Below are 115343 nucleotides of genomic sequence, written 5' to 3' on the forward strand. Positions count from 1 at the left end.
ACCGGCACGCTCACCTACACCGTCAGTGATGGCAGCGCCACCGACACCGCCAGCGTGACCCTGACCGTCAACGGCGTGAACGACGCCCCAACCGGCAACACCGATGGTGGCACCGGCGCTGCCGATGACGTCTTCACCACCGACGAAGACACCGCGCTGAGCGGGGCCAACGTGCTGACCAACGACACCGACCCCGAGGGCGATAGTCTCTCGGTCAGCGACGCCGGCAGCCGCCAGGTGACCTTCACCGGGCCCGATGGTTTTACGGTGACCACCAGCGTCACCATCGCCGCCGATGGCAGCGTAAGCTTCGACCCGGCCGGCGACTTCGACGCCCTGGGCGCAGGCGAAGCCGCCACCGGCACGCTCACCTACACCGTCAGTGATGGCAGCGACACCGATACCGCCAGCGTGACCCTGACCGTCAACGGCGTGAACGACGCCCCAGCGTCGTCGGATTCCCAGTTTACGGTTCAGGAAGATACAGCTTATACGCTAGACCTTGATGATTTCGGGTATTACGCCGATGTCGAAGGCGATGCCTTGGCGGCTATCGAGATCACTTCGCTTCCGGAAAATGGCGTACTGGAGCTATCGGGGGAGCAGGTGTTTGCGGGTGACACCATTGCTATCTCCGCTATTGAGGCCGGCGATCTCGTGTTGGTGCCCGATACGAATACAGATGAAGATGGTGCCTTTGGATTCCGCGTCCAGGATGCCGCCGGTGACTGGTCGAAGAGCACCTATCAGGCCGCGGTAGTGGTGGAGGCGATTGCCGATATACCTGACGTTGCCATCCAGCTCGGCGCCCCCACGGAGCTCAAGGATACGCTTCAGTATGAGAGCAAGTCTCTGACCTTCGATGCTAAGCTCGGCGACGATAAGGGCGATGGCAACATCGATGGCAACTCCAGTAACTACGAAGAAAGTGTCTCCCAGACACTGAGCTTCGGCCCGCAATATGCGGGACAGACGGTATCCCTGACATTGGATGTCGATATACAGGGAACCTGGAACCAAGGATGGGGTGTGACCGATGATTATTGGCAGGTGCTGTCCGGTGACGAGGTGCTTGAGACATTTACTTATGGTTCACGTTGGAACGAGGACGTTTCAGGCAACTACGTCTATTCGGGTCAGGAAAATGCGAGCCTGGTAGTGACGCTGGATGAGAATGGTGAGGTGGCCTTGTCGTTCCGGGCCTCGACTACCGAGAAGAGTGAGACGGTCACCATTAATGGAGCAACCGGCGAGGTGGCAGGTACCACCTATGAAGTGGTCACAGGATACGAATATTCTATCGATGTCTCGGCAGCGCTTCAGGATCTCGATGGCTCTGAGAGCCTGAGCCTGTTGATCGAAGGGGTGCCGGAGGGCGCGACGCTTAGCCAAGGAACAGACAACGGCGATGGTACTTGGATGCTGTCGGTGGCGCCCGGAGAACAGGACGTTGTGACCAACCTTACAATGACAACACCCGCTAATGTGAATGGGGGCTTTACTCTCACCGTCAAGGCGACGGCGACAGAGGCATCTGGCGGAGACTCGGCCGTGAATACGGCGATGGCAGTCGCATCTGCTTATGAGTCAGGAATCCCGAGTGTCGACGCGCCGTCAGCCGAACCGATCATTGCCGGTTACTACGGCTATGTCTCTGGCCAGGGGCACGGTAACAACACCGGCACCTATGCCAATAATAATGGCTTGAAGGAGACCTCGGCTTCCAATGCCGAAGCGATAGTCAGTGCCGATGGATTCTACTCCGTTGAACGAAACGGCCACCCGCACTCAGAAACCAGCGATCGAATCGACCCGACCGAAGCACTTGTCCTCAAGCTGGGCCAGTCGGTAACCAGTGTGACCTTCGAAGTTCAGGGGAATGTTGGCGAGGCTCAGTGGTCTGTATTTGCCGCTAATGGCGATCGCCTTGGGGGTGCCAGCGCTCTCGGTGATCCTAATAGTGAAGGCTTGCTGACGGTCTCCTACGATATGCCTTTTAGCTATATTGCTCTGGATGGTGGTGATGATTCTGCCTTCGCGGTCAAGCCAGTCGGTATCGGCATTGCGGGCACAGCCTCGGATGACACACTGAATGGGTCGGCGGGAGACGACACGCTGATCGGCGGTGAGGGAGACGACATCCTCTACGGCCAGGAAGGTGCCGATGTCTTTGCTTGGCAGCTAGGTGACGAAGGGCAACCCGGCAACCCGGCCCAAGATACTGTGAAGGACTTTTCGCTTGCCGAAGGGGATTCCCTCAATCTTGCCGAGCTGCTGGTCGACGAGCGATCTGGCTCAATTGATGACTATTTGCATGCCGCACCCAGCGCCAGTGGCGGCGACACCATCTTGCATGTCAGTACTGGCGGAGGTTTTGCTGGCGATTATGCCAACAATGCGGGGCAGGAAGATCAGACGATTACCCTGGATGGGGTGTCGATGGGTGACCGATCGTCACAGGAATTTATCAACGATCTAATTAATAATGGCAACCTGCATATTGATCAGTGATGGGTCTGTGGCGATATCGCAAGCCCGTGTCAGGGATGAAACGTCTCGCGAGGAGGCAGTGTGTACATCAAACGCAATAAGGCGGGAAATATCGAGCAGCTCAGCCGCGTAGCGACAGACGAGTGTCGGGAGCGAATCGATGTTGACGCCCCCGAACTGGATGTCTTTCTGGGACGAGAGGACAATGAAAGCGGGGCCAGGCTCGCTCAGTCGGATTTGGGTCTGGTTCGCGTGATTGAGGACCTGGTCGATGTGCTCATCGAACGCAACTTGATCAGCTTCACCGATCTACCAGAGCCTGCGCGGGAAAAGTTGATGACTCGCCAGACGCTTCGGCAGCGTCGTAACAGCGTGAGTCTGCTAAGCGAGGAAGACGAGGAAGAGTCAATTTAGGACCCAACCTAGGTCAGTGCAGCTCCATTGCTGCTTGGACCTTATAAGCCGGATTGGCCATTGGTCAATCCGGCTTATTAGTGATTGCCTGTATCGTGACTTTGCGCGGTACTACCGTGCGTATTGTCTTAATCTTCGATCTTGACCGCCGTGCCCGTGACACCATCCATGCCAAGCTCAAGAAGCACCCGGTGCTCCTCTGGGGTGGATACGCCCTCGGCGATCGCTAGGATGCCCAGTGAGTGACTGAGGGTGGCCATTCCGCGAAGCAGGGTCTGCTGGGCCGATTGGTGATCAACTCCCTTAGTGAGCGAGGTATCGAACTTCAAATAGCTAAGGCCACTGTCCTGAAGGTCGGCTAGGTGAGTAAATTGCTGCCCGACGTGCTCTAGGCCAATACGGCACTCGAAGCGGCGCAGGTCATGGCACAGTGACTTGAAGTCTTCCATATGATGGACGGCCACCGATTCGGGTAGCTCCAGCCATAAACGCTTTGCCTCGCGAGGGTAGGCGCTTAGCAGTGCGATCAATCGCTGCCGGAAATCGGTACTCGAAATGGCCCTTGAGGTGAGATTGAGCGCCAGAGGTGTCTCTTCCCTTTCCAGGCACTTGAGCGCGCTGGTGATGCTGGCAAGATCCAGAGCGTCGTCCATCCCGAAGCGTGAGATCCAGCCGAGATAGGCACCTGCGGGTTGCCACTCGCCTGCCAACCATAGCCGTGACGGACATTCTTCGTGTAGCAAGCTGCCATTGGCATCCATGACCGGGTAACGGGCTAGCTGAACCCCATGAGCGAGTGCAGCATTCAGCGCGTTGCGCCATTCCGAATGGGTGCTAAAAAGTAGATGCCCTGTGTGCTGGTTCGCTACGCAAACCGTTCTGCCACCACGTAGCTCCGCCTTGGCGAGTTCGCCGTCAAGCCGACTCAGTATTACGTCACGGGTTTCCTGTCGTGAGATGCCCACTATGCCAATGGGAAGATTGAGCAGCACAGGTTGCCGGTCGGCAATGGGGTGTAGCCGCCGCTTTAGCTGGTCCGCCACATCATCGGCTGACAGGCTGTTAGGCAGCAGTAGCGCAAAATCACTGCCATTGAGCCGGCCTGCCTGGCTTCCCGGGTATTCCAGGGCATACTGATGGAGCGTGGAGGCTAGGTCATGGAGGAAACGGTCGGTCTCAGGGCGGCCCATTCCTTCATTGAGACCTTCCAGGTCGGATACGCGCACCAGCGCCAAGCAGCCATGATGGAGTTCTTCATCGCTTTCCAGCACGTATCCAAGGCGAGTCATGAAGTATGAGCGGTTGGCAATGCCCGTGGTTTCATCTTGTTGTAACTTGCGCCTCAGCTCTTCTAGTTGACCGCTTTCTCGGGTCAGCATCTGACGCACGCTGCCAGACAGCCTGTTCATGGCCATGACAAGGTCGCGAAGCTCCCGGGTCTTGGGTTCTGGCGAAGTGGTGAAGCGCCGGTTGCCGATGTCGTTTGCCTGGGCAATCACGGCTGAAAGCGGTCGACGGATCTGCAAGACAAGCAGCCAGGCTATCAGCATGCTGATAAGGGCGGCAAAGGCGAACCAGGTAACCAGTTGCTGGCTACTGCGCCACAGCGAGCGGTAGGCATAGCTATGCTGACTCTGCAGTGTCAGCGTGCCGTACTGTCGCCAGCCGTCCTGCACAACCGCACTGCCAGCCGGCACTGAAATGCGCACCAAATCGACGAACCAGCCGGGTACGTCACCGATGGAAGGCGAGGCTTCCCGGCGCAGAATGAGATCCCCTCCGGGGTCACGCAGCTCGATGCGCTGGTAGTGACCGGTATCGAACTGGGCAGACAGCAATAGCTCAATGGTGACGGGGTCCTTATCGAGCTGGCTCATGGACAAGGCGAGGGCATTGGCATTGTCCTCGTTTTTTATGCGCACTTCCTGCTCGATGTAATGCCGACTGGTCGATAGGCCCACTATCAAACTGCCGCCGAATGCCAGCAATAGTACTGCGGCTATGGAGAGCCATAGCTTTGTGATCAGAGACATTCCGTGGCCCCTCCGTGCCGCCCATGGGCGGTGCTGTCTATTATCATAGGAATCCTTGCTCCTGCATTCTGGCCAGCACGCTACGCCAGCGCGATAGCCGCTGCACGGGATCGGCCCGCGAGCGGCTGGAGCCGCCTGCCCAAAGGCCGTCGCTATTGAAGCTGAACACGGGGGTGAGATCGTTCCGTTCGCTAGCCGGCCGGATGCTCTCCACTAGGTTGTCCAGTACCTGCGGTTCCGCGCCGGGCAGTTGGTAATAGCCCAGCACCATGTGCGCTTGCGAAAGCCCGCCACGGCCAATACTCGCCCGGACGTAGATCAATCGCAGCCGCTCGGTGGGAACACCTAGCTGCATCAGGCTGATGTATTTGGCGATGGTAAAGTCTTCGCAGTCGCCATCTCCCTTTCCCAGCGTTTCCAGCGGGGTCGCCCAATAATCCTCCTGCTGCCAAATGGCTCGATCCTCCAGCCAGCGAATCCGCTGGTTGAAGAAGTCGTTGACACCCCTTAGCTGTGCGGCAATACCCAGTGGCTGAAGGCGATCAAGCAATGCAAGCCAGGCATCCAGGGCAGCGATGCCCTCGGCACCAAAGCGAGACTGCATGACCTGACGTAAACGACTGGGGTTGAGGGTTGCGGCGACTGGCGATGAAAGCCCCAGGCAGGAGGCGGCCACTAACGCTCCCATCCCCATCAACAACTGGCGTCGTTGACGGCGAAAGGTGGGGCTGGAAAGTGGTCGAGCCATCGGCGATTTCCTGCCCGAAGGGCCTGAGTAGGAGAGATTTTTTAAGGCAAGATGAATATATCAGGCCTTGCCTGGCCCCTGCCAGATACGTAGCCGCCCCATCCAAGGCAGGCCATCAGCATGTTGGCGCAGGCTGTCGGCCGCCTCGTCGAGGTCGAATTCGAAGGACATCGGGGGAACGAAGAGGGAAACGTCGATGCGCTGATCCAGGTAGTGTAGGTCCAGGGTCAGTCTGGATTCCCAGGCGGCGAGCCCGGACCAGGCCTCGGCGAGCTCGGTCTCCACCTCTTCACGCAGTGGCAGTGCATGAAGAGGATGCTGGGGTGGAGCGTGCTGATCGTCTTCGGGGTCGATGTGGAAGGTCACATCGCTCAGGCTAGGAAATGACTGATGCAGTTGCCGGCAGACCTCATTGCCGACTTCGTGGGCTTCCGAGACGGTGACCCTGGGGTGAACCACCAGATGCAGGTCGACCAATATTTGGCCGCCGACGGTGCGAGTGCGCAGATCGTGTACGTCGAGCACTCCAGGGACCTGTGCGGCGGTTTCTTGCATGCGTTGTTGGTCGGCCACGGGTAGCGCGGTATCGATCAACTCCTGGCTGGCTTCCCACAGTAGGGAGCCACCGATCTTACCGACCATGATGGCAACCACGACAGCCGCAGCGCCATCCAGCCAGCCAGCGCCGAATTGAGCGCCAAACAGACCAACCAGCACCACCACGGTGGAGAGGGCGTCTGAGCGCGAGTGCCAGGCATTGGCCTCGAGGAGCTTGGAGCCCACCTCTTTGGCGACCTTCATCGTGTAACGATATATCCACTCTTTGGCGAGCAGGGCCACAATGGCGATACCAATGGCCCAGGGGCCAGGTGCCAGAACCGGCGTGCCGCTGAAGAGCCGCTCGAGACTGGCCCAGGCGATGGCGCCGGCGACGAAGATCAAGATGCTGCCCAGCCACAGCGTCGCTAGTGTTTCGATGCGGCCGTGGCCGTAGGGGTGGTCGCTATCGGGTGCTTGACGCCCGAAGTGAGTGGCTCCGATGACGAAGATGTCGGTCAGGATGTCCGAGAAGGAATGAATGCCATCGGCCACCAAGGCAGCCGAGCCGACCATCAGCCCCGCCACCAGCTTGAGCATGCCCACCACGAAGTCGATGCCTGCACCGATCAGGGTGACTCGATGCGCCGCGCGCGTATTGGCGGCGTGGCTATCGGTCTGGTCGTTGGCCGTGCGATCGTTGGTCGAGGCGGGGTGGTGGGCCATGGGGATTACCTCAAAAGGTTGGCCCATCGCGATGGAGCCGGTGGCTGAGAGTGCGTTAGGGACGGCGGCCGTGTCATGTATTGGGCCGATGGCACCGCCCAGGCGCAAAGCCGAAGGCGGGTTTAATCGTTAGACCTCCACCCAATAGGCGTCTAGAGCCGACCGGCGCGGTTGAGTACCGGGTTGGCGTACTGTGCAAGCCACCAATCACGTAGGTGAGTGGGAACCTCTGCAAGCCGGGCATGGAAACGCTGACGATCCGCGTCGGTGACCTCGGTAAGGTCGACGAGATCCGGGGCCAGACCGCTCGCCTCGAGGGCCAGTTGGTGGCTCGGAAAGAGATGATAGCCCTTCATGACCTGTCGATCGATCTGTTGGGCAACGGCTTCGGGGCTTTCGAAATCTGCCGACAGTGGCGTGCCGAAGGTCAGTTTGATTCGCCCCTTGGCGCCGGTGATGCCGGCGACGATGGAGCGAATGTCCTCGAACTCGATCTTCTGGTAAGCGCCTTCTGTATGCATGGCATAGAGCTCGCGGGCCTTTTGCAGGTCGCAGGGATCATACTCGTAGCTGATCGACACCGGGACCATCTTCATATCGCGGATGATATCGCCTAGCGTTGCCTGCTTGTCGGCCTGGCGTCCTGACATGGTCAGCATCTTGATGATTGCCGGGTCGGCACGGTCGATGCCGTCCTTGGCACGGCCTTCGCGCTGTGCCATCCAGATTGAATGATTATCCTCGCTAATCGAATGGCGGATATAGCGCGAAAGTAGCTGATAGGCCGCCAGCATGGCCCGCTTACCCTTGGCGGAGCGCGGCACGATGAAGCTCTTGTTGAGCCGCATCAGGTCCGACACATAGGGCTTTTGCAGCAGGTTGTCGCCGATGGCGATGCGGACCGTGCTGCGGCCAGCCTGATAGAGCGCGAAGTTGACGAAGGCCGGGTCGAGGGCAATATCGCGATGATTGCCAATAAACAGATAGGCCTGGTCATGCTCCAGGCGGTCGAGTCCTTCCACCTCGAAGGTATCGGTCGTGGTGCGGATCATGCGCTGCATGTAGCTGGCGATGCGCATCTGAAAATCATAAATGCTATTCACCCCCCGCATTTCGCGGCGGATAGCGAAGCTGGCAAGGGCGCGTGCAATGCGTGGTGCCAGCCGCGCGAGCCTTGGCAGCTTGAACTGAGTCAGCGCATCGAGCAGCTCGGCATTATTGGCCAGCCGCACGATGACCGCGGCCACCTCATCGTCCTTGTAGGGACGAATATCGGCGAAAGGATCGTTTGTTGTGGTGGAATCTGTGGTCACGATGAAGAAATCACGAGGTTGAAGACTAAAAAGAAATAAAGGCTAGCGATCATGGGCTGGGCGCGGCGGCAGAGGCTTCGCCGCCCAACCAGCCGATCAGGCGTTCCACGACCTCGGCCAGCGTTTGCGCCATCAGCACGAAGTCCGCTTCCATGCGCAGGATGGCGTCATCACCGTCATTGGCTTGGCTGGCCTCGTCGAGCAGCGCATCGGAAAAGCGCAGAGACTTGAGCGCCAGGTCGTCGTGCAGGACCAGGGATAGTTGCCCCTCTACCTCGATGGCTAGCTTATGGGCTTGGCGGCCGCCTTCAAGCAGGGTCTGGATCTCTTCGCTGTCCAGATCCACGGCCCGGGCACGCAGCACGCCATCATCGCCCTGAGCCTTGAGCTCGACCTGGTCGCCCAGTATCAGCCCGGTCGGGCGAGTCTCCGCTTCTTTCAGCCAGGTCGTCATGGCACGAATCGGCAAAGCCTGGGTGGCAAGCGGCGTGACCTTGAGGCTGCCCAGTGTTTGGCGTAGCAGATCGAGAATCTCCTCGGCACGGGCACGGCTGCTGGCGTTCACGGCGATCAGGTCGCGGCGTGTATCCCACCAAAGATCGACCTTCTGGCTCTTGATGAAGGCGCGTGGCAGCAGCTCCTCGTAGACCTGCTCCTTGATCGTCTGCTTTTCCTTGCGCGGCAGCGGGCGACCCTCGGCGGCCTCACGGTCGGCACAGCGCTCTTCGACTTCCTCGCGCACCACGCTCGCCGGCAGCACGCGCTCCTGGCGAAGGGCCGACAGCAGGCGATGCCCCTGGATCTCATGAAGATGGCGCTCGCTGCCGCGCCCGCCCGGTGTCCGCCAGCCCAGACGCGTGGCTTCGCTGCCCCCTAGCGGGCGGAAGGCCTGTTCGGCGAGCTGGTCGTCCAGGTCGTCGTGGGATATCTGCGGGGCATCATGTAGGCGATAGAGATGCAGGTGCTTGAACCACATGGCAAGTCTCAGACAAAAAAGGAGCAACATTATGGCCAAAGGGGGCCTTCGGTGCCAGCGCTGGGCTGGCGGCGCGCATTTCGTTGAGGTGCAGGCGCAGGTGACGGCCCGGCCTCAAGCGCTGGGTGGTGCGTCTAGCGGGAAGTCGCGAAGCTCGGGTCCTTCTCCGGCTTCGAGGCGAATATCCCAGCCTTGGTCGGGATGCCAGTCGCCCAGCACGATGCGTTTGGCTGGCTGGCCATCGAGCGTGAGGTCATGAACGTCCGGGCGGTGCGTATGGCCGTGGATCAGCAGGGTGGTGTCATGCGCCTTCATGGCTTTGGTCACTTCTTCCGGCGTGACATCCATGATGTCTTCGGCCTTGTTGGAGTTGGCGTCGCCCGATTGTTCGCGGATTTGCTTGGCCAGCGCCAGTCGTTCGGGAATCGACATGGCGAGGATCTGCGCCTGCCACTGCGGGTCGCGGGCCTGGGCACGAAACGCCATGTAGGCCTCGTCCCGGGTGCATAGGCTGTCGCCGTGCATCAGCAGGATCGGCTCGCCGTCGTTATCGAGCAGTGTGGGGTCATCGAGCAGGGTGGCGCCACAGGCGTCGGCGAAGCGCTTGCCGATCAGGAAGTCGCGATTGCCGTGCATCAGATAGACGGCCGTGCCGGCGCTGCTCAGATCGTGAAGTGCCGTCGCGACACGCTTCACGAGTGCGGCGTTGCCGCTGGGTTCAGCCTCCGGCAAGTCGAGAATGTCATCACCGACCCAAGCCTCGAAGAAATCACCGAGGATGTACAGCGCATCCGCCTTGCTGGCGGTCTGCTCCAGATAGGCAAAAAATCCATCGGTGATCGCGGGGGCGCCTGGGTGCAGGTGCAGGTCGGAAATCAGCAGAGTCGTCATGGCGAGCCTGTTTTATATAAATGCGGTTCGTTTTCGACCCTGTTGGCTTTACGGGTCGATACGACGGGCCGATCTAATCGGCCAATACACTAATGGGCCAATACAACGAGAGACGCCCGCACGAAGGCGGGCGTATCCCAGGACACGATGCTTCAGGCGTCGCCTTGAGCGTCATCCTTGATATAGGCGCGCTGAATCACCACGTCGTCGGCGGGTACGTCGGCGTGCATGCCGCGGCGAGTGGTGGGTACAGCGCGAATCTTTTCGACCACATCCATACCATCGACCACCTTGCCGAACACGCAGTAGCCCCAGCCCTGCAGGTTCTTGCCGCTATGGTCGAGGAAATCATTGTCGGCGATGTTGATGAAGAATTGGGCGGTGGCCGAATGCGGGTCTTGGGTCCGTGCCATGGCCAGGGTGCCCTTGCGATTCTTCAGGCCGTTATCTGCCTCGTTCTCGATCGGCGCACGGGTGGGTTTCTGATTGAAGTCGGTGTCGAAACCGCCGCCCTGAACCATGAAACCGTCGATGACACGGTGGAAGAGGGTGTCGTCATAGTGCCCATCGGTCACGTACTGCTGGAAATTCTCGGCGGTCTTGGGCGCGTTGTCGAAATCGAGCTCAATGGTGATGTCGCCGTAATTGGTCTGGAGAACAATCATGTCAGTTTCCCGGAAGTCTTGGTGGGCGCCTTGGCGTTGCGCATCTGCGTCGCGCTATAATAGCTGTTTTGCATCGACGCGCGAAGTCGGCATCCGCCATCCGTCCACGTCAGTTTGGATGGGCGAAAGGGCCGGCCAGTCGCCAGCGTACTCCATCAAGAGGTTCCTAGACGCCCCATGAGCAATGACAGCACCAGCGCCCCGAACTTCATTCGCAATCAGATCAGCGAAGAGATCGAGGCTGGCAAGGTCGACAAGATCGTTACCCGTTTTCCGCCGGAGCCCAATGGCTTTCTGCATATCGGCCATGCCAAGTCGATCTGCTTGAACTTCGGCCTGGCCGAGCAGTTCGGGGGCGACTGTCACCTGCGTTTCGATGACACCAATCCGGCCAAGGAAGAACAGGCCTACATCGATGCCATCAAGGAAGATCTGCACTGGATGGGCTTCGAATGGGCCGGCGACGTGCGCTATGCGTCCGATTATTTCGATCAGCTTTATGCCTGGGCGCAGCATTTGATCCGCGAAGGCAAGGCCTATGTCGACGACCTGTCGCCGGACGAGATCCGTGAGTATCGTGGCACCCTGACCGAAGCCGGCAAGCCTAGCCCCTATCGCGAGCGCAGCGCCGACGAGAGCCTCGATCTGCTCGAACGCATGAAGCAGGGCGAGTTCGCCGAGAGCGAGAAGGTCCTGCGCGCCAAGATCGATATGGCATCGCCCAACATCAATCTGCGCGACCCGATCCTCTATCGCATTCGCCATGCCGCCCACCACCAGACCGGCGAAAAGTGGAAGATCTATCCGTCATACGACTTTGCTCATGGCCAGTCGGATGCCATCGAAGGTGTGACCCACTCGGTCTGCACCCTGGAGTTCGAGGATCATCGCCCGCTCTATGAATGGTTTCTCGACAATCTGCCTGTGCCGGCCAAGCCGCGCCAGATCGAATTTGCACGCCTCAACCTGAATTACACCTTGACCTCCAAGCGCAAGCTAAAGCTGTTGGTGGACCAGGAGGTCGTCGATGGTTGGGACGACCCGCGTATGCCGACGATTTCTGGCATGCGTCGCCGCGGCTACACATCGGCGTCGATTCGCAAGTTCTGCGACATGATCGGCGTGACCCGTGCCGACGGTGGCCTGGTGGATATCGCCATGCTCTACCACGCAATCCGCTCGGACCTCGAGGACAACGCGCCGCGTGCCATGTGCGTGATGAAGCCGCTCAAGGTGGTGTTGACCAATGTGCCAGACGATCACGACGAGGTGTTCGAGGTCGCGGGTCACCCGGCTCGTGATGACATGGGGACCCGCAAGCTGCCGTTCACCCGCGAGATCTGGATCGACCAGGACGACTTCATGGAGGAACCGCCGAAGAAGTTCTTCCGCCTGGCGCCCGAAAAGGAAGTGCGGCTGCGCAACGGCTATGTGATTCGCTGCGATGAGGTGATCAAGGACGACGCCGGCGAGATCAGCGAGCTGCGCTGTTCGGTGGATTTCGAGACCCTCGGCAAGAATCCGGAAGGCCGCAAGGTCAAGGGCGTCATCCACTGGGTCAGCGCCGAGCACGGCGTGCCGGTCGAGGTACGCCAGTACGACAACCTTTTCCAGGTCGAGCAGCCCGACAAGGACAAGGAAACCGACTTCCTGGAGCACCTGAATCCAGAGTCGCTGGTGACCGTCCAGGGCATCGCCGAGCCCTCGATTCGTGAGGCCGCGCCCGAGTCGCGCTATCAGTTCGAGCGGGTCGGCTACTTCTGCGCCGACCGTCATGCCTGCGTCGATGGCAAGCTGGTGTTCAACCGCACCGTGGGTCTGAAGGATGGCTGGGCCAAGGCACAGAAGAAGGGCTGATATGCAGATTTACAACACCCTGACGCGGCGCAAGGAATCGCTTGCGCCGATTGAGCCCGGCAAGCTTGGCATGTACGTCTGCGGCATCACCGTCTATGACTACTGCCACATCGGTCATGCCCGGGTAATGGTGGCCTTCGATGTCATCACTCGCTACCTGCGTGCACGGGGCTACGACGTCAACTACGTGCGTAACATCACCGATATCGACGACAAGATCCTCAAGCGTGCCGAGGAGAACGGCGAGACGATTAGCGCGCTGACCGAGCGCATGATCGCTGCCATGCACGAGGACGAGGATCGTCTCAAGGTGCTGCGCCCGGACCATGAGCCGCGCGCCACGCGTCATATCGATGACATCGTTACGATGATCGAGACCCTGATCGACAAGGGGTTTGCCTACGCGGCCGAGAACGGCGATGTCTACTATCGGGTTCGCAAGTTTGCCGACTACGGCAAGCTCAATAACCGCGACCCGGATGAGATGCGCTCCGGTGCGCGTATCGATGTGGGTGAGCACAAGGAAGACCCGCTGGACTTCGTGCTGTGGAAGGCCGCCAAGCCGGGCGAGGCCAGCTGGCCCTCGCCCTGGGGTGAGGGCCGGCCCGGTTGGCACATCGAGTGCTCGGCCATGTCGACCTGCTGCCTGGGTGATACCTTCGACATCCACGGCGGCGGGCCGGACCTGACCTTCCCTCACCACGAGAATGAGATCGCCCAGAGCGAAGCGGCCACCGGTTCTCGCTATGTGAATACCTGGATGCATGCCGGCGCGGTACGGGTCGACAGCGAGAAGATGTCCAAGTCACTGGGCAACTTCTTTACCATCCGCGAGGTGCTCGAAGTGCACGACCCGGAAGTGGTGCGCTACCTGCTGGTGGCGAGCCACTACCGCAGCCCGATCAACTACGCGCCGGATGCGCTGGATGATGCCCGTCGCTCGCTGGAGCGCTTCTATAACGCCCTGAACGGCGTCGAGGCGGTCGAAGGTCAGGTGGATGCCCGCTTCGACGCGCGCTTCACCGCGGCCATGGACGATGACTTCAACACGCCCGAGGCCCTGGCGGCACTGTTCGATCTGGCCCGTGAGTTGAACGTGGCCAAGAAGGAGGCTCCCGAGACTGCCCCGGCGCTGGCTTTCGAGCTCAAGCGGTTGGGTGAGGTGCTGGGGCTCTTCGACCAGGATCCGGCAGCCTTCCTTCAGGCGGGTGCCACGGCGCTTGCCATTGGCGAGGACGAGATCGAAGCGCGCATCGCGGCGCGTGCCGCGGCGAAGAAGGCCAAGAACTTCGCCGAGGCGGATCGCATCCGCGAGGAGCTCACCGCATTGGGCATCACCCTCAAGGATTCCCGAGAGGGCACGACCTGGGTCGTCGATCGCGACTGATCCTTGACTGGGGCGGCGACCTCACCCGGCCTTCGTTCGATTTAGCGGGTGAAGGCCACCGGGGCCGGCGGCAACGGCAATCTACGCGGCCAGTCGTCGCCCACAACGAACAGCCGCTGCCAGCCGCCATTCTCGTCCTTGAGAACCAGCGGCAGCGGCGCCGCCCCGGTGCTGAATCGCGTCGTCAGGTAGGCGTCGACTTCCTTGAGTGGCCGGAGCTGCTCGGGCAGCGGCGGCGCCAGCCAGTGGGGCTTGTGCAGCCAGGCCCCGCGGGTGCCAGCCGCCAGGCCGGCGCGAAAGGCTGGCCAGTCGTGCCAGGTGAGCCAATGGCCGCGCATATGCTCGGCGGTGGCCTCATGGGGGGAGGGCAGTGATACCTGACCTGGCTCAGACTGCCAGGGGTAGAAGAGCACGCCCGGCATTGCCATGCGCTGCCACACCTTTATCTCGTCATGATCAGTGCCATTGAGCGCGCCCGGCATCTCGCCGGTGAACTCATTGACGGCCAGACGCGCTTCCGGGGTGTCAATCAGCGGCAGTTGGTGGTGATAGAGATGGCTGCGCTTGCCGGCTAAGCTATCCGCGCATCCAGGCCCTACCCAACGCGCTTGGTCAGTGTCTTCTCCGGGGCCCTCGACGAGGCCCAAATAGAACTTGATCGCGACTTCCAGATGGATCGGTTGCCGGCATCCCGCTTGCCGATAGACGATATCCAGCTCACCCAGGGTGCGTCGTTCTCGCATCACCGGCAGATTATGGGCCAGCAGCCGAGTATTGGGCGAGCTCTCGAGCAGGAATTGCCATAGCCGCTCATGATAGTGCCCCAGGCGCGCATTCATGGCGTCGGCTACCCAGTCTTCCAATACTTCCGGCGCCGCTTCCAACCGGTTCAGGTAATCTCGCCAGCCACCCTTTGACAGCCCCAATTCATCAAGCCCCGGCCGACCAGGGCAGGGCATTCTCAGCAAATCTGGGGTCAAGCACAGCCAGCCAAGGTCACGCACTAGCGGGTGGCGCCAAGCGTCGAGCATGTCGTCGGGGTTCGTTACTCTTTCGTCGTCCATCGATTCCTCAAGCCAGGACAGGCGTTTAGCGTTGATGTCCTGCCAGCCTACCCACCCTGACATTGTAACGTCAGTTCCTTATACTGCCTGAATACTTGCACACCACTGGGGTTGGGGCGATGAAGCGGACATTGACTTGGGTAGCGGCATTGGCAACCAGTGCCATGGTCGGGCAGGCGCAGGCGGCCGACCCGGTGGTGGTTTCCTCTAAGATCGATACCGAGGGCTCGGTGCTCGGAGAATTGATCATGCAGTCGCTGGAAGCCGGCGGCATCGAGACGGAAAACCGCCTGCAGCTAGGCGGAACTAGCATCGTACGGCAGGCGATCATCGCCGGCGAGATCGACATCTATCCCGAGTACACCGGCAACGGTGCCTTCTTCTTCGATATGGCCGATAGCCCGATATGGAGGAATGCCGACGAGGCCTATGCCAAGGTCAGTGAGCTGGATCGCGAGGCCAACGGCCTGGTGTGGCTGACTCCCGCCGAGGCCAACAATACCTGGGCAATGAGCGTGCGCGGTGGTCTGGCCCGGGAGCATGGCCTCGAGACCCTCGAGGATCTATCGACGTATCTAGCGCAAGGCGGTGATTTCAAGTTCGCCGCCAGCGCTGAATTCGTCGAGTCTGAAGCGGCCTTGCCGGCATTCGAGGAAGCCTATGGTTTCGATCTCGACTCCGACCAGTTGGTGGTGCTCTCCGGCGGTAATACCGCCGCGACCCTGCGCGCCGCCGCACTGCAAACCAATGGCGTCAATGCTGCCATGGCCTACGGCACCGATGGCGGCCTGAATGCGCTGGACCTGCGCGTGCTCAAGGACACCTTGGGCGTGCAGCCGGTCTATCAGCCGGCTCCTTTAGTGCGCCAAGAGGTGCTCGATGTCTATCCGCAGATTCCCGAACTGCTCTCGCCGGTGTTCGCGGCGCTGGACCTCGAGACGCTGCAGCGCCTGAACGGTGAAGTCGCCGTCAACGGCGCCGACCCCGCCAAGGTCGCGGCGACCTTCCTCGACCAGCTCGAGCCATAAGCATTTCTGGGCGGGCTCAGGCAAGCGTGTCGGCTTCCTCTTCAGTGTCACAGCCACATTCGGCGTCCCCTAATCGGGTGTTGCTGGCCCTGATGCCGGCAGCGCTTGCGGCGCTTACGTTGCTGGATATCGCCAGCGTCCAGCCCAACCGCATCGCGCCGGGGCAAGGCTTGAATCTTTGGGCGATCATGGGGCCCGCCGGGGTGCTGCTGGCCATGCTGCCGCTGGGCGTTTGCAGCCTTGCCTGGCGGGCGACGACGCTCAGGCTGCGCTGGGCCCTGTGCCTGGTCGTGTTGGCCATGATCGCTCTCCCCCTTGGGCTGGCCGCCTTCTGCCGTGTATTTATCGACCCCGGTGCGCCCTACGCCCGAGTGGGGCTGGCGGCAGGGTTCTGGGTGCTGCTGTTCGTGTTCATGCTGGCGCTGATCGAGTTCAAGGCGAGCCTGCGACTGCCGCATGGCAGTTGGTGGGGGCTTGGTGCGCTGATGCTCGGGGCTTGGGGCCTGTCGCTTGCCAGCGGAATGCTGGATAAGCTAGCCCTGATGCAGGAATACCTGGGGCGAAGCGACAAGTTTATCGAAGCGCTTTTATACCACAGCCTGTTGGTGGCCTCGGCGGTAGGGCTGAGCCTGCTGATGGGATTTGCCCTGGCGCTGGCCATGCGCCGCTGGCCGCGCCTCGAGCGAGGCATCAACGGGGTTCTGAGCCTGATTCAAACCATTCCGAGTCTAGCGCTGTTTGGCTTATTGCTGGCGCCGCTGGCCTGGCTTGCCGATCGCTATGAATGGCTGGCCGCGCTTGGGGTACAGGGCATCGGCGCGGCCCCGGCACTGATTGCGCTGGTGGGGTACAGCCTGCTACCCATGACGCGCAATACCTTCGTGGCTCTGGGCGATGTCGACAAGGGGGTGATCGAATCGGCACGGGGCATGGGCATGAGCCCAAGCCAGATATTCCTGCAGGTGCGCTTGCCGCTGGCACTGCCGGTCATGATCGAGGGCGTGCGCATTACCAGCATTCAGGCGATTGGCCTGGCGGCCGTCGCCGCACTGATCGGTGCCGGTGGGCTCGGTACCTTCGTCTTTCAGGGCTTGGGGCAGGCCGCCATGGATTTGGTGCTGCTGGGTGCCTTGCCGATCATCGCCATGGCCGTGATCGTCGATGGCCTGCTGACCGCTTTGGCCGGGGCCCTGCGACAAGGAGTTCGTCATGACTGATCAGGTGCGTATCGCGCTGCTGAACGTGTCCAAACGCTTCGGCGATGACACCGCCGTTGACGGCCTATCGCTTGCCATCGCGCCTGGAGAGCTCTGTGTGCTGGTGGGCACCTCCGGTTGTGGCAAGTCCACCACACTGCGCATGATCAACCGTCTTATCGAGCACAGTGACGGTCAGATTCACATCGACGGTCAGCCGATTCGCGAGATCAACGAGCAGGCGCTGCGTCGGCGCATCGGCTACGCCATCCAGAGTACCGGGCTTTTCCCGCACTGGACGGTGGCCCGCAACATCGGCCTAGTACCACGGCTTTTGAAATGGCCCAACGAGCGCATCCAGAAGCGGACACGCGAGCTGATGCAACTGCTGGGGCTCAAGGAAGCCGAGTTCGCCGGCAAGTACCCTCATCAGCTCTCGGGCGGTCAGGCGCAGAGGGTTGGTGTGGCCCGGGCCCTGGCCGCCGACCCGGACATTCTGCTGATGGACGAACCCTTCGGTGCCCTGGACCCCATCACTCGAGAGGCCTTACAGAACGAGCTGATCAGGCTGCAGGCACGCTTGAAGAAGACCATTGTCTTCGTCACCCATGACATGGAAGAGGCGATGAAGCTTGCCGATCGCATCGTGGTCATGGATGGCGGGAAGGTCGTGCAGCAGGGCAGCCCCCAGGATTTGCTGATGGCGCCGGAGAATGCGTTCGTGGAATCACTGCTGGGTGGGCGTGATCGTGGCCTCAAGCAGGCGGGGCTCATTCCTGTGCGCGACGTGATGCACCCGACCGGCGCGCGCCGTCAGACCACGGCGGCCGCCGTGAGTGCAGATGACAACCTGCGTGGCGCCCTGTCGTTGATGCTGCTGAATCGCCTTTCCAGCCTGACCGTGGTGGATGAGCGTGATCGCACTGTGGGTACCCTGGGGGTCGATGACATCATGCATCGCAAGAACCTGCTTCCTGCCGCCTCGGCCAAGCCCACTAACTCGTCTGCCAACCAGCCCGCCAGCAAACCTGCCCCCAGAAGCGATGACGGCGATGCGCCTGAAGCCAAGGCCAAGGTTCAGGGTGTTTCCACGGATAGGGCCGAGAAAATGTCTCCACACCAAGGGTCGGAGCCTCACCATGAGGAGTGATCCCGCTATCCTGGGCGATTCTGATCTCTTGGCCTGGCGGCACTGGGCGGCGCCACTTGGCTGGTTCGCGGCCCTGGGCGTGCTGCTTGTCGCCATGCCGCATTTGGGAGCGCTGTTCGCGGCTATCGACCCCGAGGCCCGTGAGCCTATCTATCGCCGTGACCCCTTCATCGACCTGTTGGCCAATCACCTGCTGGTGGTGGCCGGGGCGTCGTCGATTGCCATCGTCAGCGGCGTCAGTGCCGCGATCATGGTCACCCGACCCTGGGGGCGCGATTTCCTGCCACTGGTCAGTCAACTGGCCTCCATCGGTCAGACCTTCCCGCCGGTAGCGGTGCTGGCGCTCGCCGTGCCCTGGCTGGGCTTCGGCGGGCTGCCGACGGTGGTGGCCCTGGTGCTCTACGGGCTATTGCCGATCGTGCGCAATACCCTGGTCGGTATCGGCGAGGTGGATCCCTCCACACGGGAGGCCGCACGGGGCATGGGCATGTCGCCAAGCCAGGTGCTCTGGCAGCTCGAGCTACCGCTGGCCGCGCCGGTCATCCTGGCCGGTATCCGCACCTCGGTTACCGTGGGGATCGCCACCGCGGCGATTGGCTCGACCATTGGCGCCAAGACCCTCGGCGACCCGATCATCGCCGGCATCATCAATGGCAATACCGCCTATATTCTGCAGGGCGCAATCCTGATCGGCGTATTGGCGCTTTTCATCGATAGCGTCTTTGCGCGGCTGTTGCCTTCGCAGCGCTAACGGTTTCCTTTCGGGCTCATATCTCGAGCCGCTTTCCCGCTTTTTCCATCTTATCTCGAGCTGTTTCGGCACCTCCTGCTCGTCCCTTGCAGCGGATGACTGACCGCTTATGACGTCTGCGACCATGGTCTCAGGTGCGGTGGCTATACAGCACCCCTTGCGGGGCTCTATCTTACGTTAACGTAAACTTGTGGCATCGAAGGGTCTCCAGGCGGTATGTCATCGCATGGGTTTATGACTATCTTCTGAATAACCATGCCCTCAAAAGGGGCGTGAGGCTTTTCACCATTACCCCCAGGGAAGAGCATCATGACAACAACCACTTCCTCGCTCGTCCACTCTCCGGCCTTTCTTAAGGGCGATGAGTTTTCGATCGACACCTTCGCCTTGCTCAAGCAGGACGGAAGCCTCTTCGAAGGGGCGGCGCCGCCCGATCTTGACCGCGACAAGGCGCTGCGCATCTATCACGCCATGGTCTTCACCCGTGTGCTCGACGAACGCATGCTGGCCGCCCAGCGGCAGGGGCGTCTCTCCTTCTACATGCAGTGCACCGGGGAAGAGGCCGCGGTGATTGGCAGCGCCGCGGCCTTGGATGACGAAGACATGATCATGGCGCAGTACCGGGAGCAGGGGGCGCTGGCCTACCGCGGCTTCAGCTGCGACGAATTCATGAACCAGATGTTCGGCAACGAGCGTGACTACGGCAAGGGACGCCAGATGCCGATCCACTATGGCTCGGCCAAGCTGAATTACATGACCATCTCCTCGCCGTTGGCGACACAGATTCCCCAGGCCACCGGCTATGCCTATGGGCAGAAGCTCGCGGGCGATGGCCATTGCACCATCACCTATTTCGGCGAGGGGGCTGCCTCGGAAGGGGACTTCCACGCGGCGCTGAACATGGCCACGGTGCACAAGGTCCCGGTGATTTTCTTCTGTCGCAACAACGGCTATGCGATCTCTACTCCGGCGGTCGAGCAGTTCGCTGCCGATGGCGTCGCGCCCCGGGCCTTCGGCTACAAAATGCGGGTCATCCGAGTCGATGGCAACGATGTGCTGGCGGTCTACCAGGCCACCATGGAGGCGCGTCGGCTGGCCGTGGAGCATAACCAACCGGTATTGATCGAGGCCATGACCTACCGCCTGGCGGCCCATTCATCTTCCGATGATCCCTCGGGCTATCGCAGCAAGAAGGAAGAGGAGGCCTGGCGGGAAAAAGACCCCATCCTGCGCCTGCGTCGCTGGCTTGAGTCTTGCGACTGGTGGAGCGATGAAGAAGAGAAGGCCCTTCAGGAGCGCCTGCGTCGTGAGGTGCTGGAGACCATGAAGGCCGCCCAGAAACGGCCGGCGCCGCCCCTGGATAGCCTGGTCACCGATGTCTACGACACACCCACGCCGCAGTTGAACGAGCAGCTTGCCAAGCTAGAGGCTCATATCCGGCTGTATCCAGAGGCCTACCCCAAGAGTGCTTCTCGCCGTTCGGCCGAGGGCTCTGCTGGGGCACCGGGCGCCGAGAACGGCCAGGGAGGGCGCTGAGATGGCGAATCTCAATCTACTGCAGGCCATCAATCAGGCGCTGGACATTGCCATGGCCGCCGACGAGCGGGTGCTATGCTTCGGCGAGGATGTCGGCGGTTTCGGCGGCGTTTTTCGCGCCACCAGCCACCTGCAGGAAAAGTACGGCAAGGCGCGCTGTTTCAATACGCCGCTGGTGGAACAGGGCATCATCGGCTTCGCCAACGGCCTGGCCGCCCAGGGGTCAACGCCGGTGGCGGAGATCCAGTTTGCCGACTACATCTTTCCGGCCTTCGACCAGATCGTTAATGAATCGGCCAAGTTCCGCTATCGGTCGGGGGATCTGTTCAATGTCGGTGGCCTGACCATCCGCACGCCCTATGGCGGCGGTATTGCCGGGGGCCTCTATCATTCCCAGTCGCCGGAGGCCTACTTCGCGCATACCCCGGGCCTCAAGGTCGTGGTGCCGCGCAATCCGCATCAAGCCAAGGGCCTGCTGCTGGCCGCGATTCGCGACCCCAACCCGGTGCTGTTCTTCGAGCCCAAGCGGCTCTATCGCGCCTCGACCGGTGAGGTGCCGGAGAGCGATTACCAACTGCCGCTCGGTGAGGCCGAGGTGATCAAGGAGGGCAGTGATATCACCCTGCTGGCCTGGGGCGCTCAGATGGAGGTCATCGAAGAAGCCGCCGAGCTCGCCGAGAAGGAAGGCATCTCCTGTGAGGTCGTCGACCTGCGCAGCATACTGCCCTGGGACGTCGAGACCGTGGCGAACTCGGTCTTGAAGACCGGCCGGCTGCTGATCAGCCACGAGGCTCCGCTGACCGGCGGCTTCGCCGGCGAGATCGCTGCCACCATCCAGGAGCGCTGCTTCCTGTACCTGGAATCGCCGATCAGCCGGGTCACCGGCCTGGACACGCCCTTCCCGCTAACGCTGGAGAAGGAATACCTGCCCGATCGCCTCAAGGTCTTCGAGGCGATCAAGGCAAGTGTAGCGTACTAGCACCCGGTATCCGGACAGGAGAGCAATGATGAGCGATTTTATGCTGCCCGATATCGGCGAAGGTATCGTGGAGTGCGAGGTGGTCAAGTGGCTGGTCAGTGAGGGGGATGTGATCGAGGAAGACCAGCCCGTGGCCGAGGTGATGACCGACAAGGCGCTGGTGGAGATTCCCGCCCCCTATCACGGTCGGGTCACCCAGCTGTACTACCAAGAGGGTGACATCGCCAAGGTGCATGCGCCGCTCTTTGCTCTGATGGGAGACGAGAGCAGCGAGGAGGGGCAAGGGGAATCAGAGCCAGGACTGGAAGAGGAAAGAGCCGCGCCGGATTCCTCGCACCCAGAGCGCCATACTGCTGCTGATAAGGCGCCAACGCCACGGGAACACGACACTCGGGCCATAACGCCTGCGGCCGGCGCTGTCGACTTTATTCTGCCGGATATCGGCGAGGGGATCGTCGAGTGCGAGATCGTCGAGTGGCGTATCCAGGAAGGTGATGAGATCGCCGAAGACCAGCCGGTGGTCGATGTGATGACCGACAAGGCGCTGGTGGAGATCACCGCGCCGGAGGCCGGCCGCGTGAGCCGGCTTTACTATCAGCAGGGCGAGCAGGCGCGGGTACACTCGCCGCTGTTTGCCTACCATCCGGAGGACTCGTCCGCATCCGCCGGGCCTCCGGCAGCGGCCGAGCCGCAAGAGAGCCGTCCTGACGAGACCCGACAGCCAGACGCCGCTGCTGCCGGCGCGATGTCGTCACCGCGCGCGCCCCAGCAAGGTCGTGCTAACACAGGCCAGGGCGTTTTCGGGAGGATTCCGGCGAGCCCGGCGGTGCGCCGGCTGGTACGCGAGCATGCGCTGAGCCTTGCTGATATTCCCGGTTCGGGCAAGCAGGGCCGGGTGCTCAAGGACGACGTGCTTCGCTTCCTCGAACAGGGCGCAGACGGCAGCGAGCATCCCAAAGCAGCGTCGACTGCAGCGCCTGCGCCGTCGGCAGCCGATGAAACCACTGCCGTCGGCGAGGTGCGCATCGAGCCCCTCAAGGGGGTTCAAGCGGTAATGGCGCGGCGTATGGTGGCATCAGCCAGTACCATCCCGCATTTTGCCTACGGTGACGAAATCGATGTTACCGAGCTGCTGGCGCTGCGCGAACGCCTCAAGCCCGATGCCGAGGCGTTGGGAGTGCGATTGACGCTGATGCCCTTCTTCATGAAGGCGCTGGCGCTGGCGGTACAGGAATTCCCGATCCTCAACAGCCGTCTCAATGATGAGGTGACCGAGATTCACTACCAGAGCGCCTGCAACATTGGCATGGCGGTGGATAGCCGGGTCGGCTTGATGGTGCCCAATGTGAAAGGCGCCGAGCGCAAGAGCCTGCTGGCCATCGCCGGTGAGATCGCCCGCCTGACTCAAGAAGCACGCGAAGGCCGCGTTCAACAGGCCGATCTCAAGGGTGGCACCATCAGCATCTCCAATATCGGTGCCCTGGGCGGCACCTACGCCACACCAATCATTAACGCCCCGGAGGTCGCCATCGTGGCGATCGGCAAGACCCAGCAGTTGCCGCGCTTCGATGCCGATGGCCAGGTGGTGAGCCGGGCGATAATGACCGCGACCTGGTCAGGCGATCATCGCCTGATCGACGGTGGCACCATTGCCCGTTTCGTCAATCGCTGGAAGGGCTATTTGGAGTCGCCGCAAAGCATGATGCTGCACCTTGGCTAGGCAATGTCTGAAAAGTACTGCGCTCGCCCATACGGCGTTAAAAATCGGCTCAAGATGCTCATTTACACCCCGTAAACTCCGCTCTTTCGCCGTTTTTTGCCTTGTCTGGCCTTCGCTCGTCGACTTTTCAGACACAGCCTAGGTCTTGTATGCCGACTTACCGGCGGTGGGGCAGGTGGACGCGAGGATCTTTCGCCGGGGATGGCGAAAGTAGTGCCCATGGAAGGGTTCACAGCGCCCTCGCGGTAACCTGCCGCCAACCCGAGGAGGTGTCGAAGTACACTCTTTGACCAATACTGAACGACATCGTAACGGGATGAGCCCATGACGGCGACGTCGCTCCAGCAGTTCTATATCCCGGAAGAGCAGTCGATCTATCTGCTCAGCCATGACGACGCCAAGAAGCTCAAGGACTGGGTGGCGCTTTGCCAGACCCAGCTCGAGCAGCTTGGCTATCGTGATATCGCGCTGATCGGCAAGGGCGCCTATGGCTTCGTGTTCGCCGGTCGTGCGCGGGGCCCGGCTGGCGAGGTCGAGCACGTCTTCAAGTTCACCCGGATCACGCTCCCTCAGCAGTTGCAGGATCGGCTCGAGGAAGAGGCTTTCATGCTCGAGCAGGTCGAGCATCCGCGGGTGCCAAAGCTGATTGCCTATCAGCGGGTGCGCAATCAGTCGATCCTGGTCATGGAGCGGGCGCCGGGGGAGAACCTCGAAGAAGTGTCGTTGCGCCAAGGCCGGCTGTCGCCGCGGCTGGTGGTGCATATTGCCGCTCAACTGGCTGATATCCTGCGTCACCTGCGACGTGAGTCCGGGCGGCGCAAGCCGCTGGTTCATGGTGACATCAAGCCCTCGAACCTGGTCTTCGATGCCGCCACCGAGCGTATCGCCCTGATCGACTGGGGCTCTTCGGTATTTGCTCAGCTCGATGAGCGCTTGCAACACGTGGCCACCAACGTCATGGAGCTGATGTCCGATAATCTTCAGCAGACCAATGCCCGCCTTGGCGATGTCTATTTCATTGGTGAAGAGCAATTGAACGGTGCGCTGTCATCGCCCCGTTTCGATGAGCAGGGCGCGGCCGGGGCGCTATATGCATTGGCCTCGGGGCAGTCCTGCCGCTTCGGGCACCGGGCGATACCGGCTACCTCGCTTGGCCTGCCCATGGAATTTGCCCGCATGCTCGATGCCATGCTCTCGCCGAACCCGGCGCTGAGAATGCGGGCCGGCGATTACTTTCTCGAGCAGATGCCTCGGCTGGCGCGAACCGTAATGGTCGACCTCGACGAGCCTCCCGAGACGTCGCTGCTGCCCGTCTGGGTGCGTCCGGCGGGGCGCGAGATCGATACCGTCGTCTACAGCTCGCGCAAGGCCTTCCTGCGCGAGGAAGGCGCGCCGGAGCAGATGAGCGAGGTCAACGACGTTCAGCTCGACCGCTACTACAAGAATTTCATGCAGGGCATGGGGGAAACCGAGAAGGCTTTCCTGGCCGCTGTCAGTCGTCTCGGTCGCTATCCCGTGGTCGGCGGCCTGGCGATTCGCTGGGAGACGGACGGCATCTACGTCGATATCTCGCTTAACCTGCATGATCCCGCCCTCAAGGCGGCCTTCGTTAGCGCCGTCAACAACATGATTAACCTGGCCAGGGCCATTTACCGCCGCGGCATCTTCAAGAGCTGCTTGTTCAATGCTCGCGAGACCCTGCACGTCGACCGGCTGGGGCCTGACCGTCCGTTTATTCTCACTCCGGACATGCGCCTGCCTTACGAGGTCAGTGCGGTTCCCGAGCTCGAGGACCACACCCGGGTGCATTCCTATTTCGAGGATGGCCCCGACCCGGAAGAATTCCTGGTGCTGCCAGATGAGATCATTGCCTCTCTGGAGGCGCTCAACGACATCCACCATACCGGCATGATCATTTTTGAGGCGCTGCCCACCCACCTGAAGATCCACAGCTACTACCGGCTGCTGGATCCGGCACGCGAGTCGGAGTTTCGCAAGCGGCTGGATGATATCCTCGCGGCGGTGGGGCTGATCGAAGGCCTTGGCGTCTCGGGCTTCATGAAAATGCCCTACAAGGACACCAAGTTCTTTGCCCACATCGAGCGCATGCCGGAGCGCTACTATCCCAAAAACCCTTATACCCCCAAGAATCCTTATACCCCCAAGACCCCCTCCGCCTCATAAGGCAGTCTGCCAACCGCGCCCAGCGCACTGGCGGCTCGGAGGCCTAACCGTGCTCGAGCCAGATACCGATGAGACCGATATCGGAATGCCTGCTCGGGCTACATCCAGGCGCTGCCTCTGGCAAGATAGGGGGTATGGATGTCAGTAATGAATAAGGACGCGGCATGGCCCATCTTTTACGCATCGTGATGATTCACGGCCACCTTGACGGTGTGGTCGAGCTGAACGTCGACGGTCACACCAATATTTGCGGGACCAACGCCTCGGGAAAGACCACCTTGCAGCGCCTGGTGCCGGTGTTTTACGGCGAACTGCCCAACAAGGTAGTGCCCAAGACGCGCATGAAGTTCGATGCCTTCTATCTGCCGCATCGCAACAGCTACTTGGTATATGAATATCGGCGCGAGGCCGGCAATGTCTGCCAGGCCGTGTTGACGCGCAAGAGCGATGGCGGCGTCGAGTATCGCTTCGTGGGCGCGCCCTATCGCCCTGAGGACTATCTGGTCGAGAGCGAGGCCGGTGTGGCAGCCCTGGATTACAGTCAGTGGGCAAGCGAACTGCGCCGCAACGGGGTGAGCGTATCCGCCAAGCTGGGGGCTACCTCCGAATACCGCTCGGTGATCCAGAATGATTTCACCCAGCTGCATGGTAACAGCCGTGATGGCCTCAAGCTGCGCCAGATAGCCGCCCAGTTCAGCCTGGTGAAGCCCGAACACCGCATTCGCCACATGGAGAAGCTGATCTCGGCAGTGCATGCCAAGGAGGGCAAGATGGATACCCTCAAGACCATGCTGGCGGCGATCTTCGAGGAAGATGGCGTCGAACTGCCGGTGACCCGGATTCGCAATACCAAGGCCCGGGACTGGATCGCGCAGATGCGTCAGTCGATGCGCCTTGAGCCCATGCAGACGTTGGTGACGCGGCTTGGCGAGGTGGATCGCGATATCGCTGACCTGGAAGCCACGCTATGGCAGCTCAAGCCCCAGCTGGAAGCCGACCGACATCGTGCCGAGCGCGGCCTGGCCGATAGCGATGAGCAGCTCGGCGCGCAGCAACGTGACTTCCAGGCCCGCGAGCGGGACTACGAACAGACCCGCGACGCCCTTAACGACCGCTTCAGCGAGTTGAACAGCGAGCTTGAACGTACCCAAAACGAGCTGACCGACCTTCAGCAGCAGTACGAGCGTTTCGCCGAGGCGGATATGCCGGCCCTGGAGCGTGATCTGGAAGCCTTGCCTCAGTGGCGTGAGCAGCACCAGCAGCTTCGTGAACACCTGAACTACATGCAGGAGGCCGTGCAGGCCAGCCAAGCGCAGCTTGATGGACGCCTGCGCGAGCTGGCCGATGTGCTGGCGCGGCAGACAGAGGAAACCCAGGGAATCATCGATGCGCTGGGTGATGAAAAAACCACCAGTCGCGAACAGCAGTGGGAGGCCGAGCGCCGCATCGAGTCGCGCTATCAGGATGCGCGTTCGACCCTCGAGGACAGTTACCAGGCGCGTCTTGCCCAGGGCGTAGAGCGACTGGCCGAACTCAAGGCGCAGCTTGCCTCTACCGCCCAGAGCGCGGAAGAGGCCCAGGAAGCCGAACTGGCCCAGGCACGCCTGGATCAGGCGCAGAGCGATCGCAATGCGGCTTCCGAGAGCCTGGATGGCGTGCGCCACGAGCACGAGACTCTCAAGCGCGAACGTGACGCGGCCGAGCGTGAGCGCGAAGCGGCCAGGCAGAAGCTATCGGAGGCTCAGAACCACGGCTATGCGCTGCATCAGCAACGTGATCCGGCCCAGGGCAGCCTGCGACATTTCCTGCGCTACCACCGCCCGGGCTGGGAGCAGCAGTTGGGCAAGGTGATTGCACCCGAATTGCTCGAGCGTCGCGATCTGTCGCCGCAGCTGTCGGAGCAGGCGCCGGAAGCAGAACCGCGTGACCTTTTTGGTGTGACGCTGGATCTGGCGGCGATAGACCTGCCCGATTACGCCCAGGACGAGGCCAGCCTGATGGCGGCTATCGAGGCGGCCGAGGAGTCGCGTCAGCGGGCGGAGGCCGAGCTCCAGTCGGCCGAGAAGCAGTTGAAATCTGGCCACGAGCGCGTTCGCGAGGCAGATGAGTGCCTGGGGCAGGCACGGATCGTGCTCAGGCGAGCCGATGAGGAAGTGAAGTACGCGTTTGAGGCGCGCAGCCATCAGCAGGAAAGGCATGCCCGCCAGCAGAAAGAACGTCGTCTGGCGGGCGAAGAAGCGCTGGCGGTTCAGGAGGCGGCTCAGCAGGCGTTGCGTGACGAAAAGCGTGAACAACTGGAGGCACTGTCGGAATCTCACCAGGCGCAGCTTTTGGAGCTGAAAGCCGATGGTCAGAGCCGGCTGGACGGCCTGGACGAACAGATTCGCCAGCATAAGCAGCGGCTCGTTGACTTGAAGGATGAACACCGGCGTCAACGCGAGGAGCTGGAAGCCGCCTATGATCGCGAGCTGCAGGAGCAGGGCGTCGATCCCGTTACGCTGCGAGACACCCGCGCGCGTTTGACAGCACTCGATGAGCGTATTCGTACGACGGCCCGGCGCCGGGAAGAGCTCGATGCCTATACACGCTTCATGCGCGTTGAGTGGGGGGAGCGCAAGCCACAGCTGGTCGACAAGGAAGCGGTTTTGTCGCGTGACCTTCAGGCGGTCAAGCGTGAACTCGAGCAGTGCCGGCAGGATTTCCAGACGGCCAAGTCGGCACATCAGGATACGATCAAGACACTCAAGGCCCAGCGCGACTCACAGCAGCAGGTGATCGACGCCCTCAAACCGCTGCTGAGCCAATTGGACGGCCTGGGGCTTGGCGCCTCGACTCAGCCGATCAGCGAGGCGCCCGGCGACGTGCATGAGCGCATGGAACGGACACGCCAGGCCCTGGCCAGTCGCAGTCATGAACTGGACACCCTGCGCAAGGGCTGCGAGCAGGTGGAAAGCGAGTTGATCAAGGGCGCCAGCACGGGCTTCGTCGAGACCCTCGACGCCGAGCGGGCCAAGCTTGTGGAGGACGACCCTGAACAGGCCGGCAACCCTCGACGTCAGCTACCGCTGCTGCGTGGCATGCTCCAGCTGCTGGAGGATCAGCAGCAGCAGTTGATCCAGGAGGGGCGCAACCTGGGCGATGACCTGGACAAGTTCTTCACCGTGTTCCGCGATCTCAATCGCCGTATCAGTGCCCAGAGTCGTCGCCTGTCCGAAGAGGTCGCCGACGATCTGCGTCTAGAGGGCATCAGCAAGGCCGAAGTGCGTATCCAGTCGACCATCGATGAGTTGGGCTTCTGGGAGCCGTTGAAGCTGTTTGCCGAGCATTTCAGGGCCTGGCGCGGCGACGGCCTGCCCAGCGATGACTATCTCAATGCGCTGGCCGATGTAGTGGACCTGCTGCGCAGCGATCAGCAATACAGCTTCGAGAGCCTGCTGCGCCTTGAGCTTTACTTGAACGAGGGCGGCAACGACCTGGTGATCAAGAATGATCGCCAACTGCTGGAATCGTCCAGCCACGGCATGGCCTACCTGATCCTGTGCAAGTTTCTGCTTGCCTTCACTCGCTTGCTGCGTGGCCAGGCGGATATCGCCATCCACTGGCCCATCGATGAGATCGGTACCTTGGCCTATCACAACGTCGAAAAACTCTTCGATGCCTGCGACAGCAACCGCATTCACATCGTGGGCGCCTTCCCCAACCCCGAGTCGGACGTGCTGATGCTGTTTCATAACCGCTACCTGATCGATCGCGACGATAGCCGCGCTAACCGTCGCTGTCTGAAGCGGATCGAACCGCGACTGAGTCGCCTGGCCGAGCGGCTGCAGGCCCGCGCTACCGAGGAGGTCGCGGGATGATCGAACATGGCCCATTGATCGAGCGGCTGTTGGCCGGCGACTTCATCTGTGCGGTGAGCGACGAGAACGCCTTTCGGCGCCTGCAGGACGAGCAAGTTCGCGAGCAGCTCGATACCTACCTGCGACCGCTCAATCGGCGGTTGGCCGCCAACCCGGAGAACAGCGTCTATTTCCTTGCCTGGCGGAACCTGAACGACGAGGCCCGGGAGCAGCTTTCTCAACAGCTGGGCGAGACGCTTCATAGCCTGTTGCCGTTGCTTGAATGGCTGCGACTGGTGCAGGAAGCGCTGGGGCGAGATGCCCTGGTGGCGCCTGGCGATGTGCTCAAACCGGCCGAATTCAGCGCCAAGTGTGAGGATAACCAGAGCCTTCGCGAGCGGCTGGAACGACTGGCCACCGATAGCTTCTTCGGCTCCCAGAGCGAGCAGCTAGACGCCCAGTTGAAGCAGGTCTTCAAGCGCCTCAAGGAGCATGGCTATCTGCTCCAGCCCCATGCCGACCGTCAGGTCTACCTGGTGACCGGCAAGGTCGATTATCTGATCGACCTGGTGCGTTTCATTCGCGACGAAGAGAACCTGCCCATCGACGAGGAGGCGCCGGCGACTCAGGAGGCCCTGCTGTGAGCGAGGTTCACACCCTGGAAAGCCGACTGCTGACGACCGGTACCGAACGGCTGGCACTGCTTGGCAAGCACGCCGATGCACTGATGCAGGGCTACACCCGCGATGAGGTGCCGCTCGAGGCACTGACGGATGCCGCGCTGCGCAAGCTGCTCGCGGCTCGGATTCTATGGCGACCGGATGAGCAGAGCGGCGTGAAGCTATCTCCCAAGGTCCGGGATCTGATCGCCGAGATGCTGGCCGACGAGACCCGCCGCCACGTCAATGCCGATGTCGCCGAGACGCTGGAGCTTATCCGCAGCCTGGTGCAGAGCTACCGCGAGGCACGGAGTCGCGGTGAATACTGGCAGCAGGAGCAGCAGCTCTTGCGCCTGCGCCAGGAGCTGGACGATCTCAACGGTCGCTTCGCCGATGCCATCGACAGCCTCTGGCAGCGGCTCAACAGCGATTTTGGGTTCGTCAGTCGTTTGAACGACAAGATTCGCGAGAATCATCGCGCTCAGAAGCAGATCGAGCGCCTTCTGGATGGCCTCACGCTGATTGACTTCGACGAGCTGATCGCTCTGGTGGGCAGCGATGGCACCCTGCGCAAGTTGTTGATCAGCCAGTTGCAGCAGCAACTTAGCCAGCACTACACCAGCCTTCGGGAGGTGCAGCGACGCCTGACCGAGCTGATGGCACGCTTTCGTCAGCAACAGTCGCAAAGTCGCCTGGTGGCCGGCATGGCCGCTTTCCTGCGCGAGCATCCGGGGTTCGTGCCTGGCAACTATGCGCGTCGTAGCGAGGTCCCGGCGCTGGTCAACCGTGCCACGCCCCTCATCGCAGCGGCGGCACCCGCGCTGGACCGCCACCAGGATGCCGCTGTGCTCAGCGAACTGATTAGACAGCTACCGGCACCGGTGCACTCGCCACAGGCCGTGGAGGCCGCGCAACCTGCCGAGCAACAATTGGAATCCCACGTCGCTGCGCGTCAGCAGGCCCTGAAGCAGGATGTCGAACGCTTCTATCTGACGGTGGTCGACGAAGCGGATGCCGCAGGCGCCCCCGGAATCAGTGCCTTGGGCTATCTGCACGCCAGGGAACTGGAATGGCAGGACGAGATTTGGCTGTTCCAGGTAATCGCCGAGTATCAGAGCCTGCCGCGTAGCGAGCAGCGCGCCTTCCGCCTGCATCAGGAAGAGAGCCAGGCCAGCAGCTACAACCATGTGCGGCTGATCCATGACGTCACCCTCACCCTGGCGCTTTCCGCATGACGCTCTCTGGTGCCGCCCGTCGCGCTCTCAACGAAGTCGAACGCCGGCTGCGCGGTCAGCCAAGGCTGGACAATCCGCGCAGTGCCAAATGGGTCAAGGAGGTCGAGGCGTGGGCTTGAAGGGTATCGAACTGCGCCCGATCGATATGACCGGCAGGTGAGGATGCAGGCCAAGGATGGCCTGCATCTTGTCAGTCTTGCGCCTAGAGCGAGGCCGCCGAGCGAGCCGCCTGGTCGTAGAGTCCCGACATGGCACGCAGTAGCCCGGCCATCTGATGCATGTCTTCACGGCCAATGCCCAGCGAAGACAGCGATTCGACCAGGCAGTCCTCGCGGATCTCGGCGTAGCGCTCACAGGCGGTGCGCCCCTTGTCGGTAGTGCGAAAGAGGGTTTCCTTACCCTGTTTCTCGCCGGCCACTAGACCAAGCTTGCCGAGTTTTTTCAGCGCATAGGTGACGGTGTGGGTGTCCTCGACGTTCAGCACCAGGCAGATATCCGCTTGGCGCTTGGCGCGTTCACGATGATTGACGCTGTGCAGCACCAGCACATCCAGCACCCCAAGTTCCGGATATCCCGCCGCGGTCATGCAGCGCACCATCCAGCGGTTGAAGGCATGCCCTGAAATGATCATGCCAAACTCGAATTCCGACAGCTCCTGTGCGCTGTGTGAGAGGTGTTCCGAAGACACGATCGGGCCTCGGCGGGTCGCGGCGGGTGCGACGGCGCTGTCCTTGCTCATCAACTGTTCCCCATGGCCTCGGGCAGGTAGGTGACTATCTGTGGAAAGAGAGTGATCAGAATAACACCCAGCAGCATCAGGCCGAAGAAAGGTAGTGCGGCCCTGGCGATATGCAGAATGTTGCGACCTGTCATGCCTTGCAGCACGAAGAGGTTAAAGCCAACCGGCGGGGTGATCTGTGACATCTCCACCACGATCACCAGGAAGATACCGAACCAGATCAGATCAATGCCAGCGGCCTCGACCATCGGCAGCATGATCGAGGTGGTCAGCACCACCACCGAAATACCATCCAGGAAGCAGCCCAGCAGGATGAAAAAGACTGTCAGTACGGCCAGCAGCATCAGCGGTGACAGCCCCAGGGTGCCGATCCAGGCGGCCAGGTCGCTCGGTAGGCCGGTGAAGCCCATGGCGGCGGTCAGAAAGGACGCACCGGCGAGAATGAAGGCGATCATGGTCGAGGTCTTGACCGCGCCGAGCAGCGCTTCCATGAAGATGCGCCGGCTCATGGCGCCCTGTAGCTTGGCGAGCAACAGCGACAGCACCACGCCGACGGCTGCCGCTTCTGTGGGCGAGGCGATACCGGCATAGATCGAGCCGATCACGCCTACGATCAGCGCGAAGAGGGGTATCAGCCGCCGGGAGGCACGCAGCTTGTCCATGAAGCTCATGCGGGCTTCGGCTGGTGGCACCTTGTCGGGATAGCGCCAGGACCACAGCATCAGATAGCCGGCGAATAGCGTGATCAGCATCACGCCCGGCAGCACGCCCGCCATGAACAGACGCGCGATGGACTGGTCGGTGGCGACCGCATAGACGATCAGGATGATCGAGGGGGGAATCAGCAGGCCAAGGGTTGCCGAACCGGCCAGGGTGCCCAGCACCAGGCGTTCATCGTAGCCACGCTTGGTAAGCTCCGGAATCGACATCTTGCCCATGGTGGCGCAGGTGGCAGCCGATGAGCCGGAGACCGCCGCAAAGAGGCCACACCCCACCACATTGGTATGCAAGAGGCGCCCGGGGATACGCTGCAGCCAGGGCGAGAGGCCGCTGAACATGTCTTCCGCGAGGCGTGAGCGAAACAGGATCTCGCCCATCCAAATGAACATCGGCAGGGCGGTCAGTTCCCAGCTGTAGCTGGCGCTCCAGATATCCGATGCCATCACGTCGCCGGTGGGAATCGAGCTGAACTGACTGATGGCGATCCAGGCGAGCCCCATCAGAGAAAAGGCCACCCAGACGCCGCTGCCGAGCAGCAACAGAAGGGCGACCAGCAATACGGTCATCATGACGAGCATGGGAGTACTCCGCGCTTATTCGTGGCCGCTATCGTCGACCTGGAAGGTCGCCGGGCGAGTCAGGGCAATGACCAGGGTATTCACCCAGGCCTCGAGTAATGCCAGGCAGAACAGCAGGGTGCCGATCAGCATGGCGCTTTGCGGAATCCATAGCGGAATGCGTAAAAGCCCGTAGGAGGTCTCATTGAAGGCAATGCTGTCGGCCAGCAGCCGGTACTCATAGAAGGCCAGATAGCTTGCCAGCAGCAGTGCCAGGCTCAGGCACCATAGCTCGATGAACACGCGGATCTTGGGGGGCAGGTGGCCGATCAGCAGGGTCACGCGGATATGACCACCATTGACGAAGGTGTAGGCCAGCCCGAGAAAGCTGGCGCCCACCAGCAGGAAACCGGAAATTTCGGAGAGGCCGGGAATGGTTAGCCCCAGGCTGTCCATGGCCAGTTGTTCCGCGGCCATGTCAGCCAGGCGTCCAAGAATCTGGGCGGTGATCAGCGTACAGATCAAACACAGGCAGAGAGCCGCGCCATAGGCCCCGAGGTCGTACAGGGGGCGAAGTCGGAATTGCATGAGAAGTACCTCGGCGAGGGAAGGGCAAGGCCCCGGCGACGTGGCCGGGGCCCTGGCGAATCACTTGCGGCTGAACTTATTCCTTCCCGCTTTCCTTCGCGTCGCGGTAGTTCTGGAGAATCTGCATGCCCTGGGGGCCGGCACGATCGACCCACTCTTCGGTCATCATGCTGCCGATGTTCTGCAAGGCCTTGGCCAGTTCCGGGGTAGGCTCGGTGACGGTGATGCCGTTCTCCTTGAGGGTCGCCAGGGCGTCCTGGGTTTCCTGGCGGCTCATGTCCCAGCCACGCTGTTCGGCTGTCTTGGCGGCCTCGAGTACGGCCTGCTGGGTCGCTTCATCCAGGCGCGAGAAGGCTCGCTCACTGACGATCACCATGTTCTTGGGTAGCCACAGCTGGGCGTGGTTGAAGTGGCTCAGGTAGTCCCAGGCCTTGGTGTCGGCGCCGGTGGCCGGCGAGGTCACCATGGCATCGACACGGCCGGTGCTGAAGGCGGTGGGGATATCCGGCACCTCGATTTGCGTCGGCACGGCATTGGCCAGGCTGGCTAGGCGCTCGCTTGAGGTGTTGTAGGCGCGCATTTTGAGGTTGCGCAGATCCTCAATCTTCTCGACCTCACTCTGGGTGTAGATGCCCTGCGGTGGCCAGGGTACGGCGAACAGCAGGCGCAGCCCCTGCTTCTCAAGCTCCTCGCCGATGATCTCGCGTGAGGCTTCCCACAGCGTCCAGGCGTCTTCGTAGTTGGCTGCCAGGTAGGGCACCGAGTCGACCTCGAAGATCGGATTTTCGTTGGCCAGACGCGACATGATCAGCTCACCTGCCGGCACGATGCCGCGACGGACCGAGTTCTTGATCTCGGCATGATCGATCAGCGAGCCGTTGGAGTGCACGGTGATATCGAGCTCACCGTCGGTGGCGTCGCGGACGTCATCGGCAAATTCGCGAATGTTCACGGTATGGAAGGTGCGGTCGCCGTAAGGGGTTGGCATGTCCCATTCGGTGGCGGCCTGGGCGCTGGAAGCAAGCGTCAGGCCAAGGGTGGCCACACCAAGGCTGGCGAGACTTGCGTTGGCAAAGGTCTTGGCGGTCATCGAAGAGTCCTCATTGTTATTGGCGAGGTTATTTATCGGGGCATCGGTACATGGCCAAGCATCGCATGGCTACGGCGAAACCAAGGTACGAGAGAAAGCCTAGGTCGAGATAGTTGTCGGCGTCAACGATATTTCGACTCTTTGGTAGTGTTTTGATAATAAAATATAGATAAATCGTATATTCGGGGTGCGGCGTTCGTTCGGTTGAGGCGGATAGAGGCGGATAGAGGCGGAGAGATGGCGAAACAAAGGGGAAATGAAGGGGCAGCCAGAGGGAAAAGACAAGGCCTGCCCCGCTAGCTTGAGCATGGCGGGGGACGGCAGCAGGGCAGAATTGAATCGTGACGCAGGCCAGTTCAACGCGAGGCAGGTTATCAGACCAGCCCGCGAGCCTGCATCAGATCGGTGATGATCGGCACCGGCGTCATGATGTGGTCGCGCGTCAGGTCGCCGGCTCGCTTGGCATCGCGGGCGAGTATCGCATCGACCAGCTCGGCATGCTCCTGGCGTTTGGCGGCCAATGCCTGGTCGGAAAATACCGTCTGGCAGAGCCATAGGTGGCGGTAGCGCGCGGCCTGGTCGAAAAGGCTCTCTCGAGCCATCAATAGCTGGCGCGAACCGCAGCCGGTCACCAGGGCAGTGTGGAAGGCCTGGTGCCGTCTGTCCCAGACATCGAGCATTTCATCCGGGCCATGTACCTCGGCCACCTTGGCCAGGGTGTGGGCCTTGGCCAGTATCTCGGCCTCCCAGGTGTCATCGCCGCGCTCAATAGCCAACTGCACCAGCATGGCCTCGAGTTGGGCTCGGGCATCGTAGATATCCCCCAGTTCCTCAATCGACATGGGGGCCACGCGATAGCCCCGCTGGCTGATCGCCACCACCAGGTGCTCGGATACCAGCTGTGAAAGAGCCTCACGCAGAGGGCTGATGCCCAGTGTGTAACGCTCCTTCAGGCGGCTCATCAGGAGCTTCTCCCCCGGCTGGTAGACCCCACTGATAATGTCCTGCTTGAGCCAGGCATAGGCACTGATGCCCATGTTCTGACGAGGCTCTTCTTGCTGGCGGGCGCTGCTGCCCTGGCGTGGGGAGGTGTCCTGGGGCGGGGAGTGTTCCATCGGGGCTATCCATGCGAGGTGGTGACAATAGCGACATCATACCCAATCCGGCAGGAACCAGCATATCGTCGCGGAGAGTCACTATTTTTTACGAAAGATCAAAATATCTATATTTTTATATGCGGTTGTTGTTATCCCTCTGGTCCTGGATCAAATATTGGCCAAGAAGGCATTGTGCAGGACCTGAGCGGCTTGAGAATTGAGGCCCGTTTTTGAGCCGTCTTAGCACTAAACATGGTCTGACGATTGGTTGCCGGGAGCAGCACGCCATTCCCAACTACGAGGAAGTGCCGGTGTACGATTTCATCATTCTGGGCGGTGGTATTCTGGGCATGTCCACCGCCATGCAGCTGGCCAAGGCCTATCCGGGGCGCCGGTTGTTACTGGTCGAGAAAGAAGCCGGGGCCGCTCGACACCAGACTGGCCACAACAGTGGCGTTATCCATGCCGGCGTTTATTACACGCCTGGCAGTCTGAAGGCGCGTTTTTGCTTCCGGGGTAATCGGGCCACCAAGGCGTTTTGCGACACCCACGGCATACGCTATGACGAATGCGGCAAGCTGCTGGTCGCCACCAATGCGCTGGAAATGGAGCGCATGAGGGCGCTATGGGAGCGTACCGCTGCCAACGGCCTTGAACGAGAGTGGCTCGAGGCGGATGCGTTACGGGAGCGCGAGCCCAGTATCACCGGTATTGGCGGCATTTTCGTGCCATCGAGCGGGATAGTGGACTACGGCGAAGTGACCAGAGCCATGGCCGGCGAGTTCGAGCGGCTGGGCGGCGAAATTCGTTATTCCACCGAGGTGATCGGCGTTCAAGAGCGTTCTCGGGAGGTGGTCGTTGAAACGCCCCAGGGGGGTATCACTGGCAAGTTTCTGGTGACCTGCTCGGGGTTGATGGCGGACAGGGTAGTGCGGATGCTGGGCGAGACCCCAGGCTTCACGATCTGCCCATTCCGCGGCGAGTACTATCGACTGCCCGAAAAGCATAACCAGATCGTCAATCATCTGATCTACCCCATCCCCGATCCGGCCATGCCGTTTCTGGGCGTACACCTGACTCGAATGATCGACGGCAGCGTCACGGTGGGGCCGAACGCCGTGCTGGCGCTCAAGCGTGAGGGGTATCGCAAGAGCGATGTCTCTTTGAGTGACATGGCCCGTATGTTCACCCACCCCGGCATTCTCAAGGTGCTCATGGCCAACCTGCGCCCGGGGTTGATCGAAATGAAGAATTCTCTTTATAAGCAGGGCTATCTGGAGGAGATACGCAAGTATTGTCCGAATCTGACCGTGGATGACCTTGAGCCTTACCCGGCAGGCGTGCGGGCACAGGCGGTGTCCCGAGAGGGCAAGCTGGTCGACGACTTCCTGTTCGTTGACACCCGGCGCACGGTCAACGTCTGCAACGCGCCTTCGCCGGCGGCGACGTCTGCACTTCCTATCGGCGAGTACATCGTCGGTCGAGTCAAGGAGCGCCTGGCGGATATGTGCTGAGCCGGGCTGCGTGCCGGAAGGGTGAGACGTTCATTCCTTGCGCTGGCGTAGCTCGCACCAGGCCGCATAGGTGCTGAGAAAGACCCGGCCGCTAAGGTTGTCCAGTAGATCGCTCTGCTTGAGCTTGTCCATCACCGGCCCTTTGACTTCGGCCAGGTGCAGGGTGACCTCGGAGTCTTTGAGTCGCTCATTGATGGCGTCCAGGCTCTCGAGCGCCGAGGCATCGATCAGGTTGACCGCCGAACAGATCAGGACGACATGCTCGACCTCGGGCCGGTTGGCAATCAGGGCGTAGACGGTATCTTCCAAATAGCGTGCATTGGCGAAGTAGAGGCTCTCATCGATGCGCAGCAGCGCGACATGGCTATCGCTTTCGACGTCATGGCGGGTGATGTTGCGGAAATGCTCGGTGCCCGGGACGCGCCCGACCAGAGCGCTGTGGGGGCGGCTAGTGCGATACAGGAAGAGGCCAATCGACAGCACTACTCCGGCGATGATACCCGCCTCAACGCCTTCAATCAGAGTCAACAGGATGGTGGCTGCCATGGCGGAAAAGTCGCTGCGTGAATAACGCCACGTCTGGCGGATCATCTTCACGTCGACCAGGGTCAGGATCGATACCGTGATGGTGGCGGCCAGGGTGGCGACCGGCAGGTGGTAAAGCAGCGGGGTCAATGCCACGGTCACCAGGGCAATGCCGATAGCGGCAATGGTGCCGGCGGCAGGGGTCTGGGCGCCGGCATCGAAGTTGATCACGGTACGAGATAGCCCGCCGGTGACCGGCATGCCCGCAGACACTGCAGCGGCGATATTGGCCGTGCCCAGCCCAATTAGCTCCTGATTGGGCGAAATACGCTGGCGGCGCTTGGCAGCCAGCATCTGGCCCATGGACACCGATTCAACGAACCCCACTACGCTCAGCAGCAGAGCGGGTATCAGCAGTTGATGCCACAGGGAAAGATCGAAAGCCGGCAGCGTTAGAGGGGGTAAGCCACGGGGAATATCGCCGACCACGGCGACGCCCTGGCTGGCGAGATCGAAGTGCCAGGTCACCAGCGTGGTCACTATCACGGCAAACACCGGCCCTGCCTTTGCCAACAGGTCGGCGGCTCCTGCGGGGAGGCCTATCGCGCGCAGGCCTTGGCGACCGCGGCGGCGTATCAGGACTAGGAAGGCGAGGCTACCGGCGCCGACGGCAAGGGTTGCGGCATGTGTATCGGTCAGGCCGGTGATCAGGTTCGGCAACAGCTCGGCGGCGGTAAAGCCTCGCGCCGAAATGCCCAGCAGGTTGGCGACCTGACTGGTCGCAATCAATAACCCTGATGCCGTAAGGAAGCCGGAAATCACCGGGTGGCTGAGGAAATTGGCGAAGAAGCCGAGCTTGAGAATACCCATCAGCGTAAGCATCAGCCCCGAAAGCAGGGCCAGGACCATGGCCGCCTGCAGGTATTCCGCGCTGCCGACTATCGCCACAGGCGCCAGTGCAGCCCCCGTCATCAGCGCAAGAATCGCCACCGGCCCCACCGCCAGCGTGCGGCTGGTCCCGAACAGCGTATAGGCCAGTAGCGGCAGTATGCTGGCATAAAGCCCGACCACTGGGGGGAGCCCAGCGATGAGTGCATAGGCTAGCGACTGGGGAATGACCATGATGCTGACGATGACGCCGGCTATCATATCGGCCGCAAACAGGCGGCTAGTGTAGTGAGGAAGCCAGGTCAGGATGGGCAGGTAGCGCTTCAACATGGGCTCTACTTTTGGCCAGCAGCGGCGTGAACCGAGCGGTTACGAGACGACCAGGCCGACCATGAATAAAGCGCAAGGCCCAGCCAGATTATCAAGAAGCTCACCAGTTGCAGCGGCGCCAGAGGTTCATGGAACACTAGCAGGGCGATACCAAACTGGATGCTCGGGTTGATGTACATCAGAAAGCCGAGTGTGGCCAGACGCAGTCGTCGGGCTGCCCCGGCAAACGCCAGTAGCGGCAGGGCGGTAATCACCCCACTGGTGATCAACAGGGCCGTCTTGGCTGGGCTTTCCAGAAAGTGTCCGTTGCCCTGGGCGCCTAGCCAAGCGACGGCGACCAGGGCCAGTGGGAAGAGCAACAGCGTCTCGACGAATAGGCCCGATAGGCCATCCAGAGGCACCTGTTTGCGTAACAGGCCATAGGTGCCAAAGGAAAAGGCCAGCGCCAGAGTGATCCAGGGCAGCTCTCCCAGGCCCAGCAACTGGATAGCGATGGCAACACCGGCGAGAATGACCGCCACGCCCTGCAAGCGGTGCATGCGCTCGCGCAGCACCAGCATCCCTAGGGCCACATTGACCAGCGGTGTCAAGAAGTAGCCAAGGCTTGCCTGCAGTACCTGGCGGCTTTCCACGGCATAGATATAGATACCCCAGTTGGCGCCGATCAACACCGCGCAGGCAAGCACGCGTCCGAGCCGCTTGGGCTGCTTGAGAGCGCCAATCACCGGTGACCAGCGGCTCAGCGCGCTGACCACGATGACCAGGAACAGGCATGACCAGAGCACGCGGTGTAGCAGGATCTCGAAGGCCGGCACGCCATCGAGCAGCGCAAAGAACAGCGGAAAACAGCCCCACATCACATAGGCGCCTAAGCCAAACGTGACCCCCTTGGTGGCCTCTGGATCCCGGGGTAAGGAAGTCGTCGTTTGTCCCATTGCTGCGTCCCTGCCTCGCCTCGGAAAAGTCATAAACTAGCACAACGCTTGAATCAGCCCCAGCCGATGTTAGTGGAGTAGGGCCGGCCTCGCTCTGTCATCGGCAGTCGCACGACGACACGAGGCGGTCGAGACCGTTACGATAGGGAGAGACTGGCTTGATTAACGGAGGGCATGTCATGAGCGATTTGAGAACCACTCTGGTGCAGTGCGACCTGCGCTGGGAAGATCCGGATGCCAACTGTGAGATGCTCGAAGAACTGCTGGGCAACCTAGGGGCGGCCGAGACGGATCTGATCGTGCTGCCCGAGATGTTCGCCACCGGTTTCACCATGAACTCTCGGGAAATGGCCGAGCCCATGGCCCAGAGCAGCACCGTCGCCTGGCTCAGGCAGCAGGCAGAGTCCCGTGGCTGTGTGGTGACAGGCAGCGTTGCCATCGAGGATAACGGCAGCTGTTACAATCGCCTGATATGGGCGCGGCCCGACGGTAGCATTACCCATTATGACAAGCGCCACCTGTTTCGCATGGCCGGAGAGCATGAGCGCTATGGCGCCGGTGACCAGCGAGTGATTGTCGAACTCAAAGGCTTCCGTCTGCTGCTTTCCGTCTGCTATGACCTGCGTTTCCCGGTGTGGATGCGTCAGCATCCAGGCCAAGAGGAGCATTTCGAGTACGATGTACTGCTTTGCGTCGCCAATTGGCCGGCGCCACGTCGCCAACCATGGCGGACGCTCCTGGCAGCCCGAGCGATCGAGAATCTTGCTTACGTGATCGGCGTCAATCGGGTGGGCGAAGATGCCAAGGGCCTTGCCTATGCCGGTGATTCCATGCTGCTGGACTTCAAGGGCGAGCCCATCGTCGACCGCCCCCGTGATCAGGCCTTTCTGCACACCGTGACCCTCGAGCGACAGCTGCTCGAAGATTTCCGCGACAAGTTTCCCGCCTGGCGGGATGCCGATGATTTTGAGGTTTCTCTTTAATGCGTTTGGACAAGTTTCTCAGCGATACGACCGATCTGACCCGCAGCTTGGCCAAGAAGGCCATGCATCGCGAGGAGGTCATGGTCGATGGTGTCGTCGTCAAGAATCCGGCGACCCAGGTCGGTACGGATAGCAAGGTAAGCTGGTTAGGACAGACGCTGGCGCTGGTGGGAACGCGCTATGTAATGCTGCACAAGCCCGCCGGCGTCGAGTGCAGTGCGCGTCGCGGTCTTTACCCACTGGCGCATGAGCTCATCGATCTGCCCAAGGCGGAGCGGATGAATACGGTGGGACGCCTGGACGTCGATACCACCGGTTTGGTGCTGATGACAGACGATGGTCAATGGTCTCACCGCATTACATCGCCGAAACGGCGCTGCGAGAAGGTCTATGAGGTGACCCTTGCCGAGTCGCTCCAAGGTGAAGAGGCCCAGCAGGCGGTAGAGGCCTTTCAGGAGGGGGTGCTGCTTGATGGCGAGGAACAGCCGACCAAGCCGGCCAAGCTCGAGATGCTTGGCCCACAAAAGGCCAGGCTGGTGCTGATCGAAGGCAAGTATCACCAGGTCAAACGCATGTTTGCTGCCATCGGTCATCATGTCACGGCGCTACATCGTGCCTCGATTGGCCCAATCGAGTTGGATGTGGCCTTGGCACCCGGTGAGTGGCGCCATCTTAGCGAGGAAGAAATCGCCGCTTTTTAAGGGCTTCTAGACCGAGCAAGTATACCGTTATTTTGAGTGATGTGATGGCGTGTGTTGGCCTGAACTGAGTGCGCGTGATAGAGAGCAGGACTTAGCTGTCAGGTCTGGGATGTAGGTCTGGGTGAACAAGCTTAGAGAAAGCCCAGGAAACCACTCGGTCTCGATAGGTCAAAAACGGAAAACCAGCGAGGCGGTGGCCATGGTCAGGTGCTCGAGGTCATCGGAGTCGATGACTTCATATTCCAGTTGGCCCACCAAGGAACGATATAGCCGCATGTTGGCGCCCATGCCGTAGATAGGCGCGGTACCCCCCATTGACCCTGATGACTCGGGGGCGTTGGTGCTGCCGCGCCATTCGGCGAGCCCTGACTTGGCAAAGACGCCTACACGCCCCATTTTCACACCGGCCAGCAGGCTGCCGTTCATGCTGGTGGTATCGAGAAGGGTGGGGGAGCCATCGAGTGACACTGAAACATTATTGCTTTCGAAATAGGCAAGTTCGGCGCCGAATTCGAGGTGTGGAAGGCGAGAGAAGAAATAGCCTGCCATGACGCGAAAGCCGGTGGTATCGCCGTTGGCGCTGTTCACTGGTTTTCCGCCAATGGTCAGGCCGTTGTCCAGGACAATGCCGCCGCTTTCGGTGTCAGCGTAGATCGAGCCGTTATCAGCATTGGCGGCCAGTGCCGAGCAACTCGCGCCCAGAAGACAGAGCAACGTCAAAGGGATCAGACCGCGGCTCAACGTTGGGGGCGTCATGTGATGTTCGCCTGTACGTGGATTCCGGTGAAGTCACCCATTCACCGGCTTAAAGCTTAGTGCTCGGCACCAGGTTTATCTACTTTTTGTCGTCCACTGGCTTGCTGTTGCTGGTTTTTCCCTTGAATTTGCTGCGCAGGGTGAACAGCAGCGACTTGAAGGCCTGGGTCAATACGAAGACAACCCAGGCGGCCGTTGCAAGGATGTTGACCATCAGCATCTTCTGGCTGCCGCTTAGCGGGGTTGCCAGGAGCCCCTCCACTACCACCGCAAAGAACAGCGCCATCAGCAAGGGCAGGGCAAAAAGGTGCATCTGCATCTCTGTGCGCCGGCGGCGAACCCGGAAGCGTCGCAGGGTGATCCGCATCGGGCGGTGTCCCCAACTGACCACCAGGATGGTCGCGACCATTGTCAGCGCCGCGACCGTTGGCATCGCCGAGCCATCCCATATCGAGAAACTGACCGACCAGGCCAGGGCCAGCCACATGGCGCCCTCCAGGGCGGCAATGATATCGGCTGACTGGCGAACCCTTGGCATGATGTTTCTCCCTGAATAAAGGCCACCATAATACGTAACCCGACGGGGCTTGTCGCAAGCCCTTATCGCAAGTCTTGCTGTGCTTGAGGGTGGCTTCTTACTCAAGCCCCGTAGTTTGGAGGGTTGCTTGATGGCTCGCTCGGGGGCCACGCAGTGAAGTCGAAACGTTATACTATGCCCCGCCATCTACCACACAGGATCCGCCGTGAATCAGCTGACCATCACCACTCCCGACGATTGGCACCTTCACCTGCGCGATGGCGAGCCGCTAAAGGCGGTCTTGCCCTACAGCGCGCGCCAGTTTGGCCGGGCGATCATCATGCCCAACCTGACCCCGCCGGTCACGACCACCGAACAGGCACTGGCCTACCGTGAACGCATCCTGGCGGCGCTGCCTGAAGGGGCGAGCTTCGAGCCGCTGATGGTGCTCTATCTCACTGATAACACCCCGGCCGAGGAAATCGAGCGGGCCGTGGCCAGTGGCGTGGTCAAGGCGGTCAAGCTGTATCCCGCTGGTGCCACCACCAACTCATCCTCGGGGGTTACCGATGTCCGCCACTGCGACGCGGCTATTGGGGCCATGGCGCGCCTTGGCCTTCCGCTGTTGGTGCACGGCGAGGTGACTTCGCCTGAGATCGATATCTTCGATCGCGAGGCCGTCTTCATCGAGCAGGTCATGGCGCCGCTCCTCGAGCGCCATCCGAGCCTTAAGGTGGTGTTCGAGCACATCACCACCGCGGATGCGGTGAACTTCGTGCGTCAGGCTCCCGATAACGTCGCCGCTACCATCACCGCGCATCATCTGCTGTTCAACCGCAACCATATGCTGGTCGGCGGTATTCGCCCGCACTATTTCTGTCTGCCGGTGCTCAAGCGCGAGACCCATCGCGCCGCGCTGATCGAGGCGGCAACCTCCGGGTCTCCCAAGTTCTTTCTGGGGACGGATAGCGCGCCCCATGCCAGGGGGGCCAAGGAGTCCGCCTGTGGCTGTGCCGGCGCCTTCACCGCCCCCGCGGCGCTGGAGCTCTACGCGACCGCCTTCGAGCAGGCCAGTGCATTGGATAAGCTCGAGGGTTTTGCCAGCCATTTCGGTGCGGACTTCTATGGGCTGGCCCGCAACCAGGGCACGGTCACCCTGAAGCGTGAGGACTGGCAGCTGCCAGCTGCGCTTGACTATGTCGGCGATGAGGTGATCGTGCCGCTGATGGCGGGTGAGACGCTCGGTTGGAAACTGGCTGGCGCCTGATCGACGCATGCCAGATCAACGCCAGACCCATGACGACCGACTCATGACGGATGTGGCCACTCAACTGCCCATCGAGGCTCGTCTGCCGGCTATTCGCGACGCGATGGCCGGTCACTCGCGCGCCTTGCTGGTCGCCGAGCCCGGCGCCGGCAAGACCACCCGGGTTCCGCTCGAATTGCTCGACGAGCCCTGGTGCCGTCAAGGCAAGCTGTTGCTGCTCGAACCGCGCCGCGTGGCGGCAAGGCTAGCCGCTCGCTACATGGCCGAGCAGCTTGGTGAATCTGTTGGCGAGACGGTGGGCTATCGCATGCGCGGCGAGAGCCGAGTGGGACCCAACACTCGACTCGAGGTCATCACCCAGGGCGTGCTGACGCGCCTCTTGCAGGACGACCCGCTGCTTGAAGGTGTATCCGGGATCATCTTCGATGAATTCCATGAGCGCAGCCTCGAGGCGGATCTGGGGCTGGCGCTGACCCTGGACGCGCAGCAGGGCCTGCGCGATGACCTGCGCCTGCTGGTGATGTCGGCGACTCTGGAGGTTGAGGCACTCAAGGGGGTGTTGGGCGCTTCGGTTCCAGTGATCGATTGTCCGGGTCGCAGCTATCCGGTCACCACGCATTATCGGCCGATGAATGGTCGCGACGATGCTGCCCGTCAGCAGGCGACGGTGGTGCGCGAGGCGCTGGCGACGCAAGAGGGTGATCTGCTGGTATTCCTGCCCGGTGTCGGCGAGATTCGCCGTTTGGTTCGGGCGTTATCCAGCCTCGGTGACGACGTCGTGGTGCTCGAGCTACATGGCCGCTTGCCCCTGGCCCAGCAGCAACAGGCACTGGGCCGAGACGATCAGGGGAGACACCGGGTGGTGTTGGCCACCGCCATCGCCGAGTCCAGTGTGACCGTGGACGGGGTACGGGTGGTGATCGACGGCGGCTTCGAGCGGGTGCCGGTCTTTCAGCCGCGATTAGGTCTGACGCGACTGGCCACCCAGCGCCTCAACCGAGCCAGCGCCGATCAACGGCGGGGCCGTGCCGCCCGCCAGGGCCCCGGTGTCTGCTATCGGCTATGGGCCGAGGAGCAGCCGTTGCCGCCTCATGGCGACCCCGAGATTCTTCAGGGCGATCTCTCGGCGCTGGCCTTCGAGCTGGCTCGCTGGGGTGTCCAGGACGCCCAGGCGCTCGACTGGGTCACGCCGCCGCCGGCCGGTCCCTTGGCAGCCGGCCGCGCGCTGCTGCTAGGGCTTGGCTTGCTCGATGACCAGCACCGGCTGACGGCACTGGGACGTGGCTGCAGTCGCTGGCCTTGTCACCCGCGCCTGGCAGTGATGCTTGAGCGGGCGGGCGAGCGCGATGCCATGCCATTGGCCTGCTGGCTAGCGGCGCTGCTTGAGTCGCGTGCGGGCGGTGACGCTCGAGACCTGGCGGTGACCCTGTCAAGGCTCCCCGGTCGCGATGCTCGGGGCAGCGAGGCGCAGTGGTACCGCGATGCCAAGCGTCTGGCCGAGCTGGCGCAGTGCGGCCTCAAGGTGGCGTCGCTGGCCGCCTTGGGAGAGCTGCTGGCGCTGGCGTATCCCGAGCGCATAGCGCTCTTTCAGGCACCGGGGCGCTTCAAGCTGGCTGCCGGCAACCTGGCGCTGCTCGACGCCGATCATCCGCTCGCCCACTGCGAGGTCCTAGTGGCGGCGGAATTGGACGGTCAGGCACATGGGGCGAAGGTCTATCGCGGCGCGGCCCTCAGTCTATCGCGCCTCGAGACGCTCTTTCCCGAGACCCGCGAGTTTCGCCCTCGGCTTGAATGGAGCGATGAGGAGGGACGGCTGATCGGCGAGGAAGTGCGTTCGCTCGGGGAACTGGTGCTGGAGCGCCGGCCCTTGACGGCCTTGCCCGCCGAGGCAGTGCGTGAGGCGCTGCTGGCAGCAGTGCGTCGCCGCGGTCACCTGGCCCTCGATGCCAAGGCCGAGCAGCTACTGGCGAGAGTCGCCCTGCTGCGCCGGACCCTCGGCGACCCCTGGCCTGACTGGTCTCAGGAGGCGTTGCTTGCCGACATGGAGGCTTGGCTGGCGCCTTATCTCGAGGGAGTGCGGCGGCTGGACAAGCTGGATCGTCTGCCGCTGGCGACCATCCTGCTGGACAGGCTCGAATGGCCCCAGCGCCAGGCCCTCGGTGAACAGGCACCGACGCACCTGGCCGTGCCCAGCGGCTCACGTATCCGCCTTGACTATACCGGCGCCGAGCCCGTACTGGCCGTCAAGCTCCAGGAGCTATTTGGCCTTGCCCAGACGCCGCATATTGCCGGTGGTCGAGTGCCGGTGCTGTTACACCTGCTGTCGCCGGCGGGGCGCCCGCTGCAGGTCACCCGGGATCTGGCGAGCTTCTGGGCCCATGGCTATTTCGAGGTGCGCAAAGACATGCGCGGGCGCTATCCCAAACACCCCTGGCCCGAAGACCCTTGGGCTGCCCAGGCTACCGCCCGCACCAAGCACGCCAGGCGTCAATAGCTCGTCTCCTCAGGTATTGCCAGCCGCGGTTGATCCGCCTTCGAGTGACTTCACGAAGGCGGTCAGGGCGTGAATGCCGTCGCGAACCTTTTCGAGCCCTGGGTGTGCGATCACGGAGCCTGACGTGGCAAGCAGAGCCTCGCCATCGAAGTCGACGTAGGCCAGGCGGGCGGTGAGCCGCTCGGCTGGGGCGCCAAACGCAGAACCTGGCAATAGCGCGACACCGCATTTCTTGAGCAGCGCCTGGGTAAGTTCGCTGCCGGTCGTGATGCCATGCCGTGCCAGGGCCTGGCGGTGAGCTTCGAAATCCGGGTAGAGGTAGAAGCCGCCGTCGGGCGCATGGGTGCGGATGCCAGCGGCATCGAGCTCGTGAGCGGCCCACTGACCGATCTCGGTGAGAATCTCACGCTGACGGTTGATATAGGCCTCGAGTGCGGGAGTGCGCTGGTAGGCAACGCAGGCCGCTTCTTGCACCGGGCTCGCGACGCTCGACCAAGTCTCGGAGGCAATGCCGAGCAGCCTTGAGAACAGCGCCTTACCCAGGGCGGCTGGCACATGCATGGCGCCGAAGCGCCAGCCGCCTGCGCCGCACCATTTCGAGAGGCCGGTGGTGGTCACGGTGCCTTCCGGGTAGTCCCGGGCAAAGGCGCGGTGGCTGCCGTCATGGTCGAGCACGCCGTAGATCTCGTCGGATAGCACCAGCAGATCATGGCGCCTGGCGACGTCAGCGAGCTTGGCCTGCTCGGCATGATCAAGCGATAGGCCCGTGGGGTTGCCCGGCTGGTTGAGAATCAGTAGGCGTACCCGGTTGTTCGGCTCGTTGCGACCTGAAAGGGCTTCCTCTAGAGAGACTGCATTGACCTGCCAGCGGCTCTCGAAACTGCACGTCACGCGGCGGGTGGCAAGGTGGCACATCCGCGCCTGAGGCGCGTAGGAGACCCAGGCGGGATCAGGAATCAGCACCTCGGCGTCGGCGGGCAGTGCCTTCAGCAGAGCGAACAGAAGAAGCTTTGAGCCTGGGGCCAGGAGCATTTCTTCGGCCTGCCAGTCGACGCCATCCACCTCACGATGAAAGGCAGCCACCGCTTCACGGGCCGCAGCCAGACCCTGAACCGGCAGGTAGGCCTTGTCGGCGGCATGGTCGGCCAGGGCCTCGACGGCTGGGGCGAAAACGGGGAAGGGCGACTGCCCGAAGCCGAACTTCACGATCCGCTCACCGCCGGCCTCGCGCAATCTTGTCTGCTCATTGATCAGCAGCGTGTCTGAGGCGCGGGGAGCCTCGCCGGCATTGAGGCGTTCCGTCAATGTCGATTTGCTGGCGGAGGCGGGAGCGTGGTGGTTGGACGGGTGAGAGGGCATGGCAGCCTCCTTAGGCGTTGCTCTTGTCTGTGGTGCAGGGTGGTTGGGGCGTGATGGAGTGCGGGTCTTATTTACTCGACGCTAAGGCGTGCGATGAGGGCCTCACGGCGCCGGATTCGCTTGATGGCCTCTGGCCCCAGGCGAGTGGCCAGCCGGGAGAGCAGCATCTCGATCAACAGGAAGAGCGAGCTCATCGGGTTGAAGAAGAAGGGGCCTGCCGCCGCTGCGACCAGCGTTAAGCTGCTCAGCCCCGGAACTTCGCCGCGTGGATGGTTAGTCAGGCCGATGATTGGCGTGCCCTGGTGGGCGGCGGCACGGGCATAATCCAGCGTGCTACGACTCTCTGGGCGAAAGGCGATAGCAACGACGCAGTCTCGCTCGTCGAGATCCAGCACTCGCTCTACATCGACGCCGGCAGTGGAGGCAATCAGTTGGACGTCATCGCGCAGGTAATCGAGGTAGTAGGCCAAGTAGTGCGCCGCGGCAAAGCTCGCGCGTAATCCCACGATATGCACTCGCCTCGCGCTGACCAGCTGGGCGCATGCAGCTTCCAGGGTGTTGTCATCGATGGCCTCCACGCAGGCCCTGACATTGTCGTGTTCGGCCTGGTAGAGAGCCTGCTCCGGCGCCAAAGCGCTCAAGGGTTGACTCTGTTGGGTGTCACCGATCAGGCGCTGGGCGCGGCTTGAATAGAAACTGCTGTCGGCAAGATCTTCACGGAAAAGGGCCTGAAAGGTCTTGAAACCATCAAAGTGCAGGGCCTTGCAAAGGCGGGTGAGTGTCGAGGCGTTGACGCCGTGGTCTTGGGCCAGCGCCGAGATGCTGCTCAGGCCGACCTGCTGAGGCTGGGCCAGAAAACTCTCCAGCAGTGTCAATGCTCGGGCTGATAGCTTGGGAAGGGGGCCGCTTTGAAAGTGCTTATCGCCCCGACGCGCAGCCTCGACAAGACGTGCCAGTGTTGCCAGGTCGCTGGGAGGAAGGGCGTTTTCATGGGACGAACCATCAGGCGGTGCTGGGGATAAGGAGGGCATCGGGTATTCTCTAGCCTGCGTAGGGAACTGATCATGATGCTAGAGTAAATTTGCATAAATGCAAATATATTTGCGATGCGAGGTTGCGAGGCTCACTACCTTCAATGAGATAGTCCCGTGGCTGGCGGGCAGAACTGGCGGAAAGCGCGATGCCGGGTGGAGGAGTGGCACGAAGTAATGTCGACTGCCTATCAACCTTTGTTCAGTTCAGTCCGGGTCGCCTCCGCTATCATGACGACCCTCCAATCCCTCGCACAAAATAGAGCGTCAGGAGCCATGTTCGCCAAATGATAGATATCAGTAACTTATCACCCTTGATGCTCGGCACGCTGGGTAGCCTAGTGGCTGGTTTAATGACGGCCGTCGGGGCTCTGCCTGTACTTTTCGGCAGGGTTCCATCGCCTGCCATGCGTGACTTGTCGCTGGGGTTTGCGGCTGGGGTCATGCTCTCGGCGTCTTTCTTTTCGTTGATCATTCCCGCGCTGGATGCGGCTGGTGGGCGCTATGAGGATGGCATGATCCCAGCAGCCATCGTGTCCGTGGCGATTCTTGTGGGTATTGGCGCTGTGGCATTGCTCAACGAGGTCTTGCCTCATGAGCACTTCGAGAGCGGACCAGAAGGACCCGCCAGCATATCGCTACGGCGCGTCTGGCTATTCGTCTTGGCGATCACGATCCATAACTTTCCAGAAGGCCTGGCCGTAGGTGTCGGGTTTGGCTCCGAGGGGCTCAGCGGTGGAGTGCCGCTTGTCATCGGCATCGGGCTACAGAACATGCCGGAAGGGTTAGCGGTAGCCGTGGCGTTGATGGGTGAGGGCTATCGGCGGTATCAGGCGTGGGGTATTGCCGCCGTCACAGGGTTGGTCGAATGCATCGGTGGTCTACTAGGGGCGGGCATCACGACGCTGTCGTCACTGCTATTACCCTGGGGCCTCGCCTTTGCAGCGGGCGCTATGCTCTATGTCATCAGTCATGAAATCATCCCCGAAACGCACCGTAACGGCCACCAGAAGAAGGCGACGGCGGGCCTCTCGATCGGTTTGGTGGTGATGTTGTTCCTGGATGTGTGGCTGGGGTGAGCCAGATAGACCGCAAACGATGGTTGACCTCGGCGCGCAAAAGCTTCAAGGTGAGCGCAGTTGGTTAGCAAGTAGTAGAACGTCAGTTGTAAGCGATCCCCTTGATCGTCCTGGTGTATTTCTTTCTTGTTTACCCACTGCTCCATCGGGTAACACCCGGCAATAGTATCAACGCGCTTACGGCGCAAGGATCGTTAAAAATGGCAACTGGCACAGTTAAGTGGTTCAACGACGCTAAAGGTTTCGGCTTCATCGCACCGTCCGACGGCGGCGACGACGTCTTTGCTCACTTCTCCGAGATCAAAATGGAAGGCTTCAAGTCTCTCCAAGACGGTCAGGAAGTGACCTTCGAAGTGACTCAGGGCCAGAAGGGCCTGCAGGCTTCGAACATCCAGCCGGCGTAACGCCGCTGCTCCTGGTACGGCCAGGCATATAGAGGTTTCAAACCTCGTACAACAAGGCCCGCGCAATGCGGGCCTTGTTGCGTCTAGATCTTGAACGTTGCGCCTAGGTCTTGAAGAAAACCAACGCCTTTACGTTGAGAGCGGCTTGAACGTACTCCGACGTTTCTTGCCGCGCACCTGCATGGCCCTCTGAGCCCTGTGCGAAGGGCGCCTGTAGCCGCCATGACCTGCCAGATGGATAGAGACTAATACCCAGCGCTGATCGCTCCGAGCCCTATCCCAAGCTTTTGATAAATAAAAATTTTTTTGCATAGCGCCGCCACTGGTGTCTAAGCGAGTGCCCCTCCTGTACAAGCGCCAAGATTAGATGTCTCACACTCATTTGATGATGAAAATGATGATGTGAAATCCCTATGATTTTGTAACCTAGTGAAAGCAATCTTCATTTAATGTAACAGAATGTCTTGCTTGAAGATGGCTGCCCGACATGTGGCTGCAGGTGCGTTTGGTCAGCCCAGGGTGAAAAAAGATAAAGATATGGGGCATTTGGCCAATACTGAAAGATGATTTCAGTGGCGGTAGCGTGGTTTTATTTCGCACGGGAGTACGAAATGGAAGAAACCTTCCATGCCGAGGAAGTTCAGAAAAGGCCCGTCGGCAGGGCTTGCACTCTCATAGGCCTTTCTCTGCTATTGTCCGTTGCTATCTTGGCGTCTCAAGGCTGTGCCTATGCGCCAGGAGGACATATTAGCTATGAGACTGACTCTCCCCCGATAGATGATTTGGTCGATATAAAAGCGATCACGCCTGAACTTGTGGCGGCCTATCGGAAAGAAATTAATGGGGACGTTGCAAGCCTGGTGCCGCCTGAGCTTCAGCAAGAGCTCGATGATTATCAATATCTCGTTGGGCCAGGCGACATTCTGAGCATCATTGTTTATGATCATCCAGAGCTAACCATTCCTGCCGGCGCCGAGCGCAGCGCTGCGGAAACCGGTAATACCGTACATCCGAACGGGACCATATTCTATCCCTATATCGGTAGCGTTCGTGTTGCGGGTAAGTCGTTGGATGAGATTAGGCGACTTATTACCAGCCGACTGTCTAATTACATTAATGACCCGCAGGTCGAAGTCAATATCGCTGCCTACCGTTCAAAGAAAGTCTATATAAGTGGTGCAGTGACGACACCTGGGACCTTACCAATTACCAGTGTCCCCTTGACTGTACTGGACGCCGTGAGTCAAGTCGGTGGAGCCACCGAGAATGCAAACTGGCACAGTGTGATACTCAATCGCAAAGGCGGTAAGCAGGAAATTTCCCTGTATGCCTTGTTGCGGCAGGGCGATCAGTCGCAGAACCTGTTGTTGAGAGATGGAGATGTTCTCCATGTGTCGACTCTCGAGAACCAGAATGTCGCCGTGCTCGGCCAGGTGCGCACGCCGGGTAATCTGGCGCTCGGGAACGAGCGGATAACATTGACAACAGCCCTGGCTAGAGCAGGTGGTGTCATTGAAACCACTGCAAAGCCTTCCGGCATATTCGTGATACGCGTCCAGCCTCCTGAGAGTGGCAAGCTAGCTACTGTGTATCAGTTGGATATCAGTAATGCCACTGCATTGACAATGGGAACCCACTTCCCGCTACAGCCAAAAGATGTCGTTTATGTAACGGCCGCACCACTGGCTCGCTGGAACAATGTCATCAGTTTGCTATTGCCCACCGCCGTGCTGCCAATCACTATATCTGATGCCAATAATGGACTCCAAGACTTGTAGCCATCAGTTAGCTAGTATACCCGGTATACTGTCGTAGTTTGGTTGCTGATGACTGCTATTAATCAATGTCTAGGCAAAATGATTCATATTTTCTATTGGTTCTCTTTGCAGATGTCTGCGAGTGACGATGATCCAGTATAAAGGCACCGTTATGACTAAGATGCAGCAGATTCCCGGTGTGCCTCATGAAAGTGGAGATATAGACATTTCTCGCTTGTTAGGTATTGTGCTGGATAATAAGTGGTGGATACTCTCTGTGGCATTCTTGTTTTTCCTGAGCGGGGTTTTTTATGCACTCATGTCGACTCCAGTGTATAGAGGGGATGCTCTGATTCAGATAGAAAAGCGTTCTTCCGTAAACCCGCTTGGAGATCTGAAAACGGTCCTGGGCGAAGAAGAAAACAATGGTTCATCGGTTGAGGTTGAAATTCTTCGTTCCAGGATGGTCCTAGGAAGAGTCGTTGATCAGATGAGCCTTGATACCATTGTCGCTCCACGTACTCTTCCTCTCGTTGGCGAGTATATCCAAAGAAAAAACATATCCCGCCCTAGCACGCCCTCAATACCAGCACTGAACAACTTTTTAGGGCGCTATAATGATTATCTCCCTTTTTCCAATGCGGTTGAGGCCTCAGTGTGGGGTGGTGAGACCATTGACGTTGGGCTTTTCTCCGTCGCGGATGCATTGCGTGGTCAATCTTTGACATTGAAATCATTGGGCCCGGAGAGGTATCGGCTCTCCCTTGGCGATGAGCTGCTGGGTGAAGGTGTCGCCGGGCAGAAAGCCAGTTTCATGGACGGGGCTATAGAGCTGCGAGTCTCTGGCATAACAGCGCCAGCGGGCGCTGAATTTACGCTGACCAAGGCGCTTCGGTCGGCTGCGATCCAGTCTCTGTCTTCCAGGCTCTCCGTTTCTGAGACGGGAAGTGGTTTTGTTGGCAATGCGGGCATGCTCCGCTTGACGCTGACGGGTACGGACCGCGAAGAAATACGTCGTTTGCTTGATGCTATCAGTGAAACTTTTTTGATGCAGAATGTTGAGCGACAGTCGGCGCAAGTCGATCAGAGCCTGGCTTTTATTAGCGAACAGGCGCCGGATCTGCGGACCCAACTATCCAGTGCCGAAGACAAGTTGAATGAGTACCGTGTCAAGATGGATAGCGTGGACCTTGATTCGGAGTCTCAGTCCGTTATTGCTCAATTGATTGATGTAGAAAAAAAATTGAGCGAAGTTGAGTTCCAAGAAGCGGAGATGGCGCAGCGGTTTACGCGTAACCACCCGGCGTATCAAGCCCTGATGCGTCAAAAGAGCTTTCTGAGAAATGAAAGAGACCGCCTCAATGCGCGTGTTGAGAAGATGCCAGCTGCTCAGCAGGAAGTTGTCAGGCTGACTCGGGATGTGGAAGTCACGCAGGCAATCTATGTCAACCTTCTAAATCGCTCGCAGGAGCTTAATTTGGCCAAGGCTGGAACAATCGGTAATGTTCGGATTATTGATTCAGCCCAAGTTAGCCCAAGCCCGATTGCACCGAAAAAGGGGCTGGTCATCATGTCCGCCACCTTGCTAGGCGCGACTTTGTCCATAGGTATTGTATTGCTCCGAGCCTTTATTAATAGAGGAGTAGAGGTGCCAGAGCAGCTGGAGAGTATCGGGTTGCCAGTGTATGCGACTGTTCCTTTATCGGATGACCAGCAGAAACTCGTCAGGAAAAGCAGAAGCCACTCTCGAAATGGACATGTGATCAAGGGCATTCTTTCCGTGGAAAGGCCGACGGATATTGCCATCGAGGCGCTCAGGGGACTGCGGACCAGCTTACACTTCGCCATGATGGAATCAAAAAATAACTGCATCATGGTGTGCGGGCCTAGCCCTGAAGTGGGCAAGAGTTTTGTGGCGATGAATCTCGCGGCAGTTTGCTCTCAGACAGGTAGCCGAGTCTTACTAATCGATGCCGACATGCGAAAAGGAAATATTCACAAAGCATTCGGTGAGCATTCGGCAGAGGGGCTTTCAGACTTTCTGTCAGGGAAGGTTGAATGGAAGACGGTGGTTCGTGATACGAGTATTGAAGGGCTTTCTTATGTTGCTCGTGGCTTAGTGCCGCCAAACCCTTCGGAGCTTTTGATGCAGGACAGGTTCGGTAGTTTCCTGGCGGATGCTGGAAAAGAGTACGACCTGATTGTCATTGATACGCCACCTGTCCTAGCCGTTACAGATAGTGTGATAGTGGGCAAACAGTCTGGCACATCCCTAATGGTGGCGCGCTATCGGCATAACCCTCCAAAAGAGATAAAGCTGGCACTGCGACGGTTCGAGACCTCTGGCGTGGAGATTCGAGGTTTCATACTCAATGCCCTGGAAGGCAGGACGAGTGCTAATTATGGTTATTATAATTATTCCTATAAGTAAGTATTCTGCATTAGCTTTAATGCCGTGACGATGCCATGTGGTAGTGATCTGAAGGATCGTCACGAAGGTCTGGGTGGGGGTTAGCTGATGTGCATTAGGGTCATGCTGTTAATTTCTGGGAAATAGTGATAATTAAAATGAATCTAAAAGGGAAGAAAGTCCTCGTTACGGGCGCGGATGGCTTTATCGGCTCTCATCTCGTCGAAGCCTTGGTAAAGCAGGGGTGTTCTGTACGCGCCTTCGTGATGTATAACTCCTTCAACTCCTGGGGATGGCTTGATCATTGTGATCCCGTTGTCCGCCACGACCTGGATATATTCTCTGGAGATATACGAGACCCTAATGGGGTTCGCCAGGCCATGAAAGGGTGTGACGTCGTCTTCCACCTTGCAGCCCTTATCGCCATTCCCTACTCCTACCACTCGCCCGATACTTACATTGATACCAATATAAAGGGCACTTTGAACGTTATGCAGGCAGCGCGGGATTTGGACGTGTCGAAGGTCGTGCATACATCTACTAGCGAAGTGTATGGAACGGCGCGTTACGTGCCTATCGACGAAGAGCATCCGCTACAAGGGCAGTCACCTTATTCCGCGTCGAAGATCGGGGCTGATCAACTTGCCTTGTCGTTCCAGCGTTCATTCTCTACGCCTGTGGCGCTGATTCGTCCGTTCAATACCTATGGACCGCGCCAATCGGCCAGGGCTGTTATCCCCACCATTATCACTCAGGTCGCATCCGGTGCACGCCAGCTGAGCCTTGGTGCCTTGCACCCGACCCGCGATTTCAGTTTTGTCTCCGATACTGTGGCCGGTTTCATGGGCGTCGCGGAATGCGATGCTGCCGTGGGCGAAGTGATCAATGTCGGCAGCGGCTTCGAAATCAGCATTGCGGATACTGCCGGCATGATTGCCGAGCTTATGGGCTGTGAGATTGATATCGGCACCGATGAGCAGCGGCTGCGTCCTCAAAAAAGTGAAGTAGAGCGTCTCTGGGCAAGCACGGAGAAAGCCAACCGCTTGCTGGGGCACCAACCCGAGCATGGCGGCTTGGATGGATTGCGTCGTGGGCTAGAAAAGACCATTGCCTGGTTCACTGAAAGCGACAACCTGAGCCATTACAAAGCGCACCTCTACAACATCTAGGCGCTGACGCAAACGACCTGCGCTCGCCTTCCGAAGAGGCTAGCACCGATATCAAGCGCACTGCTGTTGTGCCGTTGAATAGCCAGGAGAGCCAGTGAGTGAATTTTTCGTAGTCGGGGGCGGCGGCCACGCTCGGGTGTTGATTCATGGGCTTCTGAAGTTGGGGCATCAAGTCTATGGCTATACGGCATTGCAAGATGAAGGAAGACTGATGGGCGCACGCTATCTGGGCACCGATTTGTCATTCCATGAACTTGAGGCTCATCTATCTGCATCCGCAGTACTTGGGATGGGAAAGGTGGCGGTAGAGGGGCCACGGCTCGCAAGCTTCGAGCAATACCGGGCGCGTGGTTTCAGCTTTCCAGCCATTTATATGATGGGCGCGACCGTGCATGACGATGTTCGTGCCGGAGCCGGGACCGTCGTGCTGGATGGCGCTGTGGTCGTCACCGGCAGCCGCCTGGGACAGGCCTGTATCGTCAATACCTGTGCCTCGGTCGACCACGACTGCAAGCTGGGTAATGACGTTCATGTTGCGCCGGGTGCCACCCTCAGCGGCGGGGTTGTGATTGGCGATCACTGCATGATCGGAGCGGGCGCCACCATCATCCAATCCGTTCAGATATGTGCGGGGTGTCTGATAGGTGCCGGCGCTACGGTGACTCGCGACATCACCACTCCGGGGACCTATGTCGGCGTTCCGGCCAGGAGGATCTCATGAGCGCTTCACCTTCCACCTTTGTGATCGCTGAGGCGGGGGTGAATCACAATGGCTGCTTGGACATGGCCATCGAACTGGTCGACGCCGCCAATCGGTGCGGCGCCGATGCCGTCAAGTTCCAGACCTTCAAGGCTGACCGCTTGGTGACGCGCCATGCCGCTAAGGCCGCCTACCAGCATCAGGCCGTGCCGGGCGCGGACTCCCAGTATGCGATGCTCAAGGCTTTGGAGCTGACGGATGACGATTTCCAACACCTTCATTCTCACTGCCTGGACATCGGCATCGAGTTTCTATCCAGTCCTTTTGATGCCAGCAGTGCTGTCTTCCTGAACGAGCTAGGCATGCGCCTGTTCAAGGTTCCCTCCGGGGAGATCACGAACCTGCCTCTCCTCAAGCGCATCGGCAGTTTCGGCAAGCCGGTCATCCTGTCGACCGGCATGTGTTACCTAGCGGAGATCGAGGTCGCGCTGAATCTGTTGAAAGAGGCTGGAGCAGGTGACATCACGATCCTTCACTGCGTTACCCAGTACCCGGCTCCCTATGAAGAGATCAACTTGCAGGCGATGAACACTCTGGCGAATGCCTTTGGTGTCAGCGTGGGTTACTCCGATCATACGGCAGGCATTGAAATCCCCATCGCTGCGGTGGCCATGGGCGCCACAGTGATCGAGAAGCACTTCACTTTGGATACCACCCTACCGGGCCCCGATCATGCCGCTTCACTGGCACCGGGGGAGTTTCGCCAGATGGTTCAGGCCATCCGTCATGTGGAAAGCGCCCGTGGCGACGGTCGTAAGTGTCCGGCTCCCTGCGAGCGACCTAATCTCGATGTCGTTCGCAAGAGCATCGCGACGGAGCGCCCGATTGCCGAGGGGGAGGTCATCACCCTGGAACACCTGGCATTGAAGCGACCGGGAAGTGGGCTTGCGCCAAGCCAGCTCGAGATGGTGGTGGGACGCCGCACGTCTCGCTCGATCGCTGCAGATGAACTCCTCGGCTGGGGAGACTTGCTGTGAGCAACCGACGTATATGGGTCCTATCGACTACTCGAGCCGATTATGGCCTGCTTTATTGGCTGTTACGCGAGATCGACGAGGACCCCGAGCTGGAACTGATGCTGGTGGTCAGCGGTTCGCATCTGTCGACCGAATTTGGTGAGACCGTCCGCGAGATTGAGCGCGATGGTTTTCGCATTCATCGTCGTCTCGAGATACTGCTGTCTTCCGATAGCCGCACGGCGATGGTCAAGGCGATGGGACTGACCATGCTGTCCTGTGCCGAGTCCTTGGCCGAGGATCGCCCTGATCTGCTGGTGTTATTGGGAGACCGGTTCGAGATCGTGCCGGTAGCACTCGCCGCGGTGGCGCACGGTATTCCTCTGGCGCACCTGCACGGCGGTGAAACCAGTCGAGGGGCCCTCGATGAGTACTTCCGTCACGCTGTCACCAAGCTTGCCAATATCCATTTTCCAGCGACCGAGGTATATCGGCGCCGCATCATTCAGATGGGGGAGGACCCGGCATGGGTGTTCAACTACGGTGCGCCGGGCCTGGATCACCTGCATCGCAGTAAGCCGGTTAGCCGTGAGGCCTTGGAAGAGTCCCTCGGCATATCGCTGAACCGGCCAACGGCCATCGCGACCTTTCATCCCGCCACCAGCGATATGGCGACCGGCTCCGGGTCGCAGGTCGCGAACCTGCTGGAGGCACTCGAGGCGTGTAATGACCTCCAGGTGGTTTTTTCCAAGGCCAATGCCGATACCCAAGGGCGGGATATCAATCAAGCACTGGCTCGCTGGTGTACAGATCATCCTGACCGCAGTCGCCTTTTCGACAACCTTGGGCCACTGGTTTATCAGGGGTGCCTTCGTCATCTCGACCTGATGTTGGGTAACTCCTCGAGCGGTCTGGTTGAAGCGCCGTCTTTTGGACTTCCTGTCGTGAATATCGGGTCTCGCCAGGAAGGTCGCTTAGCCGCAGGCAATGTCATATCAGTGGACAATCGAGTCGACGAGATTCGTCGAGGCATTGCCCTTGCCCTGAGTCCCGAATTCCGGGCGCAACTCATCCATCTGCAAAATCCCTATGATCGCTTCGGCGATGGTTGGACCTCGCGACGGATTAAGGAAACCTTGAAAGTCGTTCCCCTGGATACCGGGGTGACCAAAAAAGGGTTTATCGATGCAGCTATGGCAGCCGGGAACGAATGAGGGGAGGTGATACGATGTTCGACTCACTCTTGATCGATGAGCATCGCAAGGTCCTTGCGGCGTTACACCAACTGGAAGAGACCCGGCGTAAGATTCTCTACGTCACCAATGAAGAAGGTCAGTTGCGTGGCACACTGACAGATGGTGACGTGCGACGTTGGATTCTAAGCGGTGGAGACCTGGAAGGACAGGTCGGAGATGTGTGCAACCACATTCCCTATTCGGCGCGTGAAGGCTATCGCATCGCCGATATCGAAAATGCCATGTCGACGCACAAGATTACGTCGGTGCCGGTGCTGGATGACGATGGTTGTATCGTCGATGTTTTATTCTGGGAAGACCTCTTTCATAAGGAAGGAAGCATCAAGAAGCAAGCGCCCCTCGCCTTGCCGGTCGTGGTGATGGCGGGTGGGAAGGGCTCTCGGCTGGCGCCTTTCACTAGCGTATTGCCCAAGCCGCTGATTCCGGTTGGAGAAAAGACCGCAATCGAGATGATCATCGACTCATTCGTTCAGTGTGGCGTTGATGATTTTTATCTGTCGGTCAATTACAAGTCGAAGTTGATCCAGGCCTATTTCGAAGAACTCGAACCCGCTTACCGTATTAATTATATCCATGAGGAAAAACCGCTGGGCACTGGCGGGGGCTTGCATGCCTTGATTGGCCGCTTTGATGGCGACCTAATCGTGACCAATTGCGATGTCATTATCAAGGCTGATTACCATGCTCTGATGGCACATCACAGCCTGGAAAACAACGATATCACCATGGTGGTATCACTTCGTCATTACGATATTCCTTATGGCATCTGTGACATCGTCGATAACGGCCAGCTATGCGAAATGCGGGAAAAACCCCATTACAACTTCCTGGTTAACACCGGGCTTTATGTTCTCAAGTCTTCGGTACTCAACCTGATTCCCGAGAACCAGTTCTATCACCTCACCGATTTGATCCAGGACGTCAAAGAGCGGGGCGGACGTGTCGGCGTTTACCCTATTAGCGACAAGGCCTGGTTGGATACCGGTGAATGGCAACAGTACTGCGAAACCATGGCGCAGCTACGCGCTTGATGCCCCCCTGACAGCCTCTGCACGTCCCTTGTTTGAAGGTAAACGCGATGATTGATAGCCAACGCGTCGTGGCCATGATCCCGGCTCGCGGCGGCAGCAAGACGGTGCCTGGCAAGAACCTGCGTGATCTCAATGGCAAACCATTGATTGCCTGGACCATTGAGTTGGCCTTGAGCCTCGAGGAGGTGGATCGGGTCATTGTCTCCACCGACAGCGACGAAATTGCCGCCGTTGCACGCCAATATGGCGCTGAGGCCGTTCCTCGCCCTCCCGAACTGGCAACCGATACTGCCTTGGTCCTGGATGCTGTGCGTGATCTCGCCCAGCGCCTTCATCAAGAAGGTGAGGGCGCGGCCTATGCACTCCTATTGGAGCCGACGGCACCCCTGCGCCGCGGTATCGATGTGCAGTCCTGCCTGCAACGCCTGCATCAAGATGGCTTGGACTCGGTGGCAACGTTCAAACCCGCCGACCTGAACCCGCACCGGGCTTGGCGCATCCGTGAGGGGATGCCGGAAACCTTCGTCGAGGGCAGCGTGCCCTGGTTACCGCGGCAGCAATTGCCGGAGGCCTTTCAGCTCAGCGGTGAGGTTTATGCTTTCCGCCTCGACACGCTCGCAACCGCGACGCTGGGCATGCTCTTCGGGCGGACCGGAGCTGTGGTTGTCGATGGAAAGGCATCATTGGACATCGATAACGAACAGGATTTTCTGATCGCGGAATTCATCACCAGGGAGAGCCAGAATGAACAGATCTCTGCATGACTTACTCAGCCTCGAAGGTCGCACCGCGCTAATCAGTGGTGGAGCCGGTCATCTTGGGCTCGCCATGGGTGAGGCGCTTGCCGAGCTAGGAGCTAATGTAGTGATTGCCAGCCGTGATGCCGAACGCTGCAGGGCAATTGCGGCTGGGTGGTGCGATCGTTGGCCAGCTGCGCAACACCGGGGCATCGCCCTCGATGTTACCGACCGGGAGTCGGTCGCTCGCTGCGTAGAGTATTTGCAGGACACTTGCGGCGGTCTGAATATCCTGGTCAACAATGCCTGGTCGGGCCGCAAGAACAGCTGGCAGAGCATCGATGAAGATGACTGGTATTACGACGTGAATATCAGTCTGAATTCAGTATTCCGGATGGTGAAACAGTGCCACCCCCTGCTAAAAGCCAGTGCTGGCAATATCATCAATATCTCGTCCATGTATGGCCATGTGGCTCCCGACTACCGGCTCTATGAAGGCACTGACCATGCCAACCCGCCCAGCTATGGCGCGGCCAAGGCCGGTGTCCTGCAGTTCACTCGCTACCTGGCCAGTTTTCTCTCGCCTGATGCCATTCGTGTCAACGCCATCAGCCCGGGTGCCTTCCCGCATGCCGTAACCCAGGAAAACCAGACCTTCATGGAGCGCTTGAAGAGCAAGGCCCCCGCCGGCCGCCTAGGCGAGCCAGAGGATCTGAAGGGCGTCGTAGCGCTGCTGGCAAGTGATGCCGGTGCTTATATGACGGGACAGAACTTGTGTGTCGACGGTGGCTGGGCAATCTGGTGAACCTGAGCCGCGAGGATGAGCCACTAGCCGGGAAGGTGGGAGACGCAATGAAAGTATGTCTGGTCAACGATACCTCCGATGACCCGAATTGGGGCGCTAGAGCGACCTCTTTGGCGCTTCGCGAGCTGATTCATGAGGCCGGCGGGCGGGTCGAATCGACGCTATATCAGTACCGTATTGGTATGGCACAGGCGGAGGATATTGCGTCAGTTCGAGACGCGGAAGTTCTATCAGGGCAGGTGGAAGATGTCGCGCCGAGACGTTGGCAAGAGTTTGAGTCTAGAGCCCGCGACGTCATGGATGGCGTCATCTTTCCGGAAATACATACCGCTCTGGCCAGCAGTGATGTCGTGCTAATCAGCGGCGAAGGCTGCATCTATGACTGTACCCGGCAAAGTCGCATGATCTACTTCATCGCCTATCTGGCAAAGCGCTTTTTAGGCAAGCCAACGGCGATAGTCAATCACAGTATCGTGATGAATGACCCGGTATTGCGGGAAATCGCCGACCATGTCTATCCGTTATTGGATGACGTCGTGTTTCGCGAGCCAGACTCGGCGCTGGCCTGTGTCAGCGGGCTGGGCCGTGTCGCGTCTGATGCCGCCTACCTGTACCAACCGCAAGGCGATGAATGGTGGCCTCAGTCGGGATTGTCTCAGCAATCGCCCCAGGGCGAGAACGAAGGCGAGATATTGCGCGGTGGCGACTTCGATCCACAGGTCCCTTATGCCTGTATCGGCGGAGGCTCGGTATATTTTCGCGGACTCAAGCCGGGGTTCGATGCGGTACCCGGCTTCAGCAAACTATGTCGCGCGCTGCAGGCATGTGTCGGGCAGGTCATTCTTACCGCTTCGTCGGGCAAGGATCTAAGCATCATGGAGCCCCTGGCCGAACGCCTCGAGCTGCCTTTGGCCGGTGTCAATTTGCCTATCCAAACGGCGGTCAATCTGGTGGGGAATGCCCAGGTGTATATTGGTGCCCGCTGGCATCCCAGCATCTTTGCACATAGCGGCGGTACACCGGTCATCGCTCTGAACCGGCATACCGTCAAAATGGATGCTTTCCTCAAGCAGGTGGGCATGCAGCAGAGCGCTTTCGATCCATTCGCGATCGAGGATCAGCTTGATGATCTGATGGCAGAGGTCAAAGCTCACCTGCAGGCGGGAGAGGAGCTCAGAAGCCACTTGCGCAACGGTGCGCTTCGGCTTGCCGGTATGGCGCGTGAGAACGTGCACCTCCTGACCTAAGTTCGTCGTGTCTATTCAATCTCTTGATACCCAACTCCTGCTCTTAAGTTAGAGGCGTACGCCCCATGGTCACGCGTGTCGGCATGCTGGGAATGAGTGATGGTAACGGCCATCCGTTCTCTTTCTCTGCGATCATTAACGGTTACTCAGACAGTGGGATGCGGCATTCCGGCTGGCCAGGCATCTATGACTATGTGAGTCGTCGCCATGGGTCGGAATTCGGCGTCGGTGATCTTCGCGTCACCCATGCCTGGACGCAGCACGTAGAACAAACGGCGCTACTTTGCAGGGCCGCAAGTATTGCGCATGCCGTTTCATCACCTACGGATATGTTGGGTGAAGTGGATGCGGTGGTTATTGCTAGAGACGATCACACCTCGCATCTCCCTCTGGCCAAGCCATTTCTGGAAGCCGGTATACCCGTATTTATCGATAAGCCTCTGACACTGGATATTGACGAGTTGCGCTGGTTTACGCCTTATCTGGAGAGTGGGTTGCTGATGTCCTGCTCAGGGATGCGCTATGCAAAGGAACTGGATGCATGCAGAGCAGGGCAGGTCAATCACGGTGAGATCAGACTGGCGCGCGGAACCATCCTCAATGATTGGGAGCGCTATGGCATACATCTTTTAGACGCCATCCTGCCGTTGATGTCATCTCGACCGATATCGGTTAGCGCCCTGCCAGGCCAACATGACTCTGTGGTCGTCTTACTGGAAGACGGTGTGCCTGTCCATATAGATGCCCTCGGACAAGTGCCAGCAATGTTTCGTATAGAAGTGATGGGCAGTCAGCATATCTCAAGCTTTGATATTACGGACAACTTCTCAATGTTCCGCCGCACGCTCTGGGCTTTCTGGCGACAAGTCGTCGAAGGACGGCCGACAATTGCGACGACAGAGACTCTCGATGTCATTCGTACACTGATCGCTGGAAAAATGGCGCTACAGAACCGAAAGGAGGTGTCACTCGATGGACTCGGCGACCTTTTATGACCTGTTCGATCTCAAGGGGCGCGTCGCAATCGTGACCGGAGGGCTCGGCATTCTGGGGCGCAACTTCTGTCAGGCGCTGGCCGAATTTGGTGCCAATGTCGTGGTGGCTGACCTGGATGGCGCTTCCGCGAAGCGCTATGCAGCGGATCTTGAGCGGGACACGGGCGTGCGTTGTATCGGACTGCCTTGTGATGTCAGTGACGAGGGATCGGTGGAGGTACTAGTCACTAGCACCATCGAGCACTTCGGTGCCATTGACATTCTGCACAATAATGCGGCCAGTAAGTCCGATGATCTTGATGCCTTTTTCACGCCGGTAGAAGAATACAGCCTGGCGGAGTGGAGAAAGATCATGGCCGTCAATCTGGACGGCGTATTTCTGGTGTCGCGTAGTGTGGGGCGCCGCATGATTGAGCAGGGTAGGGGAGGAAGTATCATCCATACTGGCTCTATTTATGGCGAGTTAGGGTGCGATCCTCGCATTTATGAAGGATCTGAATACTTAGGCGTTGCCATTAACACGCCACCTGTCTATGCCGCCTCCAAGGCAGGTGTGTCCGGGCTTGCAAGGTATCTTGCCACTAACTGGGCGCCGCACGGTATTCGGGTCAATACCCTGATTCCTGGTGGAGTCCAAAGCGGTCAGAACGCCGCATTCGTTGATCGTTACTCCCAGCGAGTGCCACTGGCAAGGATGGGGCAGCCCGTCGACCTAGTGGGAGCCCTTATCTTCCTGGCCTCAGACGCTTCGCGATACGTGACTGGTCAGTGCCTGTATGTCGATGGCGGGCTCAGCGCCTGGTAGCCCGCAGAACATTTCGATAAGAAGACAATGACTAGGTAGCGACGATAATGGCCAATAATCTCACCATCGTGATGTATCACTATGTCCGCCCCTTGAAAGGGTCCCGCTATCCTGAGCTCAAGGCCCTGGAGCTGGACAAATTTCGCGGCCAGCTTGATTTTATACAGCATCACTACACCGCAGTGACGATGGAAGACGTCATCGCTGCGAGCCGGGACGAGGCCAGGCTACCTGAGCAAGCCATCCTGCTGACCTTTGATGATGGCTATCGGGATCACTACGAGCATGTCTTGCCGCTTCTGTTGGAGCGAGGCATGCAAGGAAGTTTCTTTCCCCCCGCTTGTGCGGTAAGGGAAGGGCGAGTGTTAGACGTCAACAAGATTCACTTCACCCTTGCCAGTGGCACCAATCCACAGCGGTTGATCGACGAGATCTTTGCCGAAATGGATGCTCACCGAAAACAATATGGTTTGCTCAGTAATGCGGAATACTTTGCGACCTTTTCGAGGGAAAGTCGCTATGACAGTGCCAAGGTGACCTTCATCAAGCGCATCCTGCAAAAAGGGCTGCCGGCGGCGATGCGAGGGCCATTAATTGACCGGCTTTTTCGACAATTCGTTACCCAAGATGAGCGCGACTTTGCGGCCGAACTGTACATGACCGATACCGAGCTTCGAGACCTGCTTGATGCCGGCATGTACATTGGCAGTCATGGTGATCAGCATCTTTGGCTGAATACACTTAGTGGCGAAGAACAGCTACGCGAAGTCGAAACCAGTCTGGCATTCATGGCGGATCTTGGTGTATCGCAACAGGATTGGGTCATGTGTTACCCCTATGGCGGCTATAACGATGCTCTGCTATCGCTATTGCGCAAAAAGGGCTGTGCATTGGGGCTGACGGTTGATGTCGGTGTGGCAGATCTGGCGATAACGGACCCTCTATGCCTGCCCAGGTTGGATACGAACGACTTGCCCAGTTCGCTTGATGTTTATTCCGTTGATAGTGAGCCGGCCAGCGATGGCCATCAACTCGAGGCGTAACCTCATATGAGTCGTCGTAACAGGACTTGCCATGACTGACATGATGAAACTGCTAGCCGATCTGACGCCGCTCAACCGCGTGGTGTGCTCTAGCGACTTTGACGATACCATTCGCTACATGCAGGACATTCTGCCATTTCGGGAACATACCTATTCTGCTGATAATCACTATAATGGTTGGGTGATTCCCAATAAATGGGATATCAAAGCCGCTAGGATTGATTATCAGGGAAAAACGATCTACGAGAGCGGACATCCGTTGGCCGTCATGGCCCTCTCCACTTCTTTTAGAGGCACCGTGGATCGCGAGGAACTGCGGTGTCATCTCCACTACGACCATCGTTACCCTGACGCTGTCCCTTTCCACTTCCGTCAGCTCTTTCGTAGTTGGCAGCGAGACTGGGGTTTTTGTGTGCCAAAAACCTTCTACGACGGCCTTCAGGAAGGCGACTACGATGTTCTGATCGAGACTGAAGAGGCGCCGGGAACGCTGCGGGTGATAGATTACACCCTCGAGGGGAAGTCCCCCGAAACGATCATTTTTGCTGCTAATTTGGATCACCCTGGTGTAGCCAACGACGGCCTATCCGGTGTGGCGGTGGGTGTGGCCCTGTTCGAGGCATTGCGCCGACGCCAGGAAAAGACCAACTTCAGCTACCGACTGGTACTGGCACCGGGCATCATCGGCAATGAATATTATCTGGGCCACCTGACGAGTGCCGAGAAAGAGCACTTGCTAGAAGGGGTAATGCTGGAAATGCTAGGTTCACCTACCGAGCTGGCCCTTCAGCATTCCCGTCATCGCGAGTCCAATATAGAGTTAGCTGTAGTCGACTCGCTAGTAGAGAATGATTGTGAACACCATACCGGCGAATTTGAAAGCGAATTACTTAACGATGAGTATATCTGGGAAGCCTATGGCATTCCCATGGCATCATTATCACGCTTTCCGTATCCCGAATATCACACCGATCACGATAACCTGGACTTAATGCGACCCGAAAGGTTGGAAGAAGCCGTAAAGGTGCTGCTGGATGCTGTCGAGACGTTAGAGTCAAGTCCCATCATCCGCAAGCGTTTCTCAGGTAACATCTGCTTGTCCAATCCCAAATATGATCTATACATCGACCCTGGACAGGCCGCCTTTGGCGATATGCCTGATGAACAGCGCCGTCGCATGCGATTACTAATGGACACCATTCCGACCCTCAATCGGCCTACGAGTATCAATATACTGGCTGAGCGTGTTGGCCTGCCACTACTGATGGTCGAGAACTATCTGAAAAAATGGGTCGCTCATGGCCTGCTGGAAATGACTTGATTTTTTATCTGGCCTAGAAAGTGAGTTGTTTGAAAGTTTTTTCTCTGAAGTACCTGCCCTTCTTTTAAAGACGTTCTACCCTACCTTGGGTGAGTAAAATGTTGAAAAGTATAAAAGAACTGTATTCGTTGTTAAATAAGGAGCAGCGATCTAAACTCCTCGTTATGCAGTTGCTGGTTGTTTTTATGTCTTTCTCTGAGTTGGCAGGTGTTGTCTCTGTTGGACCCTTTATGGCCCTGGTCGGCGATATGAGCCGGCTCGAAGGTGATTCCCTGTGGGCTGAAATCTATCGCGTCAGCGGAGCCTCTTCACCTAATGATTTTATCTTCTGGTTTGGTGTTGGCGTGTTGTTGCTTTTAAGTATTACCACGCTAATATCTATATTTGCTACCTGGCAACTAGAAATGTTCGGTCACCGCGTCGGGGCGGAGCTTTCTAGCCGCTTGTTTAAACACTATATGTATCAGCCTTGGCTATTCCACGCTAATGGCAGTAGCAGTCAACTTTCAAAACAAATAGCTCAAGAATGCCAGCGTGTTACCGTTTCTGTGATAATCCCTCTAATGAACATGAATGCCAAGGTTGTGATGGCAAGCCTGATGGCGACGGCACTGTTCCTTTATGACCCGCTAGTCGCAATAGTTGGCTTGTTGATTTTCATGATCGCTTATCTGCTTCTCTACCGTACAGTGCGCAGTCGGCTGATCAGAAATGGGACGACGGTTTCACAAACCCAGGCGCTACGGTTCAAGTTGATGGCGGAGGGGTTTGGCGGCATCAAAGATGCACTCTTGCTTGGGCGGCAGCGCGTGTTTACCGAACGCTTCGAACACGTGAGCCAACGGTTTGCCGATGCACAGGGTACTACCTTGGCAATGAGCCAGGTACCGCGCTTTGCCATGGAGCTAGTGGCATTTGGTGCTGTGATATTCCTAGTACTTTATCTGCTGGCTGCTCATCAAGGTAACTTGGGCACCATTCTGCCAGTGCTCTCCGTCTATGCCCTGGCTGGCGTCAAGCTTCTTCCGGCCTTCCAGCAAATATACTCCAGCGTGTCTCGGGTGCGAGGTAACCTGGCCGCATTCGAGTCAATGCGTGATGACCTTCACGCCAGTGCGATTAGCAGTGTTGATCAGGCTTTAGCGGATCCCGAGAAAGCTGGTCGTTGGGTACCTCAGCAGTCCATCGAATTTCGCGACGTCCACTTTACGTATCCTGGCAAACAAACGCCTGCCGTGGCTGGATTATCACTTAAGATCACCGCTAACCAAGTCATCGGTCTTGTTGGAGCCTCTGGTTCTGGGAAGTCGACAGCCATCGATCTCCTGCTAGGGTTGATCGACCCGGTAAGCGGCCAGGTACTCATCGATGGCGAACCTCTGACCGCGATGAATAGACGGGCCTGGCAGAACAGTCTTGGCCTGGTGCCACAGAGTATTTTTCTCTCTGATACCAGCATTCGCGAGAACATTGCGTTTGGTCTACCGCCTGCTGACATCGATGACGCTCGCGTGGAACGGGCGGCGAGTCTGGCGAATCTCGATGATCTGATATCGGAGCTTCCTGAGGGGCTAGAGACCGATGTGGGTGAGCGCGGGGTCCAGCTTTCTGGTGGACAGCGCCAGAGGATCGGTATCGCCCGTGCCTTGTATCACGATGCTGACGTGCTCGTACTGGATGAGGCCACCAGTGCTTTGGATGGTATCACTGAGCAGTTGGTGATGGATGCGATCCATGAGTTCTCAGGCACCAAGACGATCGTTCTCATAGCTCATCGCCTCGCGACTGTGAAGCAGTGTGACTGTATCTATCTGATGAAAGATGGACGAGTTATTGATCAAGGCCGATTTGAGGACCTGGTCATTCGTAACGATACTTTCAAGCGGATGGCAGAGCGGGCCTGATTCATCTCAAAATTATCAATGATCATTGAGCTGCGCCAGTAGGCGATGTTGGCTTGTGATAAAGATTAATAAAAAAGAGAAGTTTTCCGCAGCTGGGAGTCTTTTAGAATGAAAAATGTTTTCTTTCTCTTGTCGGTGAGTGAGCCTTTCTTTTCTGACTGTATGAGGTTGTTCAAGAAGGATGCGCGTAGCAAGGATGTGCACCTGTCTTGTTTCTCATATTGCAACAAGGGTGATAACGACTTATCTGTTTTTGATTATGCCGTTTATTTTAAGGATGTTCTTGATTCCAGAAAAGGCTTCAGTGTTAAAGAGTGTCTCCAGCAAGCGAAGCGGATGGAAGAGGAGTATCAATTCGTCTTGTCAGATTTGATTCATGCGGAGCGTAATTTTGATCGCTTTGGTAAGCAGGATGCATTCCGTACTGCTGTCGTAATGGCGTTGAAGATAGAGGAGGTTCATTCATTAAAACCGATTGAGATGGTGGTGTCAGAAGGGCTGGATGATTTTTTAAGTATGTTTTTATACTTCTTCTCAAAAAAGAATGGTGTGCCTTTCAGATATCCCGTTCGTAGTAGAATCGGTACCGGCTTATATCTTTCCGATGGCCCAGATGGCCATGTCGTCAAGAAGAGCTTAAATAAAAAAGCCAAGTCCATGTCTGAAGCCGAGGCGTATATAGAAAATTACTTGGAAGAAAAGGTTCAGCCATCATATATGGTTGCAAATAGACGCTTTTTTAAGGTGGCTAGTAAGCAAGATATCCTAACTTTTGGGAAGATGTTGGTGCTGAAGGATAGAAATACAACCTTTCACGCATACCAGAACCCTTCTAACGCCTTGATGAAAAGAGTGCTTCGGATAATCAATGCTTCAAGATACGCTTCATGCTTGAGTAAGAATGAGGCTGACCTTGAGGCTTTGTCAGATATGGGGTTGAAGTATTTTATTTATCCGCTGCATTTTCATCCAGAAGCATCAACCCTTATAAAGGGGCGTTGGATAAATAACCAGCTTCAGATTATAGAATTCATCTCAAAGTCATTGCCTTCTGACTGTGTGTTGCTTGTAAAAGAACATAAGGTATCTATAGGAAGAAGGCAGAGAAGTTTTTATAATGAAGTTGTCAAGCACCATAATGTGATGCTGGTCAGTCATAAGTTAAATCCCCACGACCTAATCAAGCGATCATGTGGTGTGGTGACTATCTCCTCTAGCATGGGGTTAGAGGCAATATTTCATGATAAAGCGGTTATATGTTTCGGTGATGTTTTTTACAACCGCATAAGCGGCGTAGTGAATGCAAGAAATATCGCCAAGATGAATGATTATGTATTAAAAGCCTTGGGTTTTAAAGGCTATTCAAAAGATGAGGTTAGATTTCTTATACACGAAATAATAACATCCTCGGCTTTCCCCGATAAAGACTTTAGCCCACATAAATATGCTGAAGAACACTGTGAGGTCTTCCTGGATTTGCTCTCAGAAGATATTGACTCTGTCATCAGCGGGGAAGCGTTAAGAGAAGAAGTAGCATAGCCGACATCATGTAGTGACTTCTCCTGGTGCAGGCCAATCTTTCTGGCCGTTTTTCGTAGTTAGTTCCATGTCGATTATTTTTCGACAGGAGATATAAATGTGCGGCATATTTTTTTGCAAAGTTCTTGATGAGTCAGTGTACGATCATTTCGACCTGGACGAGCTATTTGCGAGATCTCTTGAAAAGATGAGGTACCGCGGAGAAGATAATGTGGCCGTTCGGAAAATAAATGGACTTTACTTTGGCCACGCGCGCCTGGCCATAAATGGTTTGAATTCGGCTTCCAATCAGCCTGTAGTAACTAGTGACTACGCTCTTATATTTAATGGAGAGTATTATAATTATAAAGAAGCTTACCCGAACAGGGAGTCAGATACGCTTGCGTTATTCGACTATTTGCAGGAAAGAAGGTATGCCCACTCTTCTGTGAATGGGCCATATGCTTATGCATGGTATGATAAAAAGAGTAACAAGGTTTTCTTTCGTAGAGATTTTTTTGGTGAAAAACCTCTTTATTACTACATGGATAAAAAAGTTTTGGTGGTGTCATCCACGCTTAAATCCATTCTGTCTTTTGTGAAGGGGATCGGTGTTGAGGTTCGGCTTAATGTTGAATCTTTGCGAAGTGATTATGTGATAAATGGTTTTATCAGGGAACCTGAAACCATCTGGAAAGGTATATATGAGGTTCCGCCGAACCACTCACTTATCTTAGAAGGTTTGGAAGTTTCTCTGCAGAAGGAGAAGATCGGCTTTTTAGCTAATGCCGGGCCTGCAGCAGCTGAAAGTTATGTGGAGCATTCACTAATAGCTAGAGACGTCGATGCGGCTCTGTTACTGAGTTCTGGTGTGGACTCGAGTTATCTTTTGGTAAAGTCGATTGAGGCGGGTGCCGGCTTATCACTGGTAACTTATGGAGGTGGTGAGGGTGCTGGGGAAGTTGGGGAAGTTGGTGAAGTTGAAGAAAACCTATCTTCCATAGACTTGAATAAAGCCGGCTGTCAATTTTCCTCACTCCAAAGAGATAATGAAGGTCATCCGGTAAATATCAGAGAAGAGCTTGAGTATTATGCAGATATCATGGAGCAGCCCACCTCAGACGGCCTTCAGGTGCATAGGATCTTGCAGCACCTAAAAATGGAATTCCCTCATCTGAAAGTGGTTTACTCTGGTTTGGGAGGTGACGAGATATTTGGCGGTTATCCATCTTTCAAGAATTACCAGATAGTCAATATATTGGCCGGAATTCCTCGGGCATCGCTTCTTGTGCCAAAAATGAGAAGGTTTTTAGAGGGGAGGACAATACTTGGTGAATGGAGCGTTATGGCATATTACTTTCTGTATAGGGCCGACCCATTGTTCGTAAAAAAGGAATGCGCGGATAGGGTCAAAGAGTCCTATGAGCGGTTTAAAAAAGGTGTTTATGAATCGGTTCCAGAAGAACTTATGGAGAGGTTCAAGAAGTGCTCCGGCATGCAGCTAAAGTTTCTTGAGACGTTCGATTACTGCAAGAACCAGTTGCTGAGAGATATGGATAATATCTCTATGCATCATGGTGTTGAAGCCAGAGTTCCTCTTCTTAACCCTTACCTCATTATCCAGCCCGTAGACAATAAGAAAAACCTGAAAGAATACGTGCAAGCTAGGACAAAAATATCTTTTGGGAAGAAGAAGGGGTTTTCTATTCTCGATAGCGAAAGCTTGGATGTATACAAAGACTCCTTGAGTGGTAATAAGAAAACCCTTGATACGGTGTTCGGAGACAATATCTGCAATGGTTATGCTCTTTCCGATATTGGTCTTATGAGGAAGTTCTCGTTTATTGCAGAGTGGTTGAAAGCGAACGTTGTCGTTTCTGAGGCAGATGGCAGCACGTTGGTAGCCAAATGAAATTGGCGCTTTTAGTGAGGCTAGGGATAACCGGCAATCTCATTCAAGGCTGTCAATAACGCAAGGAATAACGAGAATAAGATGATGGATAAGTCACGTGACCCTCTGGTGAGCTTCTATATGACGGTAAGGAATGGACTTCCATTCCTTCCTGGCTCTATCGAAAGCATTAGAAAACAAACCTATTCTAACTGGGAGGCTGTGATCGTTGATGATGGGTCCTTCGATAATACGTTGGAATATTTGCGTGAAGTTGAGAAGATAGACCCGCGCTTCAGGGTTATTGCTACAGATGGGGTTGGTCGTGGCAAAGCGTTGAATATGGCGATCGAGAGCGCGCGGGGAGAGTATGTGGCGAATTTAGATTCTGACGACTTGTCACATCCACAGCGTTTAGAGGTTCAGGTTAGTATTTTATTGGCTACTAAATGCAGCCTGCTATATAGTGAAACTAGCTACATTCATGATGATGATGATATCGAGTGGCCTCATCTCTCCCAGCCGATAAGTCACCATGTTGAAGATGTGTCGATGGACTTGATGAAAAGAAATCCGGTTAGTCATATAAGTGTGATTTGCCAGCGGAGTGCAATCATAGAAGTTGGGTTTTATAGTGAAGTTAGAAAATCTCAGCTTGACTATGAGCTATGGTTCAGGCTCGTAAAAAACGGCGTCGCGTTGCAGAGGACGAGCTACTGTCTTGCCGCTAAAAGGATTCACACTGCGCAGTCGTTTGAGAATAAGAAACGCATAAAATACCTCTTTTCTAGCATGTTGTTACAAAATAAGATTATCAGCGAGATAGATGGGGGAATCAGGTATCGTCCTTATCCCTTTTTACGCTTCATCTATGGCCTTTTGCCACAGAAGCTAAGGGTGCGCCGCACACGCTGACTGCCAGGTAAATTGTTACACTTCATAAAGGCTTCGATTAATCCTGTACTTTGGCGGCCATTTTGATTTTTTCATCTTTAAATTGTGCCGAGTATGAGCCATTGAAAGATGGTTGGGGGATGCCGTGATTTGGATAGTATTTTTGACTTTGCTCGTTGCAGGTGCATTGAGCCCAATGTATGTGTATCCTAGCGGCCAAGCTCAACCTACGGATTATGTTTTCGCGGCCATGGTCGTTTTGGTCTATTTTCATTCGATAGCCACTTCAAGAGCGCTCCCATTGGCCAAGCTCCCGCTTTATTGGTTAGGGCTTATATGTTGGATAGTTCTGCATTGTCTGGTTTTATCGTTGCTTCTTCAGTCGACAGAGTTTTATCGTGTTATTGCCTTTTGGACATACAATGCTGCCGTCGCCTCCTGTTTTTTATATTTAATTGATTGTGACGATAAAGGTAGAGTTTACATCGAGCGGGCGATTTGTCTTGGACTAATAGTTTCTGGGTTTGGCGTCTTTCTTTCACTGAGTGAGGGCGGTCGAGTGACCGGGTTCTTTAATAACCCAAATCAACTTGCATTCTATTCTCTGCTGGGCGTCTCTTCCTTGCTGGTGATTAATAGAATGAGTTTAAATATTAGACCTCTGACGATCATGGCAGTGCTTTCTGCCGTTGCTGGCATATTTGCCGCGTCCTCATTAGCAGCAATTGCAGGTTTTTTGTTGGTTGTTTTCGGCTACTTGCTGGCGAATCTACAGCCGAAGAGGCTTTTTCGATTTCTGGTTTTAATCGTATCATTCTTTGTTGTCACCTCGTTCTTTGATGATCAGATTTTGAATAGTATAATTGATAATGTTTATGACAGGTCTCTTGTGGCTGGTGAGAAGTTCGACTCTATAGGTAAAGAAAGGAACTATGATCGTATCTTTGCTTTTCCCGAATATATAATTATAGGGGCCGGGGAGGGGCATCTGGAACGTTTTTATCCCTATGATAAACTAGAAATACATTCAAGCTTCGGTAATTTGTTGTTTGCATATGGCATTCCCGGTATAGGCTTGTTTTTACTCTTGGTTTTTTCTCTTTTACGAAATGCTCCACTACCTGTTTGGCTCGTCGTATCGGGGCCAATGGTATATTCATTGACCCACATGGGGCTCAGAACAACGTTGTTCTGGATTTTCTTGGCTATCGTTTGGTCTGAGTATGGGCAGGAAAAGTCTCACGGCCATAATTACAGAGTTCTCGGCGAAAGTTCCTGATCTGAATTTCTTTGGAGACCAGCTACTTGTTGCTCCCATACGTGCGCTGCAATTATTTCAGTACTGGCACCTGGTGGCCCGCATTATGGAAGTGCCCATGCGGCAGGAGGCTGGCGTCCATTAACAATGCCACATGCCAGGCCGGAGGAGTGGGTAGATGAAACGATTCTTGATGATCGCTAGCTACGCTGATTCTTTGATTCACTTCCGCGGTCACCTGTTGGATTCCTTGATTGCCAATGGAATTGAGGTCCATGCCGCCTCGCCCGATGTCGCGTTTGACAACATCTGGCGGCGGCAGCTGGAGGAGAAAGGGGTCACGGTGCATGAGATCGGCATGCAGCGGACCGGGATGAATCCGCTCGTCGATTTGAGGACCTTCGCCGAACTCTATCGTCTGATGCGGCGTATTCAGCCCGATATCGTCATGGGATACACCATCAAGCCGGTGATCTACGGGACCCTCTGTGCTTGGATGTCAAGGGTTCCCAGACGGTTCGTGTTGATCACCGGCCTGGGCTATGCCTTCACCACCGATGTGTCGGGCAGGTGGTTCAGCAAGCGCCAGGGGCTGCTGTGGGTCGTACGATGCCTATACCGCGTGGCTTTGCGAGGGACCCACAAGGTGTTCTTTCAGAATCCTGATGACCAAGTGCTCTTTCGGCAGCTTAAGTTGCTGTCGGCCAAGATTCCCTCTCACGTCGTCAACGGCTCTGGAGTCGATTTGGACCAGTACGCGGTTGCGCCTCAGGCGAAAGGGCCGGTCAGATTTCTGATGATCGCCAGACTACTCGGTGACAAGGGGGTACGCGAGTATGTCAACGCCGCCCAGCAGGTACACCGGACCCATCCACAAGTAACGTTCGCCTTGGCCGGCTGGATCGATAACAACCCCGATGCCATTTCCCAACAGGAACTGGACGACTGGATCGCCGAGGGCACAGTCGATTATCTCGGCTGTCTCGATGATGTACGGCCAGCCATTGCTGCCTGCCACGTCTACGTTCTGCCGTCTTATCGTGAAGGCACGCCTCGCACGGTACTCGAGGCCATGGCCATGGGACGGGCGGTCATCACCAGCGATGCACCCGGCTGCCGCGAGACAGTAAGCGAGCCAGCGAACGGCTACCTGGTCCCGGTTCGCGATGCCTCGCGGCTCGCCGAAGCCATGCGCCGTTTCATTGATAATCCCGAGCTGATCGGCGCTATGGGCCGCCAGTCCCGTGAGGTCGCTGAGGCCAAGTACGACGTCAACAAGGTCAACGCGGACCTTCTCGAGCAGATGGGAATGGGGGCTAAAGCAGAGGGATGTCGTGTCGAGCCGGTCCAGTCAGAACTGCGAGGTGTATATGGCAAAACGACTCTTTGACGTCAGTGTCGCACTGGCGCTGCTCGTGGTGCTTTCCCCCCTGATTACCATCGTGGCGATGTTGATCGCGTTCAGGCTGGGGCGGCCAGTGTTCTTCCGCCAGTCCAGGCCAGGCCTCCATGGGCGGCCCTACGAGATCGTCAAGTTTCGAACCATGCGGGATGCGGTCGATTCACAGGGCAGACCGCTGCCCGATGAAGCAAGGATGACGCGGTTGGGGACCTGGTTACGCGCGACCAGCATCGATGAGTTGCCCGAACTTTGGAACGTCGTAAAGGGCGAAATGAGTCTGGTCGGCCCTCGGCCGCTGATGATGGAGTATTTGCCCCGTTACAGTGTCGAGCAGCAGCGCCGTCACGAGGTACTTCCCGGCATCACCGGCTGGGCCCAGGTGAATGGGCGCAACTCGCTTTCCTGGCAAGAGAAGTTCGAGCTTGACGTTTGGTACGTGGATCACCGCACGGCATGGCTTGACCTTCGTATTCTGATGTTGACCGTTAAGAAAGTATTTTGCCGAGACGGGATCTCGGCGGAAGGGCATGTGACCGTCGAGGATTTCTATGGCAACGATTGACGCTTTGGGCTAGGAATCATCTCTTTGTTACATGAAGCCAATTCCATGGAGCCAGAGGAACCGGGTTATGTCCTACGATTACGCATTGCTTGCAGATATTTCGGGGCGCGTGGGAGGCTCCTTTTACATTTTCGATAGCGAGCTGTTCGAGCGTAACTATCGAGCATTCAGGGACAGCCTGCGGCAGTATTATTCCAATGCGGATGTCGCCTATTCGTTCAAGGCCAACTACATGCCTGCCTTGGGACGTATCCTGGATGACCTGGGCGGCATGGGTGAAGTCGTCTCTCGGCTAGAATACGATATCGCCAGACGTCACCTTCCGCCTGATCGGGTGATCTTCAATGGCCCGGTGAAGCGGGCAGAGGATGTGAAGCATTGCCTCGCTTGCGGTTCACGCCTCAACATCGATTCGTTCAATGAGATTGAGTACCTCGAGGCCTTGTCAGAAAGTTTTGATCATATCGAGGTGGGACTAAGGATCAGCTTTTCCCTGGAGGGCCGTACCTCGAGGTTCGGTTTCTGCAGCCACAATGGTGATCTGGAAAAAGCGCTCAAGCGGCTTCAAGCGATCGGTAATGTCACGGTCAACGGTATTCACTCCCACCTTAGTACGCGTGAAAAGAGCCTGGCGCTGTTTGCTTCGAGATCGGAAAGGATGATTGATCTGGCGGAGCGCATCAGCCCCTCCCGCCCACTGGCGTCCATCAACGTCGGGGGAGGGTTCTTTGGTGAGATACCGCCAGCGATGCGTGACCAGTTCCCCGTCGACCTTCCTTCCTTCGATGATTATGCCAGTACCATCGGCCGCATTTTCCAACAAGAGTACGGTGAGCGGGGGCCGCGGTTGATCATCGAGCCGGGTATCTCCCTGGTTGGCGATACCATGGTGCTGGTGGCCGAAGTCATCGAGATCAGAGAACGGCAGGGCACCAGGTACGCGTTGTTGGATACCAGTATCAATGTCGTTAATCCGACGCATTCGACGGCTCGGCGATGCTTCTCGATCGTACCTCGCCAGGCGCTTTCCGAACCGGGCCAGGACCACTATGTGCTAGTCGGCAACACCTGCATGGAGCACGATGTCATTGATGCGGATTTCGTGGGGCGAGTGCAGCGAGGCGATTTCATCGTCTTTCCCAATCGCGGGGCCTATTCGAACAATTACACGCCGCCTTTCATCATGCCGCCGGCCGCGATTGTCTCGCCCCATGGTGTGATCTACAAGGAAAGGGACGGCGTTGAGAGCATCCTCGCGACCTATCGCTAGTGATCTGTCCTACCTGTGCCGACCGTCGGTCGGCGCCCTGACTGCCTGCAATTTCAATGACGACCTTCCTGGAGAATGGCGATGAACGTGTTGCTTACCTGCGTGGGGCGACGCAGCTACCTAGTGGACTATTTCAGGCAAGCACTGTCCGGTGAGGGCATGGTCATCGGTGTCGACATGGATGCTGATACCGCCGGCATGGCATGTGTCGACAAGGCGTATCTCGTACCAAGGGCTGACTCCAGTGATTATATTCCGGCGTTGTTGGACATCTGTACGCGGGAGGGTGTCGGTCTGCTGGTATCGCTGTCGGACCTGGACCTGGGTCCTCTTTCTCGCGCCATTGACGCTTTCGGGCGCATCGGCGTTAAGACGTTCGTCAGCGATCCCGGTGTCATCGAGGTTGCCAATGACAAGTGGGCCTGTTTCGAGTTTCTTAAGCGCCATCACATCCCGAGCCCTCTCACCTGCCTGCAACTCGACGAGGTGCAACAGTATCTGCGTGATGGCCGTCTTGCTTTCCCGCTGATGGTTAAGCCGAGGTGGGGCATGGGCTCGGTCTCGTTGTTTAAGGTAAACGACGTCGAGGAGTTGGCGTTCTTCTATCACCATGCCCGTAATCAGGTTCGTGACTCCTTCCTTAACGTGATCAGTCAGGAGGATATCGACCACTCTGTGATTATCCAGGAATGGCTGGAAGGCGATGAATTCGGCATTGACGTATTGCATGACTTTGACGGCGAACACGTCGCCACGGTAGTTAAACAAAAGCTCGCCATGCGGGCCGGCGAGACCGACAGGGCCATCACCGTAGAGAATAGTAGGTTAGCGAGCACCGCTGAGCGTGTTGCTGCATGTCTTCGCCACAGGGGAAACCTGGATATCGACATCATGCTCGATTGCGATGGTTTGCCGCGTGTGCTGGAACTCAATGCGCGCTTCGGTGGTGGCTATCCTTTCTCACATCTTGCCGGTGTCGATTTTCCCAGGGCATTGATAGAACTGGCGCAGGGGCGACAACCCGCCTCTTATCTATTACGTGCGTCGATTGGCGTAAGGGGCATGAAGCATATTGTGCCGACCGTATCTTCAACCCCGCGTTGCGAAAAGATGTTTGAGGCGTTACCCCAAACGGAATGCACGGCTAGCATGCAGATATCATCGACCGGCAGCCCGCGTTCCGTATAGCAACGTCGCCTTGGAGGGCGTCAGAATGCTCAATTCTCATTTTTCTCCCTGGCCTGCTTTCACTGACGAAGAAGCCGATATTGTCAGGCAGGTGCTGCTTTCCAATAAGGTGAACTACTGGACCGGTAATGAAGGGCGCTTATTCGAAAGCGAGTTCGCTCGTTTTGCGGGTGCCGAATATGCCATTGCTGTTTCCAACGGCACCACGGCCCTTGATTTGGCGATGAAGGCCTTGGGAGTCGGTGAGGGTGACGAAGTGGTGGTCACTTCTCGTACCTTCATGGCATCGGTGTCCTCCATCGTCACCGCTGGAGCAGTGCCTGTGTTCGCGGATGTCGATCGCGACTCTCAGAACATTACGGCAAGCACGGTGGCCCCCCTGATTACGCCGCGCACCAAAGCCATTGTCGCAGTCCATCTGGCTGGCTGGCCTTGCGACATGGACGGATTGATGTCGCTGGCAGAACGCCATGGTCTAACTGTGATCGAGGATTGTGCTCAGGCCCATGGCGCCACCTGGCACGGGCGCAGCGTCGGCAGTATCGGGCATGTGGGGGCTTGGTCGTTTTGCCAGGACAAGATCATGACCACCGGCGGAGAGGGAGGCATGGTCACCACCAATGATCGGGCCTTGTGGCAACGGATGTGGGCCTACAAGGATCACGGCAAGAGTTGGGAGGCGGTATACGAGCGTGAGCATCCGCCAGGATTTCGCTGGTTACATGAATCCTTTGGCACCAATTGGCGCCTCACCGAAATGCAGGCCGCCATCGGCCGCGTGCAACTGCGCCGTATGTCGGATTGGACAAGGCAGCGTCGTGATAACCTGGGGCGCATTTGGCAGGCAGCACGAGGCTGTGGCCTACGGGTGCCAGAGTTGCCAGCCCATATCGGACACGCCGCTTACAAGGCCTATGTATTCGTGGATACAGCATCGCTGCGGCCAGGCTGGGATCGTGACCGGATCATCGACGAAATTCAGCAGCGTGGTATCCCGTGTCTCGGGGGCAGCTGTTCCGAGGTCTATCGTGAAAAAGCTTTCGATGGCACAGGGTGGCGGCCCGCTCAGGCTCTGCCGGTCGCCGCCGAACTGGGCAATACCAGCCTCATGTTTCTTGTCCACCCCACCTTGACGGCAGAGGAAATTGATCACACTTGTCTGACGTTACAGGACGTCATGGCCTTGGCTGTGGGTTGATCTTGTCATCGAGTCAATCTAAAAAGCGGCCATTACACCAAGCGCCCCCGGTCAAGATATCTTGGTCGGGGGCGCTGCGTTTGGTGGATAGGTTAGAGCCGCAAGTCGGCCTCGCCATTCGCCAGCAGATATTTCAGGTCGAATAGGACATGATTGGGCTTGCCCCAGGAGCGTATACGCTCAATGCCATAGTCGCGGAATTCATGATGGGCGACTGCCAGTATCATGGCGTCATAGCTGCCTTCATCTGGGCGCTCGACAGGGCGGATCCCATAAGCCTTTATGGCTTCGTCACGGTCGGCATGAGGATCCAAGACGTCGACCATGACGTTAAAGTCCGCCAGCTCGCGAATGATATCGGTGACACGCGTATTGCGCAGGTCCGGACAGTTCTCCTTGAAGGTTAGGCCAAGGATCAGCACCCGTGCGCCCTGTACGTGAATGCGTTCCTTGATCATTTGCTTGACCAGCTGGCCTGCAACATAGGCACCCATACCATCATTGATGCGTCGGCCTGACAGAATGACTTCAGGGTGATACCCCACCTGCTGGGCTTTGTGCGTCAAATAATAGGGGTCGACGCCAATACAGTGCCCGCCGACCAGCCCCGGCCGGAAGGGAAGAAAATTCCATTTGGTACCCGCGGCCAGCAAGACTTCTTCGGTATCGATACCCAGGCGATTGAAGATCATGGCCAACTCGTTGATAAGGGCAATGTTGACGTCGCGCTGAGTGTTCTCGATGACCTTGGCGGCCTCCGCCACCCTCATTGAACTGGCTTTGAAGGTGCCCGCCAGGATGACCGATGCATAGAGCGCGTCGACGAAGTTTGCCACATCGGGAGTTGAGCCTGACGTCACCTTTCTGATCGAGGTGACTCGATGTTCCTTATCGCCTGGGTTGATGCGTTCCGGACTGTAGCCGGCGAAGAAGTCGCGATTGAAGGCAAGCCCCGAGCCTCTCTCGATGACAGGAATGCATTCCTCTTCGGTGGCGCCAGGATAGACGGTCGATTCATAGATGACGATATTGCCTGGCGAAATGACCTGGGCCACCGTCTGGCTGGCCTTGAGCAGCGGGGAAAGGTCTGGGCAGTGCTGTGCGTCGATCGGCGTGGGCACCGTGACGATATAGACATTGCACTCGCGCAGTCGCTCGACATCATCACTGAAGTCGAGCTGTTTGGCATCTCTGAGCTCATCGCATGAGACTTCGCGCGTGGTATCGATACCGTCGGTAAGCTGCAGGATGCGATGGGGGTTGATGTCGAAGCCTAGCGTTGGATAACGCTTGCCGAACTCTACGGCTAGGGGCAGGCCGACATAACCCAGCCCGATCACGCCAATACGAATAGTGTCCAATTTCAGAGTCAGATCCATAATCCATGATCCTTGTGATAATCAGAAGTGGCTGTCCTTGGCCATGGCCGCAGCTGCGAGATTGAGTTGGGCTGACCTCAGCTTTAGAGGGCAAAGTGGGGTTGCTATACTTTCGTTGACTGGATGCTTCTCCTCCTCGATGACGGGAGTCTCTAGCGGCTGAGGTGTGGCTGTGTCTATGCGTTTCTGCAGCCAGAGCAGGTCGGAAATCGCATGATTGGGGTGGTAGGCGATGGGCGCTTCCAGCAAGAGCTCTCTGATGATTTCGTACTGAGCCTTGGCCACAGCGTTATGCAAACGACGTAAATAAGCTTCCAGGCGAGGCCATTTCCAGTGGGTGTCCCGAGCGGTCATGATGCGAGGGTGTGCTGTCGATGTGGTGTCGCTGCCGATCAGTAATTCTTCATAGAGCTTTTCCCCTGGGCGAAGGCCGCTATAGTGGATCGCAATGTCACCCTCTGGGTTGTCTTCCGTGATCAACTCGAGTCCTGAGAGTCGAACCATTTGCTTGGCCAAATCGACGATTTTGATTGGCTCACCCATGTCGAGCACGAAGACATTGCCGCCGTCACCCATTGCGCCTGCCTGGATCACCAGCTGAGCGGCTTCGGGAATCGTCATGAAGTAGCGGGTGATATTGGGGTGGGTGACCGTGATCGGCCCCCCGTCGCGTATCTGACGCCTGAATAAAGGCACAACGGAGCCGGATGAGCCCAGCACGTTACCGAAGCGAACCATGCAAAAACGTGTTTTAGCTTTTTCCCCGGACAGCGCCTGGCAGATGAGTTCGGCAAGGCGTTTGGTGGTGCCCATGACATTGGTTGGCCGCACGGCCTTGTCTGTCGAGATCAAGACGAAGGTTTCCACCCCACACTCGATAGCTGCCTGCGCGGTTTTGAGTGTGCCGAAGACATTATTGCGAATGCCTTCTACCATGTTGTGTTCTACCATCGGCACGTGCTTATAGGCGGCAGCGTGATAGAGCGTCTGCACGCCAAAGCTGCGCATCAGGAGAGTGAGGCGAGGCCGGTTCTGGACGGACACCAGCAGTGCCTTGATAGGTATGTCGAGATGATGGTGTTCGGCGAGTGCCTTGATTTCCTGCTCTATGCGATAAAGCGCGTATTCACAGACATCCAGCAGCAGCAGCTGACGTGGTTCCTGTAGCAGAATTTGCCGGCTAAGTTCGGAGCCTATCGAACCGCCTGCTCCCGTCACCATCACGACCTTGCCCAGGATGTTGGCCTGCATCAGTAATGGCTGAGGCGGCACAGGGTCACGGCCCAGCAGGTCTTCGACGGTCACGTTGCGGATGTCATTGATTCGCGCGCGCCCAGTGACGATGTCTGCTGTACCCGGAACGGTTTGTACCGGGATCATGAGTGGCTCTAGTGCCTTCAAGATGGCGCGTCGTCTTGCTCTAGTCGCACTGGGAATCGCTAGTAAAATCTGTTCTACGCCGTAATCATTGATCAGTTCGCCAATCTGTTCAGGGGCGTGCACCTCCAGCCCTTCGACTTGAGTGCCATGCATCCCTCGCCAGTCATCCACGAAGGCTACTGGTGCATGCTGGTCACTATGTTTCAGTGAGTTCACCAGATGGGCGCCAGCGGCTCCGGCGCCATATATCACCACAGGTATCCGGCTCTTGATGCTTGCTCTTCTGTAGGCTGCCCTGAGGAGATAGCGAAGACCTCCAACACTCACGAATGCCAGCAGGAAAAAGACCAAAGACACGGATATGACGGATATAGGGGATGGCGAACCCAGCATAAAACTGACGGCAATAAGGGTGACGGTTGTAGCAGCCAGGCCTTGCAGGATGGTCTTGAGCGCGCGTTGATTGATATATCTGATTACCGCACGGTAAAACCCTAGCCTGACGAAATAGTAGATGCCGATAGGTAGCGTAATGAAAAATGCCAGCCAAGCGTTTTTATCCAGAACGCTGCTCAGGTGCTCGTATTTTATCAGCATGGCAAACAAGAAACTCAGGGTGAGGCACGCAGAGTCGACAAGCACCTGAATGAGTCGCTTGTATATGCGAGGCAGTCTGAATATATGATGAATTAATTTATGCATCATTTCACCTTCATCCCTGTGTCTTTATGCGATCATCTAGTTTTCGGGTCGCATTTTTTATAATTATGTCGTTCGTTATTGCGTGACATGCTGCATATGAAAACCTTTTGGCTGTCTGCTGACGCATGAGTCGCTGTCAGCGTGTTGTTTTGTGTTGCCAATGTTAAATTGTGTTGTATTATGATAAATGGCGTAAGCAGTCTTCCCAAGATGGTTTTTCTAGTCTATTTCGGGATGAGAGAGTAGGTATAAGCAGTACAATTTTAATGTTGTGAATATTATAAGTTCATACGTTAATTGGCGGCCGGTTCGTTAATAATGGTGAGAGAAAGTATTAGAAAAATAGTCACCTGCTAACGCCATCTCTTCCTGGCGGCCTGCTTCGGAGTTAGTGGCTGATTGCTTGTCATCCTATCTCGCGACGTAAAGTGGAGTGCGGTGCGCCAACGGCTTGTGGGCATTGGGTGTCGGCGTCTTGAATTGGACTTGAAGCGACTGTCATACCGTACTATCAGAGTTATATAGGTCCTCATCAGGGGAGTTAAGATGAAACTATTGATCACAGGCATGGCGGGGTTCATTGGCTTTTCATTAGCCAGGCAGCTTTCCGGTAGGGGGCACACGATCATCGGGATCGATAACCTCAATGATTATTACGATGTGACACTGAAGCAGGCACGGCTGAATGTCTTATCGGAGTATGAGGATGTTCATTTCGTCAGGCTGGATCTCTGCGACCGGGAAGGCATGACGGAACTTTTTTCACACCACGGCTTCGATAGTGTCGTCAATCTGGCCGCTCAGGCTGGGGTACGTTATTCACTGGACAATCCCCATGCCTATGTCGATGCCAACCTGATGGGATATCTGAATGTGCTGGAGTGTTGCCGTCATCATGGTGTCGGCCATCTCGTTTATGCCTCATCCAGCTCAGTCTATGGCATGAATGAAACCGTACCGTTTTCTACTCGGGACAGCGTCGATCACCCGGTCAGCCTCTATGCGGCCACCAAGAAGGCCAATGAGCTGATGGCTCACACCTACTCTCATCTTTATGACTTGCCTACCACAGGATTGCGATTTTTCACGGTCTACGGGCCCTGGGGGCGTCCGGACATGGCAATGTTCATGTTCACTAAATCGATTCTGGAGGGTCGGCCGATCGACGTTTACAACCATGGGGATATGTCACGCGATTTCACCTACATCGACGATATCGTCGAAAGCATCATGCGGATTATCGAGGTAGTGCCGCAGCGTGACAGTGCCTGGCAGCCTTCCCTGGCCGGGCCGGATAGCAGCAGTGCACCCTATGCCCTTTACAACATCGGGCATGGAGGCCCCGTAAGGCTGATGGACTTTATTCATGCGCTTGAAGAGGCGATTGGCCGGCGAGCTGAGTGCAATTTTCTTCCCATGCAGCCCGGTGATGTGCCACATACCTTCGCTGACACTGAGGCGCTCTACCAGGCGATCGGCTATCAACCACGAGTAGATGTCTGGGAGGGAGCCAAGCGTTTCGTCGCTTGGTATCGCGACTATCACCGGGTTTGACGAGTGGTATCATGTCTAACGCAGGCAGGCTGGGCCGATGACCACCGAGATGTGGCACCGGCTCAATAGCCGGTTGTTGTTTGCTTTTCTGACGATGTTGATCGTGGTGCCGGGAGGATATGCGCTGCCCCCGCTGCTGTGTCTGGGTGCCTTCCTGATAGCGGCGCTAACCGGCGCCTTGGCCGCAGGATGGCGAACCTCACGACTGGATTGGGAAGACGGGCTGTGGTGCCTAGCGCTGCTGGCGTTCGCGGCAAGTTGGCTAGGTGATGTGGCCAGAACCCTTAAATGGCCGGAATCTGCCACTGGCAATGGCATAGGGTTACCACTGTGGCCCGTGGTCGGGGCGGCTGCGCTGATCGGGTTACGCTGTCATGCACCGTCGGCGCGTCACTGGTGGCTGGGGCTGTCTTGTGGCGCCGTGGCAGCGGGCTCGATAGCGCTTTTTGAACGGCTGGTCCTTGCGTACTCGCGAGCCAGCAATGACATGAACGCCATTCCGTTTGGCAATCTGGCGTTGCTGCTCGGTTTTCTCTCCTGTCTGGCAACACTCTGGTGGCTCTACCGGCTACCTCGGCTGCAGCCCTCCTGTCGCTGCCGCTGTCTGTGGCTATCGGCGGCAGGTGGCATGGCTGGCATGATGGCGTCGCTGTTATCCGGCACCCGTGGTGGCTGGCTGGCGGTGCCATTGCTTGTATCGCTCCTTTATATGGCGTGGCAACAGATACCAACAAGGAAAGAGCGCCTGCGGCTGGTGACACGATATATGGGAGCGGGTGCGCTACTTTTGACCATCATCCTGCTGGCTATTCCTGAGACGGGAGTCAGCCAACGCCTAGCAGGCGCCGTCGCAGACGCTCAAGAATACTGGCAGGGCGAAGATCGTGATGGCTCTGTCGGTCTTCGCCTGGAGATGTGGCGCGGCGGTTTGCAGCTCTTTGTAGAGCGCCCATGGACGGGATGGGGAGAGGGGCGCCTGGAAACCGCACGAGATGCCTTGGTGGCAAACCACATTCTGCATCCCGGCGTTAGTTACTATGATCAATTGCACAGCGATATCATCGATACGGCGGCAAGAAGGGGCGTTGTGGGGCTCTTGGGATTGGTACTCTTATATGGTGTGCCGATCTATTTGTTTTCGCGGCGGCTTGGTTGCAGCTCACCCGGCGTGCGAATTTTGGCCATGTCGGGACTGATGATTACCTTGGCGTTTCTCATTTTCGGGCTGTCGCAATCCATGCTGCGCGATGTGCACGGCCTAAGCGGTTATCTCGGCCTCAGCATCGGTTGCTGGGTCATCCTGAAGCGCGAAGAACGGCGTGCGCTGTGTCAGGCAAGCACCGGTGCCGGCCGCCGTTATGCCGCCGAGGCCTTTGTCGGCAAGCCGCGATGAGGGAGATTATTGGCATCTTCGCCCGCCGGTAGGCCGCCCACCATACCCATTCTGTCTTTGCATGTGTAACATTCCTGCCCGAAATGGCATTTACCTGGGCGTAAGCGGTTAGGCGCGGGTTGCCAGGGGCTCATCGGTTATTTATTGGCAGGAGTAGCGACATGAAAATCACCATTTTCGGCACGGGATACGTAGGCCTGGTCACCGGCACCTGCCTGGCCGATGTGGGGCATGACGTGATGTGCATGGACGTGGATGCCGACAAGATCGCTCGTCTGCACAAAGGCGAGATTCCGATTTACGAGCCGGGCCTCGAGACCATGGTGACGGCCAATGTGGCATCCGGGCGGCTGCGTTTCACCACCGACCCGGCCGAGGCGGTGGGGCACGGTGAGCTGCAGTTCATCGCTGTCGGCACGCCGCCTGACGAGGACGGCAGCGCCGACCTCAAGTACGTGCTGGCGGTGGCCAAGACCATTGGCGAGCACATGACCGAGCCCAAGGTCATCGTCGACAAGTCCACCGTGCCGGTAGGCACCGCCGACCGTGTGCATGCCACCGTCGCCAGCACGCTTGCCGAGCGTGGTGTCTACATCGACTTCGATGTCTGCTCCAACCCAGAATTCCTCAAGGAAGGCGCGGCCATCGAGGACTTCAGCGGCGGCGCCCGCATCGTGGTGGGCACCGGCTCTGAGCATGTCAAAGCGCTGATGCGTGAGTGCTACGGCCCTTATAACCGTAACCATGAAAAGATGATGTTCATGGACGTGCGGGCCGCCGAGCTGACCAAGTATGCCGCCAACGCCATGCTGGCGACCAAGATCAGCTTCATGAACGAGATCGCCAACCTAGCCGAGCGGTTAGGGGCCGATGTCGAACAAGTGCGCCAGGGCATCGGCAGCGATCCGCGTATCGGCTATCACTTCATCTATCCGGGCTGCGGTTACGGCGGTTCCTGTTTTCCCAAGGACGTGCAGGCGCTGGCGCGCACCGCCAGCGAGGTTGATTACCCAGCAGATCTGCTGAATGCCGTCGAGAGCGTCAATCGTCGTCAGAAAAGCACCCTGTTTGCCAAGCTCAACCAGGCCTTCGACGGCGATCTGGCCGGCAAGACGATTGCCCTGTGGGGGCTGGCCTTCAAGCCCAACACCGATGACATGCGCGATGCCCCGAGCCGCGACGTCATGGAAGCGCTGTGGGCCGCTGGCGCCAGGGTGCAGGCCTATGACCCGGAGGCTATGAAGGAATGCCGGCGCATCTATGGGGAGCGCGATGACCTGGTGCTGGTGGCCGATCGTATTCAGGCCGTGAAGGGCGCGGACGCCCTGGTCATCTGTACCGAATGGAAGGAATTCCGCATTCTCGACTTCGACTGGCTCAAGGCGCAGCTCGCCATGCCGGTGGTGGTCGACGGGCGTAACCTTTTCCCGCCGAAGGCCGTCAAGGATGCGGGCCTGATGTACTACGCGGTGGGTCGCGGTGATTCGCTGGTCACGGCGTCGCCATGAGTGCTGGTGGCTCCAACGCTCGGCAGGCAGCAATCGCGATTCGGCAGGTGGAAAAATCGACGGGTGCCAGCCGAGTCGCCTTGGCACAAGCCAAGCTGCTAAACGACTTGGGATTCGAGGTCTCACTGCTGGTCGAGCGCGGCAATGCCGACGTCGTGGCAGAGCACGGCGCTTCAGTCGTCAAACTGTGGCGCTGGCCATTCAAGGGGGCTTTTCGGCGATTTTGGTTCAATCGGCGTGTACAGGCCTGGTGTCGCCGCCATCGTCCTGATGTCTTGCTGAGCCATGGCGACTGCGAAACGTCGGATAGCCTGTATTTGCATAACTGCGTCCACTTGGCCGAGCAGTACATCCGAGGGCGCGAGCTGCCTGCACGGCATGAGGTCGCCTCGATACATGACCATGTGCTGGGTGGCGGAAAGTTTCGTCAGGTGGTCGTGAATTCGCGATTGATGGGCAACGAGCTTACGCATCGCTATGGCATCGAGCCTACCAAGATCGAAGTCAGCTACCCGGGGTACGATCCTCAGCAGTTCAATGAGCAGCGTGCTCGTGCCGACCGAACGGCCCGGCGTGAGTCGTTGGGCGTGGCCGAGGACGAAAAGCTGATCGGCCTGGTCACCTCGGGCAATTTCGCGAAGCGAAATGTCAAAGGGTTCGTCGAGATGGCAGCCGAACTCCAGCGCCGCGCTCCCGGTCGCTACCGTTTCCTGGTGGTTGGTAAAGACAAGGCGGCGGCCTACCAGCAGCAGGCGAAGGAGGCGGGCGTCGCCGAGCGAATGATCTGGCGCTCGACCATGCCCGATGTCGAGACCGTTTTCGGCGCCTTGGACTTGTTCGTTCTACCCGCCCACATCGAGGAGTTTGGGTTGGTGGTCGCGGAGGCTATGGCTTGCGCGACGCCTGTACTGGTCTCCGATCGCGTTGGTGCATCCGAGCTGCTAGCGGATGCGTACCCTGATTTGGTAATGCCCCACGGGGCGACCTGTGCCGAATGGGCTGACCGGATGGGGGCGCTGCTCGACCAAGAAGACTCGTCCATCGGGGGCGAGCTTGCCACTTACGTCCAGCAATATTCCTACATTGCTCAGCGCGAGAAACTCAGGCAGGGCTTGCAACGGCTTACCATGAACGCACTGTAAGGTGCTACAAAGGCCACCGAGCCTTGGTACGGAGGCAACGTCAATGTGTATTGGCAAAGGCCAGGGCAGGCCGTCGTTACAGGCAAGGCATGTAAGAGCCGTATGCGGGAAAGCTACAGGAAATCAGGCTCACCGGTAGCTAAGGTGAGCCTGAGTAGGGTTATTCGACCACGTCTATCTTGATAGTGCTTGACCAGTCAGGGCCATAGGACTGGTGCTTACCATCGGCGAATTGAAGCGTCAGGGTGTGTTCGCCAGGAGGTAGGCTTAGCTCGTAGCTGGTTTGACCACCGCCGAAGTGGATATGGCTATCATCGGCAGGGATGACCTCACCCTTGGCCACCGGCCCGCCATCAATGATCAGGTGGTGATGGCCTGTGCCTTCCTCCATGGTGCCCGCAGGCTCGACCTGCATGCCCATGACTTCCATTTCGACCTCTATCGGATTCGATACCTCTGCACCGTCCTCCGGTGCCGCAAAACCGACTCCCTCCATGGCCATGGCGGGCATGGCCAGTGCTATCAGCGCTAGAGCCGTTAACCAGCGGCCGGTACTTTGCGTCAGTAGCTTCATTTGCGTCTCCCGATCTCGGACTAGGCGCCCCGGCATCTCATGCCAGGACAGGCAGCGTTTCTGCCTGCACTCAGCGTAGCTGTTTCATGAGATGAAGATGAAGTTTCTGGGCACTTGTACAACAAGAGAAGTATCCGACCTTTGCCCGCTCATGCAGATGACAGGTCAAATGCCGCGGCGGCAGCTTGTGGGTCGGGCTGACCGCAGATGGCGGATATTACCGCCAACCCATTGGCCCCAGACTGGCGGATGGCTTCGACATGGCTCGTGTTCAAGCCGCCGATGGCCACACTGGGCAACGGGCTCGAAGCGGCTAATTCGGTTAGACCCTCCATACCCAGAGGCGGGGCATGATCCTGCTTGCTAGCGGTGGCGAACACCGGGCCGATGCCGATGTAATCCAGTCCCTCTGGATCGAGAGCGGCGAGTTGGGCGCTGTTTTCGACCGAGAGACCCAGAATGGCATCGGGCCCCAGTTGGCGGCGTGCCTCGGCTATGTCGCCATCTCCCTGCCCGATGTGCAGGCCGTCGGCCCCGGCGGCAATGGCCACGTTCAGGCGGTCGTTGATGATTAGGGGTACGTCAGTGCCGTGCAGTGCGGTCATCAGTTGTCTGGCCTGGGCGATGAGCTCAGCATCGCTTGCGGTCTTGTCGCGTAGTTGAACCATGGTCACGCCGCCGCGCACGGCGGCAAGTACCGTATCGATAAGCCCTGTCGTTGCACAGAGCGCGGCGTCGGTCACCAGGTACAAGGACAGGTCGAATGCCTTGGCAGGGCGGTGGTTAGACATGGTGGATCTCCAGATGGCGATCTGTCAGTGCTTGAGCGTCGAGGCCATATAGGGCATCGAGAAAGGCGACCGAGAAGCTGCCGGGCCCCTTGGCGTCCTGGCCGGCTATTTCACCGGCCTTGGCATAGCAGGCAAGGGCTGCGACGGTCGCAACAAAGGGGTCCTCGGCCTCGGCGATGAAGGCCGCGACCACCCCAGTCAGCGAGCAGCCCAGGGTGGTGACCCTTGGCATCAGCGGATGGCCGCCCTCGACCCATGCCAGACGCTTTCCGTCTGTAACGAGATCCTGCTCGCCGGTGACGGCGACCACAGCGCCGGTCTCCCTGGCCAGTTGTAGGGCCGCTTCGCGGGCACTGTCGGCGGCATCGGTGCTGTCGACGCCTCGGCCACTCGCGCCCTCGGTCGCAAGAGCGATGATCTCGGAGGCATTGCCGCGGATCACCGTGGGCGAAAGGGCAATCAACTGGCGGGCGGCCTTGCGGCGATAGGCGGTGGCTCCCACCGCTACTGGGTCCAGTACCCAGGGCGTGCCGGCCGCTCGGGCGGCGCTTGCTGCCTCGAGCATGGCCTCAACCCAGTGGGGCGACAGCGTGCCGATATTCAGGGTCAGCGCCTGGGCCAGTCCGGCGAACTCCGCGGCCTCCTCACGGGCATGCACCATGGCTGGCGAGGCGCCGATGGCCAGCAGCACATTGGCCATGGCATTCATGGCGACGAAGTTGGTGATGTTATGGATCAGCGGCGCCGTCTCGCGGACGCGCGCCAGATGGGCGCTGGGATCAATCGTGGTCATCGTGCCTCCTGAGCGGAGGCGTTCGTGTGGCAGGGGCCGAGTGCGGCCGCCACACGACTCCCTCCGCCGGCATTATCCGGGTCAGGTTCGAAGGGTGCCTCTCAGCCGGCGATTGCCGGCGCCCCTGTCGTTCGGTGCGCTCACTATCGCTATCGATCGGCTGGCTGTAAACCCCAGAGTCAGTCGGTGACAGGCACCAGGCCGGCAGCCTCGACCAGCGCTCGTGTGTAGGGCGTTTGGGGTGCGCCCAGCACCTGCTCGGTCGAGCCCTCCTCGATGACGTCGCCATCCTTCAGCACCATGACGCGATGCGCCATGGCGCGCACCACGGCCAGGTCATGGCTGATAAAGAGATAGCTCAGCCCGCGCCGAGCCTGCAAATCCCTGAGCAGCTCGACCAGCTGTTTCTGCACGGTGCGATCGAGCGCCGAGGTCGGCTCATCGAGCACGATCAGTTCCGGCTCGAGAATGATGGCGCGGGCGACGGCAATGCGCTGGCGCTGACCGCCGGAGAACTCATGGGGGTAGCGAGAAGCGCAGTCGGCGGGCAGTCCGACCTCGAGCAGTGTCGCCTGAACGCGCCGTTCGATCTCGGCATCATCGAGCTCGGGGTAATGAAAGCAAAGCCCTTCGCTGATGATCCTCGCCACGGGCAGGCGCGGCGACAGCGAGCCATAGGGGTCCTGGAAGACGATTTGGATGCGCCGGCGTTGTTGGCGAAGCGGCTTGCCGCTGAGGGTGTCCAGGCGTTCCCCGGCGAAGTCGATTTCGCCTTCACTGGGCGTCAGGCGAAGCAGAGCCATCGCCAGGGTCGTCTTGCCAGACCCCGATTCTCCGACGATGCCCAGGGTCTCGCCGCTACGCAGGGTCAGGTCCAGCGGCTGCACGGCCACGAAGGGCGGTGGATTGCGAGAGAAGAGGCGCTTGGGGCGCGAAAAGGCCACTTGCAAGCCTCGCGCCGCCATTAGCATGGGAGCCCTGTCGATGGGATGCGGCCGGCCCTCTGGCTCGGCATTCAGTAGCGTACGGGTGTAGTGGCTCTCTGGATCACGAAAGACGCGCTCTACCGGGCCGGTTTCCTGCTCGCGACCGTGATAGAGCACGCAGACCCGGTCGGCATGGCGGCGCACCAGATTAAGGTCGTGGGTGATCAGCAGCATGCCCATACCATGGCGCTCGCGAAGTTCTCTGAGCAGGGCCAGGATATCCTGCTGCACGGTAACATCGAGGGCTGTCGTCGGCTCATCGGCGATCAGCAGCGCCGGTTCATTGGCGATCGCCATGGCGATCATCACCCGCTGTCGCTGGCCGCCGGATAGTTGATGGGGCCAGGCGTCGAGCAGTTCATCGGGTCGTGGCAGCTTGACCTGAACAAGCAGCTCCCTGGCCCGGGCGCGGGCGGCCTTACCGCTGAGGCCCTGATGTAGGCGCAGGGTCTCGCCGATCTGTTTCTCGACGGTATGCAGCGGGTTCAGCGAGGTCATGGGCTCTTGAAAAACGAAGCCCACGCGACTGCCCAGCAGCCCCTGCCAGTCGCGTTTCTTCAGGCTTGCCAGATCGGTATCGCCCAGCTGGCGCCGCCCGGTGACGCTGGCATTGGCCGGCAGCAGGTTCATGGCGCCCAGGGCGCTGACCGACTTGCCGGAACCGGATTCGCCGACCAGGGCCAGTGCCTCGCCGGCATGGATAGATAGCGACAGCGAATCCACGACTGTCTCGCCGTCAAAGCCGATGGTCAGATCGTCCAGGCGCAGCAGTGGACGGTCATGTGGGTGCGTGGGCGTTTCAGGCATCGTCCGTGCTCCTGGCGGCGTTATGCGGGCTAGCTGGCGTCGTCGTGGCGATTGCCTTGGGGCTTGACTGAATGTGGCGCGGGTCGAATGCATCGCGCAGCCCTTCGCCGATGAACACCAGCAGCGAGAGCATCAGCGACAGGCTCACGAAAGCCGTGATGCCGAGCCAGGGCGCCTGCAGGTTGTTCTTGCCCTGTGCCACCAGTTCACCTAGCGACGGCGATCCTGGCGGCAGGCCAAAGCCGAGGAAATCCAGCGCGGTCAGGGTCGTGATGGCGCCGGTGAACAAGAAGGGGATGAAGGTCAGGGTCGCGACCATGGCATTGGGCAGCACGTGGCGCCACATGATCAGGTGCGAGGACAGACCCATGGCCTTGGCCGCGCGCACGTATTCAAGATTTCGAGCGCGCAGAAACTCGGCGCGCACTACGTCCACCAGCCCCAGCCACGAAAACAGCAGCATGATACCCAGCAGCCACCACAGGTTGGGCTGTACCAAGCTTGCCAGGATGATCAGCAGGAAGAGTACGGGAAGCCCCGACCAGATCTCGATCAGCCGCTGGCCGATCAGGTCGACCTTGCCGCCAAAGTAGCCCTGTACGCCGCCGATCATCACCCCCAGGGTCAGCGAGCCGATGGTCAGCACCAATGCGAAGACCACTGACAGGCGAAAGCCATAGATGACTCGAGCCAGCACATCCCGCCCCTGATCGTCGGTGCCCAGCCAGTGACGACCATCCGGCGAAGAGGGCGCCGGTCGGCTGAGTTCCATGTCCAGCGTCTGGTAGGAGAAGGGGAACGGCGGCCACAGCATCCAGCCATCTTCCTCAATGGCCTCGCGCACATAGGGGTCGCGGTAGTCGGTGGTGGTGGGCAGAAAGCCGCCGAAATCGGTCTCCGGGTAGTCGACCAGCAGTGGCACATACCAATCACCCTGGTACTTCATCACCAGCGGTTTGTCATTGGCGATCAGTTCGGCGCCGAGGCTCAAGATGAACATGAACAGAAACAGCCACAGCGACAGGCGAGCCCGGCGATTGCCGTGGAAAACGGCCAGGCGACGGCGCGTGATCGGCGAAAGGGACTGATAGAAGCGTGTGAATATGCGCATCAGGCCTCCCTGGTCGCGAAGTCGATGCGCGGATCAACCCACACATAGGTCAAGTCGGAGATCAGCTTCAAGATCAGCCCGATCAGGGTATACAGATAGAGCGTGCCGAAGATCACCGGGTAATCACGCTGCATCACGGCTTCGAAGCCCAGCAGCCCGAGACCGTTGAGCGAGAAGATGACTTCGATCAGCAGCGAGCCGGTGAAGAAAATGCCGATCAATGCCGAGGGCAGGCCGGCGATAATGATCAGCATGGCATTGCGGAAGACGTGGCCGTAGAGCACCTGATGGTCTCCCGCCCCCTTGGCGCGGGCGGTCAGTACGTACTGCTTGTGAATCTCGTCGAGGAAGCTGTTCTTGGTCAGCATGGTGAGCGTGGCGAAGCTGCCGATGGCCGAGGCCAGCACCGGCAAGGAAATATGCCAGAAGTAGTCCTTGACCTTGCCCCAGGCCGAAAGGGTGTCGAAGTCCGGCGAAGTCAGGCCGCGCAGCGGGAAGACATCGAAGTAGCTACCGCCGGCGAACAGCACGATCAGCAGGATCGCGAACAGGAAACCGGGAATGGCATAGCCGACGATCACCAGGCCCGAGGTCCAGACATCGAAGGGCGAGCCATGGCGCAAGGCCTTGCGCACCCCTAGCGGGATCGAGATCAGATAGACCAGCAGGGTCGTCCATAACCCCAGCGAAATCGACACCGGCAGTCGCTCGATCATTAGGTCGACCACCGGGCGGTCACGGAAGAAACTCTCGCCGAAATCGAAGGTGGCATAAGAGCGGAGCATGTCGAAAAAGCGCTCATGAGCCGGCTTGTCGAAGCCGAATTGTTCCTCCAGCTGGGCGATGAAGCGTTCCTCGACGCCCCGTGAGCCCCGAGACTCGCCCTTGACGCTATCGCCACCGCCGCCATCCAGGCGAGTGCTTGCCGAACTGTCCAGCCCTTGGCTGCGTGCCAGCATCTGGTCGATGGGGCCACCGGGAGCGGCCTGCACGATAATGAAGTTGAGCAGCAGGATCCCCAATAGGGTAGGGATCATCAGCAGCAGGCGACGAAGGACATAGGCAGCCACGAAGAGTCCTTTTCAGCGTTACAGCGGTAATGTCGGTGAGCGGTCCTGATCGCGCATGACCGGCTATTATCGCCGGTCTTGCATGATCAGGCCGCCGGGAATAAAGCCAACGAGCAATATAAAAGGAACGGCTCCGGCCTGCACCAGAAACTAAGCCATGAACTAAGCCATGAACTGGTATTAGCGCCCAAGAATCCGAGTCAGGCGCCATTATGCAAGCCCCTGTCATGGCAAAGCCACACCGAGCTCTGTAGTGTCCTTTGGGTTAATGGGGGCGTCTTGATCAGCGACTGCGCTGTCGATTGCGGATATCGGCCTCTCGCTCTGGGTCGACCCACCAGGCCGATAGGTCGAGATTGTACTCCGGAAACGGCTGGGGGTAGTCGAACATGTCCCATAGCGCGATCCGCGTCTTGTCGAGATACCACTGCGGCACCACGTAGAAGCCATTGCGCAGCACGCGGTCCAGGGCTCTCGCGGCGGTATTGAGCTCTTCGCGGCTGTCAGCGCGAATCAGCGTCTCGACCAGGGAGTCAATGGCTGGGTTTTTCAGGCCAATCAGGTTACGACTCTGAGGCTGGTCGGCATAGGCACTGGTCCAGTATTCGCGCTGCTCGTTGCCGGGGTTGTTCGATTGCGGGAAGCTGCCCACGATCATGTCGTAATCGAACTTGCGCAGCCGGTTGAGGTACTGGTTGACATCGACGATACGGATGTCGCCTTGCACCCCGAGACGGGCCAGATTGCGCAGCAGCGGCTGGACGACCCGCTCGAACTGGGTGTCGTAGAGGAGCACCTCGAGATTCAGCGGCTCGCCGGTTTCCACCTGCGTCATCACGCCCTCACGCACCACATAGCCGGCCTCGTTGAGCAATTCTAGTGCCTTGGCCAGGCGCGGGCGCAGCTTTTCGGGCTCTTCAATTGGCAGCGGGGTATCGAAAACCGCTGCAGGCAGCTCATCCCTCAATGGCTCGAGAAGCGCGAGTTCCTCCTCGGAGGGCAGGCCGCTAGCCGCCATGGGTGAGTTCTCGAAGAAGCTCTCGGTGCGCTCGTAGGCGCCATAGAAAAGATTGTCGTTGAGCCACGGGAAGTCGAAGGCCAGGTTGATGGCCTCGCGGACACGCGGGTCCTTGAAGGTCTCGCGGCGCAGGTTCATCACATAGGCCTGCATGCCCGCAGGTTGGCCGTCGTGAATGTTCAACTGCTTGACGAAGCCGTTCTCGGCCGCCGGGAAGTCATAGGCGGTGGCCCACTGGCGAGCACTGGACTCGATGCGCATATCCAGGTTGCCGGCCTTGAAGGCCTCGAGGGCAACGGTCTGGTCGCGATAATAGTCATAGACCAGCTCGTCGATATTGTGACGGCCCCGGTTTACGGGCAGGTCTTTGCCCCAGTAGTCTTCGACTCGCTCATAGACAATGCGCCGGCCAGGCTGTACCTCGCTGATGCGATAGGGCCCCGAGCCCAGCAACGGATCCAGCGTGGTAGCGGTAAAGTCGCGATCGGCCCAATAATGCTCGGGTAGGATAGGTAGCTGGCCAATGATCAGCGGCAGCTCGCGGGAATTATTGGCGGCGAACTCGAAGCGCACGGTGTCGTCATCCAGCGCTCGGACCTTGGTCACGTCTGCGTAGTAGCCCGCATAGAAGGGCTGGCCCTTCTCCGTTAGCGTCTCGAAACTGAACACCACGTCACTTGCCTCGACCGGCTCGCCATCATGAAAGCGTGCCTCGGGGCGCAGATCGAACTCGATCCAGCGCCGCTCTGGGTCAAGGCGGATACCCTCAGCCAGCAGGCCATAGCTCGAGAAGGTCTCGTTGGGGTTGCTCTCGAGCAGGGTGTCGTAGATTTGATTAAGACCTGTGGCGGGCGTGCCGCGCACGATAAAGGGGTTGGTGGAGTCGAAGCTGCCGCCGATTGCCGCCCGTAATAGGCTGCCCCCCTTGGGTGCCTCGGGATTGACGTAGGAAAAATGGCTGAAATCCGCCGGCAGAGCGGGCTCACCGTAAAGCGCCAGGCCATGCACCGTCGCTACCTTGGGCGATGCCAATGCCACGACTGGAAGGACCAAGCCAGCCAGCGCTATCCACGGGGCCGCAAAGCGGGAGGATGGTCGGGAGCGAGGGGGAAGGGCAGCAGTTGTCATGAGTGACGTCCTTGAATCCGGTCAGGCGGCCCACCTCTGGGGACGTGAGCCCAGCCGATAAGGTGTCAGCCGACGCGCCACTTGTAAACTCTGCTGGGCCACGGGGCGCCCCTCGCGCTCACGCGAGGGGCTAGCGTGAAGGGCTGGCGTGAAGGGCTAGGGGCAAGTGGCTGCGGGAAAGCATCTGCAGCCATCTTCACGGCAGGCCGGCTGGAGGTTCGGGCATGTCTATCCAGAAGGCCAGACGTCCAGAGGTCAGATCCGGCCTAGTTGGAGGCGAGGATCGTCTGATCGGGAATGTACAGTGTCTGACCGGCGCGGATCATGTCACTACTCAGGCCGTTGCGTTGGCGCAGGGACGCCAGGCTGACGTTGTGCCGATCGGCGATGACCGAGAGGTTGTCCCCTTGGCGAACCACATAGCGCACCGTGCCGGTGGAAACGCCATCCAGGTTGGCCAGCAGGGTATCCTTAACGGCGGCAGGGACGACCAGTTCAGGCGTGTAGGCGGGGTCGACAAAACCATCCAGGTGGCCAGGGTTGAGCGACTTCAGTCGGTTCACGCTGACGTCGGCCATCTGGGCGAGGCGCTCGAGACTCAGGGGAACGTCGACCTCCACTGCGGCCACGGTAGGCGTATTGTCGATGGTTGGCAGTGACAGCGAATAGCGCTCGGGATCATTGATGATCGCCGAGATCGCCAGCAGCTTGGGCACATAGTTCATGGTTTCGCCCGGCAGGCGCAGGTGCCAATAGTCGGTCGGCTCGCCTCGACTCGCCGCGTCACGGCGGGCCCGGTTCACCGTGCCGGCCCCCGCATTATAGGCCGCTAAAGACAGTTCCATATCGCCTTCATACCACTGCGCGGCCTGCCCTTCGAGGTAGTCCAGCGCCGCCTCGGTGGCGGCGACCACATCCAGTCGCCCGTCATAGCCGCGGGTGCGGGTTAGGCCAAGGGCATCACCGGTGCGCGGCATGAACTGCCAAAGTCCTGATGCTCCCCTGTGGCTGCGTGCCTTGGGATCGTAGGCACTCTCAATGAAGGGCAGGAGCGCAATCTCCCCGGGGAGATCGCGTGCTTCCACGCGACTGGTGATCCAGTGCATCCACGGCCGAGAGCGTTCGATGATATCGGCGATACTCTCGGGATGTTCCTGATAATGATCGATCCACTCCTGTACGCGAGGCTGATCAATCTGGTCCTGCCAGGCAAAACGCTGGCGCAGAACTTGCCAGAATCCCGGCGGTTCGAGGACCAAGGCATCCCAGAAGGTGGTGTTCGACTGGTCGAGCGCCTGAAGGCTATGACGTTCTCCGCTGGCGGTCTGGCCTTGGGGGAAGCTGCTGGCTTTGGCGGCCGCTGCAGCCAGCGTCATGCTGGTGATGAAAAGCGTACCTGCCAGGCAAACGGCCCGGCGACGTGCGGTGATATAGGTTGACATATAAATACGGGTCCTCGTGGGCGCTAAATGGCGGCGTCCAGGGGCAATGGAATCATGATCGGGATGACTTAAAAGGCATCCTTCCAGGCGCGTAGGGTGGTAAAAGTGGCGAGGGGCGTGTCGGTATCGCCTTGGGAACTGGCGGCTCGCTGAACGCCGCGCTGGTCGGTGCGCAGGAAGGGGTTGACCTGTAGTTCGCGTGCCATGTTGCTGGGAAGCGTGGGGCGGTCCAGCTCGCGAGAGCGTTGACAGTCGCGCTGATAGGCATCCAGCAGGGTGTTGTCTGTATCGGCTGCCTTGGCGAAACGCAGATTCGCCAGCGTGTACTCGTGAGCGGCAAATACCAAGGTGTCGCCGGGCAGGGCCGCCAGGCGTGACAGCGAGGTGTGCATCTGTTCTGCCGTGCCTTCGAATAGTCGGCCGCAGCCGCCGGAGAACAGGGTGTCACCACAGAACAGTAGCGGTGGTACACCCGCGGCGAAAAAGGCGATATGGTCGAGCGTGTGACCGGGCACTGCCATGACCTCGAAGCGGCGCCCCATCACCAAGCATTCGTCGCCGTCGCCGAGGCGCTCGTCGATACCGTTGATGCTCGGGTTGTCTGGGCCGATAACCCGCGGGTGATAGCGCTCGATCAGTTTGGGCAGTCCGCCAGTGTGGTCTGGGTGATGATGGGTAATCAGGATGGAGGCAAGCGTCAGTCCCTCGCGCTCCAGAACCTCGATAACCGGCGCAGCATCGCCCGGGTCGACAACAGCCACCTTGTCACTGGTGTCCTGGCGAAGGAGCCAGATGTAGTTGTCGTTGAAGGCCGGGATCGGTGTCACGCTCAGCATGGGATAGTGTCCTCGGTTATGGCTGCGTCATATCGGACGGTGCCGGCTGCTATATTTAATGCCTACAGCAGTTGCGAAAGGGGAGCCAGGCGAGCATGGTGACGCTTGATGGCGTCTTCATGCATTAGCAGTTCCCACAGTACTCTTCAGTACCCACTGCCCGCGCCATCATCCTGACTGCGCCACCACGCTATCGGTATGGCGATTCTTCCTTGAATCCTGACAGTATCCAGTACGTTAGAGAGCGATGTATGGTGACGGTGCGACCCAAGCAACGACGGGGACTAGAGTAATCCTGCGCGCCACAAAGGCAGCTACGGGCAAGCGTTGGTCTAGTTCGCTTTAGACACACAGGCCATCAAGACAGGTCATTTAAGAAGGGATGAACCTTCTCAGTTTGCCGCCACTCCTATGACTGGCCACCTCGGATTTGGCCAAGGGCCAGCGTCAAAAATAGCCGCTACTTTGGAGGCTTCGGCATAGCGTGTCAAATTCACCCGACCCGATAGTACTGGCACAGATGGTGCGAGACGCCCGACGTTTCTGGTCCACCGAGGATGGGCGCGCGCAATGGGCCGCCGAGCGAGCCTGCCTTGGGCCGGCGTGCGAGCAGCTATTTGGTGGCCATAGCCTCGAGCTTGGCATGGCGCCGCGCCTTGCCGATATGTGTCCGATCAATCATGCCATGCAGTGGTCGCCGACCCGTGAGTTGGCCGAGCACGCCGCTACGCTGGTTTGCACCCCCGACCAGATTCCCTTGCCGGATGAATCCCTGGCGCTGGTGGTGATTCATCACCTGCTTGAGGTGGTGGATCAGCCCCATCATGTTCTGCAGGAGGCCGCGAGGGTCACCGCCGATGATGGCCGGTTGTTCATCTTTGGCTGGAGCCCCAGAGGCGCCTCTGGCTTGAGCCGACTGATACCGAACAGGCGCCGTCGACTGCCTTGGTGCGGTCAGTGGCGAACCCCAGGGCGGCTCAGGGACTGGCTGGAATTTGTCGACTTCGAGATCGAGCGGGTAGACTACTGCGGTTTTCACTGGCCTGGCAGCGCACCCCGCAATGCCGGTCTCGAGGCCTTGGGGCGGCGCTATAATCTGCCGCTCGGGGATACGTTCATGATACGTGCCCGGCGGCGCTCGCAGCTGGCAACGGTTCAGCGGCCGCGCCTAGCGCTCGGCTCTTCTCTGGGAGCCGCCGGTCTAGGGCGAGCCACCGGCCTGGCACGACAACCCGATAGGATGGCCGAGGGTGACTGACACCGCACTGCCCCGCGTGACGATTTATACCGATGGAGCCTGTCGTGGCAATCCTGGCCCGGGAGGATGGGGGGCCCTGATGAAAAGCGGTGATCACGAGAAACGCCTCAACGGATTCGAGGCCAAGACCACCAATAACCGCATGGAGCTGATGGCGGCCATCATGGCCCTGCGCGAACTCAAACGAGAATGCCAGGTGGAATTGTGGACCGACTCCCAGTACCTGCGTAAGGGCATCACCGAGTGGATCCACGGCTGGCAAAAAAAGGGCTGGAAGACGGCCTCTCGTCAGCCAGTGAAGAATGCCGAACTATGGAAAGAGCTGTTGGCAGAGACGCATCGCCATCGCATTGAATGGCACTGGGTAAAAGGCCATAGCGGCCATCCCGGCAATGAAGCGGCCGATGCCCTGGCCAACGAAGCCATTGACGAACAGCAGGCGTCGCGGGCTTGAGCGCCGTACTCCGTGACGGTGCGGCTTACCTGCCTTTGGCCTGGAAGGTGCTTTGGCGCTTTCCAGAAGGCGATGGTCTTTAGAGCCGCGACACCGCAGCAAGTTGGCGAAGCTGCTCGCGCCCGCTGCGCCCCCGAAAGCCCGTTTTAAAAAGCCCGTTCCTGAGAGAGACAACATGCGCCAGATCATTCTTGATACCGAGACCACCGGCATCGACCCTCGAGATGGACATCGCCTGATCGAGATCGGGGGGGTGGAGATGATCAACCGGCGCCTGACCGGGCGGACCTATCATCAGTTCATCAACCCGGAGCGGGAGATCGAGGAAGAAGCGATCGGCATCCACGGCATTACCAATGAGCGTGTGGCCGACGAGCCAGTCTTTGCGGCCATTGCCGATGAATTCTGGGCCTTCATCGAAGGGGCCGAGCTGGTCATCCACAATGCGCCCTTCGACGTTGGCTTCATCGATAATGAACTTTCGATGCTCAACGCCAAGCGCAGCATAACGCTCGGTCCCGTTGCCGAGCATTGCCGGATCCTCGACACCCTGGTCATGGCGCGCAAGATGCACCCTGGGCAGCGCAATAGCCTCGATGCCCTGTGCAAGCGCTATCAGATCGAAAACGGCCACCGCGTGCTGCACGGCGCTCTGCTGGATGCCGAGATCCTGGCCGATGTCTACCTGCACATGACCGGTGGGCAAACGGCGCTGACGCTGGATGCTCAGGCTGGTAACGAGCAAGAGAATACCCAGCAAAGCAGCGGCATCCGGCGACTCGACGAACAGCGGCCTCGCCTGTCGGTCATCGCGCCCGACGACGTCGAGCTGGCGGCACACCGCGCCAAGCTCGCGGTTATTCGCGAGGCAGCAGGCGAGTGCGGCTGGGACAGTTTGCCAGGATGGGCGCCGGCACCCGGTGCCATCGAAGGTGAGACGCACTGATGTTTCAGCGTGTCCTTCCCAAAGGTGCAGCGTCCGGGTGGACGCTGCACCTGCACCGTGGCCGCATTGCCCCTGGCGTCGATGGCGCTCCCCTCCAGGGTCCTGGCCCCTGGCCCTCAGAGGCCCTGCCTCTTGGCTACTGGCACGACGTGCCGGTCGCACTGGTCTTCGATGACGAGGATCCCAGTGCGGCGGAGGACTGGCCTGATGGGCGTGCCTGGCTGGCGAACATGCCGCAAGCCTATTTCCCACTGTTGTCGACTGCTTTACAGGTCGCTAGCTGGTGGCAGAACCACCGCTTCTGCGGCCGCTGTGGGAGCCGCACACGGCATGTTTCCTGGGAGTTTGCGATGCACTGCGATGCCTGCGGGCATCGCAACTATCCCCGCATTTCACCCTGTATCATCACGCTGGTGACCCACGGCGATGCCATGTTGCTTGGGCGCAGTCCGCGTTTTCCCGTGGGGCGCTATTCGACCCTTGCCGGGTTTATCGAGCCGGGGGAATCAGCAGAGGAGGCCGTACGGCGAGAGGTGTTTGAAGAGGTGGGCGTCTCGGTCGGGCGAACCCGCTACTTTCTCAGCCAGGCATGGCCGTTCCCGCATTCGCTGATGCTCGGGTACTTCGCCGAAGCGGCAAGCCGTGATATTCGTATCGATGATCGGGAGATCGCCGATGCGGCTTGGTTCCTGCCGGATGAGATGCCTGAACTGCCGCCTAGATTTTCCATCTCAAGACAGCTAATCGACACCCACCTCAAATCTGTCTCGTCGCGCGGCCAATGAGACAGTCAAGAGGGAATACCGCTTTGTTGATACGCCTTCACTGAGATCGCTGAGCAGCGGGCTAGGCAGAAGGCAGAGTAGGGCGAGTCGTTAGTCCTGCGGACGTTGCCATACGCCAATGGCGGCGGATGGCAACCCGGTGAGTCGACTTAGCGGCTGGGAAACAGGCTATTCAGGCGTGTCGCCAGCATGATGTTGCCGGTGGCTTTGAGCTGGCCGCTCATGAAGGCGCTCATGCCGCTGAGTTCCCCGCTCATCACGCCCTTCAGGGTGTCACTGGACATCGTCAGCGTTACCGACGGGTCCTCGTGCTCGCCCTCCTGGATATCCAGGTTGCCATCCTTTACCACCAGGTAGTAGTTACCTTTGTCGTTGAAATTGAACTGGAATACATCGTCCATGCCCTGTGCCGCCTGGGGGTCGAAGCGTGTCTGGAGTTTCTCGAGTACATTGTCGGTCATGACGAATCCTATTGGTGACGGGCTCAGCTGTGACGATTTAAACGACGAAGACGAATAAGGGCACGGATGGCCACCCTAGAGACCGAGGCTATTTAAAACGAGCGTTCTGATCAAGGCTTTATATGTCAAGCTGATGAAATGCTTTCCCCTTTGCCGCCAGGATGATGGAATCGACTGACTGATAGTGCTCGTATTCAAGGAGAGCGTAGTGAACGAATGGATACAGGATTACGCCCTGTTTTTTGCTCAGGTTCTGACATTGCTGGCGATGCTGGCAGCCATCATGGTCCTGGTAAGCAAAGGCCGTGGCCAGGAAGGTGCAGGGGCACAGCTTCGCGTCGAAGAGCTGAACCTTCGTCAACGCAAGCGGGTGCGACGCCTGAAACTGGCGGTGGCCGAGCCACAGGGCCGCAAGCGGCTACTCAAGGGCTTTCGTCGCGACGATAAGCAGGCGCGCAAGAAAGGCGGTGAAGATTCCGCCCGCGGCAATGTTTGGGTCCTCGACTTTCATGGCGACTTGAAGGCCTCGGGAACGGCGCGGCTTGCAGAGGAAATTTCCGCCTTGTTGGACGTCGTTGCCGAAGGCGATGAAGTGGTGCTGCGCCTCGAATCTGCTGGAGGGCTGGTGCATGCCTACGGCCTTGCCGCGGCGCAATTGGATCGCTTACGCGAGGCGGGCGTCGTGACGCGGGTCTGCGTCGACAAGGTGGCCGCTAGCGGCGGCTACATGATGGCTTGTTGCGCCGATCATCTGCAGGTCGCCCCCTTCGCGGTGCTGGGCTCGATTGGCGTCGTGGCGCAAGTGCCCAACGTGCATCGGCTTCTCAAGCGTCATGATGTCGATGTCGAAGTGCTGACAGCGGGGCGCTACAAGCGCACCTTGACGGTGCTGGGCGAAAATACGCAAGAAGGTCGAGACAAGTTTCTCGCCGATATCGAGCATACCCACGAGCTTTTCAAGCGCCATATCGCCGAAAGGCGTCCGGCGATGGACATCGAGCAGCTCGCGACCGGTGAGATCTGGTATGGCCGAGAAGCCGTCGACAACGGTTTGGCCGATGAGGTCATGACCAGCGATGCGTATCTTCTCGCGCGTATGCAGGACGCCCGGGTGCTGTCAGTGCGACTGGAAGCGCAGAAGCGCCTTCCCGAGCGCCTGGGGCTATCGCTGTCGGCAGGTGTCGAGCGGGGTGTGACAAGGCTGCTTGAGGCGGTTGATGCCAGTCGATGGCTCAAGCGCTAGAGAGGTGACCCGGGCGAGTGGGAGGATTCATTATGTCTGGGGTCAGGCAGCGCCTGAGTGGGTGAGCTAGTCGCACCGAACAACGGCCGGCGCCGCAAAAGAAAACGCCTCGAGACCTGTCTCGGGGCGTTTTGTGTTTAACGACTGCTTGCTCGTAACTAGGCGGGCTTGCCTGGATAAAGCCGGCTGATAGCGTCGATGATGACCCTCGCCTGGTTGCCTTGCAGCGAATAATAGATCGTCTGTGACGCGCGTCTCGTGGTGACCATGCCCTCGCGACGAAGAATCGCTAGGTGCTGAGACAAGGCGGATTGACTGAGGCTCAAGCGAGCGTTGAGCTCAGACACAGAGAGTTCAGCCCCGTCTAACAGGCAAAGGATGCGAAGCCGGTTTTCGTTTGCCATGGCTTTGAGCAACGAAGTCGCCGCGCTCAAGACGGTGTCGCCGGCTTCGAGCAGTTGAATGGCGGGTTGTCGCGAGCTCATGAAGTGACCTCCTGGCTGTGCGGTCCGTGCGCCTAAGACACTGGTGGCGGCGCACGCAGGGTAGGAAAATGCCGAAAGATCAACTTCCCTGGCTGTTGGACGGCACCAAGCGTGTCAAACATCACGATGCTCGTCGGTCAATAACGAGGATGCCTACTGGGCAATCGGACGGATTTCATCGCTTCATTAAGCGAATCATCAATATGGGTTTAGTAAAGTTTTATTAACACTGCAAGCATGAATCCCTTAAGGCCAACGCAGTATCAACGCCTGCCAGTGGGGTCCTATGGTCATGTGTTGCCGGTGGAGCTCTTGATCGTTGTCAACAATATTGGTGTTAAGTAGGTCGGTTAGCCCATTGTCGCAGAGAAATTCGTGTCAAAACCTCTAAAGTGTCAACAATCGGTTCGCACAGAGGTGGCTTATGGGGCCCTGTCTGTGTACGCCCAGGACGCTCATTTCCATTAAAGGTGCTGCCATGAGCCGCTATCACGACATCTATCGCCATGCCATCGATCGCCCTGAGTCTTTCTGGGCCGAGCAGTCTCACCGCATTCCCTGGATCACGCCACCCAAGTCAATCCTCGACTATGACGAGCAGGGGCATGCGCGCTGGTTCTCCGATGGCGAGATGAATACCTGCCATGCCGCCCTGGATTACCATGTCGAGCAGGGGCGTGGACAGCAGGCGGCTGTGCTTTGGGACTCTCCCGTCACCGGACAGCGTAGACGCCTGAGCTATCGCGAGCTGCGCGATGAGGTAGCGGTATTTGCTGGCGCGCTAGCCGGGTTAGGCGTCGGCAAGGGTGATCGGGTGGTCATTTATATGCCTATGGTCCCCGAAGCCCTGGTCGCGATGTATGCCTGCGCACGGTTGGGCGCCATTCATTCAGTGGTGTTTGGCGGCTTCGCCCCGCACGAGCTTGCCATGCGCATCGACGATGCCGAGCCCAAGGTCATCATCGCCGCCTCCTGCGGAATCGAGGTCGACCGGGTCATCCCTTACAAGCCAATGCTCGATGAAGCGCTGGCGCAAAGCCGCCATCAGCCCGAAGGTTGCGTAATTCTGCAACGAGATCAGACCGTTGCAGAGCTGGGGGCTCGGGACCATGACTGGGCGTCACTGGTGGCTCAGGCTGAGCCAGCCGATTGCGTGCCGGTTAAAGCGACCGATCCGTTGTATATACTTTACACATCTGGCACTACCGGCAAACCCAAGGGAGTGGTGCGCGATAATGGCGGCCACGCGGTTGCTCTTCATTATTCCATGGACGTCATCTACGACATGGCGCCTGGCGAAGTATTCTTTTCGGCCTCGGATGTTGGCTGGGTGGTGGGGCACTCCTACATCGTTTATGCGCCGCTGCTGCGCGGCTGTACCACCGTGGTTTATGAAGGCAAGCCGGTGCGAACCCCGGATGCCGGTGCCTTCTGGCGTGTGATCGCCGAATACGGTGTGAAGACATTCTTCACTGCGCCAACGGCCTTTCGTGCCATCAAGAAAGAGGACCCGGACGCTAAATGGCTCGAGAAATACGATATCTCCTGCCTCAAATCGCTATTCCTTGCCGGTGAGCGCCTCGACCCGCCGACGTACCATTGGCTGAATGACCTGTTGAAGATTCCCGTCATCGACCACTGGTGGCAGACCGAGACCGGTTGGCCGATTGCCTCCAACCTTCAGGGGTTGGCGCCCATGCCTAGCAAGGCAGGCTCGGCGACCTTCCCGGTACCCGGCTTCAACGTGCAGGTGCTGGGGCGCGATGGTGAGCCAGTCGCGGCGGGGCAAGAGGGCAGCGTAGTCATTCGTGAGCCGATGCCGCCGGGCTGTTTGGTGGGCATATGGGGCGACCCGGCTCGCTTTCAGCATGCCTATATGTCGGCCTTCCCGGGCTGTTACCTGACCGGTGATGGTGGCCACTTCGATGAGGATGGGTATCTGTTCATCATGGGGCGCACCGACGACGTCATCAATGTGGCGGGTCACCGGCTTTCCACCGGCGTGATGGAAGAAGTGCTGGGTGGCCATCCGGCGGTAGCCGAGTGCGCGGTGATTGGCATTCACGATGCGCTCAAGGGCCAGGTCCCGGTTGGCTTGGTGATTCCCAAGGATGATTTCGACGGCGACGAGCCGGCTCTGGAGGAGGCCTTGGTTGCCCTGGTGCGTGAGCAAATTGGTGGCATTGCCAGTCTCAAGCAGGTGTTGGTGGTCAACCGTCTGCCCAAGACCCGTTCGGGCAAGATTCTGCGCAAGCTGCTGCGCACCATCGCCGACGGTAAGGAATTCGCGATTCCTTCTACCATCGACGACCCCACCAGCTTGCAGGAAGTGCATGACCTGATGTGCGACCGTGATCTTGGCCTGGCGGCTCAGGCTAAGCCACAGGACTGATCGTCATGTGAGGCGACTAGTCAAGCATGCGCATGACGCATTGCCCAAGTAAGAGGCCGCCCTTCAGGGGGGGCGGCCTTTTTGATGGCATGTCGGTAGGCGAGAACGTTCTTAGCTAACCAGCGGGCTTGTATCAGCTCGCCTGACGCTGTCGATGATTCAGGCGGCGTTGGTGTTGGTGTTGCCAGGTCACGGCAAGTGCCAGGGTGGCTAGTGTTACACCCAGCGCCAGAAAGTGGGGGCCACCAAGGCCCAGCGTTAGGTAGCCGGCAAGGGTGGATAGCGCTCCGAGGCCTGCATAGGGTAGCTGGGTGAGCACATGGTCGATGTGGTGGCAGGCGGCGCCGGTGGAAGACAGGATGGTGGTGTCGGAAATCGGCGAGCAGTGATCGCCGAAGACGGCGCCTGCCAGCACCGCTCCCATCATCGGCAACAGCATGGCGATATCCGTGGCGGCGGCCATGTCGCCAGCGATGGGCAGCATGATGCCGAAGGTGCCCCAGCTGGTGCCGGTCGCGAACGCCATGATGCCGGCCAGCACGAACAGTAGCATTGGCAGCCATTGGGCGGCCAGGATCCCTTCGACGAGGCTTGCCAGATAAGCCCCCGTGCCCAGGTCCGAGATGATGCCGGTCAATAACCAGGCCAGCACCAGGGTGTATACCGCCGGCAACATGCTGTGAATACCGTGCAGCAGTGCCAGCCCCGAGCGGCGGCGCACTGCCGGGCGAGGCCACAGCATGGCAAGGGTGGCGAGCAGTGCTACGGTGCCGCCGACCAGCAGCGAGTGCGCGACGTCGGTCTGCTCGAAAGCGCCCAGCAGGCTGAAGGCGACGCCATCGGTCTTGAGTGCCGCCGCCCCGGTGTAGAAGATCATCGCCACGGTGGCCGCCACCAGGATCAGGATCGGCATTAGCAGATCGCGGGTGCGGCCGCCTTGCGCCTCTTCGATGGTCAGGTTGCCGGGCGGCTTGCCGCGAGAGGCGTCGAATACCTGCCCTTGGCGCGCCATGTCGTCATGTCGGCGCATGGCGCCGATATCCAGATCCAGCCAGGCACTGAGCAGCACCAGTAGCAAGGCACTGATGGCGTAGAAATTCAGCGCCGATATCTCCAGAAAGGCCTGCAGCGCCGTGATGTCGGTGATCGCATGGGCGGTGAGCACACCGCCGACCAGGCTGATGATGTAAGCGCCCCAGCTGGAGATCGGGGTGATGACGCACACCGGTGCTGCAGTGGAATCGATCAGGTAGGCCAGCTTGGCGCGAGAGATGCTTTGGCGGTCGGTCAGCGGACGGCTGATATTGCCCACCGCCAGACTGTTGAAATAGTCGTCAATGAAAATTACCGCGCCCAGCAACACCGTGGTGAGCTGAGCGCCGCGGCGAGTTCTGACGTGCTCACGAGCCCATTCACCGAAGGCTCTGGTGCCACCGGACAAGGTGACCATTGCCACCATGGCACCCAGTAGCAGCAGGAAGGCAAGGATAGACAGATTCCAGATGTTGGCGCTACCCAGGCCAGCGGCACCACTCTCGGGAAGCGTCCAGAACACGCCAATCAGCCGTCTGGCAAGACTTTCAAGGGTTGCCAGTGGATGGAAGTCGTTGAGCAGCAGGGCGCCGACCAGGCTGCCCATCGTCAGCGAGAGCAGTACGCGGCGTGTGAGTATGGCCATGCCGATGGCGACCAGCGGTGCCAGCAAGGACAGAAACGAGTTGGCCTGAGAGGTCAGTTCCATGGTGATTGATATCGAGTCGGGCGCGGGGCGCGTTTTTTATCGAAAGAAGGGTGCCGAAGCACTGGGGCGCGGATTATGCCCGAGTGGCGGGGTAGGAGAAAGGCACCAGCGGTGGTGGCAGTAAAAAATAGGGTCGATACGTGAAAGCCTGAGAGATGTGAGACAGGAAAGCTCATTTCATGGAGAAACTTGCGCAAAAATCCATTCTATGAAGAATGGCGGGCACAAATACGACATAGGGTGCCCAGCGTTACCATGGATGTTTCATTCTCCGACCTCTTTACCCAACTGGTCAGTGCCGGCAATGGCCTGATCTGGGGCAGCGTGCTGATCTATCTACTAATTGGTGCCGGTCTGCTGTTTACCATTATGACGGGTGGGGTTCAGTTCCGTTATTTCGGCCATATGTTCAAGCTGCTCAGGCGCTCTCGGGAAGGCGGGGAGGGCATTTCCTCGTTCCAGGCATTGTCGACCAGCTTGGCCGCACGTGTGGGTACCGGCAACCTGGCCGGCGTGGCGGTCGCGATCTACTTCGGTGGACCCGGCGCTGTGTTTTGGATGTGGGTGACGGCTATCGTCGGCATGTCGACCAGCTTCGTCGAATCGACCCTGGCACAGGCTTACAAGGTCAACCATGGCGACCAGACGTTCCGCGGTGGCCCCGCCTACTATATCGAACGCGGCCTCGGCTCTCGCTGGCTTGCCACGGCCTTTTCCGTCTGCCTGATCATTGCCTTTGGCCTTGCCTTTAACAGTGTGCAGGCTAACTCCATTGCGCTTGCCATGGAGCAGGCCTTTGAAGTGCCAACCTGGATCGTGGGTGTGGCCCTACTTGTGGTCGTGACGCCGATCATCTTCGGTGGCTTGAAATCGATCGCCAAGGTCGCCGAGCTGATCGTGCCGCTGATGGCGGTGCTGTATCTCGCCCTGGCCCTGGTGGTGGTGGCGATGAACGCTAGCGAGCTGCCGGGTGCGATCATGACCATCCTGCGCAGTGCCTTTGGCATCGAGGAGGCGGCCGGTGGCGCCATGGGCTATGCCGTGGCGCAGGCGATGATGCAGGGCATCAAGCGTGGTCTCTTCTCCAACGAAGCCGGCATGGGCTCGGCGCCCAATGCCGCCGCGACTGCCAGCACGACACCGAACCATCCGGCGGCGCAGGGCTTTATCCAGATGCTGGGGGTCTTCCTCGACACCCTGGTGATCTGCACCGCGACGGCAGCGATCATTATCATTTCTGGCCCCATGTTGGACAGTGGTGACTCTCCCAACGGCATTCAGCTCACCCAGATGGCGCTGTCCTCTCACGTCGGCGACTGGGGTGGCATGTTCATCGCGGTGGCTATCCTGCTGTTCGCCTTCACCTCGGTGATTGCCAACTACTCCTATGGCGAGAGCAATATCGAGTATCTGGCCGGTCCGCGCCGCGCACGAACCGCCGTTTTCATCTATCGTCTGGCGGTGTTGGCCATGGTGATGATCGGCTCGGTGAGTAGCCTCAAGGCCATCTGGGGTTTCGCCGATCTCTCGATGGGCATGATGGCGCTGATCAACCTGGTGGCGATTCTGTTGCTGTCGCCGCTGGCCGTGGCGCTGTTCAAGGATTACGACCGGCAGATGCGTGCCGGCGTCGAGCCGGTATTCGATCCGCGCCGCTTCCCCAAGCTTGCCGGCAAGGTCGACCCCAAGGCTTGGCCCGAGCGCGATGCGTCGACTACTGCCGAGAGCGGCCGGCCCGCTCGAGCCCGCTAAGCGCGTTTCACCCCTTCCAGGGGAACGGGTATACTGTTGTGCATGAAGGGCGCCACGGCTTATGCCGTGGCGCTTTGTGTTTCGAGGGTTCCCTCACCCCTCCGTTATCCAAAAAGGTGACTGATGTTCACGTTGACCCCGGCCCAAGCCAGCCGCTGCATGGCGATTCTGGTGGCGTTTCATATCACGGTGATTGCCGCCAGCAACTATCTCGTGCAACTGCCTTTCACGCTGTTTGGCTTCCATACCACCTGGGGAGCCTTTAGCTTCCCGTTCATTTTTCTAGCTACTGATTTGACGGTGCGGCTCTTTGGCAAGGGGCCGGCGCGGATGATCATTGCCAAGGTGATGCTGCCTGCCCTGCTGGTATCCTATGGGGTGTCGGTGATCTTCCCTCAAGGCAGTTTCGCTGGCTTTGGGGCCCTGACGGAGTGGAACCTGTTCGTGGGCCGCATTGCCCTGGCCAGTTTCATGGCCTATGTGCTGGGTCAGCTGATGGATATTCAGGTCTTCGACCGGCTGCGCCGCCTGCGCGCCTGGTGGGTCGCGCCGGCGGTATCGACGCTGTTTGGCAATCTGGCGGATACCTTCGCCTTCTTCTCGATCGCCTTTCACAACAGCCCGGATGCCTTCATGGCCGCCAACTGGCCGGAAATTGCCTGGGTCGATTACAGCATCAAGCTCGGCATCAGCCTGCTGTTGTTCCTGCCGCTTTACGGCCTGCTGCTTGGCTGGCTGAGCCGCCGTCTGGTGGCCTGGACGGGGCAGCGGGATCGCGACCCGGCAATGGCCAAGTGACGACCGGACGGTCTCGGTGTTGATGAATGACATTCGCAGGCTTTCACTCAAGCCCAGCACCCTTATCGATAGAGGAGATCTCATGACAGCGGAACTTCATACTCTCGACAGCGGCGGAGATGGTACGCCGCTGGTGGTCATCCACGGCCTGCTGGGCAGCGCCGACAACTGGCGATCGCATATCAAACAGTGGCAGCGTCGCCACCGGGTGGTGGCACTCGACCTGCGCAATCATGGTCAATCGCCGCACCTGGAAGGCATGGCCTACCAGGCCATGGCCGAGGACGTGCTGGCGGCGTTGGACCGCCTGGAGATCGCACGCTGTCATTTGCTGGGGCACTCGATGGGGGGCAAGGTCGCCATGAGCCTGGCACGGCTGGCCCCTGAGCGCGTTGCCTCGCTGATCATCGCCGACATCGCGCCGGTCACCTACGGCCACGGCCACGATGAGATCTTCAAGGCCTTGCGTCATGTCGAGGCCAGTGCGCCGGCCAACCGCCGCGAGGTCGACGCCTTGATGACCGAGCATATCGGCGAAAAAGCAATTCGATTGTTCCTGGCGACCAATCTGGAGCGCGACGAGGCAGGTGGCATGCGCTGGCGGATCGGACTCGATCATATCGAGGCGGGGTATGAGGACATTCGCGGCGAGCCGGCCGGGCAGGGCGCCTTCGAAGGGCCGAGCCTGCTGCTGCGCGGCGGACGTTCGAACTACGTGACCGATGAGCTGCTGCCGGCGGTGAAAGAGGTATTGCCCGCGGCGCAGATTGCGACCCTGGATGCCGGCCACTGGCTTCATGCCGAGCAACCCACGGCCTTCCAGCGATCCGTAACCGAGTTTATCGAATCGCTCGACTAGGCTTTGGAAAGCTAATCAGCGTCGCTATCCAGCCGGTGAATCGTCAGCGATGCATCGGCCTTTTCCCCCTTCTCGTGTTTATCCAGGGCGCGGCTCAAGATCTTGTAGGTGTCGATATCGAAGGCCACCGGCTGGTCGTTGAGAGTCGCCAGTGAGGCATCATCCAGGGTCTCGACGCTGCCCAGATAGCACCAGTGATCGACCAGGTGCCAAGTCAGCGCGCCCTCGGCATGGGCCGTGGTGCCCTCGCCGATGGCGACCCGGCCGGGCCAGGGCCAGTGTTGTACGCGCAGCCTTTCCAGGGCCTCGCGAGCGCGAGCGTCGTGGTCGTCTTTGGATTCTGCGCCGTGGCAGGCGCCGCGACAGCGCCCTAGTTGGCTCGAAAAGCAGCGCCCGCGTCCTTTCTCCAACCCCAGCAAGCGAGGGCAGAGCCCATGATGCTCGGCAATTTGCTTGAGCGCCTGCCTGGCCTCTTTGGCGGCGCGAAACAAGCCGTACAGCGGGACCTGTGGGTGTGAGGTGATGTCCTCGGCCGACACCAGCTTAGGTGCCTGCTCGCCTTGCGGCCATTGCCAACCCATTAGTTTGCCTTGGCGGCGCAGGCGACGATTCATGATCGGAAGCTGGGTCTTGATCAGCCGTGCTTCGAGAAGCTGGGCGCCCAGATCGCCAGACGTCTCATGCCACTCCAGGTCCTGAATCTGCTGGGTGAGGCGCATCTTGCGATCCTGGCTCAGGTCATCATGAAAGTGTGACAACACTCGGGCACGCAGATTGACGCTCTTGCCGATATAGAGCGGCAAACGGTTGTGCCCATAGAAGAGGTAGACCCCGGGGCGTTCAGGGATCTCCTGCAACAAGCCGGGGTCGAGCTGGCTTGGCAGGCTCGGCATGCGGCGCTGATCGGCGATCAGGGTGGCAAGATGGTTGCTATCCACTCGTTCTTGCCAGCGTAGCCAAAGTGCCAGCAAGGCCTCGGCATCGCCTTCGGCGCGGTGGCGCTGATGGCCGGTCAGCCCGTGACGCTCGATTAGGGCATCCAGGTTGTGCTTCGGGTGCTCGGGCGCTAGTCGCCTTGATAGCTTGAGGGTACAGAGCGTCGAGGCACGAAACGCGATACCCACGCGGGCAAACTCGTTGCGCAGAAAGCCATAGTCGAAGCGCATGTTATGTGCGACGAGTTCGGCGTCACCGAGAAAATCGCGCAAGGCATCTGCCAGGTCAGCAAAGGATGGGGCGTCTGCCACCATCGCATCCGAAATGCCTGTCAGGCGCTGGATCTGGGCGGGAATCGCTTGGCCTGGATTGACCAGCTGTACGAAGCGTTCTACCACCTTGCCGTCTTCAACTTTCAGGGCGGCGATCTCGGTGATTCTATCCCGAGTGGTACGCGTTCCCGTGGTCTCCAGGTCCAGAAAAACCTTGGTCATTGTGGTGCTGCCTGATGATAGACGGTGATGCCTAGGAGGAGCTGGGATCCACGGCGATACGCTTTACCGGGGTGGAATCGTCGATGAAGGCCTTTTTGTTCAAGAAGGTTTCAAAGGTGGCATAGCGATTGACGTTGAGCGCAGCAGGACTTGGCGCCATGCGCCTTAGGCTGGCCTCCCAGGCCTGCCGATTGGCATCACTATCAAGGCTTGGCTCTTGGTCGATGAGTAAGTCCCATGCTTCATCCGGATAGTTGATCATCCAGTTGGTCGCTTCCTCAAGCCCGGCAAGTAAATGATCGATGTCGTCGCGCTTGGCACTAAGGTGGTCCCGATTGGCGATCAGGATCAGACCGTCATGCAGCGGCAGGCCCTGTTCCTCGGGGAGGAAGCGGCGGGTAGGAACGCCTTCCTGGCCAAGCAGGGCCGGTATGACGTTACGCGGCGCGCCAATCAGTGCATCGACACGTTTCTCGGCCAGGGCTCGCACCATGGCAAATTCGACTTTTTCGAGCGTCACGTCGTTTAGCGTCATGCCGTGGTGGTTCAGCATCGTGGCAAGAACGGGGTTGATGCTGTCCTGAAAGGCGTAGCCTAGGGTCTTGCCTGCCAGGTCAGTGATGTCGGTAATGTCGCTGTCTTCGCGCACGATCAGGGAAGAAAGCGGCGTATCGATCAAGGTGGCGACACGCACCAGCGGTAGCCCTTTGTCGATGAGCATATGCAGTTGTGGCTCGCGTCCCACCGCCAAGTCGGCACGGCCGGCCGCCACCAGCTTTGCCGGTACGCTTGGGTCAGC

General features: G+C 58.7%; 95 protein-coding genes, 1 pseudogene and 1 riboswitch (1 of these 97 running past the window's edge). Of the genes and pseudogenes, 61 read left to right on the forward strand and 35 right to left on the reverse strand.

Going from position 1 to position 115343, the window contains the following annotated elements:
- Together BLR71_RS04685 and BLR71_RS04690 are read left to right on the forward strand one after the other, a co-directional pair.
- Positions 1 to 2511 (forward strand): type I secretion C-terminal target domain-containing protein (locus BLR71_RS04685; RefSeq protein WP_092523603.1); only part of this gene is annotated, 2511 nt, incomplete at its 5' end.
- 60 nt (positions 2512 to 2571) lie between these two features.
- Positions 2572 to 2904 (forward strand): tryptophan synthase subunit beta like protein, encoded by a 333-nt coding sequence (locus tag BLR71_RS04690; protein ID WP_092523605.1) that lies wholly within the window; start codon positions 2572 to 2574, stop codon positions 2902 to 2904.
- 128 nt (positions 2905 to 3032) lie between these two features.
- Here BLR71_RS04690 and BLR71_RS04695 read toward each other — a convergent pair whose 3' ends face one another.
- The 7 genes from BLR71_RS04695 to BLR71_RS04725 form a co-directional block, all read right to left on the reverse strand.
- A complete protein-coding gene (locus tag BLR71_RS04695; protein ID WP_092523607.1) occupies positions 3033 to 4937 on the reverse strand; it encodes a bifunctional diguanylate cyclase/phosphodiesterase in 1905 nt (634 codons plus the stop codon).
- A 43-nt stretch (positions 4938 to 4980) separates the two neighbouring features.
- Positions 4981 to 5685, reverse strand: a complete 705-nt coding sequence (locus BLR71_RS04700; RefSeq protein WP_092523609.1) for a transglutaminase-like cysteine peptidase — start codon at positions 5683 to 5685, stop codon at positions 4981 to 4983.
- A 60-nt stretch (positions 5686 to 5745) separates the two neighbouring features.
- Entirely contained in the window at positions 5746 to 6948 is a 1203-nt protein-coding gene (locus BLR71_RS04705; protein WP_092523611.1) for a cation diffusion facilitator family transporter, read from the reverse strand.
- Positions 6949 to 7100: 152 nt separating this feature from the next.
- A complete protein-coding gene (locus tag BLR71_RS04710; protein WP_422730757.1) occupies positions 7101 to 8261 on the reverse strand; it encodes a 1-acyl-sn-glycerol-3-phosphate acyltransferase in 1161 nt (386 codons plus the stop codon).
- A gap of 49 nt (positions 8262 to 8310) precedes the next feature.
- Complete coding sequence (locus BLR71_RS04715; RefSeq protein WP_092523615.1) at positions 8311 to 9237, reverse strand: recombination-associated protein RdgC; 927 nt, start codon at positions 9235 to 9237, stop codon at positions 8311 to 8313.
- 114 nt (positions 9238 to 9351) lie between these two features.
- Entirely contained in the window at positions 9352 to 10128 is a 777-nt protein-coding gene (locus tag BLR71_RS04720) for a UDP-2,3-diacylglucosamine diphosphatase (protein WP_092523617.1), read from the reverse strand.
- Between the two features lie 152 nt (positions 10129 to 10280).
- Positions 10281 to 10793, reverse strand: a complete 513-nt coding sequence (locus BLR71_RS04725; RefSeq protein WP_092523619.1) for a peptidylprolyl isomerase — start codon at positions 10791 to 10793, stop codon at positions 10281 to 10283.
- Positions 10794 to 10970: 177 nt separating this feature from the next.
- Here BLR71_RS04725 and BLR71_RS04730 point away from each other — a divergent pair, with 177 nt between their 5' ends.
- Positions 10971 to 12650: a glutamine--tRNA ligase/YqeY domain fusion protein gene (locus BLR71_RS04730; RefSeq protein ID WP_092523621.1), complete on the forward strand. Its 1680-nt coding sequence runs from the start codon at positions 10971 to 10973 to the stop codon at positions 12648 to 12650.
- A 1-nt stretch (position 12651) separates the two neighbouring features.
- Positions 12652 to 14037: a cysteine--tRNA ligase gene (cysS, locus tag BLR71_RS04735; RefSeq protein WP_092523623.1), complete on the forward strand. Its 1386-nt coding sequence runs from the start codon at positions 12652 to 12654 to the stop codon at positions 14035 to 14037.
- Positions 14038 to 14078: 41 nt separating this feature from the next.
- Here the strand turns inward: cysS and BLR71_RS04740 are convergent, their stop codons facing one another.
- Positions 14079 to 15164: a DUF1853 family protein gene (locus tag BLR71_RS04740; RefSeq protein ID WP_245696346.1), complete on the reverse strand. Its 1086-nt coding sequence runs from the start codon at positions 15162 to 15164 to the stop codon at positions 14079 to 14081.
- 56 nt (positions 15165 to 15220) lie between these two features.
- On the opposite strand from BLR71_RS04740, the gene osmF reads away from it, so the two are divergent.
- The 13 genes and pseudogenes from osmF to BLR71_RS17990 all read left to right on the forward strand — a co-directional run bounded on the left by osmF (position 15221) and on the right by BLR71_RS17990 (position 31494).
- Positions 15221 to 16129, forward strand: coding sequence for a glycine betaine ABC transporter substrate-binding protein OsmF (gene osmF, locus BLR71_RS04745; RefSeq protein ID WP_092523625.1), 909 nt, complete (start codon positions 15221 to 15223; stop codon positions 16127 to 16129).
- 44 nt (positions 16130 to 16173) lie between these two features.
- On the forward strand, positions 16174 to 17346 hold the full coding sequence (locus tag BLR71_RS04750) for an ABC transporter permease subunit (RefSeq protein WP_245696347.1): 1173 nt from the start codon (positions 16174 to 16176) through the stop codon (positions 17344 to 17346).
- On the forward strand, positions 17339 to 18475 hold the full coding sequence (locus tag BLR71_RS04755) for an ABC transporter ATP-binding protein (RefSeq protein WP_092523627.1): 1137 nt from the start codon (positions 17339 to 17341) through the stop codon (positions 18473 to 18475). The genes BLR71_RS04750 and BLR71_RS04755 overlap by 8 nt, the downstream gene beginning before the upstream one ends.
- Positions 18465 to 19226, forward strand: coding sequence for an ABC transporter permease (locus tag BLR71_RS04760; RefSeq protein ID WP_175491611.1), 762 nt, complete (start codon positions 18465 to 18467; stop codon positions 19224 to 19226). The genes BLR71_RS04755 and BLR71_RS04760 overlap by 11 nt, the downstream gene beginning before the upstream one ends.
- Before the next feature lie 309 nt (positions 19227 to 19535).
- The gene (locus BLR71_RS04765) at positions 19536 to 20762 is read left to right on the forward strand and encodes a thiamine pyrophosphate-dependent dehydrogenase E1 component subunit alpha (RefSeq protein ID WP_092523629.1); all 1227 of its coding nucleotides are present in this window, start codon (positions 19536 to 19538) and stop codon (positions 20760 to 20762) included.
- A 1-nt stretch (position 20763) separates the two neighbouring features.
- The gene (locus BLR71_RS04770; RefSeq protein WP_092523631.1) at positions 20764 to 21741 is read left to right on the forward strand and encodes an alpha-ketoacid dehydrogenase subunit beta; all 978 of its coding nucleotides are present in this window, start codon (positions 20764 to 20766) and stop codon (positions 21739 to 21741) included.
- A gap of 40 nt (positions 21742 to 21781) precedes the next feature.
- Positions 21782 to 21979 (forward strand): annotated as a pseudogene (locus tag BLR71_RS18110) (biotin/lipoyl-containing protein); the annotation flags it as partial.
- A gap of 159 nt (positions 21980 to 22138) precedes the next feature.
- Positions 22139 to 23461, forward strand: coding sequence for a 2-oxo acid dehydrogenase subunit E2 (locus BLR71_RS04775; RefSeq protein ID WP_245696364.1), 1323 nt, complete (start codon positions 22139 to 22141; stop codon positions 23459 to 23461).
- 324 nt (positions 23462 to 23785) lie between these two features.
- Positions 23786 to 25645 carry a protein kinase domain-containing protein gene (locus BLR71_RS04780; RefSeq protein WP_092523635.1) on the forward strand — a complete coding sequence of 620 codons (1860 nt, stop codon included), beginning with the start codon at positions 23786 to 23788 and terminating at the stop codon, positions 25643 to 25645.
- Between the two features lie 164 nt (positions 25646 to 25809).
- A complete protein-coding gene (locus tag BLR71_RS04785; RefSeq protein WP_092523637.1) occupies positions 25810 to 29502 on the forward strand; it encodes an ATP-binding protein in 3693 nt (1230 codons plus the stop codon).
- On the forward strand, positions 29499 to 30125 hold the full coding sequence (locus tag BLR71_RS04790; RefSeq protein WP_092523639.1) for a condensin complex protein MksE: 627 nt from the start codon (positions 29499 to 29501) through the stop codon (positions 30123 to 30125). The genes BLR71_RS04785 and BLR71_RS04790 overlap by 4 nt, the downstream gene beginning before the upstream one ends.
- Positions 30122 to 31375 carry a DUF445 domain-containing protein gene (locus BLR71_RS04795; RefSeq protein ID WP_092523641.1) on the forward strand — a complete coding sequence of 418 codons (1254 nt, stop codon included), beginning with the start codon at positions 30122 to 30124 and terminating at the stop codon, positions 31373 to 31375. The genes BLR71_RS04790 and BLR71_RS04795 overlap by 4 nt, the downstream gene beginning before the upstream one ends.
- Positions 31372 to 31494: a hypothetical protein gene (locus tag BLR71_RS17990; RefSeq protein ID WP_281241751.1), complete on the forward strand. Its 123-nt coding sequence runs from the start codon at positions 31372 to 31374 to the stop codon at positions 31492 to 31494. The genes BLR71_RS04795 and BLR71_RS17990 overlap by 4 nt, the downstream gene beginning before the upstream one ends.
- Before the next feature lie 83 nt (positions 31495 to 31577).
- On the opposite strand, the gene BLR71_RS04800 is transcribed toward BLR71_RS17990, so the two are convergent.
- From BLR71_RS04800 to csiR, 5 genes are all read right to left on the reverse strand, one after another.
- A complete protein-coding gene (locus tag BLR71_RS04800) occupies positions 31578 to 32114 on the reverse strand; it encodes a winged helix DNA-binding protein (protein ID WP_092523643.1) in 537 nt (178 codons plus the stop codon).
- Positions 32114 to 33412 (reverse strand): TRAP transporter large permease, encoded by a 1299-nt coding sequence (locus BLR71_RS04805; protein ID WP_092523645.1) that lies wholly within the window; start codon positions 33410 to 33412, stop codon positions 32114 to 32116. The genes BLR71_RS04800 and BLR71_RS04805 overlap by 1 nt, the downstream gene beginning before the upstream one ends.
- A gap of 15 nt (positions 33413 to 33427) precedes the next feature.
- Positions 33428 to 33979 carry a TRAP transporter small permease gene (locus tag BLR71_RS04810; RefSeq protein ID WP_092523647.1) on the reverse strand — a complete coding sequence of 184 codons (552 nt, stop codon included), beginning with the start codon at positions 33977 to 33979 and terminating at the stop codon, positions 33428 to 33430.
- Positions 33980 to 34055: 76 nt separating this feature from the next.
- Positions 34056 to 35069: a TRAP transporter substrate-binding protein gene (locus BLR71_RS04815; RefSeq protein WP_092523649.1), complete on the reverse strand. Its 1014-nt coding sequence runs from the start codon at positions 35067 to 35069 to the stop codon at positions 34056 to 34058.
- Positions 35070 to 35443: 374 nt separating this feature from the next.
- Positions 35444 to 36106: a DNA-binding transcriptional regulator CsiR gene (gene csiR, locus BLR71_RS04820; RefSeq protein WP_245696365.1), complete on the reverse strand. Its 663-nt coding sequence runs from the start codon at positions 36104 to 36106 to the stop codon at positions 35444 to 35446.
- 371 nt (positions 36107 to 36477) lie between these two features.
- Between csiR and lhgO the strand changes: the two genes are divergently transcribed.
- Positions 36478 to 37680 carry an L-2-hydroxyglutarate oxidase gene (gene lhgO, locus BLR71_RS04825; RefSeq protein WP_092523654.1) on the forward strand — a complete coding sequence of 401 codons (1203 nt, stop codon included), beginning with the start codon at positions 36478 to 36480 and terminating at the stop codon, positions 37678 to 37680.
- 30 nt (positions 37681 to 37710) lie between these two features.
- On the opposite strand, the gene BLR71_RS04830 is transcribed toward lhgO, so the two are convergent.
- Together BLR71_RS04830 and rarD are read right to left on the reverse strand one after the other, a co-directional pair.
- Positions 37711 to 39423 (reverse strand): SulP family inorganic anion transporter, encoded by a 1713-nt coding sequence (locus BLR71_RS04830; RefSeq protein WP_092523656.1) that lies wholly within the window; start codon positions 39421 to 39423, stop codon positions 37711 to 37713.
- A 5-nt stretch (positions 39424 to 39428) separates the two neighbouring features.
- Complete coding sequence (gene rarD / locus BLR71_RS04835) at positions 39429 to 40358, reverse strand: EamA family transporter RarD (RefSeq protein WP_092523659.1); 930 nt, start codon at positions 40356 to 40358, stop codon at positions 39429 to 39431.
- Between the two features lie 179 nt (positions 40359 to 40537).
- Here rarD and BLR71_RS04840 point away from each other — a divergent pair, with 179 nt between their 5' ends.
- Together BLR71_RS04840 and BLR71_RS04845 are read left to right on the forward strand one after the other, a co-directional pair.
- Positions 40538 to 41341 (forward strand): amidohydrolase, encoded by an 804-nt coding sequence (locus tag BLR71_RS04840; RefSeq protein ID WP_092523661.1) that lies wholly within the window; start codon positions 40538 to 40540, stop codon positions 41339 to 41341.
- Entirely contained in the window at positions 41341 to 42042 is a 702-nt protein-coding gene (locus BLR71_RS04845; protein ID WP_092523663.1) for a pseudouridine synthase, read from the forward strand. The genes BLR71_RS04840 and BLR71_RS04845 overlap by 1 nt, the downstream gene beginning before the upstream one ends.
- Before the next feature lie 168 nt (positions 42043 to 42210).
- Here the strand turns inward: BLR71_RS04845 and BLR71_RS04850 are convergent, their stop codons facing one another.
- Both BLR71_RS04850 and BLR71_RS04855 read right to left on the reverse strand, forming a co-directional pair.
- Positions 42211 to 42798 (reverse strand): outer membrane beta-barrel protein, encoded by a 588-nt coding sequence (locus tag BLR71_RS04850; protein ID WP_092523665.1) that lies wholly within the window; start codon positions 42796 to 42798, stop codon positions 42211 to 42213.
- Between the two features lie 79 nt (positions 42799 to 42877).
- Entirely contained in the window at positions 42878 to 43285 is a 408-nt protein-coding gene (locus BLR71_RS04855) for a hypothetical protein (RefSeq protein ID WP_175491612.1), read from the reverse strand.
- Positions 43286 to 43541: 256 nt separating this feature from the next.
- Between BLR71_RS04855 and pyrC the strand changes: the two genes are divergently transcribed.
- Positions 43542 to 44582: a dihydroorotase gene (gene pyrC / locus BLR71_RS04860; protein WP_092523667.1), complete on the forward strand. Its 1041-nt coding sequence runs from the start codon at positions 43542 to 43544 to the stop codon at positions 44580 to 44582.
- Between the two features lie 7 nt (positions 44583 to 44589).
- On the forward strand, positions 44590 to 47076 hold the full coding sequence (gene hrpB, locus BLR71_RS04865) for an ATP-dependent helicase HrpB (RefSeq protein WP_245696348.1): 2487 nt from the start codon (positions 44590 to 44592) through the stop codon (positions 47074 to 47076).
- A 9-nt stretch (positions 47077 to 47085) separates the two neighbouring features.
- On the opposite strand, the gene BLR71_RS04870 is transcribed toward hrpB, so the two are convergent.
- Positions 47086 to 48435: a pyridoxal phosphate-dependent aminotransferase gene (locus BLR71_RS04870; RefSeq protein WP_092523669.1), complete on the reverse strand. Its 1350-nt coding sequence runs from the start codon at positions 48433 to 48435 to the stop codon at positions 47086 to 47088.
- A gap of 71 nt (positions 48436 to 48506) precedes the next feature.
- A complete protein-coding gene (locus tag BLR71_RS04875) occupies positions 48507 to 49310 on the reverse strand; it encodes a MurR/RpiR family transcriptional regulator (protein ID WP_175491613.1) in 804 nt (267 codons plus the stop codon).
- A gap of 443 nt (positions 49311 to 49753) precedes the next feature.
- On the opposite strand from BLR71_RS04875, the gene BLR71_RS04880 reads away from it, so the two are divergent.
- The 26 genes from BLR71_RS04880 to BLR71_RS05005 all read left to right on the forward strand — a co-directional run bounded on the left by BLR71_RS04880 (position 49754) and on the right by BLR71_RS05005 (position 80326).
- Positions 49754 to 50545, forward strand: coding sequence for a ZIP family metal transporter (locus tag BLR71_RS04880; RefSeq protein ID WP_217629313.1), 792 nt, complete (start codon positions 49754 to 49756; stop codon positions 50543 to 50545).
- 200 nt (positions 50546 to 50745) lie between these two features.
- Positions 50746 to 50949, forward strand: coding sequence for a cold-shock protein (locus BLR71_RS04885; RefSeq protein WP_092523673.1), 204 nt, complete (start codon positions 50746 to 50748; stop codon positions 50947 to 50949).
- Positions 50950 to 51560: 611 nt separating this feature from the next.
- A complete protein-coding gene (locus BLR71_RS04890; protein ID WP_092523675.1) occupies positions 51561 to 52727 on the forward strand; it encodes a polysaccharide export protein in 1167 nt (388 codons plus the stop codon).
- A gap of 127 nt (positions 52728 to 52854) precedes the next feature.
- Positions 52855 to 55137 carry a polysaccharide biosynthesis tyrosine autokinase gene (locus BLR71_RS04895; RefSeq protein WP_245696349.1) on the forward strand — a complete coding sequence of 761 codons (2283 nt, stop codon included), beginning with the start codon at positions 52855 to 52857 and terminating at the stop codon, positions 55135 to 55137.
- A 137-nt stretch (positions 55138 to 55274) separates the two neighbouring features.
- Positions 55275 to 56285, forward strand: a complete 1011-nt coding sequence (locus BLR71_RS04900; protein ID WP_092523678.1) for an NAD-dependent 4,6-dehydratase LegB — start codon at positions 55275 to 55277, stop codon at positions 56283 to 56285.
- Between the two features lie 94 nt (positions 56286 to 56379).
- Positions 56380 to 57006, forward strand: a complete 627-nt coding sequence (locus tag BLR71_RS04905; protein ID WP_092523680.1) for a NeuD/PglB/VioB family sugar acetyltransferase — start codon at positions 56380 to 56382, stop codon at positions 57004 to 57006.
- Positions 57003 to 58022, forward strand: a complete 1020-nt coding sequence (gene neuB, locus BLR71_RS04910) for an N-acetylneuraminate synthase (RefSeq protein ID WP_092523682.1) — start codon at positions 57003 to 57005, stop codon at positions 58020 to 58022. Before BLR71_RS04905 ends, neuB begins: the two co-directional genes overlap by 4 nt.
- Positions 58019 to 59215, forward strand: a complete 1197-nt coding sequence (gene neuC, locus BLR71_RS04915; RefSeq protein WP_175491614.1) for a UDP-N-acetylglucosamine 2-epimerase — start codon at positions 58019 to 58021, stop codon at positions 59213 to 59215. Before neuB ends, neuC begins: the two co-directional genes overlap by 4 nt.
- A 14-nt stretch (positions 59216 to 59229) precedes the next feature.
- Positions 59230 to 60288 carry a sugar phosphate nucleotidyltransferase gene (locus tag BLR71_RS04920; RefSeq protein WP_175491615.1) on the forward strand — a complete coding sequence of 353 codons (1059 nt, stop codon included), beginning with the start codon at positions 59230 to 59232 and terminating at the stop codon, positions 60286 to 60288.
- Between the two features lie 47 nt (positions 60289 to 60335).
- Positions 60336 to 61052 (forward strand): acylneuraminate cytidylyltransferase family protein, encoded by a 717-nt coding sequence (locus tag BLR71_RS04925; RefSeq protein WP_092523690.1) that lies wholly within the window; start codon positions 60336 to 60338, stop codon positions 61050 to 61052.
- Positions 61033 to 61830, forward strand: a complete 798-nt coding sequence (locus tag BLR71_RS04930) for an SDR family oxidoreductase (protein ID WP_092523692.1) — start codon at positions 61033 to 61035, stop codon at positions 61828 to 61830. Before BLR71_RS04925 ends, BLR71_RS04930 begins: the two co-directional genes overlap by 20 nt.
- Positions 61827 to 63077 (forward strand): polysaccharide pyruvyl transferase family protein, encoded by a 1251-nt coding sequence (locus BLR71_RS04935; RefSeq protein ID WP_139172540.1) that lies wholly within the window; start codon positions 61827 to 61829, stop codon positions 63075 to 63077. The genes BLR71_RS04930 and BLR71_RS04935 overlap by 4 nt, the downstream gene beginning before the upstream one ends.
- A 65-nt stretch (positions 63078 to 63142) precedes the next feature.
- Positions 63143 to 64072 carry a Gfo/Idh/MocA family protein gene (locus BLR71_RS04940; RefSeq protein WP_092523697.1) on the forward strand — a complete coding sequence of 310 codons (930 nt, stop codon included), beginning with the start codon at positions 63143 to 63145 and terminating at the stop codon, positions 64070 to 64072.
- Complete coding sequence (locus BLR71_RS04945; protein ID WP_092523699.1) at positions 64050 to 64877, forward strand: SDR family oxidoreductase; 828 nt, start codon at positions 64050 to 64052, stop codon at positions 64875 to 64877. Before BLR71_RS04940 ends, BLR71_RS04945 begins: the two co-directional genes overlap by 23 nt.
- 47 nt (positions 64878 to 64924) lie before the next feature.
- Positions 64925 to 65920 (forward strand): polysaccharide deacetylase family protein, encoded by a 996-nt coding sequence (locus tag BLR71_RS04950; RefSeq protein ID WP_092523701.1) that lies wholly within the window; start codon positions 64925 to 64927, stop codon positions 65918 to 65920.
- A 31-nt stretch (positions 65921 to 65951) separates the two neighbouring features.
- Positions 65952 to 67241, forward strand: coding sequence for a DUF4910 domain-containing protein (locus tag BLR71_RS04955; RefSeq protein ID WP_092523703.1), 1290 nt, complete (start codon positions 65952 to 65954; stop codon positions 67239 to 67241).
- Positions 67242 to 67339: 98 nt separating this feature from the next.
- Positions 67340 to 69145 (forward strand): ABC transporter ATP-binding protein, encoded by a 1806-nt coding sequence (locus tag BLR71_RS04960; protein ID WP_092523705.1) that lies wholly within the window; start codon positions 67340 to 67342, stop codon positions 69143 to 69145.
- Between the two features lie 108 nt (positions 69146 to 69253).
- Positions 69254 to 70684, forward strand: a complete 1431-nt coding sequence (locus BLR71_RS04965) for a capsular polysaccharide export protein, LipB/KpsS family (protein WP_092523707.1) — start codon at positions 69254 to 69256, stop codon at positions 70682 to 70684.
- 97 nt (positions 70685 to 70781) lie between these two features.
- Complete coding sequence (locus BLR71_RS04970) at positions 70782 to 72575, forward strand: asparagine synthetase B family protein (protein WP_092523709.1); 1794 nt, start codon at positions 70782 to 70784, stop codon at positions 72573 to 72575.
- Between the two features lie 81 nt (positions 72576 to 72656).
- The gene (locus BLR71_RS04975; protein ID WP_092523711.1) at positions 72657 to 73469 is read left to right on the forward strand and encodes a glycosyltransferase family 2 protein; all 813 of its coding nucleotides are present in this window, start codon (positions 72657 to 72659) and stop codon (positions 73467 to 73469) included.
- A 124-nt stretch (positions 73470 to 73593) separates the two neighbouring features.
- Positions 73594 to 74727 (forward strand): hypothetical protein, encoded by a 1134-nt coding sequence (locus tag BLR71_RS17380; protein WP_139172542.1) that lies wholly within the window; start codon positions 73594 to 73596, stop codon positions 74725 to 74727.
- A gap of 157 nt (positions 74728 to 74884) precedes the next feature.
- A complete protein-coding gene (locus BLR71_RS04985) occupies positions 74885 to 76096 on the forward strand; it encodes a glycosyltransferase family 4 protein (protein ID WP_092523715.1) in 1212 nt (403 codons plus the stop codon).
- Complete coding sequence (locus BLR71_RS04990; protein ID WP_092523717.1) at positions 76077 to 76670, forward strand: sugar transferase; 594 nt, start codon at positions 76077 to 76079, stop codon at positions 76668 to 76670. Before BLR71_RS04985 ends, BLR71_RS04990 begins: the two co-directional genes overlap by 20 nt.
- A 67-nt stretch (positions 76671 to 76737) precedes the next feature.
- Positions 76738 to 77940 (forward strand): type III PLP-dependent enzyme domain-containing protein, encoded by a 1203-nt coding sequence (locus BLR71_RS04995; protein ID WP_175491616.1) that lies wholly within the window; start codon positions 76738 to 76740, stop codon positions 77938 to 77940.
- An 81-nt stretch (positions 77941 to 78021) separates the two neighbouring features.
- Positions 78022 to 79128: an ATP-grasp domain-containing protein gene (locus tag BLR71_RS05000; RefSeq protein ID WP_175491617.1), complete on the forward strand. Its 1107-nt coding sequence runs from the start codon at positions 78022 to 78024 to the stop codon at positions 79126 to 79128.
- A gap of 25 nt (positions 79129 to 79153) precedes the next feature.
- Positions 79154 to 80326 (forward strand): DegT/DnrJ/EryC1/StrS family aminotransferase, encoded by a 1173-nt coding sequence (locus tag BLR71_RS05005; RefSeq protein ID WP_092523723.1) that lies wholly within the window; start codon positions 79154 to 79156, stop codon positions 80324 to 80326.
- Positions 80327 to 80418: 92 nt separating this feature from the next.
- Here the strand turns inward: BLR71_RS05005 and tviB are convergent, their stop codons facing one another.
- Positions 80419 to 81705, reverse strand: coding sequence for a Vi polysaccharide biosynthesis UDP-N-acetylglucosamine C-6 dehydrogenase TviB (gene tviB, locus BLR71_RS05010; RefSeq protein WP_092523725.1), 1287 nt, complete (start codon positions 81703 to 81705; stop codon positions 80419 to 80421).
- Between the two features lie 21 nt (positions 81706 to 81726).
- Positions 81727 to 83787 (reverse strand): nucleoside-diphosphate sugar epimerase/dehydratase, encoded by a 2061-nt coding sequence (locus tag BLR71_RS05015; RefSeq protein ID WP_092524435.1) that lies wholly within the window; start codon positions 83785 to 83787, stop codon positions 81727 to 81729.
- Positions 83788 to 84333: 546 nt separating this feature from the next.
- Here BLR71_RS05015 and BLR71_RS05020 point away from each other — a divergent pair.
- The 4 genes from BLR71_RS05020 (at position 84334) to BLR71_RS05035 (ending at position 89384) form a co-directional block, all read left to right on the forward strand.
- Positions 84334 to 85341, forward strand: coding sequence for an NAD-dependent epimerase (locus BLR71_RS05020; RefSeq protein ID WP_092523727.1), 1008 nt, complete (start codon positions 84334 to 84336; stop codon positions 85339 to 85341).
- A 37-nt stretch (positions 85342 to 85378) separates the two neighbouring features.
- Positions 85379 to 86734: an O-antigen ligase family protein gene (locus BLR71_RS05025; protein ID WP_092523729.1), complete on the forward strand. Its 1356-nt coding sequence runs from the start codon at positions 85379 to 85381 to the stop codon at positions 86732 to 86734.
- A 161-nt stretch (positions 86735 to 86895) separates the two neighbouring features.
- On the forward strand, positions 86896 to 88242 hold the full coding sequence (locus BLR71_RS05030) for a UDP-glucose dehydrogenase family protein (protein WP_092523731.1): 1347 nt from the start codon (positions 86896 to 86898) through the stop codon (positions 88240 to 88242).
- A complete protein-coding gene (locus BLR71_RS05035) occupies positions 88239 to 89384 on the forward strand; it encodes a glycosyltransferase family 4 protein (RefSeq protein WP_092523733.1) in 1146 nt (381 codons plus the stop codon). Before BLR71_RS05030 ends, BLR71_RS05035 begins: the two co-directional genes overlap by 4 nt.
- A 160-nt stretch (positions 89385 to 89544) precedes the next feature.
- On the opposite strand, the gene BLR71_RS05040 is transcribed toward BLR71_RS05035, so the two are convergent.
- The 9 genes from BLR71_RS05040 to gloB all read right to left on the reverse strand — a co-directional run bounded on the left by BLR71_RS05040 (position 89545) and on the right by gloB (position 99940).
- Positions 89545 to 89958 carry a DUF4399 domain-containing protein gene (locus BLR71_RS05040; protein ID WP_092523735.1) on the reverse strand — a complete coding sequence of 138 codons (414 nt, stop codon included), beginning with the start codon at positions 89956 to 89958 and terminating at the stop codon, positions 89545 to 89547.
- Positions 89959 to 90107: 149 nt separating this feature from the next.
- Positions 90108 to 90749: a thiamine phosphate synthase gene (gene thiE / locus BLR71_RS05045; RefSeq protein ID WP_092523737.1), complete on the reverse strand. Its 642-nt coding sequence runs from the start codon at positions 90747 to 90749 to the stop codon at positions 90108 to 90110.
- The gene (gene thiM, locus BLR71_RS05050; RefSeq protein WP_092523739.1) at positions 90742 to 91542 is read right to left on the reverse strand and encodes a hydroxyethylthiazole kinase; all 801 of its coding nucleotides are present in this window, start codon (positions 91540 to 91542) and stop codon (positions 90742 to 90744) included. The genes thiE and thiM overlap by 8 nt, the downstream gene beginning before the upstream one ends.
- A 41-nt stretch (positions 91543 to 91583) precedes the next feature.
- A riboswitch (TPP riboswitch) is annotated at positions 91584 to 91678 on the reverse strand.
- A gap of 43 nt (positions 91679 to 91721) precedes the next feature.
- The gene (locus BLR71_RS05055) at positions 91722 to 93335 is read right to left on the reverse strand and encodes an ABC transporter ATP-binding protein (protein WP_092523741.1); all 1614 of its coding nucleotides are present in this window, start codon (positions 93333 to 93335) and stop codon (positions 91722 to 91724) included.
- Positions 93328 to 94446: an ABC transporter permease gene (locus BLR71_RS05060; RefSeq protein WP_092523744.1), complete on the reverse strand. Its 1119-nt coding sequence runs from the start codon at positions 94444 to 94446 to the stop codon at positions 93328 to 93330. Before BLR71_RS05060 ends, BLR71_RS05055 begins: the two co-directional genes overlap by 8 nt.
- Positions 94446 to 95516, reverse strand: a complete 1071-nt coding sequence (locus BLR71_RS05065; RefSeq protein ID WP_092523746.1) for a microcin C ABC transporter permease YejB — start codon at positions 95514 to 95516, stop codon at positions 94446 to 94448. The genes BLR71_RS05060 and BLR71_RS05065 overlap by 1 nt, the downstream gene beginning before the upstream one ends.
- Positions 95517 to 95799: 283 nt before the next feature.
- On the reverse strand, positions 95800 to 97662 hold the full coding sequence (locus BLR71_RS05070) for an extracellular solute-binding protein (protein WP_092523749.1): 1863 nt from the start codon (positions 97660 to 97662) through the stop codon (positions 95800 to 95802).
- A 266-nt stretch (positions 97663 to 97928) separates the two neighbouring features.
- Complete coding sequence (locus tag BLR71_RS05075; RefSeq protein WP_092523751.1) at positions 97929 to 99104, reverse strand: transglycosylase SLT domain-containing protein; 1176 nt, start codon at positions 99102 to 99104, stop codon at positions 97929 to 97931.
- Between the two features lie 68 nt (positions 99105 to 99172).
- A complete protein-coding gene (gloB, locus tag BLR71_RS05080; RefSeq protein WP_092523753.1) occupies positions 99173 to 99940 on the reverse strand; it encodes a hydroxyacylglutathione hydrolase in 768 nt (255 codons plus the stop codon).
- A gap of 484 nt (positions 99941 to 100424) precedes the next feature.
- Here gloB and BLR71_RS05085 point away from each other — a divergent pair, with 484 nt between their 5' ends.
- From BLR71_RS05085 to nudC, 4 genes are all read left to right on the forward strand, one after another.
- Positions 100425 to 101198: a class I SAM-dependent methyltransferase gene (locus BLR71_RS05085; RefSeq protein ID WP_245696350.1), complete on the forward strand. Its 774-nt coding sequence runs from the start codon at positions 100425 to 100427 to the stop codon at positions 101196 to 101198.
- Positions 101191 to 101652, forward strand: a complete 462-nt coding sequence (rnhA, locus tag BLR71_RS05090) for a ribonuclease HI (protein WP_092523757.1) — start codon at positions 101191 to 101193, stop codon at positions 101650 to 101652. The genes BLR71_RS05085 and rnhA overlap by 8 nt, the downstream gene beginning before the upstream one ends.
- A gap of 175 nt (positions 101653 to 101827) precedes the next feature.
- The gene (dnaQ, locus tag BLR71_RS05095) at positions 101828 to 102598 is read left to right on the forward strand and encodes a DNA polymerase III subunit epsilon (RefSeq protein WP_092523759.1); all 771 of its coding nucleotides are present in this window, start codon (positions 101828 to 101830) and stop codon (positions 102596 to 102598) included.
- Positions 102598 to 103383: an NAD(+) diphosphatase gene (nudC, locus tag BLR71_RS05100; RefSeq protein ID WP_092523761.1), complete on the forward strand. Its 786-nt coding sequence runs from the start codon at positions 102598 to 102600 to the stop codon at positions 103381 to 103383. Before dnaQ ends, nudC begins: the two co-directional genes overlap by 1 nt.
- Positions 103384 to 103532: 149 nt before the next feature.
- Here the strand turns inward: nudC and BLR71_RS05105 are convergent, their stop codons facing one another.
- Positions 103533 to 103844 carry an SCP2 sterol-binding domain-containing protein gene (locus BLR71_RS05105; protein ID WP_092523763.1) on the reverse strand — a complete coding sequence of 104 codons (312 nt, stop codon included), beginning with the start codon at positions 103842 to 103844 and terminating at the stop codon, positions 103533 to 103535.
- A gap of 208 nt (positions 103845 to 104052) precedes the next feature.
- Here BLR71_RS05105 and sohB point away from each other — a divergent pair, with 208 nt between their 5' ends.
- Positions 104053 to 105087 carry a protease SohB gene (sohB, locus tag BLR71_RS05110; RefSeq protein WP_092523765.1) on the forward strand — a complete coding sequence of 345 codons (1035 nt, stop codon included), beginning with the start codon at positions 104053 to 104055 and terminating at the stop codon, positions 105085 to 105087.
- A 158-nt stretch (positions 105088 to 105245) separates the two neighbouring features.
- Here the strand turns inward: sohB and BLR71_RS05115 are convergent, their stop codons facing one another.
- Positions 105246 to 105572: an ArsR/SmtB family transcription factor gene (locus tag BLR71_RS05115; RefSeq protein WP_092523767.1), complete on the reverse strand. Its 327-nt coding sequence runs from the start codon at positions 105570 to 105572 to the stop codon at positions 105246 to 105248.
- 478 nt (positions 105573 to 106050) lie between these two features.
- On the opposite strand from BLR71_RS05115, the gene BLR71_RS05120 reads away from it, so the two are divergent.
- Positions 106051 to 107964: a propionyl-CoA synthetase gene (locus BLR71_RS05120; protein WP_092523769.1), complete on the forward strand. Its 1914-nt coding sequence runs from the start codon at positions 106051 to 106053 to the stop codon at positions 107962 to 107964.
- A gap of 133 nt (positions 107965 to 108097) precedes the next feature.
- On the opposite strand, the gene BLR71_RS05125 is transcribed toward BLR71_RS05120, so the two are convergent.
- Complete coding sequence (locus BLR71_RS05125; protein ID WP_092523771.1) at positions 108098 to 109705, reverse strand: Na+/H+ antiporter NhaC family protein; 1608 nt, start codon at positions 109703 to 109705, stop codon at positions 108098 to 108100.
- Positions 109706 to 109960: 255 nt separating this feature from the next.
- Here BLR71_RS05125 and BLR71_RS05130 point away from each other — a divergent pair, with 255 nt between their 5' ends.
- From BLR71_RS05130 to BLR71_RS05140, 3 genes are all read left to right on the forward strand, one after another.
- Positions 109961 to 111457, forward strand: coding sequence for an alanine/glycine:cation symporter family protein (locus BLR71_RS05130; protein WP_092523773.1), 1497 nt, complete (start codon positions 109961 to 109963; stop codon positions 111455 to 111457).
- 123 nt (positions 111458 to 111580) lie between these two features.
- Positions 111581 to 112255, forward strand: a complete 675-nt coding sequence (locus tag BLR71_RS05135) for a 7-cyano-7-deazaguanine/7-aminomethyl-7-deazaguanine transporter (RefSeq protein ID WP_092523775.1) — start codon at positions 111581 to 111583, stop codon at positions 112253 to 112255.
- Between the two features lie 82 nt (positions 112256 to 112337).
- Complete coding sequence (locus BLR71_RS05140) at positions 112338 to 113114, forward strand: alpha/beta fold hydrolase (protein ID WP_092523777.1); 777 nt, start codon at positions 112338 to 112340, stop codon at positions 113112 to 113114.
- Positions 113115 to 113125: 11 nt separating this feature from the next.
- Here BLR71_RS05140 and BLR71_RS05145 read toward each other — a convergent pair whose 3' ends face one another.
- Both BLR71_RS05145 and BLR71_RS05150 read right to left on the reverse strand, forming a co-directional pair.
- The gene (locus tag BLR71_RS05145; protein ID WP_092523779.1) at positions 113126 to 114544 is read right to left on the reverse strand and encodes a 3'-5' exonuclease family protein; all 1419 of its coding nucleotides are present in this window, start codon (positions 114542 to 114544) and stop codon (positions 113126 to 113128) included.
- 31 nt (positions 114545 to 114575) lie between these two features.
- Positions 114576 to 115343, reverse strand: the 3' portion of a protein-coding gene (locus BLR71_RS05150) for an ABC transporter substrate-binding protein (protein WP_175491618.1). Its footprint extends 366 nt past the window's final position; the window shows 768 of its 1134 coding nt (coding positions 367-1134); the start codon falls outside the window, past its right edge — the gene reads right to left on this strand; the stop codon is at positions 114576 to 114578.

This window comes from Onishia taeanensis (genome assembly GCF_900100755.1).
Taxonomy (GTDB): Bacteria; Pseudomonadota; Gammaproteobacteria; order Pseudomonadales; family Halomonadaceae; genus Onishia; species Onishia taeanensis.

What these genes read in the sequence shown, in the direction of transcription:
- thiE (WP_092523737.1), bottom strand. Translation starts at nt 90,749, where the DNA reads ATGTCTAACCACCGCCCTGCCAAGGCATTCGACCTGTCCTTGTACCTG.
- BLR71_RS04695 (WP_092523607.1), bottom strand. Translation starts at nt 4,937, where the DNA reads ATGTCTCTGATCACAAAGCTATGGCTCTCCATAGCCGCAGTACTATTG.
- BLR71_RS04960 (WP_092523705.1), top strand. Translation starts at nt 67,340, where the DNA reads ATGTTGAAAAGTATAAAAGAACTGTATTCGTTGTTAAATAAGGAGCAG.
- BLR71_RS04780 (WP_092523635.1), top strand. Translation starts at nt 23,786, where the DNA reads ATGACGGCGACGTCGCTCCAGCAGTTCTATATCCCGGAAGAGCAGTCG.
- neuB (WP_092523682.1), top strand. Translation starts at nt 57,003, where the DNA reads ATGAGCGCTTCACCTTCCACCTTTGTGATCGCTGAGGCGGGGGTGAAT.
- BLR71_RS04970 (WP_092523709.1), top strand. Translation starts at nt 70,782, where the DNA reads ATGTGCGGCATATTTTTTTGCAAAGTTCTTGATGAGTCAGTGTACGAT.
- BLR71_RS04975 (WP_092523711.1), top strand. Translation starts at nt 72,657, where the DNA reads ATGATGGATAAGTCACGTGACCCTCTGGTGAGCTTCTATATGACGGTA.
- BLR71_RS04810 (WP_092523647.1), bottom strand. Translation starts at nt 33,979, where the DNA reads ATGCAATTCCGACTTCGCCCCCTGTACGACCTCGGGGCCTATGGCGCG.
- BLR71_RS04950 (WP_092523701.1), top strand. Translation starts at nt 64,925, where the DNA reads ATGGCCAATAATCTCACCATCGTGATGTATCACTATGTCCGCCCCTTG.
- BLR71_RS04785 (WP_092523637.1), top strand. Translation starts at nt 25,810, where the DNA reads ATGGCCCATCTTTTACGCATCGTGATGATTCACGGCCACCTTGACGGT.
- BLR71_RS04920 (WP_175491615.1), top strand. Translation starts at nt 59,230, where the DNA reads ATGTTCGACTCACTCTTGATCGATGAGCATCGCAAGGTCCTTGCGGCG.
- BLR71_RS04840 (WP_092523661.1), top strand. Translation starts at nt 40,538, where the DNA reads ATGAGCGATTTGAGAACCACTCTGGTGCAGTGCGACCTGCGCTGGGAA.
- BLR71_RS04850 (WP_092523665.1), bottom strand. Translation starts at nt 42,798, where the DNA reads ATGACGCCCCCAACGTTGAGCCGCGGTCTGATCCCTTTGACGTTGCTC.
- BLR71_RS04830 (WP_092523656.1), bottom strand. Translation starts at nt 39,423, where the DNA reads ATGTTGAAGCGCTACCTGCCCATCCTGACCTGGCTTCCTCACTACACT.
- nudC (WP_092523761.1), top strand. Translation starts at nt 102,598, where the DNA reads ATGTTTCAGCGTGTCCTTCCCAAAGGTGCAGCGTCCGGGTGGACGCTG.
- BLR71_RS05055 (WP_092523741.1), bottom strand. Translation starts at nt 93,335, where the DNA reads ATGCCTGAAACGCCCACGCACCCACATGACCGTCCACTGCTGCGCCTG.
- BLR71_RS04700 (WP_092523609.1), bottom strand. Translation starts at nt 5,685, where the DNA reads ATGGCTCGACCACTTTCCAGCCCCACCTTTCGCCGTCAACGACGCCAG.
- BLR71_RS04945 (WP_092523699.1), top strand. Translation starts at nt 64,050, where the DNA reads ATGGACTCGGCGACCTTTTATGACCTGTTCGATCTCAAGGGGCGCGTC.
- BLR71_RS05145 (WP_092523779.1), bottom strand. Translation starts at nt 114,544, where the DNA reads ATGACCAAGGTTTTTCTGGACCTGGAGACCACGGGAACGCGTACCACT.
- BLR71_RS04755 (WP_092523627.1), top strand. Translation starts at nt 17,339, where the DNA reads ATGACTGATCAGGTGCGTATCGCGCTGCTGAACGTGTCCAAACGCTTC.
- BLR71_RS17990 (WP_281241751.1), top strand. Translation starts at nt 31,372, where the DNA reads ATGACGCTCTCTGGTGCCGCCCGTCGCGCTCTCAACGAAGTCGAACGC.
- BLR71_RS04925 (WP_092523690.1), top strand. Translation starts at nt 60,336, where the DNA reads ATGATTGATAGCCAACGCGTCGTGGCCATGATCCCGGCTCGCGGCGGC.
- BLR71_RS04705 (WP_092523611.1), bottom strand. Translation starts at nt 6,948, where the DNA reads ATGGCCCACCACCCCGCCTCGACCAACGATCGCACGGCCAACGACCAG.
- BLR71_RS04800 (WP_092523643.1), bottom strand. Translation starts at nt 32,114, where the DNA reads ATGAGCAAGGACAGCGCCGTCGCACCCGCCGCGACCCGCCGAGGCCCG.
- BLR71_RS04985 (WP_092523715.1), top strand. Translation starts at nt 74,885, where the DNA reads ATGAAACGATTCTTGATGATCGCTAGCTACGCTGATTCTTTGATTCAC.
- tviB (WP_092523725.1), bottom strand. Translation starts at nt 81,705, where the DNA reads ATGGATCTGACTCTGAAATTGGACACTATTCGTATTGGCGTGATCGGG.
- csiR (WP_245696365.1), bottom strand. Translation starts at nt 36,106, where the DNA reads ATGGGCATCAGTGCCTATGCCTGGCTCAAGCAGGACATTATCAGTGGG.
- BLR71_RS04885 (WP_092523673.1), top strand. Translation starts at nt 50,746, where the DNA reads ATGGCAACTGGCACAGTTAAGTGGTTCAACGACGCTAAAGGTTTCGGC.
- BLR71_RS04765 (WP_092523629.1), top strand. Translation starts at nt 19,536, where the DNA reads ATGACAACAACCACTTCCTCGCTCGTCCACTCTCCGGCCTTTCTTAAG.
- BLR71_RS05030 (WP_092523731.1), top strand. Translation starts at nt 86,896, where the DNA reads ATGAAAATCACCATTTTCGGCACGGGATACGTAGGCCTGGTCACCGGC.
- BLR71_RS04965 (WP_092523707.1), top strand. Translation starts at nt 69,254, where the DNA reads ATGAAAAATGTTTTCTTTCTCTTGTCGGTGAGTGAGCCTTTCTTTTCT.
- BLR71_RS04855 (WP_175491612.1), bottom strand. Translation starts at nt 43,285, where the DNA reads ATGTGGCTGGCCCTGGCCTGGTCGGTCAGTTTCTCGATATGGGATGGC.
- BLR71_RS05125 (WP_092523771.1), bottom strand. Translation starts at nt 109,705, where the DNA reads ATGGAACTGACCTCTCAGGCCAACTCGTTTCTGTCCTTGCTGGCACCG.
- thiM (WP_092523739.1), bottom strand. Translation starts at nt 91,542, where the DNA reads ATGACCACGATTGATCCCAGCGCCCATCTGGCGCGCGTCCGCGAGACG.
- BLR71_RS05070 (WP_092523749.1), bottom strand. Translation starts at nt 97,662, where the DNA reads ATGACAACTGCTGCCCTTCCCCCTCGCTCCCGACCATCCTCCCGCTTT.
- BLR71_RS04895 (WP_245696349.1), top strand. Translation starts at nt 52,855, where the DNA reads ATGATCCAGTATAAAGGCACCGTTATGACTAAGATGCAGCAGATTCCC.
- BLR71_RS04790 (WP_092523639.1), top strand. Translation starts at nt 29,499, where the DNA reads ATGATCGAACATGGCCCATTGATCGAGCGGCTGTTGGCCGGCGACTTC.
- BLR71_RS05060 (WP_092523744.1), bottom strand. Translation starts at nt 94,446, where the DNA reads ATGCGCATATTCACACGCTTCTATCAGTCCCTTTCGCCGATCACGCGC.
- BLR71_RS05140 (WP_092523777.1), top strand. Translation starts at nt 112,338, where the DNA reads ATGACAGCGGAACTTCATACTCTCGACAGCGGCGGAGATGGTACGCCG.
- BLR71_RS04940 (WP_092523697.1), top strand. Translation starts at nt 63,143, where the DNA reads ATGGTCACGCGTGTCGGCATGCTGGGAATGAGTGATGGTAACGGCCAT.
- osmF (WP_092523625.1), top strand. Translation starts at nt 15,221, where the DNA reads ATGAAGCGGACATTGACTTGGGTAGCGGCATTGGCAACCAGTGCCATG.
- BLR71_RS04955 (WP_092523703.1), top strand. Translation starts at nt 65,952, where the DNA reads ATGACTGACATGATGAAACTGCTAGCCGATCTGACGCCGCTCAACCGC.
- BLR71_RS05005 (WP_092523723.1), top strand. Translation starts at nt 79,154, where the DNA reads ATGCTCAATTCTCATTTTTCTCCCTGGCCTGCTTTCACTGACGAAGAA.
- BLR71_RS05040 (WP_092523735.1), bottom strand. Translation starts at nt 89,958, where the DNA reads ATGAAGCTACTGACGCAAAGTACCGGCCGCTGGTTAACGGCTCTAGCG.
- BLR71_RS04770 (WP_092523631.1), top strand. Translation starts at nt 20,764, where the DNA reads ATGGCGAATCTCAATCTACTGCAGGCCATCAATCAGGCGCTGGACATT.
- BLR71_RS04845 (WP_092523663.1), top strand. Translation starts at nt 41,341, where the DNA reads ATGCGTTTGGACAAGTTTCTCAGCGATACGACCGATCTGACCCGCAGC.
- BLR71_RS04720 (WP_092523617.1), bottom strand. Translation starts at nt 10,128, where the DNA reads ATGACGACTCTGCTGATTTCCGACCTGCACCTGCACCCAGGCGCCCCC.
- dnaQ (WP_092523759.1), top strand. Translation starts at nt 101,828, where the DNA reads ATGCGCCAGATCATTCTTGATACCGAGACCACCGGCATCGACCCTCGA.
- BLR71_RS05120 (WP_092523769.1), top strand. Translation starts at nt 106,051, where the DNA reads ATGAGCCGCTATCACGACATCTATCGCCATGCCATCGATCGCCCTGAG.
- BLR71_RS04730 (WP_092523621.1), top strand. Translation starts at nt 10,971, where the DNA reads ATGAGCAATGACAGCACCAGCGCCCCGAACTTCATTCGCAATCAGATC.
- gloB (WP_092523753.1), bottom strand. Translation starts at nt 99,940, where the DNA reads ATGCTGAGCGTGACACCGATCCCGGCCTTCAACGACAACTACATCTGG.
- BLR71_RS05025 (WP_092523729.1), top strand. Translation starts at nt 85,379, where the DNA reads ATGACCACCGAGATGTGGCACCGGCTCAATAGCCGGTTGTTGTTTGCT.
- BLR71_RS05035 (WP_092523733.1), top strand. Translation starts at nt 88,239, where the DNA reads ATGAGTGCTGGTGGCTCCAACGCTCGGCAGGCAGCAATCGCGATTCGG.
- rarD (WP_092523659.1), bottom strand. Translation starts at nt 40,358, where the DNA reads ATGGGACAAACGACGACTTCCTTACCCCGGGATCCAGAGGCCACCAAG.
- BLR71_RS04900 (WP_092523678.1), top strand. Translation starts at nt 55,275, where the DNA reads ATGAATCTAAAAGGGAAGAAAGTCCTCGTTACGGGCGCGGATGGCTTT.
- BLR71_RS05015 (WP_092524435.1), bottom strand. Translation starts at nt 83,787, where the DNA reads ATGCATAAATTAATTCATCATATATTCAGACTGCCTCGCATATACAAG.
- BLR71_RS04995 (WP_175491616.1), top strand. Translation starts at nt 76,738, where the DNA reads ATGTCCTACGATTACGCATTGCTTGCAGATATTTCGGGGCGCGTGGGA.
- BLR71_RS04760 (WP_175491611.1), top strand. Translation starts at nt 18,465, where the DNA reads ATGAGGAGTGATCCCGCTATCCTGGGCGATTCTGATCTCTTGGCCTGG.
- BLR71_RS04815 (WP_092523649.1), bottom strand. Translation starts at nt 35,069, where the DNA reads ATGACCGCCAAGACCTTTGCCAACGCAAGTCTCGCCAGCCTTGGTGTG.
- BLR71_RS04805 (WP_092523645.1), bottom strand. Translation starts at nt 33,412, where the DNA reads ATGCTCGTCATGATGACCGTATTGCTGGTCGCCCTTCTGTTGCTGCTC.
- BLR71_RS05000 (WP_175491617.1), top strand. Translation starts at nt 78,022, where the DNA reads ATGAACGTGTTGCTTACCTGCGTGGGGCGACGCAGCTACCTAGTGGAC.
- BLR71_RS04890 (WP_092523675.1), top strand. Translation starts at nt 51,561, where the DNA reads ATGGAAGAAACCTTCCATGCCGAGGAAGTTCAGAAAAGGCCCGTCGGC.
- BLR71_RS04870 (WP_092523669.1), bottom strand. Translation starts at nt 48,435, where the DNA reads ATGCCCTCTCACCCGTCCAACCACCACGCTCCCGCCTCCGCCAGCAAA.
- BLR71_RS05075 (WP_092523751.1), bottom strand. Translation starts at nt 99,104, where the DNA reads ATGTCAACCTATATCACCGCACGTCGCCGGGCCGTTTGCCTGGCAGGT.
- BLR71_RS05105 (WP_092523763.1), bottom strand. Translation starts at nt 103,844, where the DNA reads ATGACCGACAATGTACTCGAGAAACTCCAGACACGCTTCGACCCCCAG.
- BLR71_RS04715 (WP_092523615.1), bottom strand. Translation starts at nt 9,237, where the DNA reads ATGTGGTTCAAGCACCTGCATCTCTATCGCCTACATGATGCCCCGCAG.
- hrpB (WP_245696348.1), top strand. Translation starts at nt 44,590, where the DNA reads ATGCCAGATCAACGCCAGACCCATGACGACCGACTCATGACGGATGTG.
- BLR71_RS04725 (WP_092523619.1), bottom strand. Translation starts at nt 10,793, where the DNA reads ATGATTGTTCTCCAGACCAATTACGGCGACATCACCATTGAGCTCGAT.
- BLR71_RS05115 (WP_092523767.1), bottom strand. Translation starts at nt 105,572, where the DNA reads ATGAGCTCGCGACAACCCGCCATTCAACTGCTCGAAGCCGGCGACACC.
- BLR71_RS04740 (WP_245696346.1), bottom strand. Translation starts at nt 15,164, where the DNA reads ATGTCAGGGTGGGTAGGCTGGCAGGACATCAACGCTAAACGCCTGTCC.
- BLR71_RS05020 (WP_092523727.1), top strand. Translation starts at nt 84,334, where the DNA reads ATGAAACTATTGATCACAGGCATGGCGGGGTTCATTGGCTTTTCATTA.
- BLR71_RS05130 (WP_092523773.1), top strand. Translation starts at nt 109,961, where the DNA reads ATGGATGTTTCATTCTCCGACCTCTTTACCCAACTGGTCAGTGCCGGC.
- cysS (WP_092523623.1), top strand. Translation starts at nt 12,652, where the DNA reads ATGCAGATTTACAACACCCTGACGCGGCGCAAGGAATCGCTTGCGCCG.
- BLR71_RS04990 (WP_092523717.1), top strand. Translation starts at nt 76,077, where the DNA reads ATGGCAAAACGACTCTTTGACGTCAGTGTCGCACTGGCGCTGCTCGTG.
- BLR71_RS04880 (WP_217629313.1), top strand. Translation starts at nt 49,754, where the DNA reads ATGATAGATATCAGTAACTTATCACCCTTGATGCTCGGCACGCTGGGT.
- BLR71_RS04930 (WP_092523692.1), top strand. Translation starts at nt 61,033, where the DNA reads ATGAACAGATCTCTGCATGACTTACTCAGCCTCGAAGGTCGCACCGCG.
- BLR71_RS05135 (WP_092523775.1), top strand. Translation starts at nt 111,581, where the DNA reads ATGTTCACGTTGACCCCGGCCCAAGCCAGCCGCTGCATGGCGATTCTG.